The organism is Desulfosporosinus nitroreducens, from assembly GCF_023897015.1.
Lineage (GTDB): Bacteria > Bacillota > Desulfitobacteriia > Desulfitobacteriales > Desulfitobacteriaceae > Desulfosporosinus > Desulfosporosinus nitroreducens.
Genome location: NZ_JAMHFY010000002.1, coordinates 230,686 through 345,071, shown reverse-complemented (window position 1 = coordinate 345,071; position 114,386 = coordinate 230,686). Strand labels below are relative to the sequence as shown.

Here is a 114,386-nt window from a genome sequence, read left to right as displayed (position 1 = left end):
GTCGTTGCGGTACTTGTCGCTGCTGCCGATGCAGTTTCTGCGGCTCGGCCAGGAGCACGCAGAGAAACCCTTGAAACGTATATTAAGCGTTTACAAAAACTTGAGGAAATTGCTGAAAGTTTTGAAGGGGTTGAAAAGTGTTTTGCTATTCAAGCCGGACGGGAAGTTCGCATTATCGTTAAACCAGACAAAATTGATGATGTGCTAGCTCCACGCGTTGCTCGTGAGATTAGCAAGCGGATTGAAGAAGAACTTGAATATCCTGGACAAATCAAGGTTGTCGTCATCCGTGAGACTCGAGCAGTTGACTTCGCGAAATAATATTTAATAGTAAAATCTTTAATCAGGCGATCCTGTGGATCGTCTGATTTTTGTATGTAGGGCATTATCCCATAAATGACCAGCTCGATTGAGCAGTGTTTGAGCAGGAAATTGCAAGCCGATGCCGAATAGTTAAGAATGTTAGACAGCGTATAGAGAGGGCTGAAAACAAGGATGTTAAGTAATATGCAATATAAAGATGGAGGACGTTTACAAGATGGAGTTGGGTTGCTAACCTCAATCTTGATGAGATATACCGAGGTAGGGTCAGTTCATTATTGGCGGGAACAACATGCCCTAAAGTTCACGTTCATGGTTACGCAACCCCAAGAAGTCAAATCTTTGCGTGAATTTCTAATACCGGCTTTGGAATTCTTTCATCAACTTGAGGGAATGAAGATGCGAGTCTTTGATATCGCCAGCCGGAGCGAGGAAGGCGTTTGTGTGATAACGATAACACGAGATGTTGACAGTATGTCTCAACGTGAAGTAGGACTTATCGTTGAACTTTTAAAGAGAAAATTTAAAAACCAGTTGGTCTATGATGAAATGTACCTGCCTGAAGATGAACAGATCTATCAAGAGGAAATGATAGCCCAAATGCTGTCGTCGATTCAGAGCAATGATATAAATAAAAACGTTGTTGCGTTGCGAGAAGAAGGTAAGGTCTTGGTGTTTAAGTCCTAGTTTCCTTTATATACTAATGTTCTAAGGCACAAAACTTCATAAAAACACAGTTATTATCTTAATGAAATAATGGTATCCTATGTATATGGCTAAATACAGTTTAGCCGTGGGAAGGGGGAATACTTTTTTGCGAATACTATTTATTGGAGATATAGTAGGTAAGCCTGGAAGGGAAGCAATTAAAAAATTTTTAAAACCGCTACAGCTTGAGCATCAAATTGATGTAACCATTGCCAATGGTGAAAATGCAGCAGCTGGAAAAGGCTTAACAAAGGAAATCGCTGAAGAACTTTATACCAATGGGATTCAATTTTTGACGATGGGTAATCATGTTTGGGATCAAAGAGAAATTATGAACTTCATTGATCGTGAGCCCAGACTTATTCGACCAGCTAATTATCCAGTGGGAGCACCTGGGCAAGGGCATGGCTACATACGTACTATGGGTAAAAAAATTGGCATTCTAAATCTCTCAGGTCGAGTATTCTTACCACCTCTAGACGACCCTTTTAGTGGGGCAATACGCTGGATCAATCAGATCAAACAAGAAACTCCAATAGTTATTGTGGACTTCCATGCTGAGGCAACTTCGGAAAAGGTCGCTTTGGGCTGGTTCCTCGATGGTAAAGTTAGCGCAGTCTTGGGTACGCATACTCATATTCAGACTGCCGATGCTCGCTTACTTCATCAAGGTACAGCTTACATAACTGATGTAGGTATGACTGGACCCAGAGACTCTGTTTTAGGAGTAAAGAAGGAAATTATTATTAATCGTTTTTTGACTCAACTGCCTGCGAAGTTTGAATTGGCAAGTGGTCCTATACAGTTGAATGCTGTGGTCTTGGATATTGATGAGGATACCGGAAGAACGCGTAAAATTAACACAATTCAAATGTTTGATGAAGGTTAATTTCGATGTACGAATATATTGTGAAACGGGCTCGAAATACGCTGGAGCTTTCATACTTTAATAGAAATCTGAAAATTCTTTATCTGCAATAGAGGATTTTGTCTGCTTGCTCTCGAATACATATATTCTAAGTTGTGGTAATACTTGTAAATGAATTCGAGCAGGAGGATGTGTCTAATGGAAGTTTTAAAAGTCTCAGCAAAATCAAGCCCGAATGCGGTTGCAGGAGCTCTTGCGGGGGTACTTCGTGAAAAAGGCGGCGCCGAACTGCAAGCTATTGGCGCTGGTGCTTTAAACCAAGCTGTAAAGGCGGTTGCAATTGCACGCGGTTTTGTAGCTCCGAGTGGAGTCGATCTTATATGTATTCCAGCATTTACAGATGTGATAATTGAGGGAGAAGAGAGAACAGCCATTAAGTTGATAGTACAGTCCCGATAAGGCGGTTCAAGGACAAATGTATGATAACTCACCTGTTTGCTTAGGTCATAAGCAGACAGGTGTTTATTATACTGTCTGGAAAGTCCCTTCGCTTTCGGCGGGGTGCCTTGCTATCCATGGCGGCACTCTAAGCTTGAACATCCTTTATAGAGTTAACCCTGCGGGGATACTTGGTCATTTATGACCGACGATCCTTCTCGCATGTTACTCTTTATGTATCTGAGGAGGCAGTTTTATGAATCCCTATATTGTTGACGGTCATTGTGACAGTTTAATCGATTTTGTCAAGGGTGAAAGGACATTGCAGGACCCTTCTGAAGGAGGGCATTGGGATACCACGCGAGCTAGAATGTCAGGAGTATGTCTTCAGTTTCTGGCCGCCTATATTGAGGCAGAGTATAAGCCATTTATGGCCACAACCCGGGGACTGCAGCTTATAGAAGGAGCTAACCGATTTATAGCGGGTCATCCTGATCAGCTCTTTCCGATTCTAGGAAAGAAGGATCTCTCACTAATTCCTGACCCTGAGCGGACAGGGATTTTGCTAAGTGTAGAGGGCGGGGAAATTCTAGGGCAAAACCTCTTTATGCTGGATATAATTTATCAATTGGGTGTTAGGGCTTTAGGATTAACTTGGAATCAACGCAATGAATTGGCAGATGGTGCTGATGAAGCAGATACCCAAAGCAGATTGACGAATTTAGGAAAACAAGTTGTTTCGCGAATGAATGAACTAGGCATGCTTATTGATGTTTCTCATCTTAATGAGGCTGGTTTCTGGCATGTGCTAGAATTATCGAAGGACCCTATTGTAGCATCACACTCATGTGCCAAGGCGTTATGCAATCATCCACGTAATTTAACAGATCAACAACTTCGCGCTCTGGCAAAGCATAAAAGCGTTGTCGGGGTGAATTTCTATCCGCAATTTTTAAAGGAAACCGGTATAGCAACGCGAGAAGATGTAGTTCGTCATATTTGCCATATTGCTGATGTTGCAGGGGTAGAAACGGTTGGATTAGGGTCGGATTTTGACGGAATTACTGAAGTTCCTGAGGGATTGGAGCATGTCGGAGATTATTGTTTTCTAATAGACGATTTAAGGAAAGCTGGGTTTTCAAATCAAGAAATTGATAAGATTTCAAGTCAGAACTTTATGCGAATACTCTCTAACGTGTTAAAATAGGTGGGGACAGTTAACCGTAGAAATGGGGTTATAACATGACTTCACCATCTATTTTGTACGAAGCCGATTTACATTGTCATACAACTGAGTCTGACGGATTATTGACTCCCAGAGAACTTATTCACTTAGCTGCAGATTTAGGCTTAAAAGGCATAGGCATCACAGATCATGATACTATTCAAGGATGGAGAGAAGCTGAAGAAGCAGGAGCTTACTATAAGATACAGGTTCTTAGAGGAATAGAGCTTAATACGGATTGGCAGGGGAAAGAAGTTCATATCCTTGGATATGAGGTTGATAATGCATCATGCTATTTGAATGACAAGCTGAGGAGTTTGCGTGACGCTCGCGAGCAACGTATGATAGAAATCCTGAAACGCTTGGCAACACAGGGAATATCCATTTGTGCAGATGAAGTCCGAAAATTGACAAAAGGGGAGTCAATCGGTCGTCCGCATATAGCCCAGGTACTGATAGAACGAGGTTTTGTAAAAAACATCAAAGAAGCTTTTGAGCGTTACATAGGGCTGGGAGCACCGGCTTACGTGCCGCGTTATAAGTTAACCACAGAAGAAGGCATCGAGTTAGTAAGACAAGCCCATGGTATCCCTGTTCTTGCTCACCCTGGGATGCAACGATTAGATGAAGGAATTCCCGCCTGGGTTGAAGTCGGTCTCCAAGGAATCGAAGTTTTACATTCTGAGCATAAGTCGGACGATGTGAGCAGATACAGAGCCATTGCTCAACAGTATAAGTTACTCATGACCGGGGGATCGGATTTTCATGGGGAAGCACGTAAACCTGGAGTTGAGCTTGGACGTTGGGGAGTACCCCTTAGGGTCTTAGAGCAGATTCAAACGTTAGCAAAACTCAATTAAGGTACAGTATCTGCGAAAACAACTGAGTCTTTTTTTACTTAAGGTTTAAAATGCATTTTTCCGGCATACACTATTATTGTAGATAATGCCGGGGGGGCGTAAGATTTGAATTCAATAGACGAAATAAAGTTACTCAGGGATCGTGTCGGGGAATTAGAGCAGCGTGTTGAACATTTAAGAGTAAGTCGTCGAGTGCTTATGAATTTGTTAGAGAAGGTTGAACGTGAAAAGGTGGCTTTAGTTCGCCACCTTGAAAAGGAAAATGTGCGCTTGCAACGAGATAATAAACGTTTCGCGAAATGGATATTTTCTAAAAACAGGGAGATAGTAGAACTCCAAGATAAAATGGAATCATCCGCTCAAAAAGCATGAGTTTGCCGCTTGGTGACTCATGCTTCTTAAAATTAATACATATTATCCGCTTCTTCCAGGATGCGGCCTAAATATGTAGTAGGAGTATGGTGTTCGCGGATTAAAAGACAAACAACAGAATTTACCCCTGCCTTTTTCGCTAAGTATCCGCCCCACAAGGCATGACGCTCATATACTTTCAGAGGGATTGAGAAGATAGAGGGACCTCTTTCAAGGTTAGACCATAAGAAGTGGGGCATTTTATTCATCAAGACTATATAAACCCTTTGCCAGAGGCGGATAGAGGCGACGGATTTCCCACAATCATGAAGGAGAGCAGCGGTAATTAAATCTTGAAATTCGTGAAAAGATATAGGGTTATTTGCTTTAATGATACTCTTAGCAACATCAATCGCATGTCGTTGCTCTGGCTTTGATTGCCGAAGAAAAAGTTTAGATGCCTCAGGGGATAAGTGCTCTATTGCCCAGTCGATATCAGTTTGATTAAGATGAGGAAAGACAGCGCAGATGAATTGGTGTACTCGGTAGAACATTTTTTGCCTCCTTCTTTCCTATCATAATAACCCCAATCTTATTTTACAAGCTGAAAGAGTTTCTTATCCCGCAATGATGATGGCAAGAAGGACCTAAAACCAGTATTATCAAACATGAACAAATGGGGAGGCATCACTTTTATCTAAGTGTATGCCTTTTATCTATAGAGTTTGAGAGATAAAATTGCTGGTGATTGAATATAGAACAAAAATAGTAATTAAACATGTATTTTTATTATATTTCTGTTATACTAATTAGAAAACTATTGGGAAGGGAGCTAATCATGTCCAATCGTATTATCAATGAAGCGGCACTTACCTTTGATGATGTTCTTATTGTTCCGGCCAAATCTGAGGTGCTTCCTCGAGATGTCGACGTCAGCACATACTTAACGAAGAAGATTAAACTCAATATTCCCCTTATGAGCGCTGGTATGGACACTGTTACTGATTCTCGAATGGCGATTTCAATCGCGCGGGAAGGCGGAATAGGGATTATTCATAAAAATATGAGTATCAAACAACAAGCCTTAGAAGTCGATAAAGTTAAACGTTCTGAACATGGTGTAATCACGGATCCTATCTTTTTAAATCCAACCGATAGCATTATGCAAGCTTTGAAGCTGATGGAACGTTATAGAATTTCAGGGGTTCCGATTACCGTTGAGGGAAAACTGGTTGGAATACTGACAAATAGAGACCTACGCTTTGAGAAAAACTTCAATCGACTAATATCCGAGGTTATGACAAAGACCAATTTGGTCACAGCTCCTGTCGGGACAACCCTTGAACATGCTCAAGAAATATTAGGACAACATAAGATTGAAAAGCTGCCTATTGTTGATTCAGACGGTATGCTTAAGGGGCTTATCACGATTAAGGATATTGAAAAAGCACGTCAATATCCGAATTCTGCTCGAGATGAAGGCGGTCGATTAGTAGTAGGAGCAGCTGTAGGTGTTACTGCAGATACATTACAACGTGCTGAGGCGTTGGTTAAAGCTCGTGTTGATGTTATTGTACTAGATACCGCTCATGGACATTCCAGAGGGGTATTAGAAATGGTTAGAGTGTTAAAAGATCGTTTTCCTGAGACTCAGCTAATTGCTGGTAATGTAGCAACAGCTGACGCAACACGGGATCTGATCGAAGCGGGTGCTGATGGAATTAAGGTTGGAATCGGACCCGGATCCATTTGTACTACGCGAATAGTTGCCGGGATCGGAGTTCCTCAGATTACTGCGGTAATGGATTGTGCTGAAGAGGCAGAGAAATATGGTATCCCAGTTATTGCAGATGGAGGCATTAAATTCTCGGGTGATATAGTAAAAGCCTTGGCAGCTGGAGCTCGGATCGTGATGATCGGAAGTCTCTTTGCAGGCACTGAAGAGAGCCCTGGAGATTTAGAAATTTATCAGGGACGAAGTTTCAAAGTTTACCGGGGCATGGGATCAATAGGTGCCATGAAAGAGGGAAGCCGAGACCGTTATTTTCAAGAAAAGGATCAGAAGCTTGTTCCGGAGGGAATTGAAGGTCGCGTTCCATATAAAGGCCCAGTATCTGAAACAATCTATCAAATGATTGGAGGACTGCGGGCAGGGATGGGGTATTGCGGGACCGCAAACATCGAGGCACTTCGGACTCAAACTCACTTCATCCGTATTACAGCTGCGGGACTAAGGGAAAGTCATCCTCACGATGTAACGATTACCAAGGAAGCGCCTAACTATAGTTAATAATCGTTGCTTTTAGTGAGTTGCCCTCTCTAATCCCGTTTAATCTTATTGAGACTAATGTAATGAGCGATATTCAAATCATAAACTGGCGACTATTAGCAATAGATCTATAGAATTGGGGAGAGAGTGTAACTCTCTCCCCAATTCTAGTAATGAGTTTTCAAAAGCGCAAGTTCTTAAAATTATGGGGGTACGAATGAATTTTGCTTTTTGGCGATATCAACTTATCTTAGGTTTACTCTTTATTTTTTGGGTTGATTTTTTTGTTTCAGGTGGCTTACTTAATCAGTTGGCTTTTAATTTTGCTATCTTTTATCCGCTTGGTTTTTTGGTAGGGTATCGTCGGAAATATGAGAATCTGGGTTCTGCATACCTGGCTGCCTTTTTGTTTAACCTTTTATCTTATCTAATGGCTTACCTTGTTGAGGTTCCCATTGAAAGTTGGACAATGGTCGTTTTAGATTTCACCAGTCTTGTCGCTTTTCTTAACATTGGTATGTATATTGGGCGACGCGCTCAATCTAAGGAGTGAAAAAATAATGAGAATTGTCATTGCACCAGACTCATTTAAGGGTTGCCTGAACGCCTTAGGTGTTGCCCAAGCTATGCGAAAAGGGGTACAACGGGTCTACCCAGAAAGTATAGTTGAGATGATCCCAATGGCAGATGGTGGAGAAGGCACGGTTGAAGCAATGCTTAGTTCAGTTCGTGGGGTGGAGGTCAAGGTTAATACAACTGATCCGCTTGGACGCCCAATAAAGGCAACCTACGGTCTTATAGACAATGGTTTGACCGCTATCATTGAGATGGCCGCAGCTTCAGGGTTAACTCTCTTATCGAACGAGGAAAAACGCCCTCGCATAACCTCTACCTATGGAACAGGTTTGCTTATTCGGGACGCACTGGAACGTGGCGTGAATAAGATTCTTCTCGGTATAGGCGGGAGTGCAACTAATGACGGAGGAGCAGGCCTTGCCGTTGCGTTAGGAGTGAAGTTGCTGGATTCCCAAGGCAAGCAGTTGCCTCCGGGAGGAGAGGCACTTGCCTCTCTAGCCAGTATAGATATGTCAGAAATTAATCCTCAGTTATCTAAGGTGAAGATCGAGGTAGCTTGTGATGTTCAAAATCGGCTTTGTGGTCCGGAGGGTGCCAGCGCCGTTTATGGTCCGCAAAAAGGTGCAAGTCCTGAAGATGTCAAGGTGCTGGATGCCGCTTTAAATACGTTAGGAGAACGTTTGAGTGCTGTTACAGATACAAAACTGTTAGAGCTGGCCGGTGGTGGAGCTGCAGGAGGACTGGGAGCAGGTGCCGTCGGTTTTTTAGGAGCACAACTGAGAGCAGGGTCACAAATAGTTTTAGAAGTATCCAACGCTGATGAAAAAATTAAGTACGCAGATTTGGTACTGACGGGTGAAGGCAGAACTGATTTTCAGACGGCGTACGGTAAAGTTCCAGTTGGGGTTGCAGCCTTGGCGAAAAAGCACAATGTGCCTGTTTTGGTCATCTCGGGATCAGTGGAGGGGCCACCGGATGTTTTCTTCGCACAAGGAATCCAAAGTTGCTTTAGTGTTTCTGAAGGCCCCGGAACCTTAAAAGAAGCCTTTGCTAAAGCGCAAGAACAATTGGAACGTGCAGTTTGGAGGATCTTAACAGTATGGAAACTGGGATCTGAGTCCGCAGAGAGAAAAAAGATCTAAGTACCTGTCTGTTGAAATGACTAGAAAAAAAGAAGATAACCCCCCTTGGAAAAAAGAAGGAAAATTATGGAAGTTGTAGAATAGGTGATAAAGGCTTATTATCGGCTGACATTGCAACGCAAAGGGGGGGGAAGATGACTGAGTTGTCCCGTAGAGAAAGAAAGAAAAAAGAAACTCGCGAAAAGATATTCTCTAATGCTATGCAACTATTTCGTTCGCAAGGATTTTCTGCTACGTCTGTTGAACAGATTACCCAGCAGGCTGACGTTGGGAAAGGAACGTTCTATAATTACTTTCCTACTAAAGAAGCCGTTATTAAAGAGTTTTCAAGGCGTTCCTGGCAAGATCTTACCGATAGGGGACGTAAAAAGCCCAGTTTGTGTACACGGCAACGATTAAGTACCCTGCTTCAAGATTGGGCAGAATTTATGATTAAGGATCGTGAAATCGCCTGGGTCACAGTTCGGAGTCGTGAAGGTACTGATTATGATATGAGCTTGCACTATGGGTTGTTAGCTATTCTGACGGTTGGGCAACAAAATGGCGAAATCAGTAGTGAGTTTGATCCTGCATTTTTAGCGGAAAGTCTTGAAGGAATGATGGTTCAACATTTTATTCGTTGGTTTGTTTCTGGGAGTGGGGATTTGCATGAAGAGTTAAACCATGCACTATCAGTCTTTTTAGATGGCCTTACGGAAAAGAAGTGGGAGGCCTGACAGAAAGAATTTAAGATTTCACCCTAATTCTAAAGTTTTTACTCATATCCCTCTGTTGTATCCCATAGAGTTACAACGGAGGGGTTTTTGATGCAAGAAAGAAGTTCGCCAAGGGATTTAGGACTATGGATGGGTCAGATGCCAGTCGGTGTAAATAACGATATTACAGATGTACCCGAAGTGCGAGTCGGTCATTTATCCTTAATTCAGGGAGTTGGACCATTAATTTCTCACGGAAAGGGTCCTGTCAGAACGGGAGTAACAGCAATTTTGCCTCGACCTGATAATCTTTATCTTCAACCATGTAACGCAGGGATAGAGGTTATAAATGGCTACGGAAAGTCTCTTGGAGTTCCATATATTCAAGAGACGGGGATCTTAAATTCTCCGATTCTCTTAACGAACACCCTTAGCGTAAATGACGTTGCAAATGGAGTTATCACCTATTTGTTACAACAAAATCCTGAAATCGGCAATAATGCACGAACTCCAAATATTGTTGTCATGGAATGTGACGATTCTTACCTAAATGACATCAGGGGGCGTCATGTTAAATCGTGGGATGCAATACTTGCGCTTCAGCGTGCCGCAAAGGGCCCAATTGAGCAGGGGAATGTTGGAGCGGGGGTTGGTATGTCTTCTTTTCAAATGAAAGGAGGAATTGGGAGTTCTTCACGTCTCGTTCAAGATCATAGTGGCCGGAGTTATGTTCTGGGAATGTTGGCCTTGGCAAACTTTGGAGTATTAGAGGACTTTCTTTTAGCGGGTGTTCCAGTAGGTAAATTATCATCGCACCAACCGTTGGGTTATGTCCCTGGTTCGTTGATTCTCGTAGGAATTACTAATGCTCCCTTATCGCGTTGGCAACTAAAACAATTAGCGGGCAGAGCAAGTTTGGGAATGGCTCGTACTGGGGCAATCTCAATGCAAGGCAGTGGAGATTTTTGCCTAATGGTCAGTAATAATGTTAGTCATCAAAACAATTTCTTGTCAGACTGGGATTTAGATTCTTTTTTTAGAGCAGTGGTGGAAGCAAGTGCAGAAAGTATTTGGAACTCTATGTTTTTTGCTCAAACAATGGAAGGGCGTGACGGGCATATCCGGTACGCTCTCCCGATCAAGGAAACATTGCAACTTGTCCGCAATTGGCAAGGTGGGCTTAGAAGTCATTAGTATTTATTGACGGATATAAACGATGATTATTTGTCATGATCTTCGTACTTAGCGCGTAAACATCCTTATGGAGAAAAGCTAAGGGAGGGTCATTGTTGAGCATTACCTGGAATATAATCTGGGAAACACATCCTGAAGTATTTATCGTTAAGGATTGGAAAGAGTACCCGGAAGATAAAAAAAGATCAAGTCGCCTTCCTCTTCAGTATGCTTATTTTATGGGCGGAGAGACGACTTTAAGAGTAGGGATTATTGCTTGTTCCTCGATAATTCGCGAGGAAGAGTTTCTTTTGGCAGGTCTGTTATGGGGACACCGACTTAGCAATGGCGCGAAGACAGTGATATATTATGTTGCTCCCGATTTTTCAAAGCCCTTTTTAACAGGACTCTCAAAAATCGGGGGAACAATTGATGCAAGAGCGGTATATTGGCGTGAAAAGCTGACGCCAAGTTTATACCCCATTCCAGAGAAGCAACTGCTTAGCCGTTCCAGATATGCCTTAGGGGAAGAACGACCAGATTGGAAGCGCTGGGGAGCAGGCCTTAACCCAGTGGCAAGACAACAACTGATAACGGTTAAGGATTTTTTTAGTAAGTTAGCAAGTCGTGGAGTTCAGTTAGTGGTAAAAAATCAATCTATTAATGTCGTTTGGGGAAACTTTGAAATCGCAGAAGTCCGCCGCAAAGGTAAGAAATTCGAACTATGTACTAAATTAAAGTGGCTTAAGTCGAAGGAGCTTATGCTGAAGTGGCAAAAACAGGGGTGGGTTGATTCTTCAGGATCTTTAAACACTGGTTTCTGTGCCACAATCTTAGATATTTTGGATTATCTTGAAGCTTTGGAGCAAGAAGGTAAACTCCGCCCTCAAGATCTCCTTGCTTCGTTACTTTATAAGGGGGAAGGAGCCTTGAAAATGCTCTGGGGGAGTCCGTGGGCATGGCCGTGGTTGCCTAAAGAGCGAGGTGAAAATTCCGTTATAGAGTTTGAAGAGTGGTCTTTTTTCCAAGGTAATGGACAACTAAGTGTTGTATGCCCAATATTTGAGAAGCCGCTTTTAAAGGGTGTACGGAGTATTTTGTTGGCATCTGTGTTAGAAAGAAGCCTTCTTTTAGTGAGTGCCAAAGATGATCAAGGGAATCCTCTAGTCTGGGATGGCCGAGTACACTGGCTAACGACACTAGGCAAGGATGAAGAGCTTCGTCGTTGCTACAGTTGGTTGAATGATCCAGGCAAGTTTCCAATTTGGACGTTACCCGAAAATTGGCAGGAAAACGGAATTTATGAACTGAACTGTCAAAGTAATTACTTGAACCATTCCCTTATGCAGAAAGGGTACCTGTAAAATTAGACAAACTAGGAAAATCAATCGTGACTTCGGTTCCTGTAGAGGAAGACGAGTCAGAAAAATAAAGCTTACCATGATGGGTGAGAATAATTTGTTGAGCAATGGTTAAACCTAACCCAGTGCTTTCCTTATGTGTAGTGAAAAATGGGTCAAGAATTCGTTGACGCAGGTTTTCTGGAATACCCGGTCCGTCATCGATGATATTGACGCTTACACAAGATTCCTCTTCTCTTAAGCGAATAATAACGTTTCCTCCTTTTGGAGAGGCTTCAATTGCGTTATTAAGAATGGATACCAATGCCTGGAGGAGTTGTTCACGGTCGCCCATTATATAGACCGGATGTGAGGGAAATTCCAGAATAAGGTTAACGGCTTGCTTGTGGAGAAGGGTTTGAATTGCTTGAGTCATTGAGGGAATGGCTTCTGCAAGGTTAAGTCTCTCTAAATGAGGTGCGGAAGGATTGGTTAAAAGGATAAACTTATTAAGTAACTGATCAATGGTTTGAATTTCATCGAGAATAAGTTGTTGGTAAGGACGAAATGATTCCGGCCATTGCTCAGGGGTAATCAGTTGCATAAAACCTTTGATCGTCGTCATAGGATTGCGGATTTCATGAGCTAAACCCGCAGAAACTTGACTGACAATCGAGAACTTTTCAACTTGCAATTCAGATTCTAAACGTTTTTTTGCTTCACTGATATCAAAAAGTGTTACAAGTATTCCAGATGGATTGTTATGGTCCAGTAATGGACGAGTACGGAATTTTAGCTGCTTGATAATCCCTTTTTGTGTCCAGGTAAAATCACCATTCTCAGGAACGTTGGAAGGATGAGAATTTGGTAAGATGCCTAGAACATCATAGATAGGTTTACCAACTAAATAGGACTCAGGCAATGACAATAGATAAGTCGATTGAGAATTTAGTTCTAGAATAGTTCCCGTATCATCCAATAAGATAACCGCTTCACGAGTATAGTCAACTGTCTGAACTAAAGGTGGATTCTGTCGCAGAAGTGCACGCATTGTTTTGAGGTGTCGTTGATGAAGTATGCGTTCTTGTTTTTCCTTCCGGTCAAAGAGAACCATTATCACAAGCAGGAAAGTGATATGAACTAATAGTAACGGACTTGACGAAAGGATAGGATTTGCATAAGAGACTACTAAGACTATAGTGGCGAATATGACCCAAACTTTTCCCCAAGTAGTAAACAAGAGTTTAAACCATATGATGAGGATGATAAATGGGGTAAATTTCAAGGTTATGTGCAAGGAGTCGGGTAAGGATAAGATATCACATAATGCAATGGTTATTATAAATAAAACAGATAGAACGATCAAAGCTTTTTGTCGCTGGAAAGAACGAAAGCGTAATTTAAGGGGAACCACATTGATAATCTCCTTCCAAAAACTACTATATGCAACACACTGACATAGTTTATCATAAGAAGGCGTAAAAAATTGTAAGAAAAAGGAGATTTAATAATTTGTAGAACTAGTCTAAAGCGGCCTATAAACCCAATAATTTAGAATTAAGTTTAAAAAAGATATTTCAAAATCCGACAATCGATTAATATAGATCAGATATTAAAACCAGAAATATTTTCCCTTGAACTAAATACTTATAAAAAGGGGATATGCAAGAATATAAAACATGGTGTATAATTATGCAAAACCTATAAAGGAGAATCATAAAGATGAAATTGCGTAAGGCAAGAATAGCGGATGTTGAAGCTATGATGTCATTGATTAACAGTAATGCGGAACAAGGGCTCATGCTTCCCCGATCAAGAAATATGCTGTATGAAAACATCCGCGAGTTCCTGCTGGCTGAAGTGGATGACCAATTAGTGGGGGTTGCTTCGCTTCATATACTGTGGAGTGATTTGGCAGAGATAAGAGCATTAGCAGTTGCAAGTGAATACAAAAGAAGAGGAATTGGAACGCGGATAGTTAGAGCACTTGAAGATGAAGCGAGAGAACTTGGCTGTTCAAAAGTTTTTGCACTAACATATCAGCCTGAGTTTTTTAAATATTGTGGCTACGAAGAGGTCAGTAAAGACCAAATGCCGCAAAAAGTTTGGACAGAGTGTATTAACTGTATTAAATTCCCTAATTGTGATGAAATTGCTGTCAGTCGAATTCTTTAATTTCTTTTAGCTATAGAGCTTACAATGAATTTCTCAAAGTGCCGAGCCTTAGGTTCGGCATTTTCTATGGAACAGATTTCCTCTCATCAACATAGTTAATACTATGGCATGCGCTAAATATGGAGACGGAGAGAGTTCTATGGAGCTTAAAAATGAAGTCCAAAAGAGTCTAGATCTAGCAAGGTTTTATGTATCTGAGGGTGTGCAACAGATCCTGCAGGGGAAAGTGGATGAATTACACAGTGTTTCTCCCAGTCAAGGAGCTACGGCACTTGCATCACTCGCTCTCCTAGCCATAGGCAGAGGGTACGAGAACGCTCAGCAACGAGGGGTAAAATGGCTGAAGCATCAGGATCAAGGAGGATGGGGGAAATTTCCCGGAGATAAGCCTGATGAAGAGATCACTCAGATAGTTAGCATGGTTCTTCAGGGAAGTGAAGGAGGATGGAAGGCCAAGATTAAACTTTTATCACAGACAAAACGATTTTCTCATGTGATTTTATCATTAGGGCAAAGAGTGATTCCTGGCTTGGAGGGACCTTCACCAGAAGAAATATTGCTTCCCACTATTCTTGAAGATAGGATATTAACAAAGTTGCCAATCTATGGGAGATCGGTCGTGGTAGCTGCATCGATCCTTGGCTCAAACTCTCAGGAGGGAGTTCATCAGGGCATTCAATATCTTATTAAAACACAAATGCAAGACGGTTCGTGGGCAGAAGATATTATAGCTACGAGTATGTCCATTCTAGCGATGATAAGCAAGGGAATTCATACGGAACAAACTCATAGAGCTGGGCGGTGGCTAGTACAGAAACAATATCCGAGTGGTGGATGGCCTGCTTTTGACCAACTAAACGTATGGTCGATTGGTTGGGCTGTGAGTATTTTTGGAGAGATAACTCAGAATCCCTCAGATATCCCTTGGCTAGATGAAGCAATAGATTGGTTAAAAAGAGCACAAAATCTAGATGGCAGTTATGGAAGCACTCCTCCATACACCCACCCTGACTTGGACGATACGGCTGTTGCTTTGATTGGCTTGCATCAGGTATGCGGGGAACGAAACCAGCTTGGGGCAGACCTTCTTAAGAAACTTCAAAATGCCGATGGAAGCTGGAGTACGTTTCCAAGTTTCCAAGGGATACCTCCCAATATTTCTTCAGAGTTTCCAGTATATATACCGAGTGTTGATGTAAGTATCCACGTTTTAGAAGCATTATGGCGGGCTTCACGTTCACAAGAGGAAATAATATGGCATGGGCTAAATTGGATTTTAGCTCAGCAAGATGAACAAGGTGCTTTTCCGGCATCATGGTTCGAAGGGTCTGTATATAGTACAGCTCAGGCCCTGGAATTGTTTAGTAAGTGGAAGTTCAGCTGGGAACGATGGAACACCGCACGTCACATTCTAGGAGCAAGAAAGAAAGGGCTAGAGTTTCTGATAGAAGCACAAGATTCTAATGGAGGCTGGGGTTCGGTTGTTGAAACTAGTTTAGCAATTGCAGGGTTATGGCGTTATTCAAAAAATTTCCCGAAAAAAATCATAGATAACGGAGTAAAAAACCTTCTCTCTGCACAGAGCAACAACGGTTCATTTGAACCTTCTCATCGTGGAATCTATGCTAAGGGGTGGAATTATGAAGAGCCGATAACAACAACATTAACAGCTATTCGTGCTTTACAACGCTACCAACGATTGTATAAAAATTTATTTTTTAGATAAATCTGGATTTCCTTTTATAAATATATTTAAGAGCCTTCATTTGTAAGGCTCTTAAAATAATAATTCAATTCCTAAAGTTTTTAGTTTAATTCTTCCTAAGGATCGTATGAAGAAAATTCCATTGAAAATCAAGGTAGGCATTACCCATCTCGTATTCGCTCAAGCCTTTGGAGAGGAGATACTCACGAGAGGATGCTTCAAAATCAAGAATAAATCCGAGAATCTCGTTGGCATGAGTTGACAGCATTTTTCACCCTCCATTTCAAACTTGCGGTTAGTCTTGTCCGATTTTGCCATAACCTATTAGTTTTATAACCTATTATAGAAAATTTCCTGCGAAAAAGCTGTTGTAATAGGGGATATGGATTAGAAGCAAAAGAGAAAAGAAAGAAGAACTAATATGTATTTTTGTGGTTTTTTGCGGAATCAACATGAACAGACGAGCAACGACGCCAAAGCGAGACGTCTAGCAGAAGAAGATTTCCTGCACGGTAATGCTTTTTAGCATGAGAAATGTCGTTAAGACTAATATAGCAATCTGCAAGATTATGATGAATACTAGCTAAACAGCCCATAGACAGAAACTTCTGAGTCAACCAATGGTCACCACTTTTAGGAAACTTATTTTGCTTTGCAAGATGTAAACTTCGTTCGAACATTCTAGTTGCTTCGGGAACTTTCCCAATTTGTTTCAGAATGCGACCCTGTGTTGCCAGCAGCAGCGGATCAACTAACGCGTAGGGATTATCTCGTAAAATATAGAGTGCTCTTCTTGCCTTACCCTCTTTAAGGAGGATGTCTCCGAGGGTCATACAGAGTAAGGGGTCATGGCTTGTCAAGAAATTTTCTAAGAGAGATATTGCCTGAGCGGGTTCATGAAAATAATAGTATAGTTGGCTAGCAAAACGAGATATCGACAAAGGGCTGGTGTCTTGCGAAATTACGTGAGCCATTCTTTTAGCAGCTAACTTTTGCTCTGGAGGGTTAAAGCTTCTTTTCATAACCATGGCCATATAGGAAATGCCCAGCCCGATGGCTAGAGCATATAGCCCGCTATGCAAGTCAAAGTGCCAAACAATAATGGCTGATATGAGTATGGAGAATGTTGCTAAGAACATAAAATAATATAGTTTTTGTACATAAAGTATTTCTAGATCGTATTTGATCCCACTCATTTTATCCCCTCTCTCATAATTACGATTGACAGAAGATAAATAGAACACGTTTTAAGCCTTTGTTAGACAAAAAAGCAGCAGGTATTATAATGAACACGAGAGTGCTTTTTATTATTCTGGACCTTTAATCAGAAAAATTTTCGAATAAGTTGTTCTAAAATAAAATTGAGGATTTCCGCGTCCGGAAATCCTCATTGCGCAAAACCTAGAAGATTTAACTACTAGACTTTACTGATTAAACCATAACGCAAATATTGTCGAAAATCAATATGTAAATTATAGGAAACTATTATTTCGATTGGAATTTTTCCAGATATAATGGGCTTCCAGAGAACATATAGTCAGTTACATAAATCACTAATCATAATATTAAAAATTTTTGTGTTAAAAGTTATTGTAATTAGGGAACAGATGTCATAAACTTATACAAGATGGCATGATGGTCTGACCAGTAGGAACGGTATTTCCTTAAAAATCATTTATTAGGAGGAAGGCTCGCATGAAAAATGACGAAACAAATGAACTATATAAACGATTCAAAGCAAAATTAGAATTGGTGGCTGGTGAGTGCTATCGCGTTAACACTGCAATAGAAGCGGGTGAACTTGTTTGCAAGGTTTTGGGGGAAAAAGGAATTCAAAATGTAGCACTCTTAGACGCCTCAATCTCTAAAAAAGGAGATTTTGCAAATTTGATTGAGAAAAAGGGCATAACTGTTTACACAGACCATTTTCGTGAGGTAACCCCAGAGGCGCAGGCTGGAATTACGCAAGTAAATTATGCCATTGCTGAACTTGGAACACTTGTTCAAGCAGATGCAGATGCTAATGTAGATCAGCGTTTATGTTCAACGCTTGTTCCTATTCACATTGCACTTGTTTCGACCGTTAGCTTAATAGCATCTCTGAAGGAGACGATGGCAACTCTACATGGACTTCCACGAATTCCTGGGTTTGTTGGGTTTATCACGGGGCCGAGCAGAACTTCAGATATTGAGCGGGTTTTAACAATCGGGGTCCATGGTCCTAAACAACTCGTAGTTGTCTTTGTAGATGAGGAAACAGGGGAGGTCGCTTAAATGGCAGACAAACAGTTTAAAAAGAAGATTTCAGATGCACTGGGAAATGATGTCTTACGTGGGGCCTTGGGGCGCTTTGGAGATGCCTATATCATATCACGGGAAAAAGCGTACGAAGGTTATAATTTTAAGGAAATCAGTGACAATATTGCGGAAGTTAAGTCCTATGCAGCTAGCCATTTAGATGAAATGATTGATCAATTTGAAAAAGCCGCAACTGAACGTGGAGCTAAAGTTTTTCGTGCTATGACCGGTGACGATGCTAAAAAATATATTCTTGAAGTAGCCAAACGAAATAATGTTAAGCGTGTCGTAAAATCAAAATCCATGGTTTCTGAGGAAATCCTTCTCAACAAAACTTTAATGGCTGAAGGAATGGATGTGCAGGAGACCGACTTGGGAGAGTGGATAGTACAACTTGCCGGACAACATCCATCGCACATGGTCATGCCAGCGATTCACATGACAAAAGAAGAGGTTGCCGACGTTTTCTCTGGCCATTTACATAGGTTAAACCAGCCTGTCATAGCAGAACTTGTTAAGACAGCCAGAGTGGAACTCCGGAAATCCTTTATAGAGGCTGACATGGGAATTTCAGGAGCAAATATGGCAATTGCTGAGACAGGTACCTTAATAATGCTTACAAATGAGGGTAATGGCCGTCTAACATCTACCTTGCCTCCGATTCATATTTTCTTGGTTGGTATAGAAAAACTAGTTCCAGAGTTTGAGGATGCTACACACATTCTTCAGGCACTTCCAAGGAGCGCAACAGGCCAGCAAATTACGAGTTATGTAAGTATGGTTACAGGTCCTACACCCGCTTATTACTCGGATGGAACAGTTAAGGATAAGGAGTTCCATATCATTTTAATGGATAACGGTAGACGCAAGATGTACAATGACGAAAAGTTTAAAAAGACTTTTCAATGTATTCGATGTGCATCTTGTCTTAATGTTTGCCCAGCTTTCCAACTTGTCGGAGGGCATGTCTATGGCCATATTTATACTGGTGGCATAGGTACAATCTTAACGAATTTCTTAAACTCTGAAAAAGATGCTCAGAATCCTCAAAATCTTTGTCTTCAATGTGGTAAATGTTCTGAAGTATGTCCAGGGAAATTGGATATTCCCCAAATGATTTTGGAAATGCGCAATCGTATTGGAGCAAAAGAAGGACTTCCGTTTACGCAAAAATTTGCACTTGATGTCGTGTCTAATCGACGGCTTTTCCATTCTTTGTTACGTATGGCTTCCGTCGCCCAAAAACCATTCACGAAGGGGCAGCCCGTTATTAGACATTTACCAATGTTTCTTTCAGGTCTTACGGAAAAGAAGAGTTTACCGGCTGTAGCGAAGGTCCCTTTCCGAGATGTTTTCAAAACTATAAAGCAGGATGTAAAAAATCCTAAAGGAAAGATTGCACTTTATGCAGGCTGCCTGATAGATTTTGTCTATCCAAAGATCGGAGAAGGTGTTATCGGCGCTCTCAATGAAAAAGGATATGAAGTCATCTTTCCTGATGGACAATCCTGTTGTGGTGCCCCAGCGACGTACATGGGAGACCGCAGTAATGCACGTAAGTGTGCGATCATGAACATTGAGGCGTTAGAGGCTGAAAAGGTCGACTATGTTGTTTCTGCTTGTCCTACCTGTACCCATGCCCTTAAAGAAAGTTTCAAAGAGTTGCTTCATGATGATCCAGCATTAGCAACTCGTGCCGAAGAATTAAGTAAGAAGTCGAAAGATTTCTCCAAATTGTTATTTGACTTAGGAGGACTAACACCTGGGGGCGATGGAATCCCCATGAAGGTTACCTATCATGATTCCTGTCACTTGAAACGGTCGATGGGAGTTTATACGGAGCCTCGAAAGATCTTAACTGATACTGCAGGAGTGCAACTCATCGAAATGAAAGAATCCGATCGTTGCTGTGGTTTCGCCGGCTCCTACTCTATAAAATTCCCAGAACTGTCAGGACCAATCTTAGAACGTAAGCTAAGGAACATTGAAGAATCAGGGGCGGATGTCGTAGTTGTAGATTGTCCAGGATGTTTAATGCAAATTTCAGGTGGTCTTGATAAGCAAAATCCGAAAGTTAAGGTTGTTCATACTGCTGAACTTTTATTAGAGAAAAGAAAAGTAAAGGAAAACAGGAAGAAGTAGTTTATTCAGCATTATTAGCGCTTAAATTTCATTTTTCTGCCAAGGAATTTCCAGGTGATATCAAGAAGTAAGTTGATGTAAGCAAACAATCATTTATCCCAAGCAAGTAGGCAATGTGTTGCCACGAAAGCGAGCGAAATCGCATTATAGGAAAAAGGTTGTTTGGCGAGAGAGGAGAGGGCAGATAAGGAGAACCATTTAGAAATGACGTTATTATTTTAGACCTATAAAGGGTGGCTTTGGATTTGGAGATGAGCTTAAGTCGCAAGAATGAATTAATGCTAGTCACTACCTTTTAGGAGTCTGAACTAATCGTTTTTTAGGATATGAATGGGGAACCTATACTGAGGCCTCAAATTTAAAATGGCTCTCCCGACGTGCCTGCAGCATACTTAGGGAGGGTTGACTCAGGGATTGCCCCTCTGAATACAGAGCGGGTCGTGGCAAGAGCTGAGATTGTAAGAGCCCAAGGAATAACTCAATCTTGGGCTCTTCTTTATTCGATCGTGAGACTCCTCTTCAGGTGGAAGAGGTTTATTTTTAAATGTTACGAATTAAGTTCGCAGAGGTGGGAATAATAATACTTACCTGTGAACATCACTGAAGAATAGAAGGAATTTCGAAGAAAAAGGAGAATACTATTGTACAGAGCCGGAACAATAATAGTTCTGGGTTTGAGACCTCAATTAGGAGGACAATAATCGTGATTCAAGCTATTATCTTTGATATAGAGGGAATATTGTCAAGCCTTGATACGGTAAAATTCGTGCAGAATTACCTTGGAATTTTGGCACCGCGTTTTGCACATATACTTTCGCCTGATAAGTTTTCTAAACAATTTTTAAAATCTATGGAAAATGTTCAAAAGGAACCTAAACCTGAGCAAATAGTTATGCAAGCCTTTTTTGAGGACTTTTCTAAAGCAACAGGTCAGTCAGTACAAACACTAAAACCTATTTTTGAGGAGTTTTACACCTCTGATTTTCCAGCATTACATTGCCTTGTCAAGCCTAATCCACAAGGGGTTAAAGTAGTAGAAAATGCTATTCAACAGGGTTTTTTAACGGCAATAGTTTCGGATCCTCTAATGCCTTTAATTGCTATACAAGAACAAATTCGTTGGACAGGTCTTACACCTGAACAATTTAAAGTAATTGCGACTTTAGATAATTTTCATTATTGCAAACCACATCTTGGTTTTTTCAAAGAAACAGCAGAAAAACTTGGGGTTAGATCTCAAAGTTGTTTGTTAGTTAGTACGCATATTAGTGATTTGGTCTGTCAGGAACTGGGGATGAAAGTCTTTTTATTAGGGAGCTCGATTGAAACAGAGGATAGGACTGATTATGTGGGTCAGTTGGATGATCTTTCTCGGCTTATAAGTCAAGGAAGTTTATGAGAAGCCCGATTAGAAAACTTGGCTATCGCCCGAAGACACTGTCTTCGCACGTGTTAGCTTTCTTGCAGCCTCCGGCGCAGGCGATATCCTTAGTTGCACTTATGCTTGGAAAGTATATAACGCAAGGTTATACTTTCTGATTGTACAAGAAAGGAAGGATAAGGGTGGGAACGCTTTGCCAGTACGTAGTTGATAAAACGGTAGAGGGTCTTAATCCACCGTTTCCATCTGCACGTATGGCTAAGTTATTTTATGAATTTCTTGGCCGGTATAATGAATGGAAGCTCGTTAGGCGCCAGGAGACAATTGGCTTATTCGTAGTTTTTTTGTTTGCATTGTTAGCCTTAACCCTACCCTGGTTATATCCGGAGATTGGAATTAGCGTGAGTATACTGACGCTCATTCTACTTTTTTTTGCTGTTAAGCACTATATTAAACTGAATGAAAAAGTAAGTCATTTATACGTTAACGTTCATATTTTGCACCATCATTTAATTGGAAAGTTAGAAGTTGGTTTTTGCGATCATCGAGACCCTTGTCAATGCGTTGAAGAGTTCAGAGGGTACGTATTGAAGAAATATGATATTTCCCTTGATATTGGATCCTTACGATAACAAATAATTTTCCAAATAACTGCAAGATAGAATTTAACGCGGAAAGAATTGGCTAAATTACATTAATAATGTTAAAATAAGTAATGCAAAAGTTAACTTTATAAATGAAAGGAGATTTTAATTTGAAAAAATATGTTTGTTCAGCTTGTGGTTATATTTATGATCCCGAAGTCGGAGATCCAGATTCCGGAATTGCTCCAGGCACTGCTTTTGAGGATATCCCGGAAGACTGGGTATGTCCATTATGCGGAGTAGGCAAGGATAATTTCGAGGTTTCCGAGTAATAATGGGTTTATATGGCTTCTAGAAAAAAAGGGAAAAGCAAAAAGCTTTTCCCTTTAAACGATTTATACCAAGCTGGCTTTCTTTATAGTTCCATAATGGCCGCTTCATCTCGGTCAAGTTTTTCCATGCATACTTTTAAGCGACTGCGCAAGGCAGAATCACCTACAGCCTCTCTCATTTGGCGCATCAGATCAATGGTTCGCCTAAAAACACTGATGATATCGCCTTCGTCAAGGTTGCATAAAGCTTGTACCTCGACAAATGTACTGCCTTGGCTCCATGCATGCGTAATTCCAGCAACACGAGGATCGTATCTCACAGCATCTTGTCCGCAAATACTTTGAATGTATTCAGCAATTTCTTTGACTGGAGTTGAATCAAAGACCGAGGTTCGGTGAAACATATCGTTTTTCCTAGCTTCAAAGTCAACGCTGGAAAGCAAGGCGTTGAGTTGGTCATCGTCTAATTGCGCGAAAACATCAGAATATATTAACTCAGTGACTAGGAGTTCTTGTACATATATGCGGCTGGCACAGGTCCCTCGGGGCAATAACTCATCTTCTCGTAAATACCCTATTTGACGGAGGTGAGTTTTTTTGTATTCAAATTCTTGGAGAAAGGCATTTTCTTCAGGAAGGGCAGCTAAGGCATTTTGAAGTTCTTGCTGCTGTTGTTTTATAGTTAAGTACGATTTACTTTGAGCATAGCAGTTTTCCTGTTGTTGAGGGACACAACTTTTAGGTGTTTGGGATAAAAGTTTTTCCCAGGTGCGAATCTTACGAGCCATCTCTCGCCCGTATACACGGGATTGCTTGCGCGGTCCTAAGGATTTATAGGCCTTTCTAAGCTTCTCTAACTCTTTTCGCTTGGGATGATGTTTTAAAGGACAGTTAAAGGAACCAACCTCTTCGCAAAGATGTTGATGTGTTCCTTCAAGTTTTTGTTGGATTTGGGCTAATTCTGAATGAAGTCGCTCAGAACTTAGTCGGTAGCTGTAAGCGGAAAAACTCTTTTGAAAATACGTTTCTATTTGCGTTTGAGATAACGTAGCAGTGAGATTTAGAACTGTATTGTAAGTCAGTCTAAATTGACTGGTCAGGGGTTCGAGGCGATTTAACTGGAACTTAGGCGGCGGACTTTTCTCCATATACCCTAAGTCAACTAGGGCGAATGAAAACCCTTTTTCATCAAGACCGCGACGTCCCGCCCGACCAGACATTTGGAAAAATTCGTGATTGGCAAGGGGTCTGAAATTACGTCCATCATACTTATTTAGCGAATCAAAACAAACCGCTTTGACAGGATAATTAATCCCAACACTAAAGGTTTCTGTGCAATAAAGTACTTTGATTAACCTTTCTAGAAAGAGTTCTTCGACAATAACCTTTTGAGAGGGGAGCAATCCGGCATGATGATAGGCAATCCCCTTGGAACATAAACGCTTGAGTTGACGTGTCGAAGATGACCAATCAATCTCATGACCAAAAAGATGAATGAATTTATCTTCGACGGTTTTCCGTTCAGCGGGTCTTAGATAATTTGCGATGTTTGCTAACTCCATTGCTTTTATCGCGCATTGTTTTCGACTGAAAACGAAAAAAAGTGCCGGAAGATGACTTCGTTGTATTGTGCGAATGAGGTCTAAGTGAGTCGTAGGGCCAAAGGGGCTTTCATCATTGATCCGATCTTTGAGTTTTCGGCGGTAGTAACGCCAAAGTTGATCGTAGTCAACAAGTCCAGTGTCTTTAGTAAAGTAATAGTATTCTAGGGGAACCACTCGATTATGTTCTTCGATGAGTGCAACCTCTTCATGACGGATGGATTCGATCCAGTCCACTAGATGACTAGCATTAGCGATCGTAGCGCTCAAACCAAGGATCTTCATTTTTGGTGGTGCCAGAATGATAGATTCTTCCCAAACGGTCCCGCGTTCCTCGTCATTTAGCCAGTGAATTTCGTCAAAAACTATATGAGATACAAACTCTAAGTTGGGGTCTTCAGTGATAACTTGATTACGAAAAACTTCAGTTGTCATAATTAGCAGGGGTGCGGTTGGGTTAAGTACAACATCTCCTGTCATTATGCCTACAGCATCTTCGCCAAACTGTTTCTTGAAGTCTCTGAATTTTTGATTGCTAAGAGCTTTTATTGGAGCAGTGTAGATTACTCTTAAGTGTTCCCGCATGGCTTTTTCTATTAAATAATCCGCAACAAGAGTTTTCCCAGTACCAGTAGGTGCTGCTACTATGACGGATTTACCGGCATCGATTGCATCAAGTGCCTCTTCCTGGAAAGGGTCTAGGATCATTTCGTGATAAGTGCGCTTAGACATGTCAGTCAGCTCGTTTCTGATATCATTTTACTAATTTTAACAAAGCAATCAATAATGGTCAAATTTAGGGCTAAGATGGTCTGAATTATCCCTTGAATCCATAGGATGAAACAAGAGACAAGGCTAGGGGGGATCAGACGTGTCTTCAATGAGATTAGAAATTGAGAAGGCTATGGGACTCAAGTTTCCAGAGCGAAATGGAGAAGTGATTGTACGGTTTGAGGAATCTGTAGAAATTCCCCAACCTGCTGAAATGCTTATGCGGGGATTATATCGTGATCCTGATCGTGTTCGTCAGGGTTTTAAACTGTTACACCAAGAGACGGGCTCAATGATAGAAATTTTGATGCCTAAACGATCCCGTTTACGAGAATGGGCGGACTCTCTTCCGGAGCGTCCTAAAGAAGCAGAATTATTTCTAAAAGAGACCGCAGAGCAACTTTTAATACGAGAACAGCGTCTAGTTCAAGCTGAACGGGAGTTGGTAGGTCAATTACAAGAAAGTGGCCTGGAAGATGTTTATCCAATCCCGCTTGCTGCTTTTGGAGTATGTACGTATAGGGAGCCCTCAGTTAAACTGTTTCTCAAGCCTTTAGGACGTTTTTCCGAACTTTACGAGATTAATCCAGAAATATTACGGCAAGCTGTCAGAGTTCACTTTTTATTCTTGCTTCTATTAGTCGCTGGAGCAGACTTAGATGGGCAAGTATATTCCAGGGTGGGGGAAGATAAGGTTGTTCATTGGATAGCCAGTATTTACACTGTTCGGTATTTAAAAAGCCAATCAACAGAACTGATTCATTGTTATCAGGAATGGGTAAATGCATGGGGAGGGAAAATGCCGAGTCAAAGCATGCTTAACGATCGCGAGTGTGAAAAAACTCGTGCAGCTATGATCTTTTGGCGTCGTCAACCGAACATAAGCTGGGAAGAATGTTGGCGTATTATCAACCAATTAGAACGACCTGGCAGCACAAGTTCCATGGTGTTTTAATTAAGGCCACTCAGCAAGTTCATGGGGTTTGAGAATTTCTAACCGATCGTCTGCTAGTTTCAATATTCCTGATCGTTTCCAACTATTGATGGCCCGGTTGACACATTCTCTAGACGTTCCAATCATACTGGCTAGATCCCGATGTGTTAAAGAGGCATCTACGAAAATTGGTTTTCCTGGAGTTTCAGCAGGTCGAGCTAAACGAAGAAAAAGGGCCGCAAGAATTCCAGCAGTAGAGCGATTAGTTAAGATTCGTATGAACTCTTGGGAAAGTCTTAATCTTCGGCTCAAGGTACGTATAAGAGCTACTGACAGTGCAGGATTTGCTTCTAAAATTTGAGGCATTACTTCATTGTTAAGGACTAACAAGGTACTGTCCTTAATGGCTTCAGCAGTAGCAGGATATGAACCAGCTTCTAGAAGCAGAACCTCAGCGAAACAATCATAGGGACCACACCAATCGATAATTTGCTTTTCACTTGCCGGAGTAGATCTGCTGAGTTTAACCTGCCCAGAAAGAACAAAAAATACTGACGAACCTATTTCTCCTTCGACAAATAATAACTGCCCGCGGCGGTAACGACGTTCAACTAAATGTGGAAGAAGAGGGACGACATCATTAGAGCTTAAGGAAGAAAACAGAGAAAAGCGACGAAGGTCTTCAGAGTTAACCACGAATAGCACCTCATTTCCAAATTTGAGGTCTTATAAATTCTGTTTTTTGGACCTTTCGAAAACCACATATTCAATAATAGCCTTGTTCCCAATTCTATTAAAATACCATAAACTAGAAGAGGAGTAAGGGGGAAGGGATATGTTGGATATTGAATTGACTCCAGTGCGAATAGAACAAGTTATCAATGATCCTTTTCGAGTATTTACATTATTTGTAGTTGCAGTTCTATCTGTAATTATTGTAATAAATGCCGAGTAACCAAACAATTAACAAAGAAAATAATAAGGTTGGTTTATCAATTCCGAGACACCCACTTCAAGTGGTGTGTTCCTTATTTTACTTCGGCGACGATAGTCTCCAGTGGAGAGTATCGCCGAGCGCCTTTCCCAATAGGAACACTTGGCGCGAAGGAGGTAGGCTCCATCCTACGGCGCGAATGTATTCGTCTGTGGATATGCCCCTTTGGCATAAGTCTATCCTCAGCGCAATTGTATTCGTTACGGGCCGTGCGCTTTCAGCGATAATCTCCACCGGAGACTATCGTACTGGAGACTTACGTCACCGAAGTCTCGATGTTCAGCTTTAGCTGAACGAGTTCACTGGGTGTAAAGGGGTAGCACTGACTTGTTGGGCAGCACGGACAACTTCTGTAATAATACGCGTTTGGTCAGGCAGTGCTTGTGACTCCCACTGAGTCATTATCTCACCACGTGAAGAAACATAATAACGTGCAGGCAAACGGTTTAAGGCGAGTGCCATGATGTCAGCCTGACAGCGTTCACATGAGCATTTAAGAACGTTGTTGCGGAGATAGTTTTGCAATGTTTGTTGGACAACTGTTTCTGTGTGATTCTTAAGCTCATACATAGAGTAAGTTCATCTCCTTTAAAAATAGTTAATTCCAATAATAAAGGTTAACCCGCCAAAGAACAAGTAAATGCTCTCATCTATTAATATAAAAGTTGAGAACTTACGAAGAATTCTATTTAGTATAAAGATAAAAGAGCAACCTCGTTGAGAAGATGCTCTTGTTAATGATTCTTTAATAATAGTACTTATTTTTTAAATTTACTTGTCAACTCCTGCCAGAAACGGCTTGTTTCATACCCTAGGCGCCAAATGGCAATGCCTTTCAATCGATAGCTCTTGACGAAACCGAAACGAATCTTGGCAGAGAGCTCATTCTCATACCACACAGTATGTTTAACTCTTCCTTTCCAGTTGTAAAAGTATGGTTCAACTGCTTGGTCAGACCAAAGGGTACGTGCATTGGTTTGGGTGACTAACTCTGGGATATCACGCATTGGGACAAGACGGGTTGGTTCACTGGACCAATCGTATCCATAGGCAGGAATACCTAATAACAGTTTTTCGTTAGGTATATAGCGGATGGCATAGTCGAGTGCTTCGGTCATCCAAGGTAAGCTTGCTACAGGGCCAGGCGAACCTCCTGAGTAGTGTTCGTCATAGGTCATCAGGGTTATGGAGTCGCATATACGCCCAATTCCTGCAAAGTCATACCCCGGCGCTTCCCACTCCGAACGTTTAGCTGGAATAGCAATTGTTAACAGTAAGCCACGTCCATGCAATATGGTCCTTAGAGATTCAAGAAAGGTCAAAAATGGAATGCGGTAAGAACCTTCTACCCCTTCGAAATCTACATGGATACCGGCAATATTGGAAGGAAGTAACTCTATCATGTTATTAATGCAATTTCGTTGCGAGGCAGTTGAAGATAAAATAGAACGCAGGGGTAGATGATCGAAGACCTTTCCGTTAAAATTATGGAAGAGAACGAGAGGCGCAGTACCGCGGGCAATAGCTTCTTGCAGGGCCAGGTTATTTACTTGGCCTGTAAATTGACCATCAGGCTTTAACTGGAAGGCAAAGTCAGCATAAACATCAATGCGTGAGCCTTGTTGCCGAAGCGTTTCAATTGCGCGAAAATCGCCCTGGAAATCTTCAGAATAATAACCAAGTATCCATAATCGTTTGTCTAAGAGACGTCGAGCTGTGGGTGTCCAACTTGAATTCAAACAGTCCTCCTCCTCGTATAGCAAATCCTCTTAGGATAAGATATGAGGAGAAAGAGATTTAATTTGCCTTTTTCAAATGGTAAAATTAAGTAAAATGGGAGGGACGGCCATGAAATGGGAATTTATCTATGATTTACAAAATATCTTCTCCATACTGGATGATTTGGAGATGCAGTCTATTGAAAGGGATTATCCAATCATATGGGAGAAAGTTCATGCTGTAAGCTGTGCACAAATCGGTCGCATACTAGCAGAAAAGAGAGGAGTTAATGTAGATGAGGCTGCCTTAGCTTGTGCTTTACACGACATTGGCCGTTGGGTCACAGGGCGGCAGAATGAACATGCCCCAAAAGGGGAGGAACCAGTTCGGCGTTTCCTAACTCAAAAAATTGGTTCTAAAGAAGCTAAAGAACAGATCGTACAAGCAGTTATAAATCATTCTAAGAAGCATGAGATCGGAACGCCGCTCGAGGAAATAGTTAAGGATGCTGATATCTTGGATTGTCATTGGCATGGAGAGGACATCATGAAACCTTTTCATATTACCAGACTGAAGGCGGCTTTAGGGGAATTGGGCAGAATTTAGTTGTATTTTTACATTTAATCTCATAAAGCTGTTGAATTTGTAGAAAATATTGGTTGCTAATAAGCAAGCCCTCTGCTATACTGACCGTGTGCTTGTTAAAAATTGGGCCTAATTAAAATTGGAATCCATAATTCTGACCGTATTTGGTGCAAGGATGATAATTTAAGAGGATCCAACATACAAGAACACCAAATAAGGAGGAGTTATCATGGCTCAAGACAAAAATCTAACATGTCGCGATTGCAGTCAAGAATTTGTATTTTCAGCAGGTGAACAGGACTTCTATGCTGAAAAAGGTTTTGAAAATGAACCAACCCGCTGCCCAGCTTGTCGTCAGGCACGCAAGCAACAATCAGGCGGTGGTCGAAGTAATTACGGCGGTTTTGGCAGTCGTCCACAACGTGAAATGTTCCCGGCAGTCTGCGCAAGCTGTGGAGCACAGACTGAAGTTCCTTTCCAACCTTCTGGGGAAAAACCTGTGTATTGTCGCGATTGCTTTCAATCCATGCGTCGTTACTAAAGATAAGATGATTTTCAAAAGGCTTAGGGGTAACCCCTGGGCCTTTTTTATATGGATCGATTTTATTAATTTCTGTAACCATATTCCCAATGCTTCCCAAGCAGAGTACAATGTGAAACTCCCGCTTGCAGAGCGGGAGTTTCACAATTGGAAGAAAAGCTTTCCTTGGCATCCAGGTATGGTCTGGCAGAAAGCAGAGTTGCAAACTTTGAGACCCTTCGTGACATTGCCATTACTAAAATAGCTTTCATTAAAGTCTTGGTCCAAGTGATCTCAAGACTGCGGTGGACTCTGAAAGTATCTAATCAAGGATTTCCAGATCATCTGGACTTTTATCTTTAGTAAAAATTACGTCCTCTTTATTTTCTCCCGTAGTAATGGGTTTGGAAGAGGTCTTAGGATTAAGCTTAGATGGCTGGGCATCTTTCGGATTGGAGACTTTATTTTTAGGCGATGTCATAGCGGGTTTCCTCCTTTATGAATGGGCATAAGGATAAGATTGCAGGAATTAAACTCATATCCTATAATAAGTATGATTATAGTGAAGAAGAATTATGTATTCTCTAGCAATTTAGTAAATAACAAAATATACTAGCGAATCGTTTTTCGTGAATTATAAAATGAGGCTAGTTAGTAGAGTAGAAGGTTATGGTGATTATCAATGTCACAGATGGTTCGAAGGTTTATCAGGTTATTTGCGGGTCTTTTCCTGTTTGCAGTAGGTATAGTATTGACAATAAACGCTAACCTTGGCTTATCACCGTGGGATGTTTTTCATCAGGGAATTACATATTTAACAGGAATTACTATGGGGCAAGCAAGTATTGGCGTAGGGATTATTCTTGTTATGCTTAATGCTGTTTTAGGAGAAAGTTTAGGATGGGGATCCTTATGCAACATGTTGTTCATTGGATTGTTCATGGATTTAATAATGCTTAATCATTTTATCCCGTTATCAAATGGAATCTTTTCTGGCTTAATCATGATGTTTTTAGGTATGTTTATCATAGGATTAGCGAGTTATTTCTATATAAGTGCAGGATTGGGTTCCGGTCCGCGTGATGGGTTAATGATTGCCTTAACCAAAAAAACTGGTAGATCAGTTCGATTTATCAGAAATTCAATAGAAATTAGCGCACTCTTTGTGGGATATTTATTAGGCGGGTTCGTAGGGGCAGGAACACTGATCATGTCTATAGTACTTGGCTATATTATTCAGTTCGTATTTAAGCTTTTTAGATTTAATGTCAATCAGATTCAACACAGGTTCATTGATGTGGATTTAAAGCTTTTAAGAGCAAAGATATTAAAGAAGAAGGCCAGTCAAACAACAGGCATATAGTCCATTTAACTTCTAAAGCCCAATGTTATGTCATTGGCGTTAAGGAATTGACGTTAAACCGGTTACACATGTGATAATTTCTATTGACAGGGTAGATAAAGAATAGTATTCTATAAACAAATGAGATGTATTCTCAGTTATTTTTTAACCAAACTTGAGAATGGTTATCATTTTGATAGAGGAGGGATAGCCGATGGATCGCTTTTTACAGGATTTAAAACCTGGAGAACGAGCGCGTGTTGAACGTATTGAAGGCGGAGGGGCCTTGCGTCGTCGGATGATGGATATGGGAATCGTCCCAGGAGTAGAGTTAGAAGTTGTTCGCTGTGCTCCATTAGGTGGTCCGCTTCAGATCAGATTGAAGGGGTACTACTTAGCTATGCGTAGAGGAGAGTGCGCCAGGATTATGGTTTGTGCGCCAAATCGGGAATACAGCGAGCCTTCATTAGCGAGTCGTTAACTATATTTTATGACGAGTAAATGAGTGATTTTCAATATAATGTTGCCGCTAGGACATAATTATGAGCTGCGAAGAGAGGAGGCGGTAGGGTCATGAAAATAGCTCTTATGGGCAATCCTAATGTTGGCAAGAGTACGGTCTTCAATGTCTTAACAGGATCAAATCAACAAGTTGGGAATTGGGCTGGAAAAACCGTAGAACGTAAGTCAGGAATTATCCATAGAGCCAATGAGGAAATAGAGCTCATTGATCTTCCCGGAACCTACAGTTTGACTGCATACTCTCAGGAAGAGATTGTCACACGAGAATATATTCTCCGCGAAAAACCAGATGTCGTGATGGCAATGGTGGACGCTTCAAATATTGAACGAAACCTTTATCTTGTCCTTCAAATCCTTGAACTTGCTCCCCGTGTTGTAATCGGCTTAAATATGATGGATTTAGCAAAAACCGCAGGAATAACAATTCATTCTAATAAATTAGCATTAGCTTTGAATGTCCCTGTAGTAGAAATCACAGCTGCTAAAGGACAAGGTATTGAAGAATTTCTAGCTGAGGCTATTAGGGTAGGAAAACTTAAAAAAGATCCGATAGCGGATGATGTTCCTTATCCGGAGGAGCTTGAAAATAGAATTCAAGCAATGGAACGGTTATTATCAGATACCATTTGGGCTACAAAGTATCCCTTGCGATGGTTGGCTATTAAACGTTTAGAACAAGATCCGGAAATTGGACAGACTTGGAAGAGTATCCCACAGACAAACCAAAGGAATAGGAGCACGGATCCGTGTTGCGACCCTGGGGATCCTGTAAAATATGAACTTCAAGAATCGGTAAGTTTGCCTGGAGAAGCTTTACTCCAGGCATATGAGGCAGAAGGGTGGAACAAGGATCATTTCGAGATGGCAGTTGCAGATGCCAAGTACAAATATATCTCTAAAATACTCCCGGAATTTAGGGTGAATGAGAATCCTGTCAAACGCACTTGGACAGACAAATTAGATGAATGGATTCTTTCTCCCTTTTGGGGTTACCCTATTATGGTAATTATTTTATCACTGGTTTTTTGGTTTTCTTTTGTTGCCAGTGCACCTTTAGGCGGTGCTGTATCTGAAGCAATGGCCTGGGCGGCAGATGTGATTGTTGTTATCATGCAGTGGGGTCAAATGCCGGAAGTTATTCAGAGTTTGGTACGAGATGGAATATTCGCAGGGGTAGGTGCCGTTTTGGCATTCGTGCCCCAAATTGCGATTTTCTTTGCTTTTTTCTCCTTAATGCAAGACAGTGGATATTTAGCGCGTGCAGCATTTCTTGGAGATCGGTTTATGCAACTAATGGGGTTACATGGAAAGTCATTTTTCTCCTTGGTCTCTGGATTTGGCTGTAATGTTCCAGGGATTATGGCTACGCGAACTCTCGAAGATCCAAAAGATCGTTTAATTACAATGCTAATAAATCCATTGATTCCCTGTGTACCGCGCTTAGGGGTAATGAGTGCTGTTGTGGCTGCATTTTTCCCTGGATCTCGAGGGGCCTTCATTATGGTAAGTCTATTGTTATTAAGTATGCTTCTCGTAATGTTCTCCGCGCTCTTTTTAAGAAGAGTGGTTAGGCAAAAGGAACGCTCTGCCTTCGTCATGGAACTCCCCCTATACCATGTTCCCACTATTCGCAATGTGCTCTTGCCTACGTGGCAAAAAACATATTCTTTCTTGAAAAGGGCGTGGACGTTCATTTTAGTAGCTTCGATTGTGGTTTGGGTCCTAAGCTCTTATCCACAAGGAGTCCCGATGAATGAAACGTGGGCAGGGAAAATGGGCGGTTGGTTAGCTTTTATCGGGCAGCCGTTAGGATTCGACTGGCGGATTATGGTTGCGATTGTCTTTGGATTTACTGCTAAAGAAACGACATTATCGACCTTAGGTATTTTATACGGTGTTGCTGCTGATGCGTCGCAGTCCATCGCACAGGCAATGACTGGGGCAATGACTCCTTTAGGGGCATATACCTTTCTGGTAGTATATATGCTTTATATCCCTTGCCTGGCATCCGTTGTTACAACCTATAAGGAATCAAGAAGCTTGGGTTGGACAAGTTTTGGAGTTGCTTATAACCTAATCCTTAGTTTTATCATAGGCTGGCTTATTTTTCATGGAGGACAGCTTTTTGGCTTTCAATAAATGAAAAAAACCCTTTGGGGGTGAAGCGGATTGCTTACAGGCATTATGGAAGTGCTATCACGAAAAGAATCATTATCAATGACACAGCTTGCTACAGAGGTAGGCTATTCAGTTAGAGAGCTTGAAAGTGCTCTGGAGCAAATGGAACATATGGGATATGTTCGTCGTGAGATCTTAGGACAAGCTTGCAGTCCCGGTTGTGGAATAGATCAATGCAGCGGTCACTGTGAAGGCTGTGGTTTTCTTTCTACTCAGGCGTTTACTTTTTGGGTACTCACAGAGAAGGGGCAAATAATTTTAAGACAGTATCCCGGCAGATGATGTGAGAAGTTTCGAAATATGATATGATCTAAAGTATTAGGTCTATCTTTACTGTGAAGAAGGGAGCTCGTGAACTAATGAGTAAGCCCCGTGAGGAAAAATATCAGGCAATTTTAGATGCAGCCACGGAGGCTTTTGCAGAATATGGCTATTTTACCTGCCAAGTATCCAAAATTGCTAAATTAGCTGGAGTTGCTGATGGAACCATTTATTTGTACTTCAAGAATAAAGAAGATATTTTGGTCAGTCTTTTTTCGGATCGAATGGGGAATTTTATTCAAGAAATTCGTCAGTCGATAGTCAAATGTCAGACAACCCAAGAACGATTATTCTGTATAATTCGAACTCACTTCAAATACATGGAGGAAAATCGTTCGCTAGCTATAGTTACACAGATTGAGCTTAGACAATCAGACCCGAAAATTAGGGAGGCTATTTCTGGGCCTCTACGCGAATATTTCCATTTAATTGAGCAAGTTCTAACAGAAGGTGTGGAGAAACAAGAAATCATATTAGCTGACGTAAAAGTGGGTCGACAGATGTTCTTCGGTACATTAGATGCTGCAATCAGTGATTGGGTGAGTTCTAAGAAACCTCGTCCTTTGGAAGGTATTGAAGAATTAGTGTTTGAGCTAATGCGGGGAGCCTTTAAAATCAAACAATGACTCAAGTTTACCTCATAAGTGTTATAAGAATTGTAAGGCCTTTCACTTCAATCAAAAAAGTGAAAGGCTCTTATTTTGAAGATCCCGTCCCAAACATGAAGGAAACCTTACCGGTTTTCTTCATTTGTCTCAGCTATACTGTATAATGGTCATCGTGCGGCTATTCGTTCTGCTTTTGCTGAAGGTCGGTTTTTCATAAATAAGGCGATAATTCCTGCAACAAGGGGAAGAAAGAATAAAACGGAAATTGCCGTTGCTAAACCGTAAAGATCTCCTATATGACCGATTATAATGACCAGCAGACCTCCGATTCCTCCGGCAAAGCCCATGGTTAATCCGGCTGCTAAAGACTTATTATTTGGAATGGCTTCTTGGGCTGCAACAACGGTCACAGAAAAACTAGATAATAGAGAAGCGCCAGCAAGGGCTAAGAAAACAATACTCAAAATGCCTTGCGTGTGTGAAAAGCCATAAAAAAGAGGAGTAGCTAGGACCAGCGAACTGACAATTAAGAGTTTACGGCCATAACGATCTGAAATATATCCACCTAAGATTCCGCCAATTGCTCCAGAAAACAGCATAATGAAAACTAAATGACTAGAGGCAATTGAAGAAAGATTTTGTGCTTGAAAATATAAGGGAAGGATGGTTAACAATCCAGTATATGCTAATGCACGAATCGCAATAACACTGGTAATAGCTAAGAGTTCTTTTCGTGCGGTTTGTAAAGAATGTAATACTTCGGATAAAGTAGGGACGTTTCCGCCAAGGACATTATTCTTGGGAGCAAAGAAAAAGAGTAACAAAGCGACTAATATTCCCGGTATAACCGTATAAACAGTAGCGCTAAGACCATAGGTTTGAAACAAGGGAACCAGTAAAAGCGGGCTGAGAGCAAAGCCAATATTTCCAAAAGCTATAAAAGTAGATAAGAGAACTGCTTTTCGGTCACCGCTGACAACAGTAATCATTGTTGAAGCTTGGGGATGGAAGGCGGCAGTTCCAAGACCTGCCAAGGTGGCTAGGAGAACAAGCAGGAGATAGTTAGTGACAAGACCCGTTAAACTGAGCATAATCGCCATCCATAGGGTGCCCACATGGACAAGCCAACGCTTCCCCTGCCGGTCAAGGAAGTAACCAAAGATTGGCTGAATGAACGAAGAGCTAATAGTAAACGCTGATACTAAAATGGCTGCTCTAGTGGTACTGAGAGCCGTTGCTGCAACCAGAAAAGGAAGCATTTGAGGCAGATAGTTACTGTACATATCATTAAGCATGTGAGCCAAAGATAATATTCCGATCGTTGAATACTCAATAGGTTGCTTAGGTTTCATTTTGGGAGCTCCTTTCGGTCTTGTTATTTTTAATAAGGGCGTAGTGGGTAAGAAAAAATTCGAAATTAGCATGCCGTTGGACAATATCCTCAGCATAATCATGAAGTGCAGTTCTTCCGCGGGTAGTGATGGTGTACCATTTTCGAGGAGGACTCTTCTCTGAGGTCTGCCAAGTTGATTTTACCCATTGTTTTTCTTCCATGTCCTGAAGGGCGCGGTAAACACTGGGACTGTCCGTTAAGCAATATGGTATTTCTGTCTGCAAGCTAGAGAGGATCTGTGCTCCATAGGCCGATGAGGATTCCTCTAGAAAGAGGAGAATAAATGCGTTAGTGTGACGACTTTGTTTTGAACGATTCAAGACTATGCCCCCTTATACTGTTTATTACAGCATACTGTTTGTTACAGTATAATTGCTTTCAGGAATACGGTCAAACTAAAACAATATATTGATCATGAATATTGAAATGTAATACATTGAACATAAATAGACTAGTCTCTAGACAAATAGTTAATGTAGGGGTAGTATTTAAGAAAATGTCAATACTATTTTAAACAAAATCAACAGATAGGGAGATTGCGATGGATTTTGCAGGGAAAGATAAGGCCACTTATGTGAAAGAGACGTTCAATGCTATAGCAGGGCGTTATGACTTAATGAATAGCTTAATGAGCTTAGGAATGGATAAAAGATGGCGGCGTCTTGCGGTTCAAAAGGTCGGGGCAAAGCCTGGTATGCATATACTTGATGTTTGCTGTGGGACAGGACAACTTTCAATGGAAATTGGAAATGTTGTTGGGCCTGAAGGGAATGTAACAGGATTGGATTTTTCGCAAAAGATGCTGGAAGTAGCAGAAAAATCCTTGCGCCAAGTATCTAATCCGGCTCATATTCGATTTATTCAAGGGAATGCAATGGAGCTTCCCTTTCCAGATAATTCGTTTGACGGTGCAACTGTGGGCTGGGGATTAAGAAATTTGCCGGATTTGAGACAGGGATTGCGAGAAATGGCGAGAACGGTTAAGCCGGGCGGGAAAGTTGTATCTCTTGATATGGCAAAACCATCACTGCTAGGTTTTAAACAAGCATATTGGTTATATTTCGATAAGCTCGTTCCCTTAATGGGCAAGGTTTGGGCAAGAAAAGCCAGTGCCTATCAATATCTTCACGACTCAGCCCGAGAGTTCCCGGCTCAAGAAGAATTAGCCCGTATCTTCACAGAGTGCGGTTTGAAAGATGTAAGCTTTAATAATTTAGCCGGTGGTGTTGTCGCCATAGTTTCAGGGAAAAAACCATGAGCTGGTCTAATCCTGTTTAAATCCTTTTGATAAATAAAAAACCGTTGCTAAACGGTTTTTTATTATTATCTTACTAATTTTTTGCCCACAAGAGGAGCTGTGTTTCTTAATTTCTCTGCATGATTCTTTGCAAAGATGTCCATACTATCGATGTTACATAGGAATATTGTGAAAAGGAAGGGATAAGTATGAAAGTTCGTGACGTTATGACTAGCCAAGTTGAGTCGGTCACTCCGAGTTCTTCAATTGTAGACATAGCACGGTTGATGAGGAGCAGTGATGTAGGGTCAATTCCTGTTTGTGAAGGGAATAAAGTATTAGGTATCATTACCGATCGGGATATTGTCCTTAAGGTTATAGCAGATGGTAAAAACATTCAAAGCACATCTGCCAAAGATATTATGAATTCTGAGGTTATCACAGTAACTTCTGACCAAGATGTTCATGAAGCCACACGTATAATGGCTGAATATCAAATCAGGAGATTACCGGTCACTGAGCAGGGTAAGATAATTGGGATAGTTGCATTAGGTGACTTAGCCACTGAAAAAATTCATGTGAATGAAGCTGGTGATGCCCTTAGTGGTATTTCACAAGGTGCTCATCATTAAAAAATAACAATTAGGTGAAAAAAATGAGCGATTTACGAGATCGAATTGACTTAGGGACTTGGGGAGCGTTTCGAACAGGATGGTGGGTACTTCACATTGTAGGGATAATTGTTGTTGGGTACATCGGCTATTGGATCGCTAGGATGTAGAATAGAGCCATAAAACAGCTAATAGCGTTGTGAAAAATTCACGACGCTATTAGTTGTTTTATGATAAAATAATGACAATACCTACAACATTACGAGAAGAGGATGTGTTCACTATGGATTTAAATGTCGGAAGAAAAGGTCAGGCTCAGACAACGGTAACTGCTTCAAATACTGCTAAGGCAATGGGAAGTGGACAACTTGAAGTCTTCGCAACGCCAGCAATGGTGGCACTAATGGAACAAGCTGCTGTAAATTCTTTAGCATTGCCTGTTGGACAATCCAGTGTGGGGACTTCCTTGACTATTAAACATAGTGCTGCAACACCCTTGGGCGCTAACGTCTTTGCAACGGCTGAACTTGTTGAAATAGACCGTCGGCGACTTGTTTTTTCAGTTGAAGTTTGTGATGAAGCGGGTCAAATTGGTTTTGGAATGCATGAACGTTTTATAATCGATATTGAACCTTTTCTTGCTAAAACACAAACTCGCAAACAGGGGATGTAACGTGGAAGGATTTAATACATTATCTGAGAGGAAAACATGGGAACAGATAATTGATAAATCTCGCTTTATTGGTATTGCAGTTCCGCTGACAACTGCGGAGCAAATTGATAAAGCTATGCAGAATATTCGCGAAGAGTATCCAAATGCACGTCACTATGTCTATGCATATCGACTGCATGACGGGTTTATTGAGAAATCCTCAGACGATGGTGAACCTCAAGGGACAGGTGGCCGGCCAATACTTGATATTCTGCAACATCGAAATATTTGGAACGTATTATTGGTTGTAGTAAGGTATTTTGGAGGAGTATTACTGGGAACCGGCGGGCTGTCTAGAGCTTATGGGGGAACTGCCCGGCAACTAATTAATGAGACAGAACTAAAGGAATTGGCACTCTATCAAATATATGTTTTAAGTGTGCCTTATGAATGGTTTGAAATGCTTAAGTATCAATTTGACCAACATAATTGGATAATTGAAAAGGAAGACTTTAGAGAAGTGATTGAAATGCTTGTTCATGTTCATGGACAAGAAGCTGAGGTATTTCAAAAATGGGTTGATGATTTTACTAGAAGACAAGTTCGTTGTGAGAGTCAAGGCACCATCTGGAGATAACTAAAAACATATAAAATTTAAATAATTCAGAAGAGTAGAACTTTAAGAAAGTGAACACAATCACTTTCTTTTATTATCCATATATGATAATATGATGATGAGGATCAGAACAATTAATGGCATGGTTAAATATGATAGTGAAAAGAAGAGCAAAATTCTGAGTGAAGGGGGCGTTTTTATGTTAGCTTTCATTCCTATACTAATCATCGGTGGATTTCTGGGAGGATGCGCAGTTGTTATCGCTGCTTCATGCGTTCAGCTTGTTAAAGTAACTGTTAATTTACCGAAAAATGATGGCAGAATGCCTAGAGCGATTGAAGCTTAATAAATGGTAATACTAGTTAAATGTAATCACCCAAAAACACCCCTTGATTAGAGGGGTGTTTTTGATTTTTGCGCAGGCATCAAAAAAGACGAATTATTTACCTAAAGATACTTTGATTTCGGCCCGTTGTTTTTGCTTCATACAGGGCATGATCTGCTCGCATTATTACGGAAGCAGGAGTATCGGTGGAACGCCAAAGTGTGACGCCAATACTTACAGTAACAGAAACATTCATAGCCGTTATTTGATTGTAAACTTGGGTTTTCTCCACGACTTCTCGAATTTTCTCGCTGATAAATAATACGATTTTTTGTGTTGCCTCTGGAATAAGAATGGCAAATTCTTCTCCTCCATAACGGGCAATGAGATCTTCTTCTCTTAAATTGTTTCTAAGTTCTCTCACGATAATTTGTAATACAGTATCTCCAAATTGATGTCCGAAGCGGTCGTTAAATTGTTTGAAGTTGTCAACATCAATCATGAGTAAGCCAAAAGTAACCGATCGTTTATGACGTTGACAAAGTGAAATATATTCATGCAAGCGTTTTTGAAAGTATCTATGATTATATACGCCAGTTAATCCGTCAGTAATTGATTCTCGTTCTACAATGGCATAAAGAAGAGCATTCTCCAAGGCAGAAGTGGCGTGACCAGCAACTGTTTCTAAGAATTGCATTTGTTCTGGAGTTATCTCCGCTTGTCGAATCGCGTGAATATTTATTGTGCCTGTTTTGTGCTGGGCATTCTGAAGGGGTAAGCAACATATCCATTCCCAATCCTGTGCTCTATTTCCTGGGGAGCAATAATAAGTAACACCTTCAGATAATACTTGAGCGAGAAAAGACAAATCGAGATTTGGTGGCATCTGAGGGTATATTGTACGTGAGTCAAAGACTCCAATAACTTCAAAATCTTGCGTTTTCTCATTGTAAAGGCAAACACTTGCTTGATCAATGCTAATAAGTGAAGCAATGGCACTAATAATATTGGCAGCAATCACTCTTGGATCAAGCGACGCATTAAGTGCACGTGCAATATCTAAAAGAACATTAGTCTGTAGACGTATTTCTTCTAGTTGACTTTCTAAGGTTTGTATTCTTTCCAATAATATAGAAGTATTTTCTGGGTCGTTTCTCCGATCACTAGACATAGATATGCCCCCTAAACCGAAATCTAAGCATGTATGATGAGCAGACATGTTGTATATGGCTACAATGTTTATATTATTCTCTCTAAATTTGAATAATCCTTTGATAATATATTTATTTCCGAAAAGAAACTTTAGTAAAGAATGTAATTCGAAAGAGTAATAAGAAGGAGAAACAAGACTTCTGTCGAATTTTTATAAATACTGTTTAATATAAGGGGGGGCCCATGTTCTGACATATCAAATTGCCGTTGTTTTAATAAGTGTTCCATTTGTTGCGTTTTTGATTTGGCAAGCGAGGGTATTTGGTATATCCCGAATGAGAGCATTTGCAATTTCGGTTTTATTGAGTTGTGCTGTGTTATTGTTTCCTTTAGCTCTTCGGTCAGGTTGGACAACTTGGTGGATATTGTCTGTGCTGATTTTAATTATTTCGGGTACAATATGGTCAAAAATACAATTATATAGAAATACAAGAAACAACAGAGAATTACAGGATGTACATGAGGCTATCTCCGTTAATTCAGAGATAGAGATCACGGTTGAAAAAGAAGTTGTAGTAGAAGAAATGATCACGGTTGAAAAAGAAGTTGTAGTAGAAGAAATGATCACGGTTGAAAAAGAAGTTGTAGTAGAGGAAATGATCACGGTTCAAAACGAACTTGTAGAAGAAGAAATGGTCATAATTGAAGAAGAACTGGCTGTCGAGGAAGAGAGTATTCGTGATTCTGAAAACGCGCCATCGATCGATGAACTTATTGAATTAGGTTTTAAAGAGAAAAACTTAGATAACTTTCAACAGGCAGCCTATTATTTTTTGCGTGCATTAGCTCTTAATCCGATGCCAGATTTGGCCTTATGTTTAATCATGGATTGTTATTGGTTGCTAAATAATCTAGGGGAACGTGATTATGCTATAACGGAGTTAAAGATACATGTTAAAACTAATATATCACGATTTAATCCAGAGCTTCAGCATCGCTTTGATGCATGGATGATCAAAGAAAATCTTAACAAATATTTTAATGATTAGGGGGCTTTCGCCTATGAAGATGACAAAAGTAATAATTGGCTTGCGTGTTATTAGTATTTCGGACGGGACACAAATTGGGGTTGTGAAGGATTTGGTTCTTAACCAACAGAGCAAATCCCTAGATTTTATAATTATCGACCAACCCTCAGATTATTTTGGTGCGAAGGTCGTTTCCTTCACTGATATCTTAGGCATTGGAGAATTTGCAATTACTGTCCCACATCAGGGAGTAATACAAGATGTTGCGCAAAATACAGAGATTCAGAATTTGTTAAAGCAAGATATCCGAGTAATAGGAACAAAAGTGTTAACAAAAAAGGGACAACTTATTGGAGAAGTCAAAGAAATAATAATTGATGAGGAAACCGGCTATATAGCTTCTTGTCTTTTTGAATCAGAGGGACAGATGCAAAAGATTGAGGCTGAAAAAATCATTACTTTAGGTAAGGAATTACTGATTATTGAAGGGGAAGCGATTCCCCGAGACTCTGACAATTCCAAATTCAACGATGAACTAATATCTCAGATAGAGAATCCTGATCTGTTACAGAATATTGCGGAAAATGAAGATGGCATCGGTACCGAAGATTTTATTGAGAAAATGGATGTAGTTGAAGGGCTTGAAGCTGATTTTAACCTGTTTGAACAACGCCAACTCCAATATTTCATCGGCAAAAAAGTTGAGAATGATATTGTTTTAGACAATGGGGATATTTTGCGTGCTGGAGAATACATTACGCCTGAAATGGTGACTCACATTAAAACTAGAAGCACTTTGATGGAAGTTACCTCTCATTTGCAGAAAAACTAAGAAAGATAAATGGATGTAGCTACTATGAAAAAAACAAGGTTGCTTATCTTAGCTTTATTGCTACAACTATGTGTTACACTGGGGTTTGGAGCCGTTGTTTCGTATGGCAATACGCGTGACCGGGCGCCATCAGGGTTAATGATATGGGACCAGGATATTTCTGGATTAAGTAGAGATCAAGTATCTGCTCTACTAAGAGAAAAACTCCCGAATACTGTTACGTATGTGGATCAAGTTTATCCTTTGAAGTGGGAACGCACTTATACAGAGATTGAACATTGGTTAGATCAAGTTTATCCTGCTACAACGGGCTCTCGGGTTGGAGATATTTTTCAAAATCTGGCGCGACCCTTGATCGTTTCATCCGATAGCATTAGATTAGATCAAGCAGAAATTATTACACAGCTGCAAGAATTTAGCAGGTTGATTAATCAACCTGCCCAGGCAGCAACAATTGAGTTTGACGCTGGTCAATTGAAAAAGACAGACGGACTATCGGGAAGAGACCTTGATATTGAAGCGACCTGGTTAAAGATTTTCCAAGAACAGGTACAAAAAAATGTCGAGGCTGTTGTGAATGTTATTCTGGCTAATCCCAGCACAGCTGACATATTGGAAATCGGGGATAAGTTAGGAGATTACACGACCTATTTTAATCCTCAGGATGGGCAACGAACTAATAATGTGCGTTTAGCCGCTATGGCGTTGGATAATCGATTAATTCCACCTGGAGAAGTATTTTCATTCAATGAGGTTGTTGGAGAACGAACGGTAGCTACTGGTTATTCCCCAGCCATTGTCTTTGTAAATCAGTCGATGGTCAAAGACATTGGAGGAGGCATTTGCCAAGACTCCAGTACGCTATATCAAGCTGTACTCCAAGCTAATCTGTCTATTGAAGAGAGGCACACACATTCTTTGCCGGTTTCCTATGTTATTAGAGGGCAAGATGCCACAGTATCCTACGGAATTCTTGATTTTCGCTTTCGAAATAATACTCAAGGGTATTTATTAATAAGTGCACGTACTGGTCCGAACTGGTTAAGAATACGATTGTTCGGATTGGCTGATGAAAAACACCCAGAGCTTCAAAATCCGCAAGGTTATCCGAGGGGTCCGGAATCGTGGGATAAAGACCCAAAATAGAACTTATTTATATTGTTATATGTAGAAAATTGACTCCCGATAGGAGGCTATGCAGCCCTAGCGGGAGTCAATTGTTACAGTAGACTAAATGACAACAGTTATAAGCAGTTGCTTCTGTTCCTGCGATAGTAACTTATAAATTCTGAAAAATAAGTTTTGCAGCTACTAATAAAGACATTATGACAAATAGAGGCTTCACTATTTCAACACCACGATGAATGGCAAGCTTCGTACCTACATAAGAGCCTAAAATCATAAATATGGCCATGGGGATTCCATAAGAAAGGATAATCTTCCCATTCCAAGCAAAGAGGAGAAGAGAAGCGATATTGCTCGTGAAATTTAAAACTTTGGAATTTGCAGATGCAACGACGAAATCGAATCCAAACAGTGCGATGAATGAAAAAATTAGGAAGGATCCGGTTCCGGGACCAAAAAAACCATCGTAAAATCCGAAGATCAGCGCAAATAGACAGCCTGCAACTATCCTTGAAGAACTTAGTTCTTTGAATTTATTCTCGATCCCTAAGTTTTTATGGAACAAAGTGTATATTCCAACAAATAGAATTAGGAATAGGACAGCTTTATTCAAAAAATCGGAACTGACACTGAGAACCGTCCAAGCACCTAGAAATGCACCGATTAATGTAAAAGGAATCTGCCACTTGACAAGCGGAAAGTGAACTTTCCCAGAGCGAGCAAAGGTTATAGAACTGTTTAAGGAAGCCAGGGAAGCTGCAAATTTATTAGTTCCAAGTGCTAGATGGGGAGGGACACCCACCATTAGTAATGCTGGTAAACTAATAAGTCCTCCTCCTCCAGCAATTGCATCGACCATTGCTGCAACAAAACCAAGAATGCACACTATGAATAGATCAAGAAACATTATTATACCTCACTTTAGACATCGCTTTTATAGTATACTACCAAGTGCAATCCCCGTCATCAACTTCTATTAATATGGATGACATGGACTGTGAAAATAGCGAAAAATGGTGTAGGATTATATAGTGGTTAAATAATATGCTTCGACAGGAAGGAGCAAACCTCTAAATGCGGCAAGTAAGTGTTAATTCGTTAACAATGGGGGATGTCTTGGGTAAAACCATTTTCTCCAGCTCGGGCAGAATCCTTTTAGGTAAAGGCGTTAAACTAACTCCATTATATATTGCCAAATTAAGAGATATGGGGATTTCTATCCTTTACATTGAGGATGATCGTTTTGATGATGTAATTGTAGAAGATGTTATTAGTGAAGAACATCGTCGTGAGGCCATGGAGATTTTAGAGAAAAGTACAAGGTCTGTTCGACTGGGAAAAGAGCTCGATGGTTTTGATTTGAAAAGAATTATCAATAAAATCGTCGAGGAGATTCTATTCAAAAAGGATATACTAGTTAACATGATGGAAATGCGCAGTTTGGACAACCAAATGTTTGCTCATTCAGTAAATGTTTGTGTACTTTCGACTATTTTAGGGAAGGCCCTGTTACTTGACCGTGAAAAACTTGAGACTTTGGCTATCGGTGCAATCCTGCATGATATTGGAAAGGTACAAGTGGATCCCAAGCTAATTGCTAAGGTTGACTTAACAGCGGAAGAAGTTGAGACACTCAAAACACATACAACACTGGGCTTTGAGGATCTTAGGAAAAGAAAAGATCTAAATTTAGTCATTGCCCACATTGCTTTTCAACATCATGAACATATGAATGGGACAGGCTATCCACGACAATTAAAAGAAGGCGAAATTCACCCTTTAGCGCAGATGGTAGCGATTGCGGATCTTTATGACAAGTTGACTTCTGACCACAGCAATGTGAAACGTATAATGCCGCATGAGGCTTGTGAAATTCTAATGGGTCTGGCTGGTATGCTCTACCCCTTAGAAATGGTCAGAGTATTTATGAGAAATATTGCTGCGTATCCGACAGGGGTTACGGTAAAATTAAATACTGGTGAGATTGGGGTTGTGGTTGATCAGAATTTGAGCATGCCAGCCAGGCCGATCGTACGAGTTTTTGACGAATCAGACTTTGGGTCAAATGTCGTGAAAGAGTACAACATGGTAGAGAAAAGAACTATCTTTATTCAGGAAGTTTTAAGCTAGTTGGCGGAGGTAACACATGACAAAGATTAGTTCTGATGGTCAGGTATCCCAGTATATTTTTGATGCTTTACAAGAGCGATTTCCTGATGCTCACTGTGAGTTAGTCTTTCACACGCCTTTTGAACTATTGATAGCCACGATCTTATCCGCTCAATGTACTGACGAAAGAGTGAACCTTGTGACTGCTTCTCTATTTGCAGAGGCAAATACTCCTGAAGCAATCATGAACTTGGGGCAATCCGCACTTGAAAATAAAATTCGTTCTTTGGGACTCTTTCATAACAAGGCCAAGAACATTCTAGCTGCTTGCAAGGTGCTCGTTGAGAATTTCGAGGGAGAGGTTCCTGCTGATCTTGAGTTATTGAGAGCTCTTCCGGGTGTAGGGCGAAAAACTGCCAATGTTGTGGTTAGCAATGCCTTTGGAATTCCGGCAATCGCGGTTGATACCCACGTTTTTCGAGTTGCGAATCGCTTAGGGATAGCTCACGAGAAAACTCCAGAGAAGGTTGAAGAAGAGCTCATGCTTACTTTCCCACGGGAAAGATGGTCTTTAGTTCATCATCTTATGATCTTTCACGGAAGGCGAATCTGCAGTGCTCGAAAACCGCGTTGTGAAGAATGTCCTCTTACTAAAGTCTGTAAAACGTACCCGCAATTCGGTCAAGTAATTTTGCCAGAAAAAAGAGAGGGTTGATCACAATGAAATACGTTCGGTTTTTAAACAGTAAAAAAGAAATTCGATTTGGAAAAATTGAAGGAGAGCGGATTCAAGTTCTCGATGGACCCTTTCTTGATCCCGCAAGTAAACCAACCGATATTATATTATCCTTGAATGAGGTTACTTTGCTTGCTCCTGTGGATCCCAATAAAGTAATATGTGTAGGGCTTAATTATGCTTTGCATGCCAAAGAGTTAGAACATTCGTTGCCTGCCGATCCGGTTATTTTTATTAAGCCTCAATCCAGCGTTATCGGCCCAAATGATGAGATCATCTGCCCCAAAATAAGCCAACGTGTTGATTATGAAGCAGAATTGGCTGTCGTTATCGGAAAAACTGTCAAGGACGTCACTGAAATCGAAGCGGCAGAGGCTATTTTTGGTTATACTTGTGCAAATGACGTAACGGCTAGAGATCTGCAAAAAAAGGATGGTCAATGGACTCGCGCAAAATCATTTGACACATTTTGTCCAATCGGCCCTTGGGTTGTAACAGATATTGATCCGAGTCACTTAGACATTCAATCAATACTCAATGGTGAAATAAAGCAGTCTTCGAATACCCAGAATTTCATAACTTCAGTGCCAAAACTCGTGAGCTTTATGTCTCAGGTCATGACGCTTAATCCTGGGGATGTAGTACTTACAGGTACTCCTGAAGGAATTGGAGCTATACAATCAGGGGATGAAGTTATCGTCAGAATTGAAATGATTGGGGAATTACGCAATACCGTAAAATAAATCATTGAATGACACTTATTACTTGCATAATATGGGGGTACAAGCATGATTCGCATCGGACATAACCCTAACACTAATATGTTGCCTATGTTCTTTTTTTTGCAAAAGGACCATCCTTTAATAGAAGCGGTTACCGCTGAGCCCACGGGACATAATGCAATGTTGGCTGATGGACGGATTGATATGGCACCGATAAGTGCGTTTTCCTATGGAGAGCATTGGAAAGAATATGCGATTTTGCCCAATCTGTCGGTTTCTACGAAAGGACGAGTAGGATCAATTCTGATATTTTCGAAAGTGCCTTTAAAGGAATTGCACGGTTTGACCGTCGCTTTGACTGACACATCTGCAACCTCAGTTAATCTTACTAAGATTTTGCTCCACCATTTCAATGGAGTAGTTCCTAACTATTTGACCATGTCCGCTAATCTTCAAGAGATGTTTGCTAAAGCTGATGCAGCGCTCCTAATTGGGGATGCAGCTATTCAAGCAGCGCTTCTTCATCCGGATTGTTATATCTATGATTTAGGTGAGGAGTGGCTTAAATATACTGGTTGTTCCATGACATATGCGGTTTGGGCATTCCCCAAAAAACTCTTAACAGAGAGAAAGCAAGAAATACAGGCCATCTATCAGTTGCTCTTGGAGGCTAAAGCTAAGGCACTGTGCCATATAGAGAATGTCATTGAGACATGCCGAGCCATGCTTGGAGGATCGCAGGATTTTTGGAGAGATTACTTTACACAGTTTAACTATGGTTTAGATCATCCGTTTGTCTTAGGGCTAAATAAATATTTAGATTTATGTTTTGAACAGAATTTGTTGTCAAGTCGTCCAGTTCTTGAGTTTTGGCCTAAGGAGTAGAGCATGGGATATTGGGTTTACCTTGTAAGATGTGGTGACAATACAATCTATACCGGTGCAACGACAGATCTTGTGCGGAGGGTGAAAGAACATAACAGTGGTGCCGCAAGAGGCAAAGGAGCAAAGTATACTGCCTCCCATCTTCCAGTTACTTTGGCACAAGCTTGGGAGGTTGAAACATGGAGTGAAGCCTTGCGCTTGGAATATGCCATAAAACGATGTACCCGTATAGAAAAGGATCAATTAATAAAACAACCTGAACTTATTTACCACCTTGCGGAGCGACGTGGGCTTAAGTTTTCAATTTTAGAGGTTTATCGAGAATCGGTAAATCCGGCGAATTGATAGCATTTAATACAATAGTGGGAGGGAATTTCATGCCAATTGTACAAATCGAATTATTAGAAGGTCGTACACTCGACCAAAAAAGATCGCTCGTAGAGAAAGTCACTCAGGCAATTATTGAATCAACGGGGGCTGCCCCAGAAGCTGTCTCAATAATTATTCGGGATATGCCAAAGGAAAATTACGCTAAAGCAGGTAAGCTTGCTTGTGACAAATAGGTTAATTAGCTGGTTTAGTTTAAAGCAAAGTGCGAAGAGTACCTCCTCTTCGCACTTTGCCTTTATGGGACTAGATGGGGCTATACATTGTAGGCACTTCCTCCTAAAAACTCTCTTAAAATGGAGTTGAAAGGAACAGTAGAAATATCTAATGAATCAAAAAAGGATAAAAGGGTTAAGAGGTGAACGGCCATCTCATAATGAGGGCATTCTGGAGTTATAGAGATCAGTAAATGTTCTGCATAGGGTCGTAATGCATTGAGTTCGTATAGCAGGCTAGAGTTAAACATGACATCTGCTTCTTCCTGATATGGAAAGATATTGTTGTTTTCTCCTCGACGAACACTTTCCCATTGGGCTAATGTTCGAGCAGGATCACTCCCGCGGAATTTATAATCTCTTACAAGACGGCGTATGAGTCGAACCTCTGTAGTAGGAACTCGAGTATAAGCATCAATATTAAGCTGAAAAAGGGCACTAACATATATCTTAAACATTTGAGTACGATCAAGTGAAGGCAGTAAAGATGGGTTAAGTGCATGAATTCCCTCTATTACAAGAATTTCATCGGGACCTAGACGCATAGTTCTTCCGGCGGGACATCGCCCGCCGCATACAAAGTCAAAGAGCGGAGTTTCAACTTCAGATCCCCCAATCAGAGCATTTAAATGGGCAGCAAGAAGGGGTAAATCAAGGGCTTCCAGGCACTCAAAATCGTACTGTCCATTGCAATCCAAGGGGGTTTTTTCCCGAGGTAAAAAGTAATTATCAAGAGATAATGCAACTGGGCGAAGACCGTTAACGCGTAATTGAGTTGACAAGCGTTGGGCAAACGTTGTTTTCCCAGAAGATGTAGGCCCGGATATAAGGATAACACGGACTTTAGAACGTTTCTTAAAGATACGATCAGCAATTGAGGAGATCATCTTTTCATGTAAGGCCTCAGCTAAATAGATGAGGTCCTGAGAAGATTTGGCTGAAATAATTGCATTGACATCTTGAACGTTAGAAAGGTGTAAGTTCTCCAGCCAACGCTGGGTTTCAGAGAATGTTGCAGAAAGTTTTTCCGGTGGAACAAAGGGAGAGAGCGAATCTGGATGATTGGCATTAGGAAAAAGCAGAATAAAACCAGGTAAAAAGTGGATCAATTTAAAGTGCTTTAAAGACCCAGACTGCTCTAATGGAGGATAGATCGTAGTGATCATTTGCTCTTGTATTTGGCAATGAAATAAATGATCATCACCAGTCTCATAGTGAATAGTTTGATCTGTATTCACCCAAGTCTTCAAGTGGTCCTCAATTTTCTGAATTTCCCTTGAAGACAGTACTGAATTTTTAAGTTCACAATATACACCATCGAGGATAGAGTGAGAAATTATGAGTTGTTCGCTCGGGAAAAGCTCTTTAATGACTCCTATAAGTCCAATAATTAGAGTTTGCCGATATTTGCGGATTGAGTAATCAGACATTCCTGATCTCCTTTCGATTTTTAACTATATTTTACAATGGTATTCAACAATAGAATATAGGTTTCCTTTAAAACTTTGATTTAATTTCAGAACTTAATAATACATTTAAGCTTTTAAGAAGGAGATTTATTATTATAAGGCGAATATACAGCGAATAGATTGTAAATAATTAATCAAGTTAAATAGGTCTAGGAGGGAAATGTATTGTACGAAAGCACACGGGGTAATCTTTATGGACAAACAGCTGCGCAAGCTATAACATTAGGAATGGTACCAGGCGGGGGACTTTTTGTCCCTTCAACTTTTCCCGACTTGAATTGGAAAGACCTTCAGGGGTTAACATATCGTGATGTCGCCAAACGTGTCATGATGCCATATTTAGCGGACTTCGCTGAGGAGTCTCTTTCCGAAATAGTCAACGTATATTCTGATGGAAGATTCGATGGAGAAGACCCAGCACCTTTGGTATCCTTAGGGAAATTCGGAGTGTTGGAACTTTGGCATGGACCTACGGCTGCTTTTAAAGACATGGCCTTGCAAGTGTTGCCCGACTTAATGAAGGTTAGCCTTGAACAGTTTAATCGGGAAGAAGATGTTCTGATTCTTGTAGCTACCTCCGGTGATACTGGAAAGGCAGCCTTAGAAGGGTTTAAAAACAGAAAAGGGATGCATATTGTTGTCTTTTACCCGGATGGTGGCGTGAGTCCTGTTCAAGAGCGTCAAATGACAACAACAGAGGGATCAAATACTCATGTTGTGGCTGTTGTGGGTGGAAACTTTGATCAGTGTCAAACAGCTGTAAAGCACATTTTTGCCTCAGATTCTTTGAAGGCAAAGCTTCAAGGGAAGAATTTCATCTTTTCCTCTGCTAATTCAATTAACTGGGGTCGGCTTCTGCCTCAAATTGTATATTATTACTGGGCTTATTTACAGGCAGTGAGCCAGGGGAAAATCACCTCAGAAGGTAAGATGAACGTGGTAGTCCCTACTGGAAATTTTGGAAACTTACAGGCTGCGTACTACGCTAAGCTCATGGGTCTTCCGATTAATCGAATAATATGTGCTTCAAATACTAATAATGTCTTGGCGGATTTTTTTGCAACTGGAGTTTATCAGAGTCAACGTGCCTTTTTTCAGACGATCTCCCCTTCAATGGATATTTTAGTTTCAAGTAATTTTGAGCGGTTTCTATATGAAATGAGTGGGCGAAATTCAGAGAAGATTCAATCATGGTATGACGCAAGTAATCAGGGGACGTTTACAGTTGATCCAACTACCCTGAAAGCATGTCAAGATACTGTTTATGCCGGATGGGCGAATGAGGAGGAAACGCTTGAGACAATAGCAAGAAGTTATAAAGCCTATCAATATGTTTTTGATCCACACACTGCAGTCGCTATGAAAGTGTACGAGGATTATCTTTCCGCAACAAACGATCAAACATTCACGGTTATTGCTTCAACCGCAAGCCCCTTTAAATTCTCCTCTAATGTCATTAGAGCGTTAGATGGAGAGCGAGAGTTGAATTGTAAGGATGAATGGGAAGCGCTTGAGCGTTTGAATATATTGACAGGATGGAAAATCCCTTGGGGTTTGCAGGGATTAGACAGTAAAACAGAGAAAAAAGCTACATCATGTGTACCAGAAGGGATTGCTGAGCTAATTGAAAAAATGTTCATAGATTAGTCTAGCTGGACTAGTAAAGATTAAGGAGTGAGGATTACCCTCACTCCTTAAAATATTCTCTCGTGTGGGTGCGCCTTTGGGTAAGACCCAAGAAGTTTAACGGAAATATGTTCTTCCTTAAGTGCCCAGAGTACATCTTGAATGAGGGGAGCAAAGACATAACCGTCTACATCAACAAAGAAAACATACTCTCCCAGTTTTCGTTTTGAGGGACGGGATTCAATACGACTTAGATTGATATGGCGTTTGGCAAATTCGCCTAAAATACGATATAGGGCGCCGGGGGTATTTTCTGCAATAACCAAAAGAGAGGTTTTATCTTCGCCGCCGGACATTTCTGCAAGGCTATGACCAACCAAAACAAAGCGTGTTGCATTTAATGTAGCGTCTTGAATGCATTCTCGTACAAGGTGAAGGTTATATAGTTGAGCAGCTCGACGAGGACCTATAGCCGCCCAGTTTTCCCGAATCGAAGAAATTCTATGGGCCGCCTCAGCTGTGCTCAGGCAAGTGATTTGTTGTGCATTAGGGAGATGATTCTCGAGGAAATCCCGGCATTGCCCAATCGCCTGTTCGTGAGAATAAACCCGCTCGATTTGTTCCAGAGGCATAGGTTCGTGTGCTAAAAGGCATTGGTCAATAGAATGGATAAACTCATTGGTGATAAAGAGGTGCTCAGTTTGACCTAGTGTATCCATAGTTACTCCAACTTGCCCTTCGGTAGAATTCTCTAAAGGGACAAAGGCCAAGTCAATTTCTTTATCATTACAGGCGAACAGCAATCGTGGGATTGTTGAGAATGCGATAAGCTCAGGCGATGAATCATTTAATTCAGGCTGAGAGGCTATAAATAAATGAATCGCCTCCTCAGAAAAGCTGCCTTTAGGTCCTAAATAGCCAATTTTTTTCATGTCCTGTCTGTCTCCTCTCTAAATAAAAAAACTTGGCAAGCATAAAGCGCTGGCCAAAGATGGCCGAGTGTCCCTGGAGCCAAGGACGGCGGGAAGGGACCGCTGGCCAAGGATGGCCGAGTGTCCCTGGAGCCATGAACAGCGGTAAAGGCCTTCTCGAAAGTAAAAAAATCCGTCCCATCCCGTTTAAGGAACGAGTCGGAATTTTTACGGCCCGCCCTCCAGGCGTTAAGCAATTTCTCAGTCGATTATGTAAATACTTGATGAATATTGAATATATTTCTACTATCATAATACAGATAGAGATTAACGGCAAGTTTATAGTCGAAAGAGAAGAATCACACACTTGCATAGGTCGCAGTGATCGAGTAAAATATATCTTGGAAGGTTGGGGAACCTTCCAAGGGGATAGTGGACAAGGTGAAGCAGGCAGTGGTACGTACGCTGTCTGTTTCGCTATGTTTATAGGTATCTTGGTTATGATTTTTATAAGAGCACTCCTATTACTTATAAAGTTTGTGAGAAATAGTAATTTACAAGCAGGATGTATATAATAAAAGATAAGTAATTATTTCTGGGGGGGTAAATATTCGTGGATCAGAAAAAACTAAAGACTAGAGCAGAAATTCCAGAAGCTAATAAGTGGCATTTGGAAGACGTTTTTTCCGATAATAATCAGTGGGAGGCAGAGTATTCTCATGTCGAAAAACTATTGGAAGAAGGAAAGAAATTTGAAGGGCATTTAGCCGATAATGCGGATATGTTAATCTCGTGTTTTGAGTGGATGGACGATTTAAGTCTTCGTATAGAAGAAGTATACGCATACGCGCGTATGAGGCGTGATGAGGACAATAGAATTGCTAACTATCAGGCTTTAACAGATCGAGCGGGTGCACTCGCCGTTAAGGTTAGCAGTGCGGCATCTTTCGTAGTTCCTGAATTGTTGGCCATGCCAGAAGGGAAACTGAAAGAATTCCGGGCAACGTCCACAAAAATGGAACTTTATAATCATGTGCTGGATGACATTCTTCGCAAGAAAGAACATATTCTTAGTTCAGTGGAAGAAAGATTATTAGCTGAAGTTGGTGAATTGGCAGAGGCCCCGGGGGCTATCTTTTCTATGGCTAATAATGCAGACCTTAGATTCCCGAATATCGTCGATGAATCTGGCCAAGAGATCGAATTAACAAAAGGTAATTTTATACAATTTATGGAAAGCCAACAGCAGGAGGTGCGCAAGGCGGCGTTCAAGACGCTCTATGGTACGTATGAGAAGCAAAGAAATACCTGGGCAGCTACCTTGAACTCCAGCATAAAGTCTGACGTCTTTTTTGCTAAAGCCAGACACTACCCCTCAGCCCTTGAAGCTTCATTAGATGATGACCGCGTTCCTTTAAAGGTTTATGATTCCTTGATTAATACAGTTCATGAGTTTTTGCCTCATATGCACAGATATATTCAATTGCGCAAAAAAGCCTTGAAGCTTAGTGAATTACATATGTATGATATTTATGTCCCCATCGTCCCAGAAACGACCATGAAGATAACCTATGAAGAAGCAAAAAATATGGTCATTGAAGGATTAAGGCCTTTAGGGGAAGAGTATATCAGCATTCTTGAAGAAGGATTTTCAAAGAGTTGGATTGATGTTTATGAAAATGAAGGGAAAACAAGTGGAGCATATTCTTGGGGTACATATCGTGCTCATCCATATGTGTTACTAAATCATCAAGATACACTGGATTCTATGTTTACCCTTGCTCATGAGATGGGACATTCATTACATACTTATTTATCTAATCGGAAACAACCTCATATTTACGCTGGATATAAAATCTTTGTCGCTGAGGTTGCTTCGACGTTGAATGAATCATTAATTATGGAGCATCTCTTGAAAAAAACAACAGACCCTAAAATTCTGGCATATTTAGTGAACCATTATCTGGAGCAATTCCGAGGTACTATCTTTAGACAAACTATGTTTGCGGAATTTGAAAAAAAAGTTCACTTAGTTGTTGAGCAAGGCGGTGCCTTAACCGCTGATAATCTCTCGGAAATGTATCGTGATTTAAATTCAGTCTATTATGGCAAGGATGTCGTCCTTGATCCGGAAATTGCCTTAGAATGGGCACGTATACCTCATTTTTATAACGCTTTTTATGTATATAAATATGCAACAGGTTTCTCGGCGGCAATTGCCTTTGCTCGGGCGATACTGGAGGAGGGTCAACCGGCCGTGACTCGGTATTTAGAGTTCTTAAGCGGTGGAAGTTCGGATTATCCAATCGAATTACTGCGAAAAGCGGGCGTGGATATGGAGACCCCTGCACCTGTAGGGAATGCTCTTCAGGTTTTTGCGGAACTTGTAGATCAATTGGAGAAACTCCTAAAGTAAATTAGGGTTTGACCAAGGTTTGAAAGCGAGGATCATTACGAACGGGGAGAAAGTCGTGTTCGTTACGGGCGACTTCCTTGACATCGGCATCAAGAGCGATCGCAAGTTTCAGATATTCCAGCACTTTGTCAACATTACCTTGACGACCGTAAATGCTGGCAATGCCATAATAGCTCCACGTATCTCGATTGTCCAGTTGCAGAGCGTTTTGATAGGACGCGATTGATTCATCCCAGCGACCTGCTAGTTCATAAGCCAGTCCTTGGTTAAAATGTGCATAGACAAACGAAGGATTTAAATCAAGGGCTTGCTTAATAAGGGCAAGCCCTTGATTGTGGTGTCCTTGAAAAGCGAGAGCGGCTCCTTTGGCATTTAGTGCTTCATAACAATGATCATCAATTTGCAAGGCTTGATTGAAAAGATCAAGAGCGTCCGCGAATTGGCGTTGGTAATAAAGCTTAAGCCCCTGTTCGTAGAGAACAAGTGCTTGGGAATCTGATATATGGACTAAAAGAAGAGTTGAGGTTGGGGAGAGCTCCTTATCTTGAGGTTCAGATGAAGAATCAAGGCTTTTCTCAGGTGCGGCAGGTATTTCTTCTGGTTCAGTTGGGGATAGGGTTTGGTCAAAGTCAGATGTAAAGGAAAACGTGGAATTACTTTGTAAAGTATAGAAAACTGTTATAGCAATAACTAGGACTACTCCAAGTGAAATGATGATTTTTGATGATAATCGTTTACGCATAAGCACTCCTTTGAGCAAATATGAATAGATCCAACTGGATTCTTCGCTAATTATAGCATAATTACAGAGATATATAATTAACATCTCTATAGACTTAAGTTGAGAAATAAAATGGGAAATTTCCACAATTGGAAAACTTGACAAGGTAAGAATGGCGGAATAAGATAATTTTAGAGTATTGTACCTTACCATCAAGTGTAAATGGTGTTTATCCTCTGGAATGGGGGGTTATAAAAATGACTGATGTTTTATCACAAGATGCCTTGCAACAGATTATTCAAGTTGCGCAAGGATTCTACGCTCGGAAAGATCGTGCCCACGATTTAGAACATGCTTTGAGAGTTAGAGAGTGGGGCAGAAAACTGGCTCTGGAAGAAGGCGCAGATATAATTGTCATTGAATTGGCTGCACTTCTCCATGATATTGGTCGTTCTGGTGCAGTGGAAAAAACTCATGCAGAAAGCAGTGCTGGGTTAGCCGTGAATATCTTGCAAAAAAACGGTTATTCTGACGGGATAGTCAAACAAGTTAAAGAAGCAATTATTTCTCATTCTCGTGAGGCGGGGCATGAACCGAAGACCCTTGAAGCGAAGATTCTGTATGATGCTGATAAATTAGATTTTGTAGGTGCAATCGGGTTGGGACGTTTGTTTACTTGGGCTGGAGTCCAAGGGTGGACTTTAGTAGGAGAAAACTCCTGTGAGAAATTTTACCATGAGAGAATCTGCAGCTACAGAGATCACTTATTCACGCAGTCGGCTAAAGCATATTTTGATCCATTATTTCTTTATATGGAAGGATTTTGGCAACAATTACGTGCCGAAAGACTTAAATTATCTGATTCTGGACAAGCTGACACTATATAAAGCTTGAAAGGATGAATCAAAATAATGCGTTGGTTTTGGCGACTGTTAACTCTCCTTGTTTTTCTGGGACTCGTTCGAACTTTATTAGTTCCAGAACCGAAAACCTTTATTGTCTGGCCAAAAGAACAAAATTGGGTACAAACGATTCAAGGGGAACTAAGACAATGGCAAGAATTATCCCAGGATCTCCCGGCGAGTATAGAAGTTGAAGTTCGTCGTCTTTGGAAAGATTTCCAACCAAATGGAGACGGCAAAGAAGTATAATAATCAATAAGAGTTATATTTATGCGATACTTTTAAAAAAACTAGAAGTATGGTATATTAAGAATTAATTGGATTAAAAAGGAGTGAAGATAATGGTTAATATTACTGAAATAGCTGCCCAAAAAGTTAAAGAAGTGCTTAAGAATCAAAATAAAGAAAATGCATTTCTTCGCCTTTATCTTGTAGGTATTGGCTGAGGTGGGCCGAATTTCGGCATGACTCTGGAAGAGTCAAAAACGGATGAAGATGTTCTTGATGTTGAGCATGGTGTTTCTATTCTAACGGATAAAAAACTTACCACCCACTTAGAAGGGGCAGTCGTCGATTTTATTGAATCTAACAATGGTGGTGGATTCGAAATTCGAACGGCGAAGTCCGGTGGTGGTTGTGGAGATAGTTGCGGCGGAAGCTGTTCGTAATTGTTCGGTAAAAGAGAGCTCTGTGAGCTCTCTTTTTTAGTACCTTAAAAGGAACCTTTTATCCCATGTCCAAATCTTATATTTGGTCAAAACTTGCGGTTTCAGTCATTTTCAGTATACATTTATAAACATAAAACTTGAATGGGGCTTGAGTATACTAAGTAAATATGTTAGTCTAATCCCCATAATAGATACATTGCCGATAAAGGGAGGAAGAACCATGACTATGCCACGAGAAGAATCTAACCACGCAATTATAACTGTAATAGGGCGTGATCAGATTGGAATTATTGCTTGGGTTTCCGGGCGTCTTGCTGAATATCGCGTAAATATTCTAGATATTAGTCAGACAATATTAAATGAATTTTTCACAATGATCATGGTCGTCGACTTAGAGCCATCTGCATTAAAGCTTGACGTATTAGCAAGCACCCTGGAACAAGAGGGGGACAACAAAGGGTTACAGGTAAAGGTTCAACACGAAGATATTTTTAAGTTTATGCACCGTATCTAATTAGTATTGTGAAATCAGACAGATGGAGTTAAGTGAATAGTGGAGGTAAGTCATGACAATCACATTCGCACGAGAAGAAATACAACAAACAATTAATATGATCCATAAGGAAAACCTTGATATTCGGACTATTACAATGGGAATTAGTCTGCTTGATTGTAGCTCCGATGATATTGGCAAGATGGAAAAGAAAATCTATGATAAGATTACCAAAAATGCAGGGAGATTAGTTGAAGTTGGCGAGCAAATCTCGGCACGTTATGGGATTCCCATTATAAATAAACGGGTTTCTGTTACCCCCATAGCGATCGCAGCAGCACAAATGAATGTGGATGAAATGGTACGGATTGCTAAGACATTGAACCGGGCTGCCCGCGAGATTGGAATTAATTTCGTCGGCGGTTTTTCTGCACTAGTTCAAAAAGGATTTACTTCAGGAGATTTGGCACTTATAGATGCTATACCACAAGCACTTAGTGAGACGGAATTTGTCTGTTCTTCAGTGAATATCGGAACAACAAAAGCTGGAATTAACATGGATGCGGTACTTAAAATGGGCAATGTAATTCTAAAGTCTGCTCAACTCACTTCAGACAATGACGGGATTGCAGCTGCTAAGTTAGTGGTATTTTGTAATGCGCCAGAAGATAACCCTTTCATGGCGGGTGCTTTCCATGGTGTAGGCGAACCAGATACAGTTATTAACGTTGGTGTCAGCGGCCCAGGGGTTGTCGCAAAGGTTGTAAAAAAATATCCTGAGGCAGATTTTAGTGAACTGTCAAATTTGATAAAACAAACCGCCTTCAAAATTACCCGTATGGGAGAGTTAATTGCGCGCGCGGCATCAAAGGCTTTAGATGTTCCGTTTGGAATTATAGATCTTTCCTTAGCCCCTACTCCCGCAATTGGGGACAGTGTAGCAGAAATACTTGAGAATATGGGTCTTGAACGATGTGGAACCCATGGAACCACCGCAGCCTTAGCTCTGCTCAATGATGCAGTTAAAAAAGGGGGAGCGATGGCCTCGTCTCATGTTGGAGGGTTGAGCGGCGCTTTTATACCTGTTTCGGAGGATGCAGGAATGGTAAGGGCTGTTGAAGAAGGGGCTTTGACCCTTGATAAGTTGGAAGCAATGACCTGTGTCTGTTCAGTCGGTTTGGATATGATTGCGTTGCCGGGTGATGTTAGTGCAGAAACGGTTTCGGCCATCATAGCAGATGAGGCGGCCATAGGGATGATTAATAAGAAAACAACGGCAGTGCGAGTGATTCCTGCGATTGGTAAAAAAGCCGGAGACCGAGTAGAATTTGGAGGACTTTTGGGAGGAGCACCTGTTATAGCTGTACATCCCTATTCTTCAAAATTGTTTGTGCATCGCGGAGGTCGAATTCCTGCGCCAATTATAAGCCTTACTAACTAATTCGAAATTGCTGCTAAATATTTGTAATGTTAAAAGACCTCTTAGGAGGTTTTTTTTCTTGTGTTACTTAAGGAGAAGAAACAAGTCTCTTGTCAGATAAGAACTAAAAAAATTCTCCTTAGGTAAACATTGGTTGGATGGCAGATTTAAATTGGGATACACTGTTGTAGGGATTTGAGTGAGACCATTCAGATAGTGATTACAGGCATGATTATCGTCTGCTGGATAGACTAACCCCTATATCTTGATTTAGGTCTTAGAAAATTTCAAAACATATAATAACTGGAATAGATATTTTTCCGCAGAGAGGAATTTTTTCCCTTAGGAATTTTGCAGGACATTTTAGGTTTGTCTCGAATAGTATTAATTATAGTAAAAGCTGAATCCAAATCCTGTACTTTGGAGCGGGGGATTATTATGGGGGTGAATCACGTGGTCTATTCACGTGTAGGGCTTACACCTGCTGCCCGAATCCGTCAACTAACCTCGTAAGCTAAGAAAGGTGGATTTTTTCTTGGCGGTTTCCTCTTCTACGTGCAAGTGGTTGGGAAGCGTTGCTTTGTCAGGCCTGCTTTTAGCAAGCAGCCTTCCTACTTTAGTTTCAGCTCAACCCAGTACGACGATTATTCGTACTCCTATGAAGCCCTTGTTGCTTGTTGCTGATAGTTTATCGGCAGAAAGTTATACGCAGACAGTACGCAAGCAAATGCAATGGGTCGAAAGCCCGATCACCAATGTCAGTGTGGAAAGTGCTTCTATACCTGAAGAATCTGTATCTATACCGAGCGAGCCAGTCGCAGTCGCTGAGAAAACAACTCAACCAAGCAATGATGTACAAACAATAAAAAAAGTACAGACAGCTAAAAAAGTTCCAGAACCTGTTCAAGTCGTAGCCGCAGTACAAGGAAAAGTAGTAGTGGCAACAGAACCGCCTAAACAACAGGTATCTAGATCCAGTAGCCCTACTCTTGTGAGTAATGCTCTAAGTCTAAAAGGTGTACCTTACGTCTTTGGAGGAACTAGCAAGAGTGGCTTTGATTGTTCGGGATACACTCAGTATGTTTTCAAGGGTTCAGGCATATCCTTGCCAAGGACATCTCAAGCGCAATTTAATGTGGGGTCACCTATAAAGAAAGATCAACTGCAAACGGGTGATTTGGTATTCTTCACGACGTATGCAAAGGGACCGTCCCATGTTGGCATTTATATCGGCGGTGGAAATTTCGTACATGCGTCCAACAGTGGTGTGCGTACAACAAGCCTTAGTGATGGTTATTATTCAAGCCGTTATCTGGGGGCACGTCGAGTCAACTAGTTTACCTAATGAGGGAAACTAGAACAGTACAAAAAGGTCCGGCAAGAATTTGAGTTCTTGCTGGACCTTTTTGTACTATTACTTTCAAAAATTGTTCTAAAGTTGTGGTAACCAGGGGATAGGTTTGAATTTAACGCATTCCCCGCCTGGTTTAGCAAAAGCAAACGACGAATTCTGGATATAATAATCAGTAATTGAGCATTTATGAGTTCGTTTAAAGTAACATTTGCGACATACTTCAACTCGGTAATTTAGGATCACAGGACGAATTCTCCCTTCTATTCGACAGCTGAGGTTGGCTTAGTATCGCGAAAATATTCATAGATTGCGGTTGCTGCATTTTGTGGAATTCCAGCTGCTTGAAGTTCTTCAAGGCTGGCACCCTGAATCTCATCCAGAGATGGAAAATGACGTAACAGTTGCTGCTTGCGTTTAGGGCCAATACCTGGGATGCTGTCTAGTGCAGAGAAGGTCATATTTTTAGTTCGTTGTTGGCGATGGAAGGTAATTGCAAAGCGATGGACTTCATCTTGAATTCTGCCAAGTAAAAAAAACGTGGGATGATTTTTAGTTAATGGGACTTGGACCCCCGACTGATCTAGAAGTCCATGAGTTTGATGCCGGTCGTTTTTAACCATGCCTGCAACGGGGATGGATAAGTTTAATTCTTTTAATGCCTTTAAAGCAGCGCTTATTTGTCCTTTCCCTCCATCAACTAGAATTAAATCTGGAAGAGGTTCGTTTTCTGATACTAACCTTGAATATCTGCGCATAACTACCTGATTCATAGCAGCAGTATCGTCCATTGTTTCCATGGGTTGAATTTTAAATTTACGGTACCCCCTGCGTTGAGGTTTACCTTCGACGAATTGTACCATACCAGCAACGTTATGAGTTCCCGCAATGTTTGAAATGTCAAAGGCTTCGATTCTGCTGGGAGCTGGGATGCTTAAGACTTCTCCAAGTGTTGCTAAAGCCTGCCCTGTTTCATTTTGCTGCTTAACTTCAATAGTAATTGAGTCGTGAAGGGTGGTCTGTGCATTCGTCATTGCCATTTGGATTAATTCTCGTTTCTTCCCTTTTTGGGGGACAACGATGGGAAATAGTCTAGATAAGACCAGAGATTCAATAGATGGGAGCAAAATTTCTTTGGGCCATACTTTGCGTTCAATATAGAACTGAGCGACAAAGGAAATGAAGGCTTCTTCCGGATCCTCGTAATAGGGGAAAATAAAGCTGTCTCGCGCTAACAATTTGCCCTGACGCAAATAAAAAACTTGAATGCACATCTGGTCTGTCGTTATAGCATATCCTAAAACATCGCGATCAATAAAATCATTGAGCGTGATGTTTTGCTTTTCTCCTAATTGCTTCAAATCGTTAATTAGGTCCCGATATTCTTTGGCCCGTTCGAAGTGAAGCGCTTCTGAAGCTTTAAGCATTTTTCCATTTAAGAGAGCGAGAATCTCGCTTTGATCACCCTTTAGAAAAGTGGAGACCTCTTTCCGCATTCCTGAATACACATGGGGAGAAATGTCATCAATACAAGGGGCTAAGCATTGCTCTAAGTGGTAATATAGGCAAGGCTGTGAGGGGATCTGACGACATTTTCGAAAAGGAAACAATCTATTAAGCAAACGTGCAGCTTCCTTAGCGGCTGTTGAATTGGGGTAAGGTCCATAGTATTTAGATTTGTCTTTTTTTATTTGTCTGGTCACAAGGACCCGTGGATGACTTTCCTCAGTAATTGTTAGGTAGGGATAAGTCTTATCATCACGTAAGAGAACATTATATTTGGGGTTATACTTTTTAATCAAATTACATTCCAAAACGAGGGCCTCAACTTCGGAATCTGTCGTGATATATTCAAAATCAACAACTTGACTAACTAATCGGGCGGTTTTACCATCATGTGATCCTGTGAAATAAGATTTAACTCGGTTTTTGAGTATTTTTGCCTTACCGACATATATAATTTGCCCCTGATAGTCTTTCATCAAATAGACCCCTGGTTTTTCTGGCAACAAGGTCAATTTTTGTCGAAGAAGATTCATGTTCCCCACCTCAACTCTTATTTTAGAGGGTGGAATTATGAGATGCAAGTTTATTAATCATATCTTTGCTCTGACATACGTATATATGGTAATGAGATTGCGGGTGTCATAGTAGGCCTGAAGTACAAGTACAAATGGAGGGGAAAGGTATGTCTAATACTTGGGGACGACCACCGCGCAATGAAATATGGCGGGATTTACAAGCCCTTGCTTTATGGATATTGATTATTGGAGTTGTGGGTTACGTTCTTTTCCCAAGCTTTTTTAAAGATATCTACTCTCATCTGGCGGACCCTGTTACGCAAACTAGTACTCTTAACGATCAATATACTCTAAATAATTCAATTAATACAAATTCTGATTTGACAGATCAGAACTTCTTTGGCCAAGATTTTTCCAGTGTGTCTAATTCACTGTACAATAATAGTAATAACGAAGTATCCATAGGTTATTGGGTTATCTTTGTTGCTGACGGAGAATTCAAACAGTTGTCAGTTAGCAGTAATACCTACACCTATTTACTTAGCTTAATAGAAAGTGATGTAAATGCTGCCGGAAAAATTACGATGATATTATCTTCAAACGGCAAAATAAGCAAGTATAATGTAAGTCAAGAGATATACGCCATTATTACTAATATGGCTTTAATCGTAAATCGTAATAATACCTAGAAATTATTAACGGAAGAGCAACTTGGCTCCTACGGCGAAGAAGCCAATCCCCAGCAGTTGCCATGGACTCCATGGCAATCTGCTCACACCTAGCAAGCCAAAATGGTCGATGAGTACTGCCGTACTGACTTGGCCAATGATAATCGCTGTGGTGGCATTACACACCCCCACTTTTGGGATGCTCACTGCAACAAGTCCGACTATGATGACACTTAGAACACCGCCCAGATATAGATACCAAGGAGTTGAACTCCAATTATGGGTTAAGAATGGTGCTCGCCACAAGAGAACAGCACCCAGAGAGACAATGGTACCAATGATATGGACAACGAGTGTCGCCGAAAGTAAGGATGTCTTTTGACTTAACGATGAGTTTATGGTGCCCTGAACAGCCATAGCAACCCCTGAAATTGCTGCTATTAAAAAAGGAAGAGAAAGCAATTTTGACATTTAATACCTCCTGAATAAGTTTTTGGAAGCATGGTGAATAAAGCCATTTCCGTTAAGATGTATCAGTATTCATTACCAAGGTTAAGGGGAAAATGTAAGTATCGTAAAAATATTTGAAAAAGAGGTGCATCATGGACATTGATTATAATTTGGTACAGCGCGCCCAGATGCTACTCACTCTGGACCATCCTTTAACACATGTGCGAGAAATTCTGCTAAAAGAAGGATATCCTCAAGAACAAGTTGTAGAATTAATGGATGCCACCGAAGAAGTATTAAACTACCTCGTTCCGCCACAATATGATGAAAATAAAATAGGAATCGATATCTTACACCCTGGAGAAGAGAAGACACAGGGCAGGAAACCGACAGTTGATATATTAATTGACAAACGATCTGGACGGTTAGAACTTATAACACCAGACCAACCTGAGACCTGGCGTGTGGCCAACGAGGTTCGTAAAGCTATCAAGCGCCAACGCAAAGCAATGAAATATTATCATTAAACATTAGCCTGACTGTAAAGTATTTACAGTCTTTTTTTTATTTAATTCGACATCCTTTCTATATCTTTTCTCGAATTTCAGGAATTATGTTATAATAAGAATAAGTAACAATTTCAGGAAAGAAGGGTCCATAGTGGAATTTAATCCAGTATTAAAAGGGTTAGAAAAGGTATATTCAAAAATTATTAACGAACAAAGACTAAACAGAGAAGACGGTTTAGAACTTTTACAAACGACTAATATACTTGGTCTTGGTCACCTAGCGAATGAGCGGAAACGCGCTATGACTGGTGATCAAGTTTTTTATAACAATAATGCTCATATTAACTATAGTAATGTATGTAAGGTGCGGTGTGGACTTTGTGCCTTTGCAAAAGACTCTGGTGAAAAGGGATCTTATACAATGTCAATCGAAGAAGTTGTCAATAAAGCAGGACAATTCGCAGAGCAAGGAGTTACCGAACTTCATATTGTAGGGGGAATACATCCGGATCTTCCTTTTTCGTATTATCTGGACATGATCCGAAAGATCAAAGAACGTGCTCCTCAAGTTAGCTTAAAAGCTTTCACGGCGGCAGAATATGATTTCTTTGCTCAGATTGAGAATGTGCCTGTAATAGAAATTCTTAAAACATTAAAGGACGCCGGTCTGAGCTTTATTACGGGCGGGGGAGCAGAAAATTTCAGTCCAAGAGTACGAGAAATTATTTGCCCCGGAAAACTAAGCGGTCAGCGGTGGTTAGAGATTCATCGTCTTGCACATCGGCTCGGCATTCCTTCTAATGCCAACGTGCTTTATGGTATTATTGAAACAGATGAAGAACTGATTGATCATCTCTTAGCGTTACGGGATTTGCAAGATGAAACAATGGGATTTAAGGCCTTGATCCCTACGGCCTTTCATCCCAAAAATACAAAATTTGAAGATCTGACTCAAGCCAGTGCAATTCGCACCTTAAAAGTAATCGCAGTTGCTCGCTTAATATTGGATAACTTTCGTTATATTAAGGCCTATTGGGTTTCTTCAAGTCCTCAAGTGGCCCAAATGGCGCTTTCATTCGGTGCTAATGATCTTGATGGGGTTGTTCGGGAAGAGAAAATTTATCATACGGCTGGTGCCACAAGTCCACAAATGCAAAGCGAATTGCAGTTAATTAGCATGATTCACGAACTAGGCCTAGAGGCCGTTGAGAGGGATACCTATTACAATGTGATTAAGACCGTACGTCCTCAATAGAGTTAGAACCAAGAGGTGGTTAAGATGCACATCGCAGTATTGTCAGATACCCATTTACGAAAAGGAAAGTCTCTCCCTAGTTTTGTTTGGGAACACTTATCTCAAGTTGATATGATTTTGCATGCCGGTGATTTAACACATATGGGGTTGTTAGAGGAACTTTCTTGTATTGCCCCTGTTCGAGCGGTTAGAGGAAATTGTGATGGCTGGGATGTTTCGTTGCCCGATCATGATATAATTGAATGCGGAACATTAAATATTGGTTTAATTCACGGCAATACCGGAAAGGGGAAAAATACCCCGGATCGTGCCTATTCTTCATTTGCAGATTCTGCAGTTAATATCATTGTTTTTGGACATAGTCATTCTCCATATTTGGAATGGAGAAACGGTATCCTTTTGTTTAACCCGGGTTCTCCAACGGATAAAAGACGCGAGCAATACTTTTCTTTTGGACTGATGGATATTCTGCAAGGTCAGGTCCAAGCCAAACATCTTTATTTCTAAATCCGGAGGAAATCATGAAACATCGCAGGAATAAGGTCAAACGTGAACACGGTATTATTCAAAATGCTTTACTCTGGTTAGAAAGTTTAAGCCGTTTAGCGGAAGTGACAGACATCATTCCTGGTGTTATAGATGTTAATCGGTCCTCAGAAAGAGGCATTGTTTATAAATATGAAACTCAAACGGGATGTAAGCTATTGCTTAAAAGTAATGGATCCATCCAAGAAGCCTTTGTAGTAACTAAACACCCTGAACGTGTTCAGGAATGGGTTAATAAGGAGTTTCCGCCCGATTCACCACCAACAATTCCTGAAAGCATATCGCCAAATGACTTCCACGAAACTAAAAAGAAGATATCAAAGATTTCCTCAAAACCAGCGGTTAAATTAGAGTACAAACCTTCCATGCCAAGGCGTCAATCGAAAAAGCAAAAGCGCCCTCATTGTAAAGCTGTACCGTCTTATTTTAAAGATGATGATGCGCTGAATGTTGCTGACCGATTGGACATTTCTACACTGAAGGCCTTGAAACAGTTTAAAAAATCACTGGAAACCGTTAAGATTGAAAATCTTAACGCAAAGGGTAAAAGAAAATCGTAAATATAGCAGCTTAAGACGCATGTCTTGCCAGGCTGAAAATATTAGTAACTTATGGCTATATAAGCTGTTCAGCATACGAGAGGTGTATAAGTATGGAAGTAAGCAACATATCAGCAGCACCTAGTTCGATTAGTGCATCCCTTCTTAATAAGTTTCAGCTTGGAGAGCGTCTATTGGTGGAAGTCGTTCAAAAACTCAATGACGGGGAAGGGACTGTTCGAGTAAAAGGACAAAATATGCACGCTCTTTTAGAAACTTCTACTCAGGCGGGAGAGAAGTTTTGGGTTAAAGTAGGAAGTTTAAATGAGGGCGGCTTACTGCTGATACGTGAGCCCATCCTTGGGAAATTGAAAGATTTTTCTTCAGCCCCTCAACAATTACAACAGATCATAGAGAGGGGACTACCCAATAACCAAGAAATTATTGCTCTAATAAAATCATTCCAGACATCAAATATTGGGTTGTTTCGTTCGTTGTTTGGGTGTATGCAAGGGACTTCAATAACTGATGAATTATTAACCAACTTAAAAAAGGCGATTCCCCAATGGAACAGTTTTTCAGAAGATAATGGAATGGAAGAACTATTGTCGAGTTTGAAAAAACTTGGTCTTAATTATGAACAACGAATACAGCAAATGATGAAATTAGATTATCCTGCACGGGGAATCGAGAAACAAATGCTACAGGAGACCTTCAAAGGAATGCTCCTTAAAATAATCCGAGGTCAAACAAGTGAGGACATGTCTGATTCTGATGGTCCTCTACTACAATTACTTCAGAAGATAACCGGTCAACAACTGTGGTTTAAAACTGGAACTATGGACAGTGCTTATATGATGCTCCACATTCCACTGTTAAATAAAGAGCAGTTTGTTCCCGTCCAGATAGCCATTGAAAGTGCGCGAAAGGGACTAAAAATGGATGAACAACACTGTAGAATTGCTATCTTAGTTGAAACTCAGGAGCTCGGAGAGATAGGGATTGATGCTTTTTTTAATGAGAATTCATTCACATGCCGTGTTTTAAGTAATGATTTGCAATTCTTGCCAGCTCTCCTTGAAGCAGTTGTTCCTGAAACAAGGGAAAGGTTTGCAAAGCTGGGATTTCACATAGAGAGAGTTGAGATGGGAGAACTTGATCAAAATCTAGAATTTAAACATTTCCTACAAGGATCTCGCCGTACTGGAGTTGATATTTCGAGGTGAAAGATAAGAGTGAAAACAATGACAAGAAGCAGATTAAGAAGGAAGAGAAGGCAACAGCCTTAATATATGATCAAGCTGGGGCACCTCGGCTAGTGGCTAAAGGGGTAGGAGAAGTGGCTCGGAAAATTATTGAAGCCGCTGAAACAGAGGGAATCCCTATTCAAAAGAATGCAGTACTTGTTGAAGCCTTAATGCAAGTGGAGCTGACTAAGGAAATACCGCCTCAACTCTATCGTGCAGTCGCAGAGTTACTAGCGTTTATTTATCGCTTAGAAAATGCCAAAACCTCATCTAGATCGTAATTAACCATACATAATTCATAGTACGCTTCCGCAAACTATCAAAAGAAGGAAAATAAGGATGCAGGAGGTTCTCTATGAAGACATCATTTGAAGCGCTGAATAAGATCCTTAAGGGCGAACATATGGCGATCAGACAATATCAAGCATATATTGACACACTGACTGACAGTCCGTTGCGTAACCATCTTACCGCTATTCTCACAGATCATAAAGAGCATGCAAGCCGTATAGCATATTACATCCAAACCAATGGGGGGCAGGTTGAGGAAGGTGCAGGATTGGTGGGTATTGTGGCAGACTGGAAAACCCGTCTGACTAATTTGAGGGAGACAGCGCCAACAGAAATGCTGGAACGTCTCTATGATGGTGAAGATAAAGGGTTGGCTAGAGCTGTTCAGTATTCTGAGCAGTACTTGAACAGTGCGGAGAAAGAGGTGCTTAATCCAATATTCTCAGATGAACATGATCATCTGAAACAATTACAAAATCTGCGGGAGGGGCTTTACAATAATATTTGATATATAATAAAAAAGCGGCAAATTGCCGCTTTTTATACTTAACTCATTAATTTGACAGAGCATCCTTTTCACGTTGTTTCTTTGATAAACGCTTCCGTGCCAACATATTGGCTACTTTACTATTGTCTCCTAAAATCATTCCTTGTAATCTCCATTCGCGGAAGAACTGCCAGAACTGTTGTTCAGAGATTCTACGGGTAAAGCCTTCAGACTCCTCATCATAAGGCCAAAAAACATCTACCCAAAGTGTTCCATTGTTGCTTAAAACCAGTAAAAAATGTACCAGTTCAGGATTCGTAGATTCAGAATCACGCATTAATATGTGTGTACGGCCGTTAGGAAAATCGGTTCGTATGTAACTCAGCTTCATCTTAATCCCCCTCTGATAATTCCAGAGATTCCTGACATATCAGGTTTAGTATAGCATGAAATGAATGATAAAACGATGGGCATTTTTAACTGCCTCGACCATTTATGCCCTATCTTAAATTATGCTAAGTGTTGATTGAAAGTTCACGAGATTTGACGTATGTGTTAAGTAAGTTTAGGACAAACTGAAAAAGCTAACTATATAAAGGATAATGGGGGGTATATTATGCTGACAGTTATTCATACGTTCAACGGTCCGGACGCAGATCGAATTTTAGGCGAAGTTCGAATCGGGATACAATCCCTTGAAGATATAGAGGGATTTAAATTTGCATCCGTCAATAAACAGGAAAACACAAGAGATATTATGCTTTTTTCGAAGTGGGAAAATCGTTCCGCTTATGAAAATTGGGCAGATACTGTTGGAGAAAATAAGGCATTCAAACAAGCATCGCCACAAATGTTTGAGGTTCTCGAAGAAAAATACTGATAAGATTTAACAAAAATACAAGGGAGGTGCCAGGGGAATTATAACTGGGCACCTCTCTTGTATTTAGAATTAATAAGTTTCAAAAAAGATAGGCGGATGTCTTCACAAAATTCTTGTACGCAGTTTCAAGGCATCTCATTCCTGAATTTAGCGAGCCTAGTGGAGACACCGGAAAGGAAGAAGCGTTAACTTTACGAACTGGCATTATACCCATTAAGGAGTTTGTCATAAAGATTTCATCAGACGATAAGAGGTCAGATAAGGTATATAAGCCTTCTTGTATAGAGATTTGTTGAGAGCGAGCTAAATTGAGAATAACTTGACGGCGAGTTCCAGGTAAACACCCACTAGAAAGCGAAGGGGTAAAGAGAGTTCCATCTTTCAGAAAAAAGAGATTACTCATTGTCCCTTCAGCAAGAAATCCTTGGGTATTAAGCCATAATCCTTCTTCACACCCCTGGCGACCAGCCTCTTCCTTTGCCAAAATATTTTCTAGATAATTTGTTGATTTAATAGAGCACAAAGGAGATTGTTCATTCCTAGGGTATGGCAACAAGTTAAGCTGTATCCCAGAGGTATACTGTTCGAGTGTGTATGGTATTGAACGTTTGTGAAGTAGAAGTTGGGCAGGATGACGGGTCAAGGGTGATCCGCCGCTTAGAGTGATCCTCAGGGCATATGGGAAGGTTTCCAGAGTTTGTTGGATGAACACTTGAATAAGTCGTAACCATTCTCGTTTATCTGGCAACCTGAGGCCGAGTATCTGAGCTCCCTTTTTCATACGTTGCCAATGCAGATCAGCAAATAATGGCCCGCGATCTGTGATAAGAAGAGTTTCGAAAAGTCCAAATCCAAATAAAACCAAACGGTCATTAGTTAAAATAGTCTCATCGGGAATCATGTAAACTTCCTTTCAAAACCCTAAAAAGTGCTTTAGCTTTATCGAGAGTCTCAGTATATTCAGCCTCGGGTCTGGAGTCTGCGACAATCCCTCCTCCAGCATGGATAAAGGCCTTTCCATCTTTTAATAAGATGGTACGTATAACAATATTAAAGTCCCAGGCACCATCAAAGCCCATATAACCTATGCTTCCAGTATAAAGCCCGCGAGTATGCGGCTCTAACTCTTCGATAATCTCCATAGCTCTAATCTTTGGAGCACCGGTGATTGACCCCCCCGGGAAAACTGCTTTTAAAATCTCACTTGGTTTTAACCCTGGCAACAATTGTCCGGTAATAGTCGAGACAAGATGCCAGACTGTTGGATATTTTTCCAGCCTAATCAAATTAGGAACTTTAACCGTTCCAAACTTGCAAATACGCCCGATATCGTTGCGCTCTAAATCAATAATCATAGTTAATTCCGCACGGTCCTTGGGGCTGTTTTGAAGCTCAACGGCTTGTTGTTGATCAGCCGAAGGTAAGTCTTCACGCGGACGGGTACCTTTAATCGGACGAGTCTCTATTTGTCCTTCCGGTTTAATTCGTATAAACCGTTCAGGAGAGCTGCAAAGAACTTGAAAATCTGAGTAAGGCAGAAAAGCAGCAAAGGGAGCAGGATTTTGTTGATGAAGTTGAGAGTAGAGATCCCAGGCATCTCCTTCCCAATTCACGTAGAAGCGTTGGGTGAGATTGGCCTGGTAAATATCACCTGCGAAGATATAGTCAATTACACGCTGTAAATCTCCTAAATATTGTTCTCTCGTGACACTTGGTTCGATTTTAGAATGGGTTTGAGTTTCTAATGCGTCAAATGTTTTTTGCTGGGCTTGCTCTCTGGCAAATGTATTTAATTTTTGTTCCAAGCGTTGGATTCGAGTACGAGCTAATTCAGCACCACATCTTCCGTCTTCTTCAATACCACAAGCTGCAATCCAATATTTACACTGATCATGATCATAAATAACAATTCCATCATACCAGGCAAAACGCCACAGCGGTAAGTTTAAGTCATCTTTAGCATACTTTAAAAGATGTTCAATTTCATTTTTTAGGTCATAACTTAAAAATCCAACGGCCCCACCGGAAAAGGGAAAAGGAGAATTAGGTACACGGTATTTACCATTTATATCATCAAGAAAGTTTAGACATTCAGATCGTTGAAGAGGGGTTAAGTCTCGCTTTGAAAGGTAGGGCCATATTAGTTCGAGTTGATCTGGATAGGCTGTGGCTTCTAAAAAAGGGGATGCCCCCATATATGAATACTGACCGAGTTCTTTGTAATCATTTCCGCTATCCAGGAAAAAAGGGGAGGGCTCTTCTTTAAATGCTTGGAATAAGAGATAAGGGGGAATTGACAAAGAGAGTGGCTGAACCACCCATTGTGAGGGGGAATTATGGTACTGCCATAACTTGGCATTTCGAAGGGCGTTTTTTAATAATTGATGACCAGACTGAGTTAAGATCGCTTCAGGATGAAATTGAATGCCTTCTATCGGCAGTTCAGTATGGCGAATACCCATTATTTCACCATCAGTTGTTTCTGCGGTAATTATCAGTTCTTCAGGAAGGGTAGAACGCTCGATTATCAAAGAATGATAACGTGTTACTTCCAAAGGATTAACAAGTTCTTGGAAGACTCCGTGTTGATCATGTCGAATGGGCATTGTTTTCCCATGAACTGGTTGCTTGGCACGGATAACCTTTCCTCCAAAAAATTGTCCTATAGCTTGATGTCCGAGACATACCCCTAAAATTGGGATTCGACCTTTAAAGTGTTCGATAACAGCTAGGGATAGGGGAGCTTCATCGGGTGTACAAGGACCAGGCGATATCACAATCAGGTCGGGATGCAACTCTTCGATATCTTTAAGAGTGCACGCATCTCGACGTTTGACTACGACATCCTCACCAAGTTCACCGAAGTATTGGTAAAGGTTATAAGTAAAGGAATCATGATTATCCAGCAAAAAAATCATAAATTTTTTCCCCTATCGCACATTGCAAAATTTTTAGATTTAGCTATGATAGTCAAGCAAAACAATAGTCAAGATTTTAGTTCTGAGTTATAGGATTCTAATGCAATATAGTGTCTCTAGTTAAGCAGTCTTTATCCAATTATGGACTTTCAAGCTGAACTGCTTTTTAAAGTTGTAATAGACTCCTTAAAAAGAAAGCTTGGGGTAGTCGCCAGCTTTTGGTGCATTAACGCCAGTTTTATGTTCTTTAATTTCAGTGTCACAGTACAAAAAGAAAAGTTGCATTAATGCAACTTTCTATTCCACTTTATGCAACGCATCTGTTAACTCCTGAAAAGCTGGTTGAAGGTTGGGATTTTCAATCCCCTGTAATATAATTGTCTGATTGAGGATGACTTGCCCCACATTTGCCCCTTCTACCTCTATCTGTATAGACTGTACATCCATTGTAAGTACTTTGCTGTCTACTACAAATTTCATGCGCTTTGGCTGAGGGAAATTAGCTTGTATCCTCGTTGCTTTGACTGGGGTCTCTGTAGATGTTTCCAATGAACTGGGAGTGTGTAAATCGCTCAGGACAAATGAAGCCTCTAAGAGGAATTTTTGCAGTACCGCCATATTCGTGTTCCAAGGTAATTCTACCAGCTCTGATTGGGTCATTCCTGAAGGGGAAACAGTCAAGATTACATATGTTCCGTCTTGTGTTAAAAAGGGTTTGGGAGAACATCCGTTAAGGAAAAGACAGGAGAATAAAATCGCGAGACTGAGTCCGAACATCGATATCTTTTTTTTCAACAATGGGGAATCCCTCTTCCTAATCAAAGATAGTCGAATTTCAAATTCATAAAGAGTATTCGCTATAGATTTTGAAAAATCCTGCTTTGTTGGTCCGAATGTTAAAAATAGTGTACAATATCATTAAGAGAGGGGTCAACATTTGTGGATAAGGATATCGTGTTTTTTGATGTGGAGACATTGAACTCGGAGCTTGAAAGTGATAAATTCATTGAATTTGCTGCACTTCGAGTTCGTAACGGACAGATTCACGAATCATGTCGTTATCTTTTACAACCAGACCAAGGAGTAACCGGTAAATGGCATACGGATCTTCAAATAGAGAAACTTGGTAATGAGTTGCCATTATCTAGTGATCACCAAGAAATCATGAATTTTCTTGGTGATGCAGTTTTAGTTGGTCATGAAATATCGGTCTGCCTCTCTATGCTTGAAAGGAAGTTAAACGTTCGTTTTCAGCAACCTTTATGGGATACATTAGACTTAAGCAAGGTTTTTTTCCCAACTATGCATCATTACCAACTGTCATACTTGGCTGATAAGCTTTCATTACCATTAAAAGATGAAACACTGCATCTGTCGGAAGAAAAGGCCTGGTTAACTTGGAAACTTTTTGAAGCATGCTGGAAAAAAGGCATGAAGTTCGATTTGAGTTTTTTTGATCATGCCAAAGGCTTTATGGCGGAATGGGTAGGTAAAGATTTTATTGAACAATTGCATAAAGAAATTATTAGGTCCTTTCCTGACCGCCCAATCCGTACGGATCAAGTTCTTACCCCTTTTACAGACGAGGGCCTGTTTGCCGCCGAAAAGATAGCGACAAGTATTCCGGAATCTATAGACTGGGTTGTAGACAATTTTTCTCCAGGAGGGAACCTCGAACAAAATTTACCAAGTTATGAAAGCAGACCGGGTCAAGTGAAGATGGCAAGATTAATAGCGAAAGGGCTTTCTTCTTCACAGCACGTTGTTGTTGAAGCTGGTACAGGGACAGGAAAATCATTTGCTTATTTGATTCCAAGCCTATGGTCAGCTAAAAAAACCGGTCAAAAAGTCGTTGTAGCGACCCATACAATTCCACTTCAGGAACAACTTCAGAAAAAGGATATTCCGATTTTAGAAGCGGTGTTGCCGTTTTCGTTTAGAACCTCTGTACTAAAGGGGAAAAGTAATTATTGTTGCCTCAAAAAATGGCAAGGGTGCTTAGTTAATCGAGAAATATTAGGCAACCAACAAAAACTGGCAGTATTAAGTATCCTAGTTTGGTTAAGAGAAACCTTAACGGGGGACATCCAAGAACTTTCGAAAGTTCCTGGACTCATGGAACTTTGGCCAAATATAAGTGCGGATAATGAAACCTGTATTCCGGGAAGGTGCTCGAAAGCTGGAGTTTGCTTCTTGCTTAGAGCTAGAAAAAAAGCTGAAGAGTCTGATGTTCTGATTGTGAATCATTCGCTCCTTTTCTCGGATCTAAAAACAGATTATAATGTCTTGCCTGAATATCATCAATTAGTGATTGATGAGGCCCATCAGATCTATCAAACGGCACTGCAACACCTCGGTTCGGAACTAAGTGTAGAAAATGTTACACGAATTATTGATAATATATATCGGCCAACCGGAATAAATTTTTATGGGGCAGTCAAACAACGTCTGCAGTCACTTGCAAGCAGTGTGCCATCTGTACCTTGGGAGATATTTACTAAACGGTTGGAGGGAATTCCTGAAACTTGTGCAAATGTCTTAGAACAGATGAAGGAATTATTCGAGTTGTTGTCGATGATTCTAGGAATGGAGCGAACGTTCCGATTTGTTGCCCAACATACAGTTAAACCTTGGTGGGCAGGACTTAGCGTTCAGATCGAAAACTTAGTGGGAAGACTCAAAGGCCTGCTTACCGTCCTCGAAAGTTTAACAAGCGTCTTAAGTGGAGATGACGCAGATGAGATCGAGGAATTAAAATATACCTTAAATAGTCATCAGAGAGACTTACAATCATTTGTAGACACTCTTATACTGGCGATAAATGTAAATAATCCCAAACAAGTAACCTGGCTTGAACAATCTTCTAGACTGTATTTAAAGACTTCACCAATTGAAGTTAGTGAAATTCTAAGAGAAAAGATATTTTCTCGTCTCGATTCCGTCATTTTGACGTCAGCCACCTTAAGCATCTCAAATTCATTTGAACATTTTCTTCAAGATATTGGATTGCCAAAGTCTACTTTAACTGCACAGGTTGATTCCCCCTTTGACTATGAGCGACAGATGCAATTTATCGTAGTTAAAAAAGGCATGAACTTTCAAAATACTGATGGGGAAAAGGCTATAGAACTTGCTGAGTTTATTGCTGAAGTTGCAGGGCGAATGAATGGTCGGACGATGGTTCTATTTACTGCCCACAGTATGCTCCGGCAAACGTATGAGTATTTGAGTCCTTTACTGGCTAAGGATGGAATCGAATCCTTGGCTCAAGGAATACAAGGTGAGCGCAGCACGCTGCTTGAAGCTTTTAAGAGGAATCCTAAGAGTGTTCTTTTGGGGGCTAACAGCTTTTGGGAGGGAATTGATATCCCCGGCGATACATTATCTTGTGTCATTTTAGTTAAGCTTCCATTTTGGCCTCCTTCGTTGCCATTAATTGAGGCTCGCTCAGAGTATCTAAAATCTCAAGGACGAGATCCTTTCCATGAACTCCTCTTGCCTGAAGCTGTTATTCGCTTTAAACAAGGATTCGGGCGTCTGATTCGGTCTAAGGGGGATCGAGGGGTCGTCATCTTACTGGATGATCGGGTCATTGAAAAATATTACGGAAGATTCTTTTTAGGTTCATTGCCAATAAGGACCCATATTCGAGGAGAGAATGCACTCGTATTTCGAAAAATCGAGGAATATACCAGGGATTTAAGTGAAGAGCTTTTATAATCGTCCTAAAAATGATAAACTAGAGTAAATCAAGAGGAGGAGGTCAATTTTTAGGTGAAACAATATCCCATTTCCCGTGATGGTTGGTTGTATCTTGCGATATTAGCAGGGCTAACGGCTTTAGCCTATTGGGTTTGGCCGTGGCTTATTATTTTACCAGGAATTCTGTTTTTATTTGTTTTATTTTTTTTCCGAAACCCGGAAAGACAAGTGCCTATTGACGAATTAACGTTAGTTTCCCCTGCAGACGGGGTAGTTATGGATGTAGAAAGGGTCTATGAGGACCAATTCTTTAACGGAGAAAGCATCCGTGTTCGAATCTTCTTAAGCGTTTTTAATGTCCATGTTAACCGCAGTCCAATGGCTGGAGAAGTTGTTTTTCGTGCCTATCGCCCGGGTAAAATGATTCCTGCCTTTAAAAGCCATGCTTCAGAGCTAAATGAAAAAAACTTTGTGGGAATTGAAAATAGTCACTTGAAAATTTTAGTGACACAAGTGACAGGATTTATTGCTCGTCGCATAGTGTGCTGGGTTGATAAAGGAGACGTCATGACCAAAGGGGAAAGATTTGGCTTGATTAAGTTTGGATCATGTACAGAAATTTTTGTGCCTACTAATGTTGAAATAATGGTTAAGCAAGGAGACAAGGTGCGAGGAGGACTAACTATAGTTGGGAAGGTGAGCGTGGAATGAGGAAAAATCCGATTACTGCACGCATGATCCCAAGTATCTTCACCTTGGCAAATTTGCTGTTTGGTTTCCTGGCACTGATCTGGGTTATTGAAGGGCAGTACACTTTAGCAGCAGCTATGATTGTGCTTTCTGTTCTTATGGATAGTTTGGACGGAAAGGTAGCCCGCAGACTTTCTGTGAGCTCTGATTTTGGTAAAGAACTTGATTCTCTAAGTGACTTGGTTTCTTTTGGGGTGGCACCTGCTATTCTTACTTACCAAGCAATCTTGTATCCTCAGCCAGATTACGTAAGGTATACCGGGTTAGGTATTGCTGCAGTTTTTGCTTTATGCGGTGCTGTACGTTTAGCTCGTTTTAACATGCTTAATATTACGACTTATTTTGTTGGCGTACCGATTACTTTCGCTGGTGGTTTTATGGCTCTGTTAATGTTTTTCCGAACTATGTTGCCATGGTATATTTATTTAGGCAGTATGTTTATTTTGGCTTTTTTAATGGTTTCGACATTTAAGGTGGCGAAGTTGGGAAAATAGAGGGGACTTGTGTGACACAGCGCTCGATGCTTACGACGCAGAGCAAACTAACCGTTTAAGCTCGTTTCTCTAGGGAGCGGGCGGAATACGGGTGAGTGTTCCGCCAGATGAGCTGGCAGTTTGCTATGCCGTCCATGGCTCACCCTGCACTAGGCACGTCCTGTGCCGTCGTCCGACGACCATGGATGGGTGTCTAGTGCCCCTGTAGCCATTGACGGCGAGATGGGGCCTTGGCTCACTGGTGGCAGTGTACATCCGACGTCCATGGATGGACTAGTGTCCCCGGAGCTAAGGATGGCGGGAGGGGACCTTGTACACTGCCCCGTATCTGGGGTCGCTTAAACGGAAGTTTGCTTTTCTGCTTACGTAAAGACGTCGCGCTCGTGTCACACTGCGTCCTGGGCTTTTGGGGCATTGGAACGGGGTGACGTTGCTGGGGAGAAGGCACATTTCATGTGCGCCTTCCGGCATGGGTCTTGGTGTTCATGACCTGTATCTGGAAATAACAAGCTATAAATAACGAATCTCTCAAGAGTAGAGAAGGTATTTACCTTCTCTACTCTTTTTTTCACCCTTGTAACGCTTCAGGCATATAGTATGGCACGGGAACTGAATGTTTAGGGGGGACATATTAATGGAAAATCAACAAATAAGTTGGAATAGCGTGGGATTACGTATGGTGCAAGGCTTAACGACAACGATTGATGCAGTTCGTCAACTAGATGTTCAGGAAGCTTCTTTAGTCATGAGGTTGTTAGGAAAGAGTTGTACCCGCATGATTAAAGAGGGTGTAGGGCATCAATTCGGAATTGCCTTGATAGAAACCAGTGCCCAATTAGCTATGAAAGAGAAGCTAGTTTTGGAAGACGTCCTAAAAGTTATAACCGGTATTATTGGACGGCTTTATTTTACAGCAAATACAGAGGAGGAGCGTTTACTTGTTGCTCAACTCGAAGAGGCAGTAAAGAATTACCAATCCGTTTAGAAGGTCATTCCCCGCTTTGTCTGCATACATTACCACTAAGTAATGGATATTAAAAGGGATGCAAAGGAGGAAGGAGACTATGCGAATTTATTATGTTCGGTTGCCGGAGTTCGTGCTTAATGTATTAAGAAAAGTTTTTGGCTAAAGTGGTCTGAAATTTACTTTTCCCTCCTAGAATATATAGTAGAGACAAGCAAGGAGGGAAATTATGCGTCAAAGTCGTTATGTATGGTTAATTGGGATATCACTCTTATGTCTAATGACAATAGTCGTCTTGAAAACACCTCAAGCAGTGATATCGACTCTAGCGGATCCACACTACGGGAATTCTCAAAGGACAACAATCCAACAGTTCTGGAAGTATATGGATTTGCGCCAAATTGACTTAGCTCGTGATCTGGTAAGTTTACCAAAGGGTTCTGCGGATGAAAGTGAGTTTAAGGTTTGGGAGACCTTAATGAACAAGGATCCAATGCTGTCATTACAAAAAGTGGAGTTTATGAATCCTGACTTGGACAGTTCGCAAGATATCATTGTGCGTGTTTCATGGACATCGTCGTTAGAAAAAGTTCAGCAGGCAACATTTTCCATGAGTCTGGCTAAAACTGAAAAGGGTTGGCAAATTCAAGGAATTAAGCAAATCAACGATCTCTCGTATATTGGGGGGGATCAAGATGGAGGGTCGGTTTAGACCTTATACCGGTATGAGTTCAAGTACTCAAGTGAGTAAAGCACCTTTACGCTTATTTGTGGGTATTGTCTACTTAGTTATTGGGTTAATTTTATATCTGTTTGCCAACTGAACTTTAGGCTTTGAAGGAAATAGTTTGAAACACGGTGTACCTCATTGGGGTAAACCGTGTTTCTTGCAGTATAAGTTTGAGATAGATAAATTCATAACGAAAACTTGTTGAGGTATTAGTTAGAACACTGACCAGATTAAAGAATAAGTACAAGACATTGCATAGTTTATCGAATAATGGTTTAAACTGAGGCTGAAATAGGTTTACTTTGGAGCGTGCTTAAATACACTCAGAAATGTGTTTTAGGTCACACTTAAGCGATGGCTGGCATGTTAATCTATGATCATAAAGAAGGAGGTTATTTCAATGGCAGACGTTAAAAAAGAGGCTCCTGAGATGGAGTGCGATCATTGTGGTACTACAAGCGAATTAGCGCCTATTTTGACTTATGCTCATCAAGGTGAAGAAAAACATGTATGTACGCGTTGTTTGCCAATGCTCATTCATGGTTAGGAGTTGAGTAGATGCGCTTTACACTAGATATGAAATTAAAAGACATAATGTCCTCCAATCCAAAAACAGCAGAAGCAATGCAGGAATTAGGATTACACTGTCTGGGGTGTGCTTTTTCAGTCAATGAAACCCTGGCCAATGCAGCCCAAATGCATAATTTAGATCCTAATGTTTTGTTGGAAAAAGTAAATTCTGTGGAACAAGGCGAGATGTCGGCGGAGGCTGCTGCAAAAGCTCAACCAGCGGGAGGGATTTTGCAAATGGATAAGAAAACTTATTCAATTGCTCCTCATATACCGGCTGGTGTTGCCACTCCGGAAATCCTGCGTAAGATAGCTGATGTCTCTGAAAAATATCATGCTCAAGCAATTAAGGTGACTTCTGCTCAGCGTATTGCTATCGTTGGACTAAAACCCGAGGATGTCCCTAAAATCTGGGATGAACTTGGCATGGACCCTGGACATGCTGTCGGATTATGTGTGCGAAGTGTAAAAGTTTGCCCAGGCGATACTTTTTGTAAAAGAGGTCTGCAAGAAACGCTATCTCTAGGGATGGAAATTGACAAACGTTATCATGGTATGCAGTTACCCTCTAAATTTAAGATCGGGGTTGCTGGTTGTCCCAATAAATGTACAGACTCAGCTTCGGTCGATTTAGGATTGATGGGTACTAGCAAAGGATATCATTTGTATGTAGGCGGAAATGGCGGAGTTAAGCCAAGACCGGGTAATATCCTTTTGGAAAATTTGCAGAGAGAGCAAGTATTGTCAGTCATGGATGCGGTCATTTCGTATTATAAAGAAAATGCCAAGCCTCAAGAACGGATTGGTCGTCTCATTGACCGAATCGGAATAGATGGACTGCGTGAATTTGCGGAGCAAACAAAACACTAAGACAATCAAAACGCGGATGCATTGCCATCCGCGTTTTGATTGTCTTAACCTCTTAATCTACATTCGGTCTATTTTAATTATTCGACATGTATAGCATCTGTCGGACAGCCGTCAGCAGCATCTTTGGCGGCTGACTCAACTTCACTTGGAACAGGGTTAGTATAGGCTACGGCTAATCCGTCATCTTCCATCTTAAAAACCTCAGGGCAAAATTCCGGACAAGCTCCACAACCAATACAAGCATCTTTGTCGACTGCAGCTATCATAATATCATCCTCCTTTACCTTCTTAAGTATCATTCGCCCATAGTATAACCACAAATAACAATAAACTTAACATGAAATACACTTTATTTTTAATGTTTCTTTGCAATTCATGTATTTGATTAAAGGAAATCTCTATTATACCCAGCAGTTTGATAAATCTCGATTGTGTTAGTATTAATTCGCTAATCTTATGTCAGTCAATAACTTGAATGGAAAATGATGGTAGATTTTGCGATAAATAAAAATACCATAAATATCCAAATAAACCCTTTGAAGTTAGGTCGCATCTCACTTTTAAGCGGAAATTAGTGTTGACTTATTATTTGCGATTTCGACATCAACCATAGCGTATAATAAAAGCACCGGAGAGATGCAAACGTAAATTATGACTCTAATGCTGGACCGGAATACATTTAAGGCGGGATGATTTTAAGAATGAGTAAGAAAATAAAAATAATTGTTGCCGATGATAATCGTAATTTATGTCAAATGCTACAAAACTATCTCCAAGGCCAAGAAGATTTAATCGTTGTTGGAGTTGCAAATAATGGTTTAGAAGCGTGGGAACTTATTCAAAGTCAGGAACCGGACTTAATTATTCTTGATTTAGTGATGCCTAATTTGGATGGATTAGGTGTATTAGAAAGAATCAACTCGCGTACAACTATAAATCGACCTAAAATAATCATGCTAACAGCCTTTGGACAGGAATCACTTACTCATCAAGCAATGATGCTGGGTGTCGACTATTTTATACTTAAACCGTTTGATTTAGATATTCTCAGTAAACGTATTCGATCTTTAACTCAAGACATACCTTCATCCCAGCCTAACCATAATTCCTCTGCTTCACCAATTGTTGTTTCAACCGTTGGAAGCGGGTTGAACCTGTGTGTGGAAGTGACGACGATGATGCATCAAATTGGGATTCCAGCTCATGTAAAAGGATACCAATATATTAGAGACGCTATTCTGATGGTAGTTGAAGATGTTTCATTGCTAGGTGCGGTAACCAAAGAGCTATACCCAAGCATTGCCAAGAAATTCGATACTGCTCCCAGCAGAGTAGAACGTGGTATTCGCCACGCGATAGAGTTGGCATGGGAACGTGGACATACTGATACCTTGAAGAGAATTTTCGGATATTCAATGAATATAGAGCGACAAAAGCCCACTAACTCAGAATTTATAGCTTTGTTAGCTGACAAGTTGAGAGTTATGAGCAAGGTTAGCTAGAAATAGAAAAGACTTGAATAATTCAATTATAAAAGCATCTCCTTTTACCTTTAGGGCAAAAGAGAGGTGCTTTTGATTTTGTAATTAAATCTTACAATTAACTATTAAAGTGTTGTTGAAATGCAATTTTATTGATAGACTAATCATTAAAGTAACGCTAATTACTTTAATCCAAACTTTATTTTTTCAGTAGATATAAAGCATAAAAAGGAGCCGGTTTTTTTGAAGGGAAAACTCATAGTCATAGAAGCAGGAGATGGCAGTGGCAAGGCGACGCAAACAAAATTATTGTTTGATAAACTATCCCTGAATAATTATAACGTTAAGCATGTAGAATTTCCTGATTATCAGAGCGAGTCCTCTGCTCTTATCAAAATGTATTTGAATGGGGAATTTGGCAATAATCCGAACGATGTCAATCCCTATGCAGCGTCCACTTTCTATGCTACTGATAGATATGCTTCCTATAAAAAAAAGTGGGGAGACTTCTATCAGAGTGGCGGCATCATTTTAGCCGACAGGTACACCACATCCAATATGGTTCATCAGGCGGCTAAAATAATCAACCCTGACGAACGGGACGAATATCTCAATTGGTTATGGGACTTGGAGTTCGTAAAGTTCAAACTTCCAGTACCTGATTGCGTAATTTTCCTCGATATGCATCCACAATACAGTCAGATCCTACTAAACAACAGATCTAACAAATTTGGCGACGGTGAGAAGGACATACATGAAAGGAATTATGATTACTTAGTTCACTCATATAACAATGCTACTCAGATCAGAGCATCATTTGGCTGGGAAATGGTTAATTGCGTACATAATGGACAGTTGCGAAGTAAGGAAGATATTCACAGGGACATTTATGAAATTGTAACAAAAGTCATCCATGGCGAAGATTAAGGAGGAAAAAGGATGCTAAAGGGTAAAGGACGTTGGTATTTGGTTATTGCTGTTTTGTTAGCAGTAGCTTTAATCCTGTCTGGATGTGGACCGAATGCTGCACTGACAAATGGGGATAAACCAAACGGTGCAACTCCTGTTGATGGTGGAACATTTCGTTTTGGGATGATTTCAAGTCCTTCAGCTTTGGAACCTGCCTTTTTAGAAGAAATTAATGGCATTCAAATTGGCAAAGAACTATATGACGGACTTGTAAAATACGATCCTTCTTCTTTAGAAGTAATGCCCGGTATAGCGGAAAAATGGGATTATTCTGCGGATAAGAAAGTTATTAAATTTCATATTCGCGATGACGTTAAATTTCATGATGGAACTGCAGTAAAAGCTCAGGATGTTTTAGATGTCTGGAATCGTTTAGCTGCCAAAGACACGCTTTCCCCCGTTGCCTTCCCACTTGAACCTATTGTTGGATTCGCTGAAGTGAATAGTGGAGAAGCCAAGACAATTTCAGGACTAAAAAAGATTGATGACTTTACGATTGAAGTGACTTTAAGAGACAAGAATGCAGCTTTTCTCACCTCTTTAGGGCACCCGGCAGTCAGTATTTATAAGATAGAGTCTGCGCTAAAGGCGGGTAAAGATTTTGGTAGGCCTGTCGCCACTCCCGAAACTTTAATTGGAACAGGAGCCTTCAAGTTTGTAAAATGGAATTCCGATCAAGACGTAACAATAGAGAAGTTTGATGATTATTATGGAACCAAGGCTCATGTCGATAGAGTCGTCTATAAAATTTTTAATGATGAATCGACGGCTTTAAATGAGTTTCGTGCCGGAAACTTGGATTATGTAGACATGTTGCCTCCGGGTCAAAGAAAATCTATTATCAAGGAATTCCCTGATCAAGCCATTAATCAAACCACTTTAACTACACAGTTTATCGGATTTAACCTGAATAAGGCGCCGTTTAAGGATAATGTCAACTTACGCAAAGCAATTGCCTATGCTCTTGATCCCCAGAGTATTATTGATACTGTACTCGAGGGAGACTCAACTATGTCCAACGGACCATTGCCTTCAACAATGCCAGGCTATGATAAAGATCTAAAAGCACCAAAATTTGACCCTGCTAAAGCTAAAGAATATTTAGCTTTAGCAGGGTACCCTGATGGTAAAGGCCTCGCACCAATCCAGTATGCCTACAACTTTAATCAAGAAAATCAAAAAATTGCAGAAGCTTTCCAAGGCCAATTGAAAGAGATTGGAATTCAAATCGAGTTAAGAAACATGGAATGGGGCTCCTACGTTAAAGCTATGCAGTCAGGCGAAAATCAAATGTTTCGCGTCAACTGGGTTGCGGATTATCCGGATCCAGCTAATTTTCTTAACATTCTTTATTCCAAATCCCAATGGGGGATGAATAATGTTATTTTTTATTCTGACCCAGTAGTTGAAAGTCTACTGACTCAAGGCTTAGAGGAAACTGACACAACCCAACGTATGGATATCTACAAAAGGATCCAAGAATTAGTCGTAGAAGATCAGCCTGCCGTTTGGACATTTAACCCTAACTATCTGCGTTTGTTCGGAAAGAAAGTTCATGACCTGACCATTAGTGCTTTAGACCATAAAGATATGCGTACAGTCTGGTTATCCAAGTAACTTTGGTTCAATTAATATTGGAGTTTATGCTTACTGATGCATAAACTCCAATTTAATGTACGACTATTCGAGTAAATTGTTTAATTTTTAGGAGGAAGGTAATTTGTGATACGTTTTGTCATTCGGCGTATTTTTCAATTGATACCTGTTATCTTAGGGATATCAATGTTAACTTTTTGGATGATGTCTTTTGTCCCTGGAGATCCGGTAGCATTAATGTTAGGTCAACATATTTCTCCTCAAACCATGGAAAGTGTTCGCCAGGAATTGGGATTAGATTTGCCCTTTTTAACTCGTTATCTAAATTACCTTTGGAATGTCCTTCATGGAGATTTTGGTCGATCCTACATACAACATCAAGAGGTTTCCCAGATGCTCTTAGATAAAATCCCTGTTACCTTTTGTTTAGCAGTGGTAGCCTCAGCGATTGCGATAACATTTGGTTTACTTATTGGAGTATTGTCCGCAGTTAGGCAATACAGTTTTTGGGATACTTTTACTACCTTTTTTACGTTAATAGGTCTCTCGTTGCCAACTTTCTGGTTGGGGATGGTCTTACAATTAGTATTTGGCGTTATTTTTCGGATATTGCCGATCAGTGGTTCTGGTGGTGAAGGGTTTCATCTTCAATACTATATCTTGCCCGGATTTGCACTAGGTTTTGCGTCAATGGCAATGTATGCCGGGCTGACTCGCTCTAGCATGTTAGAAGTTTTAGGTGAGGATTATATTCGTACTGCTCGTGCTAAAGGTCTTTCTAAACAGGTCGTTGTTTTCAAACATGGAATGAAAAATGCTCTTATTCCAGTGTCCACGCATGCAGGCATGGATTTTGCGAGCTTAATGGGTGGCACGATTTTAATTGAGACAATTTTTTCGCTTCCTGGAATTGGATACATGCTTTTTAATGCCATCTCCAGAAGAGATTATCCTGTTGTCCAAGGGGTTACGCTCTTTCTAGCCCTCGTTTTTGTGGTTATAAACTTGCTTGTAGATATTTCCTATGCATTTTTAAATCCGCGGATTCGATATGATTAACGGCTAAGGAGGTAAGAAAATGTCAACTAATTCAGATGCCGATAAAACCTTGGAATTATATGAGACATCCTCACTTTTCTTGGAAATGTGGGTTCGCCTGAAAAGAAATAGGCGTGCGATATTCGGCCTTTTCCTGGTTGTTTTCTTGATACTGGTTGCCTTATTTGCCAATGTTATTGCCCCCTATGATCCTGTACAGATTGCTTTGAAAGATTCACTAAAAGAACCCAACTTGGCTCACTTAATGGGTACAGATGTTCTTGGGCGGGATATTTTTAGCAGAATTATATACGGAGCTAGGGCGTCATTAATCATCGGGGTGGTGGCTACAAGTATTTCCGTAGTCATAGGAGTCATCATTGGTGCTTTTTCAGGCTATTATGGGGGATGGCTTGATTCACTAATGATGAGAATTACGGATATTTTCTCAGCATTTCCATTTTTCCTTTTGGCAATTGCAATCATGACTTTTTTAGGACCAAGCTTGCTTAATATCTTCTTTGCCTTAGGTATAGTGGGATGGACAAATTATGCGCGACTTGTCCGTGGACAAGTTATCTTGGTTAAGGAAAGTAAATATATAGAAGCAGCTCGCTCTATCGGGGCAAAAGACAGACGAATTATTTTAAGACATATCCTTCCCAACGCTATAGCACCAGTGATTGTTTACACTGCCCTGAATATCGGAGGAGTTATTTTAGCTGAGGCAGGATTGAGCTTCTTAGGCCTTGGAGTTCGGCCTCCTGCGCCAAGTTGGGGATCCATGCTGGCAGAAGGCAAAGACTTCATTTTTAATGCTTCGTGGCTGGTTGTTTGGCCCGGTGTAGCCATTTTTTTAACTGTACTAGGTTATAATTTATTAGGTGACGGGTTGCGTAATGCTCTGGATCCGCGCTTGAACCTTAGGAGGATAAAGTAATGGATCAAGAATTGTTACTCCGTGTTAAAGAGCTTAGAACAAATTTTCACACGGATGCCGGGGTTATAAAGGCTGCAGATGGCGTGAACCTTGAGATTCGAATTGGAGAGACTCTTGGAGTTGTAGGTGAATCGGGTTCAGGAAAAAGTGTTACGGCCATGTCTATTATGCGTCTGATTCCTATGCCTCCAGGTAAAATCGTAAGTGGAGAAGTGATGTTTGATGGCAAAGATTTGCTCAAGGCTTCGGAGGATGAATTAATGAGGATCCGTGGCAATGATATTGCTATGATTTTCCAGGACCCAATGACATCCTTAAATCCAGTACTTACTGTTGGAGAGCAAATAATGGAAGCTATTATGCTTCATCAGAAAGCAGGACGTACGGAGGCAAAAAAAAAGGCTGTCGAAATGTTAAAAAGGGTTGGTATTCCTGAAGCGGAAGTACGCATAGACAATTATCCGCATCAATTTAGTGGTGGTATGCGACAACGTGTTATGATCGCTATGGCTCTATCCTGTAATCCAAAACTTCTTATTGCTGACGAGCCAACAACAGCGCTCGATGTGACTATTCAGGCTCAGATTTTAGATTTGATGAATGACTTGAAAAGGGAATCTGGTACAGCCATTATGTTGATTACCCACGATCTAGGGATTGTCGCAGAATTGTGCCAAAAAGTGTTAGTAATGTATGCTGGAAATACGGTCGAATACACTGATGCTGTTTCTTTATTTACCAAGCCTATGCATCCGTATACATGGGGATTGCTAGGTTCGTTGCCAAAACTTGATGTGTGGGCAAAGCAACGTCTGGAACCTATTCAAGGGCAACCCCCTGATCTGCGCAATTTACCGCAGGGGTGTAATTTTGCACAGCGATGTAATCAAAAAAAGCCCATTTGTGAACAACAAAAACCGACCTGGCTCGAGATTGAGGCAGGGCATTTCGTAAGCTGCTTTTTATATAAAGAAGAGGGTAAACGACATGATTGAAACTAAAAAAACGACTGAAACCCTGTTAAAGGTTGAGAATCTAAAGAAATATTTTCCTGTCAAGAAGGGAATAGCAGTTCAGCGGTATGTAGGTGATCTTAAAGCAGTTGACGGAGTTTCTTTCGAAATTCGTCGCGGGGAAACACTAGGATTAGTTGGAGAAAGCGGATGTGGAAAATCCACTATTGGGCGGGTAATCTTAAGATTACTGGAACCAAGCAAAGGAAAGGTCATTTTCGAGGGAAAGGTTCTGAATGAGCTTTCCCATGAAGAGATGCGCAAGATGCGCAGTCAGATGCAAATGATATTCCAAGATTCATATGCTTCTTTGAATCCTCGCATGCGAGTGGGGGATATCATTGCAGAACCTATTTTGATTCAGGGAGTTTCGAATCGTGCCGAGCGTGAGAAACGTGTTTGTAAGATCTTAGATGTTGTAGGCTTAAGTCCTTATCACGGAGCACGTTATCCACATGAATTTTCGGGAGGACAACGACAGCGGATTGGAATCGCTAGAGCTTTAGCGCTTAACCCAAAGTTGATTATCTGCGACGAACCAGTATCCGCATTAGATTTATCGATTCAAGCACAGTTGATTAACTTACTTGAAGATTTACAAAAAGAGTATCATTTGACGTATTTATTTATTGCACATGACTTATCAGTAGTTAAACATATTAGTAACCGCGTTGCAGTTATGTATTTGGGTAAGATTGCAGAACTTGCAAATTCAGAGGAACTCTATAAAAATCCTCAACATCCTTATACAATCGCTTTATTATCAGCTATTCCTGTTCCAGATCCGACCGTTAAAAAAGATCGCATAATTCTTAAAGGCGATGTTCCCAGCCCAGTTAATCCACCTTCGGGCTGTCGATTCCATACGCGTTGCCCTAAGGTACAAACTATTTGCAAGGAGCAGGATCCGAATTTTAGAGATATTGGAAACGATCATTTCGTAGCTTGTCATTTTATTTAAGATTACTGAGCGAAGGGCTGTAATATAAATGAATAATATTTACAACAAAAGCCACAACAATAGTTGTGGCTAATTTTATCATGGTGCGCCCGGCGGGATTTGAACCTGCGACCTCCGGCTTCGGAAACCGTCACTCTATCCACTGAGCTACGAGCGCTTATAAGAGGCACTTCAATACTTTATCCAATTATGAGTATTTTGTCAAGCTAAATAGCAGGATCCATTGAATGCAATATTCTCTTTATGATATAGTAAAAGCTAAGTTAGCTTTGGATTTGTTTCTTAAAAGACTCTACTGTATAATTTAAAAGATAACAATGCACTGTTACAGGTGAAGAACGGGGGTTCCTATTGCTGAGACGTTTTCGTGACTATTTTACATGGTATTTGTTTAAGCACTTTTTTGGAATCGTAATTGGTTCAACTATTGTAAGCGTAAGTATCAATACATTAATTATTCCCAATGAAATAGCTGATGGCGGAGTCACAGGGATCTCGATAATTCTGCATTACTTATTTGGTTGGCCAGTTAGTTGGGCTGTTCTCCTTTTAAATCTGCCACTTTTTTTTCTCGGACTGCGTATGGTGGGGAGAGATTTTTTAGTGTTCAGTATTGTAGGTGTGGGAGTTCTCTCAGCGACGCTTTCTCTGACTACACATCTGCCCGCATTAACTAATGATACGTTGTTGGCCGCGATATCTGGCGGAGTTCTTACTGGAATCGGAATGGGTCTCATTTTCCGATCCAGAGGATCGCTTGGCGGAACTGACATATTAGCAGTATTGCTTACTAGAACTACCTCTTTTAGCGTTGGACAAATCCTGCTTGGTATTGATGCAGTTATCTTTCTGGGCGCAGCCATTTTGTTTGGCCCAGAAATGGCTATGTATGCCATGATTTATATGTTTATTGCTACACGGGTTGTGGATCTTGTTCAAGAGGGCTTAAGTGTATCCAAGTCAGTTTTGGTGGTAACTGCTCAGCCTCAGAGAATTGCTGAGGAGATCATCGATAAGCTTGAGCGAGGGGTAACACTTTTTCAAGCAATCGGCGCTTTCTCGGGTGAAGCTAAGCAAGTTGTTTATTGCGTTATTAACCGTTCAGAACTGTCTCAAATAAAGGAAATTGTTCGTGATCAGGATCCTCAAGCTTTTGTAGCTATTTCCGAAGTGCCTGAAGTTGTAGGGGAAGGTTTTTCTTCGTGGAAGGGACACTGAGAAGCGATCTAATGATTAGAGATAATATAAAATAGTGTTTGAGGATAGAGATCTGCTTTTGAATCATTTTAGGGCACTTTGAAACGAGGGATTGAGATTGTTTAGTCAGCGCAAAAGAGGCCAGAGAAGTCGCTGGAAGACAGTATTCTTACTTTTCTTGGTTATTGTTTTTATGTTCACTCTGGGGCCCTTCGTTTGGCGTATGCAACAACTAAAACACGCAAAAAGTGTTTATGATGTTCAGAGGGTTCAAGAGGAACTGCATTGGATAGAGAAGAATGCAGCCTTGTTAAAAAATCTGGCAATTGTCAAAGATACAAACCTGTGGTTGGCGCTTAATGTGGGAAGTAAGGACATAGACGAATCCAAGTTGGCGTCATATCAAGACAGAAAACATCAATTTTGGTTATACCTGTTTTATTTGCAAGAGGGAAAATTAAGCTCAGCTCAGAACGTGTTGGCTAAGATGAGTGACAGCAGTCTTATATCACTGGGGAAAGGTCTGATGTCCATCTCAAAGGGGGATGCTCAGCAATCACAACGTTTACTGACAGATACTAATATGGACTGGAAGACATTATCGATCGATGAGCAGACCCTTAGGCATTTAACCTTAGCGCAAGCAGCCATAATTGGGGGAGATCTTCACACTGCACAAACAGAGCTCAAAGCAGCTCAACAGTTAAATCCGGATAATCCTGCATGCCTGTCTATGGCATTTAATGTCGCAATAGAAGAAGCGCAATGGTCGAAAGCTCTTGAGCTTAGTCAATTAATCGATGCTCAAATATGGCGCCCTGCTAATACGTTATTTGAGACTAAAAAAGCTATCCTTGGTATTTATCAAGACGACAAATTGATTCTGTCTAATAGCCTGGCCTCTCTAAAAGGCCTACCCCAGGGGGATGCATGCATAACCTATGTGAATGGAATTCGCGTTTTGGAAGAAGGGAAGTTAGAAGAGGGTAAGGATTTACTGGAACGGTCAATAAAAGATGGAATTGAGGGTCAATTAAATGTTGATGCCCAAAAAGCCCTTGATCAAATCAATGAGCGACTAAAAGCGGATCAAAGTCTTCGCGCCGCAGTGGCTGAAACCAATGAACAATGGTAGTCAGGCGGGCAGTTACTTGGCAGGGAGAGCCTCTTCTTTCAAATTACTTTCAGGTGGCCAGGTACTGCTTGATTGAGATAATAATTTTCCCACAGGAAGTAAAGTATTCCCCTTGCTTTTAAGGCTCTGAATCACGGTAGGTAAGGCTTCAATCGTATCAGGAGCAGAGTCGGAGGCGTGAAATAGAATTATATCTCCAGGTTTAGCTCCTGTACCTGGACGAGGGCCATTAAGCACATTGTTAACGACGGCACTTGGGCCGGGACGCTTCCAGTCAAGAGAATCAACACTCCATTGAATCACACGATATCCCAGTTCATCGGCTGTAGCTATAACCTTATTATTATAGGCTCCATTAGGGGTGCGAATCAGTCGTATTTTTTGACCTGTAATTTTTTCTAGGACTTGCTGGGCACTGGTAATCTCTTTTCTTATTTCTTCTGCCCCTAAAGTGTTGAGATCGATATGACGGTTTCCATGCGAACCGATTTCATGCCCTTCAACTATCATTTTGCGCACTAATTCTTGATGCTTTTCAGCCCAGGGACTGGAAAGGAAAAACGTTGCTTGAATTTCTTCTTTCCTAAGAATGTCTAGTATGGGTTCCGCCGTCTTCTCTCCCCAACTAATATCGAAGGTTAGACCAATAGCTTTGGTGTTAACGTTGACTGAGTAGATCGGTTTTAATTTTCCAGAGAAAACAGATGTAACATTTTCACGGTAAGCAAGCATGACGAATAAAAGAATTCCCCAGAGAGCAACATTTCGCCATGAGGGACGTTTGAAAATAATAATTCGCATTTGGCACTCCTCCTTCGACTAAAAGATATTCATACAATAGCAAGATCATGAGAAGTAAAACAAAAAAACGCCTGTAAAGGCGTTTTAAAACTGCTAGTCAGACTTATATTCCGCTATGCGACTTCATTGATGAATGGAAAAGTATTTTTCCAGAGCAGAAAGTATTGAGTGTAACTAAGGTTAAAGCTGGTGTCTTAAAAGTTCAGCGTTAGCCAATTTTGTAAATTTACGTTAGGGAAAAATCCAGTATGTTCTAGCGTTGAATAAATCGCTTACCTGACTGGATCAAATCTACTCTAAACAATAATTTAAGGAAAATATGAAGGACAACGAATGAAACCGCTATAAAAACAAGAATACGTACTACAAAAAATGTTACAGCAAATACCAAAGAAAACACTTTACTTAAGACCAAGGCTGAGACATATAGTCCCAGAATGAGAATGACTAATTTGAGGGCAACCATCCAGTAATTTGAAGACTGTGCAGGACGATAAGTATTCAAGCCAAACACTCCCTTCTGAGCTTAAGATTATCATATTTCGACTTTTATGTCTAGATTACAAGCTAGTTCACCCTAAAGTATTTCTTATACAAGGCATCTCAGCTGTCACAATTTTTGCCATCATGTCACATTCCAAAGCTGCCGTACTCTGCTAAAACATTTGTTTGGACCTTGGATTTCACATATTTAAAACTTATATCTTTATAATATGCCCAATAAATCCCCTCGTGCATATGATGGAACAGACACGGAGGGATTTATATGTACGATGCTGACTTATACATCTGGCGTAACCTTATGGAAGATGGAACAGAGTGTCTTGGAGATGAGCAATATCTTAAAGCAGAAAAATATTATATTCAGGGCTTATTAAAGGCCTACGAATTAACCGTCCCAGAAATTGTGGCCTTTACCCTGCGACTTCTAGCGACGGTAAGAGTGCGCCTGGGGAATTTGGAGTTTGCTGAAGAAGGGTTTAAAGAAGCTTTACGCATTTGCCAAGAGATTCAGAATTCTAAAGGAATGGCTGAAGCCTGGGCTGGTTTGGCAAGTATCTCAGTTAAAAAGAGAATGCTTCCGAAAGCGGTTGAAGAGTACGAACAAGCAATAGCTGTTTACCCTAAATCATCCCCCCAGCTCAGGCTCGGAATGCTTTATGCTGACATGGGTCAAGTTTATACCGCTCTTGAAAAATGGACTAGCGCCAAGAACTCATATGCAAAGGCAGTAGAACTTTGTCGCTTGCATGGTTTCCCAAAAGGAGAGGCAGAGTTGGATGTTCTTTCCGGAGAATTATGCTTTAGACTTGGGCAGAAAACTGAAGCTCTAGGAAACTTAAAACATGCCTGTCAACTATTTGCCCAACTGCAGGATATGGTCGCTTTATCGACGACACTTCAATATTTGGCTTTACTTTACTTTGACCAAAATGAAATGCGTTTAGCCCTTGAAAGTCAACAAAGAGCAGTTAGTCTCTGTTTAAAGTTTGACACCAAGGAGGTTTTCAGTGAAAGCTGTTATTTTCTTAGCAAAATTGAACAAAACTTAGAGGATTACCAAGAAGCAAGATATTATCTTGAATTATCGGTTCATTTTTATCCTGAGCAAACTATAGATCTTGCTATACGCTATCAAAATTTAGGAAGCTTACTATTTCTTTCAATGGATTTTACAAAATCTGAAATATACTATTTAAAGGCACGAAATCTCTTTGAATTGTATCACGATGACCAGCGCAAAAGTGAAGTTTATGAAGCATTGGCTCTCCTAAAAGGGTTGCGTGAGCAAAAGGAAGGTCCGCTAAACACCCAAGATATGCCGGAAGACAGATCTAAACTCCATAGGGAGTTTACCTTGGAGGCCTTAATACATTTAGCAGAGTTTTATGAAAAACGCCATAATGATCGCGACGCCTTGGAGTGCTACTGGAAGGCTTTGAAAAGGGGGCGTGATGCTGAGGTGGCAACGGATTGGATAGAATACAGGGTGCAACAGGTTTCAAAACGTCTTCGCAAGAAGAAGTAATTTCCAAAATCTTATAAAAGTAGCTTTATTAATTATCGCAATTCAGTTAGAATAACAATATAGAAGTTGCTTCTAAAAGGAGACGGGGGGATATTCGATATGCGAGAGGAAGATTCGATACTTCTCGAGTGCTTGGAAGATGTGTATCACACCTTTGAAAAGGCCTTAAAGAAGGCTAATCAGGTTCGTTCGATCCATGTCCAGAAATTTGAGCAACTCCTTGTTGAGATAAGAAGCGAGCGAAGGATTTTTGAAGATATTTCTATTCCAGCTCGACTTATCGTTGAGCAACTCTTAGAATCTCAATTCAGAGTTGGACAGGTTGCGATAGAAGCAGAACGGCTTAAGCAAACGTTTGCTAGTGTAGCCTATGTTAAGGTTGAGGAATTTGGTAAAATTTGTATGAAGATAGGGGAACTAGAGGTCTCTTGGCGAGATGGGAACTACTCATATTATCTGTATCCTGACAAAGTAGAGCTAAGAGCAACTGATGAGAAGTCATCAATTAAGTTGTTTTTTTCCATAGCTTTTAATCGTCAATCAGTGGAGCGGTTTCCGGAAATCCTTATTTCTCCTAATGTTGTTTATATCCATCCACAACTCGAAAAATGGATACGGAAGGTGCAATAATGTCAAATCTTTCTCAAGGATTGGTACAAATTTATACTGGGAATGGCAAAGGGAAAACTACAGCAGCATTTGGCTTGGCGTTACGGGCTGTTGGCCATGGTTTTCGGGTTTTCATTATTCAATTTATGAAAGGAAACGATGGCTATGGTGAGCTAGATGGCATAAAACGTTTAAGTCCTGAATGTCAACTTGAACATTATGGGGGAGCAGGATGGGTTCACAAGGGAGAAAATCTCGAAGAAAACATCGTTGAAGCGAAAAAAGCTTTCTCGAGAGCTCAAGAAATTGTCTTCTCAGGGAATTGGGATATTGTCATTCTGGATGAGATCCTTAATGCAATTTGGTTTGAACTGATTCCAGAAAGTGAAGTTATGGAACTATTGACCAAGAAACCGTCTCATGTAGAATTGATCTTGACTGGTCGAAATGCTTCAGAGGACATGATTGAAAAAGCGGATTTAGTAACAGAAATGGTGGACAAGAAACATCCCTATGATAAAGGCATCATGTCACGTCAAGGAATTGAGTTTTAAAAACATCTCTTAGGAGGTGTTTTTTTCATGATCATACACAAATGATTTCAATGACTTATCTTCTTCGACGGGGCATATACTTAAGTATTATCCCAACAAGTCTTGCTGTTGTTAGAGAAGGGAGGGCTACTATGGAAGTCATTAAATGGTTGCGGGAATATCGCGAAGTAGAGGCTGCACTGGCTTGGAGTGGCACTTTTGCTGATTATTTGCAAATGGTTACTAAAAACTCTAAATTAGCGCTACATGCCCATGCTCGAATCTATGAGATGATCAAAGCGGCCGGGGTTGAAACAGTTGGGGACTCGAAAAAGTACAGTTTTTTTGACAAAGAGCTTTTTGGGTTGGATAAGACCTTAGAGAGGCTGATTGAAGAGTATTTTCATAGTGCAGCCAAGCGGTTAGATGTCCGCAAACGGATCTTACTTTTAATGGGACCAGTAAGTGGCGGGAAATCAACAATCGTAAGCCTACTGAAAAGAGGACTTGAAGACTATACAAGAACTGAGGAAGGAGCAGTTTATGCCATTGATGGATGTCCTATGCATGAAGATCCCCTGCATTTGTTGCCAGTATCTTTACGTCAACAATTTGAAGATACGTACGGGATTCGTATCGAAGGGAATTTATGCCCCGTATGCCGCTTGCGTTTGGATGAGGAGTTTGTCGGTGAAACAGAACGCTTTCCAGTAAAAAGAATATTATTTTCAGAAGAGCAACGGGTTGGAGTTGGAACGTTTACCCCATCAGACCCCAAGTCTCAAGACATAGCAGACCTAACCGGCAGTATTGACTTTTCTTCTATCACGGAATATGGATCAGAATCCGATCCTCGTGCTTATCGTTTCGACGGAGAGCTGAATAAGGCAAACAGAGGTTTGATGGAATTCCAGGAAATGCTTAAATCAGATGAAAAGTTTCTCTGGAATCTTTTAAGTCTTTCTCAAGAAGGAAATTTTAAAGCGGGGCGCTTTGCTTTAATTTCAGCAGATGAGTTGGTAATCGCACATACAAACGAAAATGAATATCGGGCTTTTATCGGGAATAAGAAGAATGAGGCGCTGCAATCCAGAATTATTGTTATGCATATTCCTTACAATCTGCGAGTTAGTGATGAAATTAAGATTTATGAAAAATTAATAAGTCAAAGTGACATTAGAAATGTGCACCTGGCTCCACACAGTCTTTGGGCAACCTCAGTCTTTAGTGTACTTTCACGGCTAAAGCCCTCGAAAAAACAAGGCATGGATCTGGTGAAGAAGTTGCGTATTTATGACGGAGAAGATGTGGAAGGATTTAATCAAAAGGATATTAAAGAATTAACTATGGAGGGAGAAGAACTGGGCGAAGGCATGAGTGGCGTTGATCCGCGTTATGTCATCAACCGAATTTCGACAGCCTTAATTCGAGATGAACATAAATGCATTAATGCACTAGATATCTTAAGAGCTTTAAAAGACGGCTTATCTCAGCATACATCGATCATGAAGGAGGAAAAGGAGAATCTTCTAAATCTGATCTCAGTTGCGAGACGGGAATATGACGAAATGGCTAAGAAAGAAGTACAGAAGGCATTCGTCTATGCATATGAAGAATCTGCAAAGTCGCTCTTAAATAATTATTTGGATAATGTAGAAGCGTTCTGTAATTCTACAAAAATTTATGACTCAATAACTAGTGAAGAATTAGCACCTGACGAGCAACTAATGAGAAGCATTGAAGAACAAATTGGGGTTTCAGAAAATGCCAAGAAAACCTTCCGAGAGGAAATACTGATTCGAATTTCAATGTATGCTCGAAAGGGAAAAACTTTCGGATATGAGTCGCATGAACGTTTAAAAGAAGCGATTGAGAAAAAATTGTTTGCGGATCTTAAGGATATTGTCAAGATCACAACCTCTGTCGCTCATCCTGATCAGGAGCAATTGAGAAGAATCAACAATGTTATGGATCGACTTGTCAAAGAGCATGGATACTGCCCAATCTGTGCCAACGAGATAGTGAAGTATGTAGGGGCCCTCCTTAACCGATAGAGAGGACAGGGATTTAGTATGGCGGATGACATCATTGTAAGCCGTGATGACTGGACTTTGCATCGCAAAGGACATCTTGACCAATCAAGGCATAAGGAAAAGGTTGAAGAAGTTATTAAGCAACAAATGGGGGACTTAATTGTTGATGAAAGTATCATCTTAACGGATGGTAAAAAAAGCACAAAGATTCCCATGCGCTCTCTTGAAGAATTTCGCTTTCGGTATGATTTTAATAAGCAAAATCATACCGGACAAGGGAACAAAAAAATGGCTCCTGGCGATATTATTGGACGGGAACAGCCTGGGAAAGGAAAAGGTAAAGGAAGCGGAGCTGGTGAAGAACCTGGCCAAGATATTTATGAAGCAGAAGTTACGTATGAGGATCTGGCAAGCATTCTTTTTGAAGAATTAAAGTTACCTAATTTAGATGATAAAAAAAGACCGCTTATTGCCCATGATCGTCCCGAATTCAATGATGTACGGAAGAAAGGGCTAATGGCCAATGTGGATAAGAAACGTACATTGCTCGAAAGTATCAAAAGACAGGCCTTTTCAAAGAAGCTGAATAAGGAAGCCAAACTTAAAATATCTCCGGAGGACTTGCGTTTTAAGACTTGGGAGACTCGACCCAATTTTGAGACTAACGCGGTTATCTTGGCGATGATGGATACATCAGGCTCAATGGGTCAATTTGAAAAGTATATTTCCAGAACCTTCTTTTTTTGGATGGTGCGTTTTCTGCGCTTAAAATATGAAAATGTAGAAATGCGTTTCCTGGCACACCATACTGAGGCAAAAGAAGTTACAGAGGAGGAATTTTTTACACGTGGAGAAAGTGGGGGGACTCGTTGTTCATCGGTTTATAAATATGCTTTAGATATCATTGAAAAGGATTATCCCCCAGCTCATTATAATATTTATCCTGTTCATTTTACGGATGGCGATAATATTGGATCGGATAATTCCAGGGCATTGGCTCTAATGAAAAACCTAGTCGAAGTGAGTCAAATTGTTGGCTACGGCGAGATCTTAAGAACACATTACTCCAGTACATTAATGTCAACCTTAAAGCGCATAGCCGATCCTAAGTTGCGTTTGGTAACCATAAGGGATCGCAATGAAGTATATGATGCACTCAAAACAGTTTTCTCCTAAAAGTGAATGAACGTGATTGAATAGGAGTATGTAAGGGGGGGAGTCATGGACAGTGAGATGCGAGCCCTAACTGATATAGCGCAAGATATCGCGCAAGTGGCCCGTGACATGGGACTTGATTTCTATCCGGTAAATTTTGAAATCGTTCCGGCAGAGGCATTGTATACATTTGGAGCCTACGGAATGCCGGTGCGTTTTACACATTGGAGCTTCGGTAAGGCCTTCTATAAGATGAAGATGCAATACGATTTGAATCTAAGCCGAATTTATGAATTGGTCATAAATACTAACCCTGCCTATGCTTTCTTGTTAGAGGGAAATCGTTTAATTCAAAACAAACTTGTCATAGGGCACGTCTATGCCCATGTGGATTTCTTTAAAAATAATCATTATTTCTCTCGTACACCTAAAGATATGGTTGAACGAATGGGTGCTCATGCCGATAGAATCCACGAATATGAAACCAATTACGGACGAGACAAAGTGGAGCAAATCATGGACGCAGTCTTGGCTATTCAAGAACATGTCGATTATAGAGCTCACATCGGACCCGTTATAAAATCTGAAAATGGACTTAAGACAGATAGACGTGTAAAAGGTGAAGGGCATGTCTGTCAAGGTAAATCCTGCGCCGGAACTTGCAGTGGAAAAGCTGTTCAAGGACTAGGGAAAGGAGATCAGCAAAAGAAGACTCGAAAGAATACAGTCTCGTTACCGTACGAAGATTTATGGGGAGACCTGTTAGCAGATGGATGTGAAGTCCTGCCCCAGCAGGAATTTGAAGATTTGTTGCTGTACATTATTAAGTTTGCACCCGGCCTGGAGGAATGGCAAAAGGATATTGTCAGCATTGTTCGTGAAGAGTCACTGTATTTCTTTCCTCAGATCGAAACTAAAATTATTAATGAAGGATGGGCCACCTTTTGGCATGCCAGGATTATGCGAGAGCTTAATCTAACTGATGCAGAAACCCTTGAATTTGCGATTATGCACAGCCAAGTTGTTCAGCCTTCTCGATTGGGATTAAATCCTTATTACTTGGGAGTGAAGATATGGGAATACCTGGCGAAGACTAAATCTGATAATGAACTGTTTGACCTGCGCGAGACCGAAAACGACCTTTCATTCATTCGTAATCATCTTAGTCGTGAATTGGTCGAAGAACTAAACTTATTTAATTTTCGTAAAGTGGGTGCACATTGGCAGGTTACAGAAAATGAATGGGAGAAAGTCAGGGATAATCTAGTGAAACAATTGGTTAATGGAGGGCATCCTCGAATTGTTGTTATTGAAGGAGACTATGAAGGTAAGGGAGGATTGTTGCTTAAACACTGTCATGAAGGAATGGATCTGGATATTATGTATCTCGAGAAAACCCTGTCTCTCGTTCAATTTCTCTGGGGAAAATCAGTAGCCCTTGAGACCGTAGTGGATAACAAGAAATACATCTATGAATCTGCGAACGGAATAGTAAGTCGTCGTCTGGCAACTAAAAATGAAGAAAATGGCGTCAGATAAAATTATTCCCCTGCTCAAAAACAGATGCTAGAATAGGCATCTGTTTTTGAGTAATAAATAAAGGATTTTGGACTATTAAAGTAGAATTTATAGTATTAAGTCGATGTTTTAAGTTTATATCTCAGACTATGCCCTAATGTGCAACTAAGGGTGATAGGGTTATTGAGGAAGGCAGGAAGGGCATGCAAGGGCTAGAACAATATTTAATAGATATAATTTATCACTTTAAGTATATTGGCTTATTCATTCTACTCACTTGTGGTTTGGTCGGTGTTCCTGTACCCGATGAATTCCTTATGACCTTCAGTGGGTTTCAAACATCTTTAGGGCGAATGGATTTTGGGACAACCCTTATGGTTGCTACCTTGGGCAGTTTCTTAGGAATGAACTTAAGCTATTGGATTGGAAGGAGATTGGGAATTCCTTTCTTGCACAAAGTTGCACCATATCTTCATCTTAATGAAAAGAAAATCGCCAGAGCTGAACATTGGTTTCAGTGTTATGGAGACAGGCTAATTGTAATTGGATACTTCTTTCCTGGATTTCGCCATTTTACAGCTTACTTTTCAGGAATGAGTAAGCTTCATTTTGGACGTTATACAGTATTAGCAGGGATTGGTGCTTTTCTTTGGGCCTTAACGTTTATTACGCTGGGACGAATCCTTGGCGTACACTGGCAAAAAATAACTCATATCTTGCACCATTACTTGGCACGGAGTGGAATTGTCCTAGCTATTATCGTATTCTTAATCTATCTCTACAGTGTAAAAACGAAGCAGGGAAAGTCCTATGAACTAAACCTGTTTAAAAAATATTTTCCATAGATTAGGGAAAGTATGAATCCAGTGGTATAATACTATGGATAAAAACCTAAAACATAAAGGAGGTCACACGGGTGACAAATGAAATGAATCAGGATCAAGAGGCTAAACAAAACCCCATAGTAATCATTGAAATGGAAAACAATAATACGATTAAAATTGAACTTTATCCAGCTATTGCGCCGGAAACTGTTGAGAATTTTATAACTCTCGTTTCTGAAGGCTTTTATGATGGCCTCATTTTCCATCGATGCATCCCAGGTTTCATGATTCAAGGGGGAGACCCTAATGGCACAGGAATGGGCGGAAGCAAAAAAACAATCCGCGGCGAGTTTAGTGGTAATGGTTTCAAGAATGATTTAATGCATGATCGCGGAGTAATATCAATGGCTCGTACCTCAGCCCCTAATTCCGCAAGTTCTCAATTCTTTATTGTTGTCAAAGCTTCAAGCCACTTAGATGGTCAATATGCTTCTTTTGGGAAAGTCATCGAAGGTATGGAAGAAGTCGACCGGATCGTCAGTGTTCCGAAAGATCGAGGAGATAAACCTTTGGAAGACCAACGGATGAAGAAAGTTACAATTCAAGCTTAGGTATAGATTGAATTGTTTTGAGTGATTCTATAGGGAAAGAGGAGGGCCATGCCCTCTTCTTTCTGCATATTCTGAGTTCTATTGCGGATTGAGGTGTACTATGTTAGATTTGATGCGGTTATTTGCTCAGGTGGTAGAAGAACAGAGTTTTACGATGGTTGCTCGAAAGTTAGGAATCAGTCAACCTGCTGTTTCCAACCAAATACGCGCTTTCGAAGAAAAACTGGGGGTCAAGTTGCTTTATCGTAAAGGAAAGGGATTTGCACTTACTCAAGAGGGGGAGACAGTTTACAGACATACCTTGCATATGCTTGATGAATGGTCAGAGCTTATGCGAGAGATTGGTGATTCGGAAAAACTAATGAGCGGGAAAGTCCATATCGGAGCTTCCCACATTCCAGGAGAATATTTACTGCCAATTTATTTAGCTGCCTTTCGTAAACAATATCCGGAAATTAAATTTAAACTGTCCATTGGAGACAGTCTTGAGATGGCGGAAAAGGTCCTCGCTCATGAAGTTGATTTTGCCGTTGTTGGAGCGATTTTTGATACGGAAAAATTAACCTCTGAATTTTGGCTAAAGGATGAACTAGGTTTCGTAATCTCAAGCGATAACCCCTTATGTGCCAGTCAAAGCATTGACCTCAAATCTCTTAGGGAGGACCCTATGATTATTCGTGAGACAGGGTCGGGGCATCGGCGAGCCTTCGAAGAAGCACTCACTAAACAGGGATTAGACTTGAATGATTTTAACATAGCCTTAGAAGTCGGAAGTACTGAAGCTGTAAAAAATGCTGTTCGTTCCGGTATAGGATATTCGTTTCTTTCAAAACATGCTTTAGAACCTTGTGAGAAACAAGGTCTAGTATGGGCAAACGTCAAAGATTTTTATATTGAACGAGGTTTCTATCTTTTAACCCGCCGTAATAAACCTTTAACGGTTGCCGCTGATGCAAGCTACCGTTATTTGGCTAGTCAGATGTCGGAAACCAGAAGCCGAAGGTCGGAATTAGAAAGCGAATTATAGTATCAGGAAGTCAGTCAGTCTTTCCAATGCGCATATACTGTTGTACATAAGTTTCGGTTATAGGATACTTCTAAACATTTCGACACCTATGTCTAAATTCTACTGCAGTTTTATGAGATAATAATAAGATAAGATTCTAAAAGGAGAGGCCCGCTTGAACTGGTTTATAAGTGAATTCAACTTTCGAGCATGCCGTATGGTAAAGAACTTCCAGCTCGAGAAAGCTCCTGACGTTAGTTTAATTTATGGACCAAGAGGAGTAGGTAAATCAGCTTTATTGCATCATCTTTATCGACAAGGTGAATCGGAAAATGGAAGGCTTATTACGGATGCCTTGGCTTTTGCTCGTCAGTATGCCTACGCAGCTCAAGAGAAAAAGCTCAATCAATTTCGTGAACGATACCGCTCAGCTCGACTGTTGCTAATTGATGATCTTCAGTGCTTAGCGGGAAAAGTCAAAACAATTGAGGAACTCCATTATACCTACGAGTATATTATCGAAAATGGGGGCAAGTTGGTGATTGCCTTGGAAGCAGACCGGTTAGCCTTAGACTTCCTAGGTGATCGGCTGGCATCACGGTTTTTGAGCGGCGTTGCCATACTTGTCGATCGACCTCAGGAAATTGAATTGAAGCGCTTCTTAGAGGACTATATTCGAGAAAAACGTCTTTTCCTGGATGAATCGGTATTGAGCGCGATCGCAGGGAGAACATCTAATTTATCGGATGCCATAACCACTATGGGGAAGTTTATACAATTCGCTGAATTGCAGCAAGATGAATTAAGTCGCACCTGTTTTCAGGCTTACTGGGACAATAAAGAGAGGGTAAAGCACAACTTAGCAGATCCGACCAACATTATTCAAAAGGTTGGTCAAACGATGGGAGTTTCTGTTCAGGACTTATTAAGCTCCAGCCGCAAGCCAAAAGTAAACGAAGCAAGAGAGATGGCGATATATCTAATACGTACGCTTTGCCATATTTCTTATCCAACTATAGGAAGTTATTTTAATCGTAATCATAATACTGTTATCATGTCATATAAAAAGATGCAAGATAAGCTTATTAATGATGAAGAATTAATCAATAAGTATCTAGTCATATTAAATGCGTTTAATCCCTCGGAAGCTTAAAAAGATATAGATAATCTGACTAAAAAACATCATAAAGCTAGATAATGAGAAGGGGTGATGCAATGTCAAGAGTAATACAACGGATCGGGGTACTAACGAGTGGCGGGGATGCTCCTGGAATGAACGCGGCCCTTCGCGCAGTCGTCCGAAAAGGGATTTATCACGGGTTAAAGGTTTATGGAATAAGTCGAGGGTATGAAGGGCTTATTCACGGAGAAATTCAAGAGATGAGCATAGGCTCTGTGGCAGATATTGTGCTTCGCGGTGGAACGATGCTGAAGACCGCTCGGTCAGCAGAAATGATGACACCTGAAGGCCAGCAGAAGGCCTTAGATCAGTTACATAAGCATCAAATAGACGCCTTAGTGGTGATCGGCGGTGATGGGTCTTTTAGAGGGGCTCAAACACTGACCAAAGGAATTCAGATTGTTGGGATTCCGGGAACAATTGACAATGATATCCCTGGGACAGATCTGACGATAGGTTTCGATACGGCAACTAACACGGTCATAGATGCAGTAAGCAAAATTCGAGATACAGCGACCTCCCACGAACGAACATTTATAGTGGAAGTTATGGGCAGGGATTGCGGAAATATTGCACTTCAGGCAGGTATTGCCTGTGGAGCCGAAACCATCTTGGTACCTGAGATTCCCTTTGATTTAGATGAGATTTGCGATAAGTTAAAACGCGGTCATCAACGTGGAAAAAATCATAGTATCATCATTATCTCAGAAGGTGCAGGAAGTGCCTATAAAATCGGTGAGGAATTGCGTTCTCGTTCTGGGTTTGAGACTCGTATAACAATCCTGGGACATCTGCAACGCGGCGGTAACCCCAGCGCTTTGGATGCTGTGATTGCTGCTGCTATGGGAGGGAAAGCGGTTGAAATCATTTTGGCTAACGAGACTAATAGAATGACAGCCTATGTCAATCAAGAGGTTATATCCAGACCACTCGAAGCTGCCTATGGAGAGAGGCCTCCTTTTAACAGAGAACTGTATGATTTAGCAAATCAGCTTTCAATTTAGCATTCGAACCTAAATGCAGAGATGAGGTTGAATTTATGGAAAATCAAGTACGGTCAGGAGTAGGGATAGATTATACGGGTATGATGAGTAACTCGCAAAATCCCAGCGGATTTACTAAGGCGGAATTGCAGAGTCTTCAGATTGAGTTAGATAGAGCCCAAACTTCACTTGAGTCGCGTTGGGAGGCCGGTGAGTTAGATTTCTCTAAGCTTTTGGTGTCTATGAAAGCCCAAGTCCCAGAAATCATTAAATATGCTGATGCAGCAGCCTCTAAATTTGAAAACTTTGTAGTTTTAGGAATTGGGGGGTCGGCGCTCGGACCATTAGCAGTACACCAAGCCTTAAACCATTACTACTATAATGAACTTCCTCCTGAGAAACGCGGTTTGCGACCTCGTTTGTATGTTGTGGACAATATAGATCCAGTTCGATTTAAAGAATTGTTTCAGATACTTGATCCCAGCAAAACTCTTTTTAATGTAATTTCGAAATCCGGTAACACGTCAGAAACTATGGCTCAGTTTTTGATTGTTCGGGATATACTGCGTCAGGTATGCGGAGACAGCTATGCAGAACACATCGTAGTCACGACAGATAAAGCAAAAGGCAATCTCTTGCCAATTGCCCTTAAAGAAGGGTTTCAACGCTTTGTAATACCAGCTGGAGTCGGAGGCAGATTCTCAGAGTTAACTCCAGTTGGCTTGCTTGCTGCAGCGGTATGCGGAATTGACATTGATCAGCTTTTGGAGGGCGCTCTAAGCATGGATCAGTGGATTAGGGAAACACAAGGGGTGTTCTCTAATCCAGCGCAACTACGGGTAGCTTTAGCTCGTTTTTCGTGGCAAAAAGGGAAGACTGTGTCAGTTTTTATGCCTTACGCTGACGGATTAAAAACCATGGCGGACTGGTATGCCCAATTGTGGGCGGAAAGCTTAGGAAAACGATTTGATCGACAGGGACAGGAAGTGCATGTAGGGCAGACACCAGTCAAAGCGCTCGGAGTAACGGATCAACATTCCCAAGTACAGTTATATGTTGAGGGCCCAAATGATAAAGTAATGACCTTTGTGACGGTTGAGAAATTTAAGGACACTCAATTGATTCCATTAGACTCTGAGTTGCCTGAAGATATTCATTTTCTGGGGGGACGCACCTTAGAAGAATTGCTATTCTCGGAACAAAAAGCCACCGAATACGCACTGACCTTGGCAGGGCGGCAACATCAAAAGATTATACTGTCCAGCTTAGACGCCTATAACGTTGGACAATTGTTGCTTTTGCTGGAGTGGGAGACGGCGTATATGGGTGAGCTATTAAACATAAATGCTTTCGATCAACCAGGAGTTGAAGAAGGAAAAAACGGGACGTATGCCTTAATGGGTCGCAAGGGATACGAAACTAGGAAAAAAGAAATTGAGGAGTATGGTGAGACTCAGTATTATTTGCGCTCATGATGCAAGTAAATTGTGTTCACTAAGGCAGAAAAAATCCCTGCCGTTATCATAGGTGCAGCTCTCCCTAATTGATCGGTTTATCCCCATCATCAAGGTCGATGGCAAAAATTTTGCTATCGACCTTGACCGTGTTGGCGCATAAAGTTATAGGTCTATTAGTATTTAGCGAGAAGGATTTTGCCGTAATAGGGCGAATTTAGGTTAAAGAGAGGTGATAAAGTGGAACCGATTTTTGCTCTGGATATTGGAACACGTATGGTGATGGGACTAGTGATGACTAAGAATGACGAGCATGGTTATGAGATTTTAGCGAGTGCCCAAACAGAACATCGTCAACGTGCCATGTATGATGGTCAAGTCCATGATGTAGATGAAGTAGCTCGAGCTGTTGCAAAGGTTAAAGCACTCTTGGAACAAAAACTGGATTTTCCCTTGAAACAGGTAGCCGTGGCGGCTGCAGGCCGCGCCTTACGAACAGAAGTTGCAGTTGCTGAACATAAGGGACTGCTTCCGGTACGCTGGGAGCGGGAGAATGTATTAGCTTTGGAAATAGAAGCAGTTCATCAAGCGTTACGCCAACTCCAATCATCAACTGGTGATGACTTACAAAGTTATCACTGTGTAGGATATAACCCTATTGCCCGCTGGAACGAGGGAGAAGAGATTGCGAATCTGATTGGACAGCGGGGAAGAGTGGCTAAGGTATCCGTAATTGCAACCTTCTTGCCCCGGACTGTCGTTGATGGTTTAGTGGCTGTATTAGGACGGGTAGACTTAGAAATGACAAGTCTGACGCTGGAACCGATTGCGGCGGGTCAGGCAGCTATTCCACCGAATATGAGACGGCATAATCTGGCTTTGGTAGATGTTGGAGCCGGGACAGCGGATATAGCCCTAACTCGAAGCGGGTCCTTTTTCGCCTATGGGATGGTTCCCATGGCGGGGGATGAGGTCACTGAGGAAATTTGTAAGCATTTTTTGTTAGATTTCAAAGTGGGTGAAAAAGTAAAACGAGAAATACTGAAGAAAAAGCAGTTAAGTTTTACGGATTTTCTTGGAGCCAAAGTCGTTGTAGATCAATCTGAAGTTTTGGAATTAATTCAATCCGTCGTAGGAAAGCTAGCGGAAAATATTTCTAAGGAAATTTTAAAACTTAATGATGGTGTTCCCCATGCTATTATACTTATTGGAGGGGGAAGCTTAACCCCACTGCTTTGTGAACTTTTGGCTGAGACCTTAGGAATTCCTCAGAATAGAGTTGGAATTCAAGTGAGAGATCGGTTAGGGGAAATACACGGAGAAAAAAGCTTAAAGGGGCCGGAAACTATTACCCCAATTGGAATCGGCATTGCAGCGCTTGAAGGAAATGGGCTTCAATATTATACAGTATCAGTGAACGATACACCTGTTCCTATCTTCGCTTTACAATTAACGACAGTTGCAGAAGCTTTACTTGCCGCAGGCATACAGCCACGTTCTTTTTTTGGTAAGCCTGGATCGGCATTGACCTTTGAATGGAATGGTGAAATGCAGGTTATCAAGGGGACTTTAGGCAACTCAGCAGAATTGTTGGTTAATAGAAAACCCGGTAAACTGGATCAATCCTTAACCGCTGGAGATGAAATAATCTTTATCCCTGGTGAACAGGGTAAAGATGCACAGATATCTGTTAAAGATATCTTGCCTGTTCAAAATCCAAAATGGATTTTCTGGAATGGAGAGCGAGAGAGGTATGCTCCCCAAGTCTTTGTCAATCATAAGTTGGTTCTAGAAACAGATCATATTCTTGATGGGAACAAAATCTCATACGTTGCCAATGATGACCTTAGCAATCTCCTTAATCAAAAAGGCTATAATCTTCAAGAAAAGGAAGATCTGGAGATTAGTGTTAATGGAGAAATTCACACGTTTCACTTACACCATGAGGTTTTGGTCAATGGGAACACGGCAGAGGGCAACATAATTATTAATGATGGAGATTGTATTGAGGTGCGTAAAGTCCAGCTCACGATAGGTGATCTAAAACTTAAGCCTAATCCAATCACTTTTTATATAAATGGTAAGGAAATGGAATATCCAACTCAAGAAACTATCATAACATCACAAGGCAGACCAGTTCAGGAAGACGAACTGCTTATAGATGGAATGGATCTAAGGGTGGTGGGATATAAACAAATGCCAATCCTTTCAGATCTTTTGCCCTATGTTAAGTTTTCGGATGAGGTGCCTCCTGGTTCTACATTAACCCTAATTGTCAATGGACAACCAGCGGAGTTTACAACAGTGTTGCGTCCAGGTGATCGTTTGACAGCAACATGGAATTAAAAACACTTGACAATCGCGCTGAAGGACATAAAATGATAAGGGAGGTGTTGTGAAATGTTGTTCCAATGGTTAGTTGCACTAATTGTAATTGCTGCCTTAGTTATTACGTTGTACTCTGATGCGGGATCGGCTAAGAAGAAACACTCCGACTATTTTCAAAGAGTTCAAAAGCCAACCGGAAAAGAAGAACGTAATGCAGAAATCCCCCGTGGAAATAAACACGATCCTTTTTATGCTAAACTAAATAGTTTATAATTTTAAAAGACAGACATGATATACTTTGGTATCTGGTCTGTCTTTTAAATTCATGATACTTTATGATAAGTATTGGAGAAACTTGAGATCATTTCTTATTCAAGCTATAATGTATTAGAAAAACTTGGCTGGCGCCATGCCGCAAGGAATGGTGGTAGCTTTATCATGTTGCCAAGACTTTTAATACAGATGACCAAGGTTAGTCTTCGCCATAAATGGCAAGGTGCTTGATTGAGAGAAGGGTTATTAAAAAGTATATAACGATAAAGTTATACTTGCTAAGGAAAATAAAATAAGCAAAGCGTTTGTAACTCAAATACAAGGTTTTCAGCTGAGGGAGGATATAATGCATCAATATTGGTTTTTTATTGGCGATTTTCCTATTAGGGCCTATGGGACGATATTTGCTCTAGCTTTCATTATTGGAGTAGGAATTACCCTATATTTTGCTAAAGCGGAAGGACACCCGGAATACATAGACTTATTTATGGACTTAGCGCCCATATTACTTATTTCTGGAATCATAGGTGCCCGCTTCTGGCAAGTGTTTTTTTTCGATTGGGGATTTTACAGTAAATATCCTGGTGAAATCTTGGCGATCTGGCATGGCGGACTTTCGATTCAAGGGGGCGTGGTCGGGGCGTTATTAGCCGGTGCAATTTACGTTTGGCGAAAAAAATTATCCTTCTGGGAATTAGCTGATATTGCGGCTCCTGGGCTTATATTGGCCCAGTCCGTCGGTAGAAATGCTAATCTAATGAACGGTGACGCTTTTGGGGGTCCTACAGGAGGAGATTTTGGAATTCTTTATCCCGTTGGCACCATTGCTCGAAACACATTTGGAGATCAACCCCTATGGCCGGCAGAAGTGTGGGAAGGGCAAGTTGATATAATTATTTTTGCGCTTCTTGTGATTCTGAAATTAAGAAAATGGCCGTCGGGCATGATCTTTTTGTTATATATGTTTTTGTATAACCTGACAAGGTTCTTTTTGGAAAGTCTGAGAGGAGACAGCCCAAGGTTTTTATTCAACTGGACAGCAGCCCAATGGAGCAGTATGGTGGCCGTAGGAATTGCATTGGTGCTTCTTGTTTGGAGAATATGGAGAAATAAAAAGACCGAGGAAGTCCCTAAAGAATTATAACAACTTGAGCTTTTTAAGGATTCAAATTACATTACGTGATTTGTACATTCTGTATTTTACAAAATGATGACTCTTCTACACCTAGAATAATTCGGATAGCGTCTAAATTTTTGGTTTGTATTTCACGCGGACTTAGCGGTTCATCAGCGTCTGCGATCTGTTCTAATATTTCTGAATGGACAGTGATCAGTATTTTTTTTGACATATCCACATTTTGAAAGTGGTAAACATGAAGTTTCTTTTCTTCAACAAGCAAGTTTTTACGTCCGTATGTTGCCCGGTTTATTATCTGAAAGGCGTCGAGTGCGCAAGAATGTGTATAAGCTGTAACCGAGATCCCTGAATCGAGTGCAGCGGAAATACCCAATTCTCGATTAGCAATTTGAGCCAATCGATAGCCTAAGGCTATTCCGGGGCACGTATGCCCGTGAAATTCTATGACCTGTTCCCACGGGGTTTTTTCTATGCACATAGATCTTTCCTCCTCCACAAGCTTTTTAAGTTATTGTATAGCCTTACGGGGAAAATGAAAAGTAATAGTATTTATAAATTAGATTTAGGAAATTGCAGGATTTTTCAAATAAAAGTAGAAAATTATAATAAATAATAAGAGGGAAATCTCACTGCGGGATTTCCCTCTTATCTCAAAGCTCGGTTTTCTGAATAGTAAATTAAGGTTGGGGGATGATCACTCCGATGATTCCGCCCACTCCACCAGAAACTAGTGCCACGATAGTTTTCTCAAACATTTTTAGCCAAGACGGAGTGTCCGACCAGAAAACCGAGGATAGGATCATCACTAAAATAATAAATCCTATGCCAATAGACAATCCATAGTACAATCCCCTTGTGCCTGATTGGAAGGCCGTGATAAAGGCAGCAATAAAGACACTTGTACCAAAGATAATATTGATTGACAAATTAGATTCGGGGAGTGATGTGTAGGAGAGCAGAGCACCGAATACCAGAGAGAATACCATGGCTAAGACGGACGCTAAGAGAATTCCTTTGAGAATTAAGCTGATTTGAAAGGATTTTGACATAGGCTTATCCCTCCTTTGCTTGTACTCGTAAGAAAGTAAAACTTGGCGGTCACTAAACTCAAACATCCATGTTCGAGTCTTGGCTGCAGGGAAACTCGGCCAGCCTTGGGCAACTAAGGCGACCGCCAGCGACTAAAGTCTTGGCGCTAGCCTAGTTTTCTTTATTAACTACCTATGCCAAAATTTTAAGGAGTATGACTGAAAGAATCAATTATTTATTAGAGAAATGATCATAGGGGAGGAAATGTAATGAGAAAGACGATTCCTGATTTTGAAAAAATGAAACAGGCTGGAGAGAAAATTAGCATGTTGACTGCCTATGATTACCCTTCTGCTCAGTTCGTCGAAGAAGCTGGGGTCGATATGATTTTAGTAGGAGATTCTTTAGGAATGGTCGTCCTAGGATATGACTCAACAGTTCCAGTAACAATGGAAGAAATGCTTCATCATACTAAAGCAGTCCGCAGGGGAGCATCACAGACGTTTATAGTTACTGATATGCCATTTATGAGCTACGCGACTATTGATCTGGCAATCGTTAATGCGGGGAGGCTTATTAAAGAAGGCGGAGCGGATGCTGTTAAGTTAGAGGGAGGCATGGACATAGTACCTATTGTTCAAACCCTGACTCGTGCAGGAATACCTGTAGTTGGACATATTGGCTTAACACCTCAAACTGCAAATCAGCTTGGTGGATATAAAGTACAAGGGCGAGACCTCGATAGCGCTGTCCAGTTGGTTAAAGATGGTCAAGCTTTGGAGCAGGCGGGTGCTTTTATGATTGTTCTTGAAGCGATACCCAGGCAAGTCGCAGCACAAATTTCTAGCGGACTGAGGATACCGACCATTGGAATAGGGGCGGGGCCTGATTGTAATGGGCAAGTCTTGGTATTCCATGATATTCTCGGTCTTTTTAAACGATTTACACCTAAATTTGTTAAACAATATGCCGAATTAAGGTTAGATAGTGTACAAGCAATACAACAATTTCACAACGAAGTTAAACAAAGTACTTTTCCATCTGAAGAACACACCTTTGGATTGTCAGACGAGGTTATTCAAAAGCTATATGGAGATTGAAAATTTTAATTGTAATTAGTTCAATTAAATTTAAATATTAACAATATTCAGTATGGATTTTTTCCATAAATTTGATATAATATTAATGATTTTTAAGTTATTTTATTTTCGTTATGGAAGGATGGACTAGCATTGAGATTAAAAGAAAAAACTCATCGAAAATTTGTCGAATTTTTCGAGAAGATTTCTACTATGTATCAAGGCAAGGATTTTGAATTAGCATATTCAGATATTCAACGTGAAACAGGTGCTGCAAGTGTTACTTTAAAGCGAGCTATTCAGGCTTTAGCTGAGGATGGTGTCATTGAAGTTCAGCCTGGACGTAACTCAAGATATGCTCGTTTTAAGTATTTATTGGCAGCTCAAGACATTGATGAAAACTCGACAGATGCATTATCATCAGATTCGCAAGGTTCAGAAAACTTGGATAAAGAAGAAACGCCTCATTCCGGAAGAGTGTTCGAATCAATGACAGAAGACGTAGGAGAACTTTTACAGTTAGTAGATCATCTGAAGCGTCGTGTGCGTAATCAAGAAATGGCGATTGCTTTACTGCAAGATCGTTTAGCGGAAATTGAGGACAAAATACGAAAACGATAATTTCCAAGGATTTGCTAGAGATTTTTTGTAACAGTAGTGGTATAATATGAACATATCCTAGCTGGTGCGTATTGACTACCATGGTTTTGATCCTATTATGTGACTAGGGAGCTAAATGCTGGATGATTACAACAAGCCCGTATTCAAGAATAAGGGAAGTTGGAAAGTTTAGACTAGGCACCCACCTGCGAGAGCAGGGTCAGAAACCTGGAGTCTTACGGCAAGTTGGGGAAGGGTAGGGACTATTCCCTACCCTTTTAATGCTTGAGTCAAAAGCATAAGTGCAACTAAGGCTACCGCTGTGACAAAGTCTTGGCGCTGGCCATTTCTTTAAGGAGTGTATTTATGACACGGATCATTCTAACGCGCCATGGTCAGACATTATGGAACATTGAGGGGCGAGTCCAAGGAAGTTTAGATTCTCCACTTACCGAAAAGGGGATTCTTCAAGCTTGTTCTTTAGCAATAAGGTTAAGAGGCGAGGAAATTAAACATATCTATTCCAGCGATTCTCTCCGAGCGATTAACACAGCTGAAGAGATTCGCCGTGAACTCGGACTTGGTAAATTGTCGTCAAGTCCTGCACTTCGTGAGTTTTCATTTGGAGAGTGGGAAGGGTGTGTATGGCAGGAGTTACGAGAAACCTATCCGGACATCTTTAAGCAATGGGACTCAGAACCACATCTTGTCACTACACCTGGCGGAGAAAATATGACACTTGTACAAAAAAGAGCATGGGATTTTTTACAACAGATTGTACAAATTCATAAGGGAGAAACCGTTTGCCTTGTAACCCATGGATTAACCCTAAAGTTGCTAGTAACAAAAGCACTGGGGTTTGAGGTTCATGAATGGGCAAAAACACCCTGGCAACATAACACAGCACTGAATATTTTAGAGGTCGAAGGAGAAAAATGGATTCCATGTATCCTTGGAGATTGTCAGCACTTAGACGGAATGGAATAGTTTAGAGTTAATTTACAACATAATTACAGGGACAGGCATTTAAGTGCCTGTCCCTGTAATTATGTTGTAGGAATTGATATAGAAGTATGTCTAGATTATTCACTTACTCAGTGCTTTTTTCCCAATCTTGGGTAAACATGGTCACTAATTTGTTAGATGCAACAGGGGAAGGAACTGTAACGGAAAATTCATGGTTGGCGGTAAATGAATAGCGAGTCCAACCTGAACTGCTTAGAATAAATGAAGTATTATCAAATATTGCTAAGTTCATTCCTAATGACGGTTGGCTAGGATAATAACGAATTTTTACTCCATTAGATGACAATTCTTCCAGGGTAACGGGTGTTTTAGCAGTTAATGATTGATCAAGGATAAGGCGAACGTCACACCCTTTTATGGCTGCATCTATTAAGGCTTGTTTCAGATCAGGCTCAGTAACTTCTGTACTTTCTATCCAAATGGATTTTGTACTTGAAGATATATGTTCTATAAGTTGCTGTCTGACATTTGTATTAGTTGCTAAAACAATGTTATCTTCCGGCAGAGTGGATGTCTTTGGGACATCCAAGGGAAAAGTTGTAGTAAATTCCCAATCCCTCGAAAATACAGTTGCAACTTTCCATGCTGATCTTCCAGAGAGTTCCACAGCTAGATCGTGTGCCTGAAGGCCATTCTCTGTCCAAGCAGGACCATAAATAAGGGCTCTTGTTTGGTCAACAATTAGATATTTAGTGTGATTATATTGTCCTTTTTGGGCTGGATAAAACTGAACTGAGACATTTTGACTCTTCAGTTGATCCAAAGTTATGCGATTGGCTTTTTGCCATTGATCCAGAAGGACGCGAACATCAACACCTGAACGTGATTTCGTGACGAGAAGCTGGATAAGATTAGGGTCATCAAACACCGCCTGCTCAACATAGATTGATGTCTGGGCGGATTCAATGAGTGCAAGAGTTCGATTATAGATGGCATCTTTGTCAATAAACAGTGCATCAGGAGGAAGATTAGAAACTGGGATTTCTTCAGGAAAAAACTCTGGAACCTTAATGTTACAACCACTTAAGAATAACATGCTAAAAAACAGCAGAATAGAAATCGAAATTACGGAAATCCGTTTTGACATGCGCATACTTCTCCCAGGTAAATATTGTGGCTACATTATATCATATACCTTCTTAAGGATAAAACTATTGTAGGCATAACCATAAGAAGTTTTTCATAAGAATTGGCAAAGTAAGTTTGAACTTTGAAGGGGCATGGGCTATGAAGATTTCTAAAGTTATTTTGATCACATTAATGCTTGTCTTCGGCT

124 protein-coding genes, 1 tRNA gene, 1 other RNA gene and 1 riboswitch (2 of these 127 only partly in view) are annotated in these 114,386 nt (G+C 40.7%); of the genes, 97 read left to right on the top strand and 29 right to left on the bottom strand.

All coding sequences use genetic code 11. The features are described from left to right. The 7 genes from rny to M8E35_RS03830 form a co-directional block, all read left to right on the top strand. Positions 1-321, top strand: partial view of a ribonuclease Y gene (gene rny, locus M8E35_RS03860; RefSeq protein ID WP_309446438.1) — the final stretch only. Its footprint begins 1,227 nt before the window's first position; the window shows 321 of its 1,548 coding nt (coding positions 1,228-1,548); its start codon lies beyond the left edge, outside the window; it ends in the stop codon at positions 319-321. Between the two features lie 186 nt (positions 322-507). Further along, positions 508-1,008, top strand: a complete 501-nt coding sequence (locus M8E35_RS03855; RefSeq protein WP_252467446.1) for a hypothetical protein — start codon at positions 508-510, stop codon at positions 1,006-1,008. Positions 1,009-1,135: 127 nt separating this feature from the next. Then, positions 1,136-1,918: a TIGR00282 family metallophosphoesterase gene (locus M8E35_RS03850; protein ID WP_252467445.1), complete on the top strand. Its 783-nt coding sequence runs from the start codon at positions 1,136-1,138 to the stop codon at positions 1,916-1,918. Positions 1,919-2,095: 177 nt separating this feature from the next. Then, positions 2,096-2,356: a stage V sporulation protein S gene (locus M8E35_RS03845; protein WP_073029369.1), complete on the top strand. Its 261-nt coding sequence runs from the start codon at positions 2,096-2,098 to the stop codon at positions 2,354-2,356. Positions 2,357-2,591: 235 nt separating this feature from the next. Then, positions 2,592-3,542, top strand: coding sequence for a dipeptidase (locus M8E35_RS03840; protein ID WP_252467444.1), 951 nt, complete (start codon positions 2,592-2,594; stop codon positions 3,540-3,542). Between the two features lie 35 nt (positions 3,543-3,577). Further along, a complete protein-coding gene (locus M8E35_RS03835) occupies positions 3,578-4,420 on the top strand; it encodes a PHP domain-containing protein (protein WP_252467443.1) in 843 nt (280 codons plus the stop codon). Between the two features lie 105 nt (positions 4,421-4,525). Further along, the gene (locus M8E35_RS03830; protein ID WP_229249687.1) at positions 4,526-4,792 is read left to right on the top strand and encodes a translation initiation factor 2; all 267 of its coding nucleotides are present in this window, start codon (positions 4,526-4,528) and stop codon (positions 4,790-4,792) included. 32 nt (positions 4,793-4,824) lie between these two features. Here the strand turns inward: M8E35_RS03830 and M8E35_RS03825 are convergent, their stop codons facing one another. After that, complete coding sequence (locus tag M8E35_RS03825) at positions 4,825-5,325, bottom strand: HD domain-containing protein (RefSeq protein WP_252467442.1); 501 nt, start codon at positions 5,323-5,325, stop codon at positions 4,825-4,827. Between the two features lie 284 nt (positions 5,326-5,609). Here M8E35_RS03825 and guaB point away from each other — a divergent pair, with 284 nt between their 5' ends. The 6 genes from guaB to M8E35_RS03795 all read left to right on the top strand — a co-directional run bounded on the left by guaB (position 5,610) and on the right by M8E35_RS03795 (position 11,990). Then, on the top strand, positions 5,610-7,061 hold the full coding sequence (guaB, locus tag M8E35_RS03820) for an IMP dehydrogenase (protein ID WP_252467441.1): 1,452 nt from the start codon (positions 5,610-5,612) through the stop codon (positions 7,059-7,061). Between the two features lie 196 nt (positions 7,062-7,257). Further along, the gene (locus tag M8E35_RS03815) at positions 7,258-7,593 is read left to right on the top strand and encodes a hypothetical protein (protein ID WP_252467440.1); all 336 of its coding nucleotides are present in this window, start codon (positions 7,258-7,260) and stop codon (positions 7,591-7,593) included. Between the two features lie 7 nt (positions 7,594-7,600). Further along, entirely contained in the window at positions 7,601-8,758 is a 1,158-nt protein-coding gene (locus M8E35_RS03810; RefSeq protein ID WP_252467439.1) for a glycerate kinase family protein, read from the top strand. 134 nt (positions 8,759-8,892) lie between these two features. Next, positions 8,893-9,474, top strand: coding sequence for a TetR/AcrR family transcriptional regulator (locus tag M8E35_RS03805; protein ID WP_252467437.1), 582 nt, complete (start codon positions 8,893-8,895; stop codon positions 9,472-9,474). A 90-nt stretch (positions 9,475-9,564) separates the two neighbouring features. After that, positions 9,565-10,647: a DmpA family aminopeptidase gene (locus tag M8E35_RS03800; RefSeq protein ID WP_252467436.1), complete on the top strand. Its 1,083-nt coding sequence runs from the start codon at positions 9,565-9,567 to the stop codon at positions 10,645-10,647. A gap of 95 nt (positions 10,648-10,742) precedes the next feature. After that, the gene (locus M8E35_RS03795) at positions 10,743-11,990 is read left to right on the top strand and encodes a hypothetical protein (protein ID WP_252467435.1); all 1,248 of its coding nucleotides are present in this window, start codon (positions 10,743-10,745) and stop codon (positions 11,988-11,990) included. On the opposite strand, the gene M8E35_RS03790 is transcribed toward M8E35_RS03795, so the two are convergent. Beyond that, positions 11,968-13,380 (bottom strand): two-component system sensor histidine kinase NtrB, encoded by a 1,413-nt coding sequence (locus M8E35_RS03790; RefSeq protein WP_252467434.1) that lies wholly within the window; start codon positions 13,378-13,380, stop codon positions 11,968-11,970. The two genes, M8E35_RS03795 and M8E35_RS03790, sit on opposite strands and share 23 nt — an antisense overlap. Before the next feature lie 308 nt (positions 13,381-13,688). Between M8E35_RS03790 and M8E35_RS03785 the strand changes: the two genes are divergently transcribed. Then, a complete protein-coding gene (locus M8E35_RS03785) occupies positions 13,689-14,141 on the top strand; it encodes an N-acetyltransferase (protein WP_073029358.1) in 453 nt (150 codons plus the stop codon). 139 nt (positions 14,142-14,280) lie between these two features. After that, on the top strand, positions 14,281-15,867 hold the full coding sequence (locus tag M8E35_RS03780) for a prenyltransferase/squalene oxidase repeat-containing protein (RefSeq protein ID WP_252467433.1): 1,587 nt from the start codon (positions 14,281-14,283) through the stop codon (positions 15,865-15,867). Positions 15,868-15,952: 85 nt separating this feature from the next. Here M8E35_RS03780 and M8E35_RS03775 read toward each other — a convergent pair whose 3' ends face one another. Then, positions 15,953-16,114 (bottom strand): hypothetical protein, encoded by a 162-nt coding sequence (locus tag M8E35_RS03775; RefSeq protein ID WP_252467432.1) that lies wholly within the window; start codon positions 16,112-16,114, stop codon positions 15,953-15,955. Between the two features lie 148 nt (positions 16,115-16,262). Continuing rightward, entirely contained in the window at positions 16,263-17,042 is a 780-nt protein-coding gene (locus tag M8E35_RS03770) for a tetratricopeptide repeat protein (RefSeq protein ID WP_252467431.1), read from the bottom strand. Between the two features lie 499 nt (positions 17,043-17,541). Between M8E35_RS03770 and M8E35_RS03765 the strand changes: the two genes are divergently transcribed. From M8E35_RS03765 to rd, 5 genes are all read left to right on the top strand, one after another. Next, positions 17,542-18,120 carry a LutC/YkgG family protein gene (locus M8E35_RS03765; protein ID WP_252467430.1) on the top strand — a complete coding sequence of 193 codons (579 nt, stop codon included), beginning with the start codon at positions 17,542-17,544 and terminating at the stop codon, positions 18,118-18,120. After that, positions 18,121-20,286, top strand: coding sequence for an L-lactate dehydrogenase (quinone) large subunit LdhH (ldhH, locus tag M8E35_RS03760; RefSeq protein WP_252467429.1), 2,166 nt, complete (start codon positions 18,121-18,123; stop codon positions 20,284-20,286). Between the two features lie 703 nt (positions 20,287-20,989). Next, on the top strand, positions 20,990-21,685 hold the full coding sequence (locus M8E35_RS03755) for an HAD family hydrolase (RefSeq protein WP_252467428.1): 696 nt from the start codon (positions 20,990-20,992) through the stop codon (positions 21,683-21,685). Between the two features lie 164 nt (positions 21,686-21,849). Continuing rightward, the gene (locus M8E35_RS03750) at positions 21,850-22,299 is read left to right on the top strand and encodes a hypothetical protein (protein WP_252467426.1); all 450 of its coding nucleotides are present in this window, start codon (positions 21,850-21,852) and stop codon (positions 22,297-22,299) included. A 122-nt stretch (positions 22,300-22,421) separates the two neighbouring features. After that, complete coding sequence (gene rd, locus M8E35_RS03745) at positions 22,422-22,583, top strand: rubredoxin (RefSeq protein ID WP_252467425.1); 162 nt, start codon at positions 22,422-22,424, stop codon at positions 22,581-22,583. A gap of 83 nt (positions 22,584-22,666) precedes the next feature. Here the strand turns inward: rd and M8E35_RS03740 are convergent, their stop codons facing one another. Then, positions 22,667-24,916, bottom strand: coding sequence for a DEAD/DEAH box helicase (locus tag M8E35_RS03740; protein ID WP_252467424.1), 2,250 nt, complete (start codon positions 24,914-24,916; stop codon positions 22,667-22,669). 139 nt (positions 24,917-25,055) lie between these two features. Here M8E35_RS03740 and M8E35_RS03735 point away from each other — a divergent pair, with 139 nt between their 5' ends. Next, a complete protein-coding gene (locus M8E35_RS03735; protein ID WP_373887415.1) occupies positions 25,056-25,910 on the top strand; it encodes a hypothetical protein in 855 nt (284 codons plus the stop codon). Here the strand turns inward: M8E35_RS03735 and M8E35_RS03730 are convergent, their stop codons facing one another. The 3 genes from M8E35_RS03730 to M8E35_RS03720 all read right to left on the bottom strand — a co-directional run bounded on the left by M8E35_RS03730 (position 25,911) and on the right by M8E35_RS03720 (position 28,622). Then, positions 25,911-26,585 carry a Crp/Fnr family transcriptional regulator gene (locus M8E35_RS03730; protein WP_073029348.1) on the bottom strand — a complete coding sequence of 225 codons (675 nt, stop codon included), beginning with the start codon at positions 26,583-26,585 and terminating at the stop codon, positions 25,911-25,913. A gap of 583 nt (positions 26,586-27,168) precedes the next feature. After that, the gene (locus M8E35_RS03725) at positions 27,169-27,453 is read right to left on the bottom strand and encodes a late competence development ComFB family protein (protein WP_252467423.1); all 285 of its coding nucleotides are present in this window, start codon (positions 27,451-27,453) and stop codon (positions 27,169-27,171) included. Between the two features lie 188 nt (positions 27,454-27,641). Then, positions 27,642-28,622 carry a glycosyl hydrolase family 18 protein gene (locus M8E35_RS03720; RefSeq protein ID WP_252467422.1) on the bottom strand — a complete coding sequence of 327 codons (981 nt, stop codon included), beginning with the start codon at positions 28,620-28,622 and terminating at the stop codon, positions 27,642-27,644. A 109-nt stretch (positions 28,623-28,731) separates the two neighbouring features. On the opposite strand from M8E35_RS03720, the gene M8E35_RS03715 reads away from it, so the two are divergent. Continuing rightward, positions 28,732-29,208, top strand: a complete 477-nt coding sequence (locus M8E35_RS03715) for an HD domain-containing protein (protein ID WP_252467421.1) — start codon at positions 28,732-28,734, stop codon at positions 29,206-29,208. A gap of 208 nt (positions 29,209-29,416) precedes the next feature. Next, positions 29,417-29,728, top strand: coding sequence for a zinc-ribbon domain containing protein (locus M8E35_RS03710; protein ID WP_229249665.1), 312 nt, complete (start codon positions 29,417-29,419; stop codon positions 29,726-29,728). Positions 29,729-30,029: 301 nt separating this feature from the next. Here the strand turns inward: M8E35_RS03710 and M8E35_RS03705 are convergent, their stop codons facing one another. Further along, a complete protein-coding gene (locus M8E35_RS03705) occupies positions 30,030-30,188 on the bottom strand; it encodes a hypothetical protein (RefSeq protein WP_252467420.1) in 159 nt (52 codons plus the stop codon). A 201-nt stretch (positions 30,189-30,389) separates the two neighbouring features. Here M8E35_RS03705 and M8E35_RS03700 point away from each other — a divergent pair, with 201 nt between their 5' ends. The 5 genes from M8E35_RS03700 (at position 30,390) to fadR (ending at position 34,696) form a co-directional block, all read left to right on the top strand. After that, positions 30,390-31,070: a YczE/YyaS/YitT family protein gene (locus M8E35_RS03700; RefSeq protein ID WP_252467419.1), complete on the top strand. Its 681-nt coding sequence runs from the start codon at positions 30,390-30,392 to the stop codon at positions 31,068-31,070. Positions 31,071-31,263: 193 nt separating this feature from the next. Further along, positions 31,264-31,530 carry a FeoA family protein gene (locus tag M8E35_RS03695; RefSeq protein WP_252467418.1) on the top strand — a complete coding sequence of 89 codons (267 nt, stop codon included), beginning with the start codon at positions 31,264-31,266 and terminating at the stop codon, positions 31,528-31,530. Between the two features lie 92 nt (positions 31,531-31,622). After that, on the top strand, positions 31,623-33,710 hold the full coding sequence (feoB, locus tag M8E35_RS03690) for a ferrous iron transport protein B (RefSeq protein WP_252467417.1): 2,088 nt from the start codon (positions 31,623-31,625) through the stop codon (positions 33,708-33,710). Positions 33,711-33,740: 30 nt separating this feature from the next. Continuing rightward, entirely contained in the window at positions 33,741-34,031 is a 291-nt protein-coding gene (locus tag M8E35_RS03685) for a winged helix-turn-helix domain-containing protein (protein ID WP_252467416.1), read from the top strand. A 77-nt stretch (positions 34,032-34,108) separates the two neighbouring features. Beyond that, entirely contained in the window at positions 34,109-34,696 is a 588-nt protein-coding gene (gene fadR, locus M8E35_RS03680; protein WP_252467415.1) for a fatty acid metabolism transcriptional regulator FadR, read from the top strand. 149 nt (positions 34,697-34,845) lie between these two features. Here fadR and M8E35_RS03675 read toward each other — a convergent pair whose 3' ends face one another. Further along, positions 34,846-36,030: an MFS transporter gene (locus M8E35_RS03675; protein ID WP_252467413.1), complete on the bottom strand. Its 1,185-nt coding sequence runs from the start codon at positions 36,028-36,030 to the stop codon at positions 34,846-34,848. Next, entirely contained in the window at positions 36,020-36,391 is a 372-nt protein-coding gene (locus M8E35_RS03670; RefSeq protein WP_252467411.1) for a PadR family transcriptional regulator, read from the bottom strand. The genes M8E35_RS03675 and M8E35_RS03670 overlap by 11 nt, the downstream gene beginning before the upstream one ends. Before the next feature lie 221 nt (positions 36,392-36,612). Between M8E35_RS03670 and M8E35_RS03665 the strand changes: the two genes are divergently transcribed. The 6 genes from M8E35_RS03665 (at position 36,613) to M8E35_RS03645 (ending at position 39,533) form a co-directional block, all read left to right on the top strand. Then, complete coding sequence (locus tag M8E35_RS03665) at positions 36,613-37,329, top strand: demethylmenaquinone methyltransferase (RefSeq protein WP_252467409.1); 717 nt, start codon at positions 36,613-36,615, stop codon at positions 37,327-37,329. Between the two features lie 188 nt (positions 37,330-37,517). After that, positions 37,518-37,940 carry a CBS domain-containing protein gene (locus tag M8E35_RS03660; protein ID WP_252467407.1) on the top strand — a complete coding sequence of 141 codons (423 nt, stop codon included), beginning with the start codon at positions 37,518-37,520 and terminating at the stop codon, positions 37,938-37,940. Positions 37,941-37,963: 23 nt separating this feature from the next. After that, positions 37,964-38,089 carry a hypothetical protein gene (locus M8E35_RS26420; protein ID WP_282433990.1) on the top strand — a complete coding sequence of 42 codons (126 nt, stop codon included), beginning with the start codon at positions 37,964-37,966 and terminating at the stop codon, positions 38,087-38,089. Positions 38,090-38,202: 113 nt separating this feature from the next. Further along, complete coding sequence (locus M8E35_RS03655) at positions 38,203-38,592, top strand: thioesterase family protein (RefSeq protein WP_252467405.1); 390 nt, start codon at positions 38,203-38,205, stop codon at positions 38,590-38,592. A gap of 1 nt (position 38,593) precedes the next feature. Then, positions 38,594-39,208 (top strand): IMPACT family protein, encoded by a 615-nt coding sequence (locus M8E35_RS03650; RefSeq protein WP_252467404.1) that lies wholly within the window; start codon positions 38,594-38,596, stop codon positions 39,206-39,208. Positions 39,209-39,386: 178 nt separating this feature from the next. Next, positions 39,387-39,533: a hypothetical protein gene (locus tag M8E35_RS03645; protein WP_207650033.1), complete on the top strand. Its 147-nt coding sequence runs from the start codon at positions 39,387-39,389 to the stop codon at positions 39,531-39,533. 97 nt (positions 39,534-39,630) lie between these two features. On the opposite strand, the gene M8E35_RS03640 is transcribed toward M8E35_RS03645, so the two are convergent. Next, positions 39,631-40,683 carry a sensor domain-containing diguanylate cyclase gene (locus M8E35_RS03640; protein WP_252467403.1) on the bottom strand — a complete coding sequence of 351 codons (1,053 nt, stop codon included), beginning with the start codon at positions 40,681-40,683 and terminating at the stop codon, positions 39,631-39,633. A gap of 316 nt (positions 40,684-40,999) precedes the next feature. Between M8E35_RS03640 and M8E35_RS03635 the strand changes: the two genes are divergently transcribed. From M8E35_RS03635 to M8E35_RS03625, 3 genes are read left to right on the top strand one after another with little or no spacing between them, the layout of a single operon-like run. Beyond that, positions 41,000-41,713 carry a hypothetical protein gene (locus M8E35_RS03635; protein ID WP_252467402.1) on the top strand — a complete coding sequence of 238 codons (714 nt, stop codon included), beginning with the start codon at positions 41,000-41,002 and terminating at the stop codon, positions 41,711-41,713. Positions 41,714-41,726: 13 nt separating this feature from the next. After that, entirely contained in the window at positions 41,727-42,524 is a 798-nt protein-coding gene (locus M8E35_RS03630; RefSeq protein ID WP_252467401.1) for a PRC-barrel domain-containing protein, read from the top strand. 24 nt (positions 42,525-42,548) lie between these two features. Next, positions 42,549-43,670 (top strand): VanW family protein, encoded by a 1,122-nt coding sequence (locus tag M8E35_RS03625; protein ID WP_252467400.1) that lies wholly within the window; start codon positions 42,549-42,551, stop codon positions 43,668-43,670. Positions 43,671-43,803: 133 nt separating this feature from the next. Here M8E35_RS03625 and M8E35_RS03620 read toward each other — a convergent pair whose 3' ends face one another. Then, a complete protein-coding gene (locus tag M8E35_RS03620; protein ID WP_252467399.1) occupies positions 43,804-44,556 on the bottom strand; it encodes a TSUP family transporter in 753 nt (250 codons plus the stop codon). A gap of 167 nt (positions 44,557-44,723) precedes the next feature. Here M8E35_RS03620 and M8E35_RS03615 point away from each other — a divergent pair, with 167 nt between their 5' ends. The 6 genes from M8E35_RS03615 to M8E35_RS03590 are packed head-to-tail and all read left to right on the top strand — an operon-like array spanning position 44,724 to position 48,664. Then, a complete protein-coding gene (locus tag M8E35_RS03615) occupies positions 44,724-45,779 on the top strand; it encodes an HD-GYP domain-containing protein (protein ID WP_252467398.1) in 1,056 nt (351 codons plus the stop codon). A 16-nt stretch (positions 45,780-45,795) separates the two neighbouring features. After that, on the top strand, positions 45,796-46,473 hold the full coding sequence (nth, locus tag M8E35_RS03610; protein WP_252467397.1) for an endonuclease III: 678 nt from the start codon (positions 45,796-45,798) through the stop codon (positions 46,471-46,473). A gap of 5 nt (positions 46,474-46,478) precedes the next feature. Further along, positions 46,479-47,237, top strand: coding sequence for a fumarylacetoacetate hydrolase family protein (locus M8E35_RS03605; RefSeq protein WP_252467396.1), 759 nt, complete (start codon positions 46,479-46,481; stop codon positions 47,235-47,237). A 45-nt stretch (positions 47,238-47,282) separates the two neighbouring features. Next, positions 47,283-48,101 (top strand): menaquinone biosynthetic enzyme MqnA/MqnD family protein, encoded by an 819-nt coding sequence (locus M8E35_RS03600; protein ID WP_252467395.1) that lies wholly within the window; start codon positions 47,283-47,285, stop codon positions 48,099-48,101. A 3-nt stretch (positions 48,102-48,104) separates the two neighbouring features. Further along, on the top strand, positions 48,105-48,446 hold the full coding sequence (locus M8E35_RS03595) for a GIY-YIG nuclease family protein (protein ID WP_252467393.1): 342 nt from the start codon (positions 48,105-48,107) through the stop codon (positions 48,444-48,446). 32 nt (positions 48,447-48,478) lie between these two features. Beyond that, on the top strand, positions 48,479-48,664 hold the full coding sequence (locus tag M8E35_RS03590; RefSeq protein ID WP_252467392.1) for a 4-oxalocrotonate tautomerase: 186 nt from the start codon (positions 48,479-48,481) through the stop codon (positions 48,662-48,664). Positions 48,665-48,744: 80 nt separating this feature from the next. On the opposite strand, the gene M8E35_RS03585 is transcribed toward M8E35_RS03590, so the two are convergent. Beyond that, positions 48,745-50,133, bottom strand: coding sequence for a uridine kinase family protein (locus M8E35_RS03585; protein WP_252467390.1), 1,389 nt, complete (start codon positions 50,131-50,133; stop codon positions 48,745-48,747). A 204-nt stretch (positions 50,134-50,337) separates the two neighbouring features. Here M8E35_RS03585 and thrC point away from each other — a divergent pair, with 204 nt between their 5' ends. Further along, the gene (thrC, locus tag M8E35_RS03580) at positions 50,338-51,819 is read left to right on the top strand and encodes a threonine synthase (protein ID WP_252467389.1); all 1,482 of its coding nucleotides are present in this window, start codon (positions 50,338-50,340) and stop codon (positions 51,817-51,819) included. Between the two features lie 47 nt (positions 51,820-51,866). Here the strand turns inward: thrC and pheA are convergent, their stop codons facing one another. Then, a complete protein-coding gene (gene pheA, locus M8E35_RS03575) occupies positions 51,867-52,730 on the bottom strand; it encodes a prephenate dehydratase (RefSeq protein WP_252467388.1) in 864 nt (287 codons plus the stop codon). Between the two features lie 59 nt (positions 52,731-52,789). Here pheA and M8E35_RS03570 point away from each other — a divergent pair, with 59 nt between their 5' ends. Together M8E35_RS03570 and pepF are read left to right on the top strand one after the other, a co-directional pair. Next, positions 52,790-53,284, top strand: coding sequence for a hypothetical protein (locus tag M8E35_RS03570; protein WP_252467387.1), 495 nt, complete (start codon positions 52,790-52,792; stop codon positions 53,282-53,284). Positions 53,285-53,322: 38 nt separating this feature from the next. Then, entirely contained in the window at positions 53,323-55,125 is a 1,803-nt protein-coding gene (gene pepF, locus M8E35_RS03565; protein ID WP_252467386.1) for an oligoendopeptidase F, read from the top strand. 1 nt (position 55,126) lies between these two features. On the opposite strand, the gene M8E35_RS03560 is transcribed toward pepF, so the two are convergent. After that, positions 55,127-55,867, bottom strand: coding sequence for a tetratricopeptide repeat protein (locus tag M8E35_RS03560; protein ID WP_252467385.1), 741 nt, complete (start codon positions 55,865-55,867; stop codon positions 55,127-55,129). A gap of 236 nt (positions 55,868-56,103) precedes the next feature. On the opposite strand from M8E35_RS03560, the gene M8E35_RS03555 reads away from it, so the two are divergent. From M8E35_RS03555 to M8E35_RS03530, 6 genes are all read left to right on the top strand, one after another. Then, positions 56,104-56,733: an HD domain-containing protein gene (locus M8E35_RS03555; RefSeq protein ID WP_252467384.1), complete on the top strand. Its 630-nt coding sequence runs from the start codon at positions 56,104-56,106 to the stop codon at positions 56,731-56,733. A 24-nt stretch (positions 56,734-56,757) separates the two neighbouring features. Next, positions 56,758-56,997 carry a hypothetical protein gene (locus M8E35_RS03550; RefSeq protein ID WP_252467383.1) on the top strand — a complete coding sequence of 80 codons (240 nt, stop codon included), beginning with the start codon at positions 56,758-56,760 and terminating at the stop codon, positions 56,995-56,997. Positions 56,998-57,089: 92 nt separating this feature from the next. After that, a complete protein-coding gene (locus M8E35_RS03545; protein WP_084110213.1) occupies positions 57,090-57,416 on the top strand; it encodes a HesB/IscA family protein in 327 nt (108 codons plus the stop codon). A 220-nt stretch (positions 57,417-57,636) separates the two neighbouring features. Continuing rightward, positions 57,637-57,930, top strand: coding sequence for an ACT domain-containing protein (locus M8E35_RS03540; RefSeq protein WP_252467382.1), 294 nt, complete (start codon positions 57,637-57,639; stop codon positions 57,928-57,930). 52 nt (positions 57,931-57,982) lie between these two features. Next, positions 57,983-59,350, top strand: a complete 1,368-nt coding sequence (locus tag M8E35_RS03535; RefSeq protein WP_252467381.1) for a PFL family protein — start codon at positions 57,983-57,985, stop codon at positions 59,348-59,350. 367 nt (positions 59,351-59,717) lie between these two features. Then, positions 59,718-59,860: riboswitch (cyclic di-AMP (ydaO/yuaA leader) on the top strand. Positions 59,861-59,864: 4 nt separating this feature from the next. Then, positions 59,865-60,665, top strand: coding sequence for a C40 family peptidase (locus M8E35_RS03530; RefSeq protein ID WP_252467379.1), 801 nt, complete (start codon positions 59,865-59,867; stop codon positions 60,663-60,665). A 278-nt stretch (positions 60,666-60,943) separates the two neighbouring features. Here M8E35_RS03530 and uvrC read toward each other — a convergent pair whose 3' ends face one another. Further along, positions 60,944-62,767 (bottom strand): excinuclease ABC subunit UvrC, encoded by a 1,824-nt coding sequence (gene uvrC, locus M8E35_RS03525; protein ID WP_373887414.1) that lies wholly within the window; start codon positions 62,765-62,767, stop codon positions 60,944-60,946. A 101-nt stretch (positions 62,768-62,868) separates the two neighbouring features. Here uvrC and M8E35_RS03520 point away from each other — a divergent pair, with 101 nt between their 5' ends. After that, entirely contained in the window at positions 62,869-63,390 is a 522-nt protein-coding gene (locus tag M8E35_RS03520; protein WP_252467376.1) for a hypothetical protein, read from the top strand. Positions 63,391-63,396: 6 nt separating this feature from the next. On the opposite strand, the gene M8E35_RS03515 is transcribed toward M8E35_RS03520, so the two are convergent. Next, on the bottom strand, positions 63,397-63,840 hold the full coding sequence (locus M8E35_RS03515; RefSeq protein ID WP_252467374.1) for a DMT family transporter: 444 nt from the start codon (positions 63,838-63,840) through the stop codon (positions 63,397-63,399). A 131-nt stretch (positions 63,841-63,971) separates the two neighbouring features. On the opposite strand from M8E35_RS03515, the gene M8E35_RS03510 reads away from it, so the two are divergent. The 7 genes from M8E35_RS03510 (at position 63,972) to M8E35_RS03480 (ending at position 68,714) form a co-directional block, all read left to right on the top strand. After that, positions 63,972-64,346: a hypothetical protein gene (locus tag M8E35_RS03510; protein ID WP_073029309.1), complete on the top strand. Its 375-nt coding sequence runs from the start codon at positions 63,972-63,974 to the stop codon at positions 64,344-64,346. Between the two features lie 133 nt (positions 64,347-64,479). Continuing rightward, on the top strand, positions 64,480-65,583 hold the full coding sequence (gene mqnE / locus M8E35_RS03505) for an aminofutalosine synthase MqnE (RefSeq protein WP_252467372.1): 1,104 nt from the start codon (positions 64,480-64,482) through the stop codon (positions 65,581-65,583). 24 nt (positions 65,584-65,607) lie between these two features. Continuing rightward, entirely contained in the window at positions 65,608-66,090 is a 483-nt protein-coding gene (locus tag M8E35_RS03500; RefSeq protein ID WP_073029307.1) for a metallophosphoesterase family protein, read from the top strand. A gap of 14 nt (positions 66,091-66,104) precedes the next feature. After that, positions 66,105-66,689 (top strand): DUF2103 domain-containing protein, encoded by a 585-nt coding sequence (locus M8E35_RS03495; RefSeq protein ID WP_252467371.1) that lies wholly within the window; start codon positions 66,105-66,107, stop codon positions 66,687-66,689. Positions 66,690-66,781: 92 nt separating this feature from the next. Further along, positions 66,782-67,894: a hypothetical protein gene (locus M8E35_RS03490; RefSeq protein ID WP_252467370.1), complete on the top strand. Its 1,113-nt coding sequence runs from the start codon at positions 66,782-66,784 to the stop codon at positions 67,892-67,894. Beyond that, positions 67,891-68,196, top strand: coding sequence for an EscU/YscU/HrcU family type III secretion system export apparatus switch protein (locus tag M8E35_RS03485; RefSeq protein WP_252467369.1), 306 nt, complete (start codon positions 67,891-67,893; stop codon positions 68,194-68,196). The genes M8E35_RS03490 and M8E35_RS03485 overlap by 4 nt, the downstream gene beginning before the upstream one ends. Before the next feature lie 74 nt (positions 68,197-68,270). Further along, positions 68,271-68,714 carry a DUF2383 domain-containing protein gene (locus M8E35_RS03480; RefSeq protein ID WP_252467368.1) on the top strand — a complete coding sequence of 148 codons (444 nt, stop codon included), beginning with the start codon at positions 68,271-68,273 and terminating at the stop codon, positions 68,712-68,714. 46 nt (positions 68,715-68,760) lie between these two features. Here the strand turns inward: M8E35_RS03480 and M8E35_RS03475 are convergent, their stop codons facing one another. After that, positions 68,761-69,084 (bottom strand): hypothetical protein, encoded by a 324-nt coding sequence (locus tag M8E35_RS03475; protein ID WP_073029302.1) that lies wholly within the window; start codon positions 69,082-69,084, stop codon positions 68,761-68,763. Positions 69,085-69,309: 225 nt separating this feature from the next. Here M8E35_RS03475 and M8E35_RS03470 point away from each other — a divergent pair, with 225 nt between their 5' ends. Next, complete coding sequence (locus M8E35_RS03470; RefSeq protein ID WP_252467367.1) at positions 69,310-69,573, top strand: antibiotic biosynthesis monooxygenase; 264 nt, start codon at positions 69,310-69,312, stop codon at positions 69,571-69,573. A 79-nt stretch (positions 69,574-69,652) separates the two neighbouring features. Here the strand turns inward: M8E35_RS03470 and M8E35_RS03465 are convergent, their stop codons facing one another. From M8E35_RS03465 to M8E35_RS03455, 3 genes are all read right to left on the bottom strand, one after another. Then, complete coding sequence (locus M8E35_RS03465) at positions 69,653-70,474, bottom strand: aminotransferase class IV (RefSeq protein WP_252467366.1); 822 nt, start codon at positions 70,472-70,474, stop codon at positions 69,653-69,655. After that, positions 70,461-72,491 (bottom strand): aminodeoxychorismate synthase component I, encoded by a 2,031-nt coding sequence (gene pabB / locus M8E35_RS03460; RefSeq protein ID WP_252467365.1) that lies wholly within the window; start codon positions 72,489-72,491, stop codon positions 70,461-70,463. The genes M8E35_RS03465 and pabB overlap by 14 nt, the downstream gene beginning before the upstream one ends. Before the next feature lie 297 nt (positions 72,492-72,788). Further along, positions 72,789-73,289 carry a hypothetical protein gene (locus M8E35_RS03455; RefSeq protein ID WP_252467364.1) on the bottom strand — a complete coding sequence of 167 codons (501 nt, stop codon included), beginning with the start codon at positions 73,287-73,289 and terminating at the stop codon, positions 72,789-72,791. A 141-nt stretch (positions 73,290-73,430) separates the two neighbouring features. On the opposite strand from M8E35_RS03455, the gene M8E35_RS03450 reads away from it, so the two are divergent. From M8E35_RS03450 to M8E35_RS03420, 7 genes are all read left to right on the top strand, one after another. Next, the gene (locus M8E35_RS03450) at positions 73,431-76,211 is read left to right on the top strand and encodes a helicase C-terminal domain-containing protein (protein ID WP_252467363.1); all 2,781 of its coding nucleotides are present in this window, start codon (positions 73,431-73,433) and stop codon (positions 76,209-76,211) included. Positions 76,212-76,265: 54 nt separating this feature from the next. Then, complete coding sequence (locus tag M8E35_RS03445; protein WP_252467362.1) at positions 76,266-76,904, top strand: phosphatidylserine decarboxylase family protein; 639 nt, start codon at positions 76,266-76,268, stop codon at positions 76,902-76,904. Then, the gene (gene pssA, locus M8E35_RS03440) at positions 76,901-77,437 is read left to right on the top strand and encodes a CDP-diacylglycerol--serine O-phosphatidyltransferase (RefSeq protein ID WP_073029295.1); all 537 of its coding nucleotides are present in this window, start codon (positions 76,901-76,903) and stop codon (positions 77,435-77,437) included. Before M8E35_RS03445 ends, pssA begins: the two co-directional genes overlap by 4 nt. Positions 77,438-78,071: 634 nt before the next feature. Continuing rightward, positions 78,072-78,422 (top strand): recombinase, encoded by a 351-nt coding sequence (locus M8E35_RS03435; protein WP_252467361.1) that lies wholly within the window; start codon positions 78,072-78,074, stop codon positions 78,420-78,422. A 208-nt stretch (positions 78,423-78,630) separates the two neighbouring features. Further along, positions 78,631-79,113 (top strand): hypothetical protein, encoded by a 483-nt coding sequence (locus M8E35_RS03430; RefSeq protein WP_252467359.1) that lies wholly within the window; start codon positions 78,631-78,633, stop codon positions 79,111-79,113. Between the two features lie 418 nt (positions 79,114-79,531). Then, entirely contained in the window at positions 79,532-79,678 is a 147-nt protein-coding gene (locus M8E35_RS03425; RefSeq protein ID WP_252467357.1) for a hypothetical protein, read from the top strand. Between the two features lie 11 nt (positions 79,679-79,689). Continuing rightward, positions 79,690-80,571: a ferredoxin-like domain-containing protein gene (locus M8E35_RS03420; protein WP_252467355.1), complete on the top strand. Its 882-nt coding sequence runs from the start codon at positions 79,690-79,692 to the stop codon at positions 80,569-80,571. A gap of 77 nt (positions 80,572-80,648) precedes the next feature. Here the strand turns inward: M8E35_RS03420 and M8E35_RS03415 are convergent, their stop codons facing one another. Next, positions 80,649-80,837, bottom strand: coding sequence for a ferredoxin (locus M8E35_RS03415; RefSeq protein WP_229248212.1), 189 nt, complete (start codon positions 80,835-80,837; stop codon positions 80,649-80,651). A 435-nt stretch (positions 80,838-81,272) separates the two neighbouring features. Here M8E35_RS03415 and spo0A point away from each other — a divergent pair, with 435 nt between their 5' ends. The 7 genes from spo0A (at position 81,273) to M8E35_RS03380 (ending at position 88,569) form a co-directional block, all read left to right on the top strand. Next, positions 81,273-82,073 (top strand): sporulation transcription factor Spo0A, encoded by an 801-nt coding sequence (spo0A, locus tag M8E35_RS03410; RefSeq protein WP_073029290.1) that lies wholly within the window; start codon positions 81,273-81,275, stop codon positions 82,071-82,073. Positions 82,074-82,295: 222 nt separating this feature from the next. Continuing rightward, a complete protein-coding gene (locus M8E35_RS03405; RefSeq protein ID WP_252467353.1) occupies positions 82,296-82,979 on the top strand; it encodes a dTMP kinase in 684 nt (227 codons plus the stop codon). A 12-nt stretch (positions 82,980-82,991) separates the two neighbouring features. Beyond that, positions 82,992-84,638 carry a peptide ABC transporter substrate-binding protein gene (locus tag M8E35_RS03400; RefSeq protein WP_252467352.1) on the top strand — a complete coding sequence of 549 codons (1,647 nt, stop codon included), beginning with the start codon at positions 82,992-82,994 and terminating at the stop codon, positions 84,636-84,638. Positions 84,639-84,743: 105 nt separating this feature from the next. After that, positions 84,744-85,676 carry an ABC transporter permease gene (locus tag M8E35_RS03395; protein WP_252467351.1) on the top strand — a complete coding sequence of 311 codons (933 nt, stop codon included), beginning with the start codon at positions 84,744-84,746 and terminating at the stop codon, positions 85,674-85,676. 19 nt (positions 85,677-85,695) lie between these two features. Then, entirely contained in the window at positions 85,696-86,595 is a 900-nt protein-coding gene (gene nikC, locus M8E35_RS03390; RefSeq protein ID WP_252467350.1) for a nickel transporter permease, read from the top strand. Continuing rightward, positions 86,595-87,590, top strand: coding sequence for an ABC transporter ATP-binding protein (locus tag M8E35_RS03385; protein WP_252467349.1), 996 nt, complete (start codon positions 86,595-86,597; stop codon positions 87,588-87,590). The genes nikC and M8E35_RS03385 overlap by 1 nt, the downstream gene beginning before the upstream one ends. After that, entirely contained in the window at positions 87,583-88,569 is a 987-nt protein-coding gene (locus M8E35_RS03380) for an ABC transporter ATP-binding protein (RefSeq protein ID WP_252467348.1), read from the top strand. Before M8E35_RS03385 ends, M8E35_RS03380 begins: the two co-directional genes overlap by 8 nt. An 81-nt stretch (positions 88,570-88,650) precedes the next feature. Here M8E35_RS03380 and M8E35_RS03375 read toward each other — a convergent pair. After that, positions 88,651-88,726: transfer RNA gene (locus tag M8E35_RS03375), tRNA-Arg, on the bottom strand. Between the two features lie 194 nt (positions 88,727-88,920). Here M8E35_RS03375 and M8E35_RS03370 point away from each other — a divergent pair. Together M8E35_RS03370 and M8E35_RS03365 are read left to right on the top strand one after the other, a co-directional pair. Further along, complete coding sequence (locus M8E35_RS03370) at positions 88,921-89,787, top strand: YitT family protein (RefSeq protein ID WP_073029283.1); 867 nt, start codon at positions 88,921-88,923, stop codon at positions 89,785-89,787. 97 nt (positions 89,788-89,884) lie between these two features. After that, on the top strand, positions 89,885-90,901 hold the full coding sequence (locus tag M8E35_RS03365) for a hypothetical protein (protein WP_252467347.1): 1,017 nt from the start codon (positions 89,885-89,887) through the stop codon (positions 90,899-90,901). 12 nt (positions 90,902-90,913) lie between these two features. Here M8E35_RS03365 and M8E35_RS03360 read toward each other — a convergent pair whose 3' ends face one another. Both M8E35_RS03360 and M8E35_RS03355 read right to left on the bottom strand, forming a co-directional pair. Beyond that, positions 90,914-91,702: a polysaccharide deacetylase family protein gene (locus tag M8E35_RS03360; RefSeq protein ID WP_252467346.1), complete on the bottom strand. Its 789-nt coding sequence runs from the start codon at positions 91,700-91,702 to the stop codon at positions 90,914-90,916. 253 nt (positions 91,703-91,955) lie between these two features. Then, positions 91,956-92,216 carry a hypothetical protein gene (locus M8E35_RS03355; RefSeq protein WP_373887413.1) on the bottom strand — a complete coding sequence of 87 codons (261 nt, stop codon included), beginning with the start codon at positions 92,214-92,216 and terminating at the stop codon, positions 91,956-91,958. A gap of 252 nt (positions 92,217-92,468) precedes the next feature. On the opposite strand from M8E35_RS03355, the gene M8E35_RS03350 reads away from it, so the two are divergent. The 15 genes from M8E35_RS03350 to lgt all read left to right on the top strand — a co-directional run bounded on the left by M8E35_RS03350 (position 92,469) and on the right by lgt (position 109,382). Continuing rightward, entirely contained in the window at positions 92,469-93,731 is a 1,263-nt protein-coding gene (locus M8E35_RS03350; RefSeq protein ID WP_252467345.1) for a tetratricopeptide repeat protein, read from the top strand. Between the two features lie 99 nt (positions 93,732-93,830). Further along, positions 93,831-94,361 (top strand): hypothetical protein, encoded by a 531-nt coding sequence (locus tag M8E35_RS03345; RefSeq protein ID WP_252467344.1) that lies wholly within the window; start codon positions 93,831-93,833, stop codon positions 94,359-94,361. Continuing rightward, positions 94,361-94,894, top strand: a complete 534-nt coding sequence (cobO, locus tag M8E35_RS03340) for a cob(I)yrinic acid a,c-diamide adenosyltransferase (protein WP_252467343.1) — start codon at positions 94,361-94,363, stop codon at positions 94,892-94,894. The genes M8E35_RS03345 and cobO overlap by 1 nt, the downstream gene beginning before the upstream one ends. Before the next feature lie 131 nt (positions 94,895-95,025). Then, complete coding sequence (locus tag M8E35_RS03335; RefSeq protein ID WP_252467342.1) at positions 95,026-96,927, top strand: PrkA family serine protein kinase; 1,902 nt, start codon at positions 95,026-95,028, stop codon at positions 96,925-96,927. An 18-nt stretch (positions 96,928-96,945) separates the two neighbouring features. Further along, complete coding sequence (yhbH, locus tag M8E35_RS03330; RefSeq protein ID WP_252467340.1) at positions 96,946-98,082, top strand: sporulation protein YhbH; 1,137 nt, start codon at positions 96,946-96,948, stop codon at positions 98,080-98,082. Between the two features lie 45 nt (positions 98,083-98,127). Then, complete coding sequence (locus tag M8E35_RS03325) at positions 98,128-99,600, top strand: SpoVR family protein (RefSeq protein ID WP_252467338.1); 1,473 nt, start codon at positions 98,128-98,130, stop codon at positions 99,598-99,600. A 182-nt stretch (positions 99,601-99,782) separates the two neighbouring features. Next, entirely contained in the window at positions 99,783-100,424 is a 642-nt protein-coding gene (locus M8E35_RS03320) for a DedA family protein (RefSeq protein WP_252467337.1), read from the top strand. Positions 100,425-100,495: 71 nt separating this feature from the next. Next, positions 100,496-101,014: a peptidylprolyl isomerase gene (locus M8E35_RS03315; RefSeq protein ID WP_252467336.1), complete on the top strand. Its 519-nt coding sequence runs from the start codon at positions 100,496-100,498 to the stop codon at positions 101,012-101,014. A 100-nt stretch (positions 101,015-101,114) separates the two neighbouring features. Then, a complete protein-coding gene (locus tag M8E35_RS03310) occupies positions 101,115-102,041 on the top strand; it encodes a selenium metabolism-associated LysR family transcriptional regulator (RefSeq protein WP_252467335.1) in 927 nt (308 codons plus the stop codon). Between the two features lie 154 nt (positions 102,042-102,195). Continuing rightward, positions 102,196-103,173 (top strand): DnaA/Hda family protein, encoded by a 978-nt coding sequence (locus M8E35_RS03305; protein ID WP_252467334.1) that lies wholly within the window; start codon positions 102,196-102,198, stop codon positions 103,171-103,173. A gap of 62 nt (positions 103,174-103,235) precedes the next feature. Beyond that, entirely contained in the window at positions 103,236-104,204 is a 969-nt protein-coding gene (pfkA, locus tag M8E35_RS03300) for a 6-phosphofructokinase (RefSeq protein WP_252467333.1), read from the top strand. A 35-nt stretch (positions 104,205-104,239) separates the two neighbouring features. Next, on the top strand, positions 104,240-105,658 hold the full coding sequence (locus tag M8E35_RS03295; RefSeq protein WP_252467332.1) for a glucose-6-phosphate isomerase: 1,419 nt from the start codon (positions 104,240-104,242) through the stop codon (positions 105,656-105,658). Between the two features lie 219 nt (positions 105,659-105,877). Further along, a complete protein-coding gene (locus M8E35_RS03290; protein ID WP_252467331.1) occupies positions 105,878-107,983 on the top strand; it encodes a cell division protein FtsA in 2,106 nt (701 codons plus the stop codon). 54 nt (positions 107,984-108,037) lie between these two features. Then, positions 108,038-108,238, top strand: coding sequence for a hypothetical protein (locus tag M8E35_RS03285; RefSeq protein ID WP_252467330.1), 201 nt, complete (start codon positions 108,038-108,040; stop codon positions 108,236-108,238). Between the two features lie 346 nt (positions 108,239-108,584). Next, positions 108,585-109,382 (top strand): prolipoprotein diacylglyceryl transferase, encoded by a 798-nt coding sequence (gene lgt / locus M8E35_RS03280; RefSeq protein ID WP_252467328.1) that lies wholly within the window; start codon positions 108,585-108,587, stop codon positions 109,380-109,382. Positions 109,383-109,413: 31 nt separating this feature from the next. Here lgt and M8E35_RS03275 read toward each other — a convergent pair whose 3' ends face one another. After that, positions 109,414-109,854 (bottom strand): formylmethanofuran dehydrogenase subunit E family protein, encoded by a 441-nt coding sequence (locus M8E35_RS03275; RefSeq protein ID WP_252467326.1) that lies wholly within the window; start codon positions 109,852-109,854, stop codon positions 109,414-109,416. Positions 109,855-110,053: 199 nt separating this feature from the next. After that, the gene (locus M8E35_RS03270; protein ID WP_252467324.1) at positions 110,054-110,425 is read right to left on the bottom strand and encodes a TIGR04086 family membrane protein; all 372 of its coding nucleotides are present in this window, start codon (positions 110,423-110,425) and stop codon (positions 110,054-110,056) included. A 249-nt stretch (positions 110,426-110,674) separates the two neighbouring features. Here M8E35_RS03270 and panB point away from each other — a divergent pair, with 249 nt between their 5' ends. The 4 genes from panB (at position 110,675) to M8E35_RS03250 (ending at position 113,071) form a co-directional block, all read left to right on the top strand. Continuing rightward, positions 110,675-111,505, top strand: coding sequence for a 3-methyl-2-oxobutanoate hydroxymethyltransferase (panB, locus tag M8E35_RS03265; protein ID WP_252467322.1), 831 nt, complete (start codon positions 110,675-110,677; stop codon positions 111,503-111,505). Between the two features lie 132 nt (positions 111,506-111,637). Further along, positions 111,638-112,105, top strand: coding sequence for an IclR family transcriptional regulator (locus M8E35_RS03260; protein WP_252467320.1), 468 nt, complete (start codon positions 111,638-111,640; stop codon positions 112,103-112,105). A gap of 51 nt (positions 112,106-112,156) precedes the next feature. Next, positions 112,157-112,341, top strand: a non-coding RNA gene (gene ssrS / locus M8E35_RS03255) — 6S RNA. Between the two features lie 109 nt (positions 112,342-112,450). Next, positions 112,451-113,071 (top strand): histidine phosphatase family protein, encoded by a 621-nt coding sequence (locus tag M8E35_RS03250; RefSeq protein WP_252467318.1) that lies wholly within the window; start codon positions 112,451-112,453, stop codon positions 113,069-113,071. Positions 113,072-113,174: 103 nt separating this feature from the next. On the opposite strand, the gene M8E35_RS03245 is transcribed toward M8E35_RS03250, so the two are convergent. Continuing rightward, positions 113,175-114,197: a phospholipase D-like domain-containing protein gene (locus tag M8E35_RS03245; RefSeq protein WP_252467316.1), complete on the bottom strand. Its 1,023-nt coding sequence runs from the start codon at positions 114,195-114,197 to the stop codon at positions 113,175-113,177. A 140-nt stretch (positions 114,198-114,337) separates the two neighbouring features. On the opposite strand from M8E35_RS03245, the gene M8E35_RS03240 reads away from it, so the two are divergent. Then, positions 114,338-114,386 carry the 5' portion of a M28 family peptidase gene (locus M8E35_RS03240; protein ID WP_252467315.1) on the top strand. 2,258 nt of this gene lie beyond the right edge of the window, so the window shows 49 of its 2,307 coding nt (coding positions 1-49); it begins with the start codon at positions 114,338-114,340; the stop codon falls past the right edge of the window.

What these genes read in the sequence shown, in the direction of transcription:
- M8E35_RS03855 (WP_252467446.1), top strand. Translation starts at nt 508, where the DNA reads ATGCAATATAAAGATGGAGGACGTTTACAAGATGGAGTTGGGTTGCTA.
- M8E35_RS03845 (WP_073029369.1), top strand. Translation starts at nt 2,096, where the DNA reads ATGGAAGTTTTAAAAGTCTCAGCAAAATCAAGCCCGAATGCGGTTGCA.
- M8E35_RS03840 (WP_252467444.1), top strand. Translation starts at nt 2,592, where the DNA reads ATGAATCCCTATATTGTTGACGGTCATTGTGACAGTTTAATCGATTTT.
- M8E35_RS03835 (WP_252467443.1), top strand. Translation starts at nt 3,578, where the DNA reads ATGACTTCACCATCTATTTTGTACGAAGCCGATTTACATTGTCATACA.
- M8E35_RS03825 (WP_252467442.1), bottom strand. Translation starts at nt 5,325, where the DNA reads ATGTTCTACCGAGTACACCAATTCATCTGCGCTGTCTTTCCTCATCTT.
- guaB (WP_252467441.1), top strand. Translation starts at nt 5,610, where the DNA reads ATGTCCAATCGTATTATCAATGAAGCGGCACTTACCTTTGATGATGTT.
- M8E35_RS03815 (WP_252467440.1), top strand. Translation starts at nt 7,258, where the DNA reads ATGAATTTTGCTTTTTGGCGATATCAACTTATCTTAGGTTTACTCTTT.
- M8E35_RS03810 (WP_252467439.1), top strand. Translation starts at nt 7,601, where the DNA reads ATGAGAATTGTCATTGCACCAGACTCATTTAAGGGTTGCCTGAACGCC.
- M8E35_RS03805 (WP_252467437.1), top strand. Translation starts at nt 8,893, where the DNA reads ATGACTGAGTTGTCCCGTAGAGAAAGAAAGAAAAAAGAAACTCGCGAA.
- M8E35_RS03800 (WP_252467436.1), top strand. Translation starts at nt 9,565, where the DNA reads ATGCAAGAAAGAAGTTCGCCAAGGGATTTAGGACTATGGATGGGTCAG.
- M8E35_RS03785 (WP_073029358.1), top strand. Translation starts at nt 13,689, where the DNA reads ATGAAATTGCGTAAGGCAAGAATAGCGGATGTTGAAGCTATGATGTCA.
- M8E35_RS03780 (WP_252467433.1), top strand. Translation starts at nt 14,281, where the DNA reads ATGGAGCTTAAAAATGAAGTCCAAAAGAGTCTAGATCTAGCAAGGTTT.
- M8E35_RS03775 (WP_252467432.1), bottom strand. Translation starts at nt 16,114, where the DNA reads ATGCTGTCAACTCATGCCAACGAGATTCTCGGATTTATTCTTGATTTT.
- M8E35_RS03770 (WP_252467431.1), bottom strand. Translation starts at nt 17,042, where the DNA reads ATGAGTGGGATCAAATACGATCTAGAAATACTTTATGTACAAAAACTA.
- M8E35_RS03765 (WP_252467430.1), top strand. Translation starts at nt 17,542, where the DNA reads ATGAAAAATGACGAAACAAATGAACTATATAAACGATTCAAAGCAAAA.
- ldhH (WP_252467429.1), top strand. Translation starts at nt 18,121, where the DNA reads ATGGCAGACAAACAGTTTAAAAAGAAGATTTCAGATGCACTGGGAAAT.
- M8E35_RS03740 (WP_252467424.1), bottom strand. Translation starts at nt 24,916, where the DNA reads ATGTCTAAGCGCACTTATCACGAAATGATCCTAGACCCTTTCCAGGAA.
- M8E35_RS03725 (WP_252467423.1), bottom strand. Translation starts at nt 27,453, where the DNA reads ATGTATGAGCTTAAGAATCACACAGAAACAGTTGTCCAACAAACATTG.
- M8E35_RS03715 (WP_252467421.1), top strand. Translation starts at nt 28,732, where the DNA reads ATGAAATGGGAATTTATCTATGATTTACAAAATATCTTCTCCATACTG.
- M8E35_RS03710 (WP_229249665.1), top strand. Translation starts at nt 29,417, where the DNA reads ATGGCTCAAGACAAAAATCTAACATGTCGCGATTGCAGTCAAGAATTT.
- M8E35_RS03705 (WP_252467420.1), bottom strand. Translation starts at nt 30,188, where the DNA reads ATGACATCGCCTAAAAATAAAGTCTCCAATCCGAAAGATGCCCAGCCA.
- M8E35_RS03700 (WP_252467419.1), top strand. Translation starts at nt 30,390, where the DNA reads ATGTCACAGATGGTTCGAAGGTTTATCAGGTTATTTGCGGGTCTTTTC.
- M8E35_RS03695 (WP_252467418.1), top strand. Translation starts at nt 31,264, where the DNA reads ATGGATCGCTTTTTACAGGATTTAAAACCTGGAGAACGAGCGCGTGTT.
- feoB (WP_252467417.1), top strand. Translation starts at nt 31,623, where the DNA reads ATGAAAATAGCTCTTATGGGCAATCCTAATGTTGGCAAGAGTACGGTC.
- fadR (WP_252467415.1), top strand. Translation starts at nt 34,109, where the DNA reads ATGAGTAAGCCCCGTGAGGAAAAATATCAGGCAATTTTAGATGCAGCC.
- M8E35_RS03675 (WP_252467413.1), bottom strand. Translation starts at nt 36,030, where the DNA reads ATGAAACCTAAGCAACCTATTGAGTATTCAACGATCGGAATATTATCT.
- M8E35_RS03665 (WP_252467409.1), top strand. Translation starts at nt 36,613, where the DNA reads ATGGATTTTGCAGGGAAAGATAAGGCCACTTATGTGAAAGAGACGTTC.
- M8E35_RS03660 (WP_252467407.1), top strand. Translation starts at nt 37,518, where the DNA reads ATGAAAGTTCGTGACGTTATGACTAGCCAAGTTGAGTCGGTCACTCCG.
- M8E35_RS26420 (WP_282433990.1), top strand. Translation starts at nt 37,964, where the DNA reads ATGAGCGATTTACGAGATCGAATTGACTTAGGGACTTGGGGAGCGTTT.
- M8E35_RS03655 (WP_252467405.1), top strand. Translation starts at nt 38,203, where the DNA reads ATGGATTTAAATGTCGGAAGAAAAGGTCAGGCTCAGACAACGGTAACT.
- M8E35_RS03645 (WP_207650033.1), top strand. Translation starts at nt 39,387, where the DNA reads ATGTTAGCTTTCATTCCTATACTAATCATCGGTGGATTTCTGGGAGGA.
- M8E35_RS03640 (WP_252467403.1), bottom strand. Translation starts at nt 40,683, where the DNA reads ATGTCTAGTGATCGGAGAAACGACCCAGAAAATACTTCTATATTATTG.
- M8E35_RS03635 (WP_252467402.1), top strand. Translation starts at nt 41,000, where the DNA reads ATGAGAGCATTTGCAATTTCGGTTTTATTGAGTTGTGCTGTGTTATTG.
- M8E35_RS03630 (WP_252467401.1), top strand. Translation starts at nt 41,727, where the DNA reads ATGAAGATGACAAAAGTAATAATTGGCTTGCGTGTTATTAGTATTTCG.
- M8E35_RS03625 (WP_252467400.1), top strand. Translation starts at nt 42,549, where the DNA reads ATGAAAAAAACAAGGTTGCTTATCTTAGCTTTATTGCTACAACTATGT.
- M8E35_RS03620 (WP_252467399.1), bottom strand. Translation starts at nt 44,556, where the DNA reads ATGTTTCTTGATCTATTCATAGTGTGCATTCTTGGTTTTGTTGCAGCA.
- M8E35_RS03615 (WP_252467398.1), top strand. Translation starts at nt 44,724, where the DNA reads ATGCGGCAAGTAAGTGTTAATTCGTTAACAATGGGGGATGTCTTGGGT.
- nth (WP_252467397.1), top strand. Translation starts at nt 45,796, where the DNA reads ATGACAAAGATTAGTTCTGATGGTCAGGTATCCCAGTATATTTTTGAT.
- M8E35_RS03605 (WP_252467396.1), top strand. Translation starts at nt 46,479, where the DNA reads ATGAAATACGTTCGGTTTTTAAACAGTAAAAAAGAAATTCGATTTGGA.
- M8E35_RS03600 (WP_252467395.1), top strand. Translation starts at nt 47,283, where the DNA reads ATGATTCGCATCGGACATAACCCTAACACTAATATGTTGCCTATGTTC.
- M8E35_RS03595 (WP_252467393.1), top strand. Translation starts at nt 48,105, where the DNA reads ATGGGATATTGGGTTTACCTTGTAAGATGTGGTGACAATACAATCTAT.
- M8E35_RS03590 (WP_252467392.1), top strand. Translation starts at nt 48,479, where the DNA reads ATGCCAATTGTACAAATCGAATTATTAGAAGGTCGTACACTCGACCAA.
- M8E35_RS03585 (WP_252467390.1), bottom strand. Translation starts at nt 50,133, where the DNA reads ATGTCTGATTACTCAATCCGCAAATATCGGCAAACTCTAATTATTGGA.
- pheA (WP_252467388.1), bottom strand. Translation starts at nt 52,730, where the DNA reads ATGAAAAAAATTGGCTATTTAGGACCTAAAGGCAGCTTTTCTGAGGAG.
- M8E35_RS03570 (WP_252467387.1), top strand. Translation starts at nt 52,790, where the DNA reads ATGGCCGAGTGTCCCTGGAGCCAAGGACGGCGGGAAGGGACCGCTGGC.
- M8E35_RS03560 (WP_252467385.1), bottom strand. Translation starts at nt 55,867, where the DNA reads ATGCGTAAACGATTATCATCAAAAATCATCATTTCACTTGGAGTAGTC.
- M8E35_RS03555 (WP_252467384.1), top strand. Translation starts at nt 56,104, where the DNA reads ATGACTGATGTTTTATCACAAGATGCCTTGCAACAGATTATTCAAGTT.
- M8E35_RS03550 (WP_252467383.1), top strand. Translation starts at nt 56,758, where the DNA reads ATGCGTTGGTTTTGGCGACTGTTAACTCTCCTTGTTTTTCTGGGACTC.
- M8E35_RS03540 (WP_252467382.1), top strand. Translation starts at nt 57,637, where the DNA reads ATGACTATGCCACGAGAAGAATCTAACCACGCAATTATAACTGTAATA.
- M8E35_RS03535 (WP_252467381.1), top strand. Translation starts at nt 57,983, where the DNA reads ATGACAATCACATTCGCACGAGAAGAAATACAACAAACAATTAATATG.
- M8E35_RS03520 (WP_252467376.1), top strand. Translation starts at nt 62,869, where the DNA reads ATGTCTAATACTTGGGGACGACCACCGCGCAATGAAATATGGCGGGAT.
- M8E35_RS03515 (WP_252467374.1), bottom strand. Translation starts at nt 63,840, where the DNA reads ATGTCAAAATTGCTTTCTCTTCCTTTTTTAATAGCAGCAATTTCAGGG.
- M8E35_RS03510 (WP_073029309.1), top strand. Translation starts at nt 63,972, where the DNA reads ATGGACATTGATTATAATTTGGTACAGCGCGCCCAGATGCTACTCACT.
- M8E35_RS03500 (WP_073029307.1), top strand. Translation starts at nt 65,608, where the DNA reads ATGCACATCGCAGTATTGTCAGATACCCATTTACGAAAAGGAAAGTCT.
- M8E35_RS03495 (WP_252467371.1), top strand. Translation starts at nt 66,105, where the DNA reads ATGAAACATCGCAGGAATAAGGTCAAACGTGAACACGGTATTATTCAA.
- M8E35_RS03490 (WP_252467370.1), top strand. Translation starts at nt 66,782, where the DNA reads ATGGAAGTAAGCAACATATCAGCAGCACCTAGTTCGATTAGTGCATCC.
- M8E35_RS03480 (WP_252467368.1), top strand. Translation starts at nt 68,271, where the DNA reads ATGAAGACATCATTTGAAGCGCTGAATAAGATCCTTAAGGGCGAACAT.
- M8E35_RS03475 (WP_073029302.1), bottom strand. Translation starts at nt 69,084, where the DNA reads ATGAAGCTGAGTTACATACGAACCGATTTTCCTAACGGCCGTACACAC.
- M8E35_RS03470 (WP_252467367.1), top strand. Translation starts at nt 69,310, where the DNA reads ATGCTGACAGTTATTCATACGTTCAACGGTCCGGACGCAGATCGAATT.
- M8E35_RS03465 (WP_252467366.1), bottom strand. Translation starts at nt 70,474, where the DNA reads ATGATTCCCGATGAGACTATTTTAACTAATGACCGTTTGGTTTTATTT.
- pabB (WP_252467365.1), bottom strand. Translation starts at nt 72,491, where the DNA reads ATGATTTTTTTGCTGGATAATCATGATTCCTTTACTTATAACCTTTAC.
- pssA (WP_073029295.1), top strand. Translation starts at nt 76,901, where the DNA reads ATGAGGAAAAATCCGATTACTGCACGCATGATCCCAAGTATCTTCACC.
- M8E35_RS03435 (WP_252467361.1), top strand. Translation starts at nt 78,072, where the DNA reads ATGGAAAATCAACAAATAAGTTGGAATAGCGTGGGATTACGTATGGTG.
- M8E35_RS03430 (WP_252467359.1), top strand. Translation starts at nt 78,631, where the DNA reads ATGCGTCAAAGTCGTTATGTATGGTTAATTGGGATATCACTCTTATGT.
- M8E35_RS03425 (WP_252467357.1), top strand. Translation starts at nt 79,532, where the DNA reads ATGGCAGACGTTAAAAAAGAGGCTCCTGAGATGGAGTGCGATCATTGT.
- M8E35_RS03420 (WP_252467355.1), top strand. Translation starts at nt 79,690, where the DNA reads ATGCGCTTTACACTAGATATGAAATTAAAAGACATAATGTCCTCCAAT.
- M8E35_RS03415 (WP_229248212.1), bottom strand. Translation starts at nt 80,837, where the DNA reads ATGATAGCTGCAGTCGACAAAGATGCTTGTATTGGTTGTGGAGCTTGT.
- spo0A (WP_073029290.1), top strand. Translation starts at nt 81,273, where the DNA reads ATGAGTAAGAAAATAAAAATAATTGTTGCCGATGATAATCGTAATTTA.
- M8E35_RS03400 (WP_252467352.1), top strand. Translation starts at nt 82,992, where the DNA reads ATGCTAAAGGGTAAAGGACGTTGGTATTTGGTTATTGCTGTTTTGTTA.
- nikC (WP_252467350.1), top strand. Translation starts at nt 85,696, where the DNA reads ATGTCAACTAATTCAGATGCCGATAAAACCTTGGAATTATATGAGACA.
- M8E35_RS03385 (WP_252467349.1), top strand. Translation starts at nt 86,595, where the DNA reads ATGGATCAAGAATTGTTACTCCGTGTTAAAGAGCTTAGAACAAATTTT.
- M8E35_RS03380 (WP_252467348.1), top strand. Translation starts at nt 87,583, where the DNA reads ATGATTGAAACTAAAAAAACGACTGAAACCCTGTTAAAGGTTGAGAAT.
- M8E35_RS03360 (WP_252467346.1), bottom strand. Translation starts at nt 91,702, where the DNA reads ATGCGAATTATTATTTTCAAACGTCCCTCATGGCGAAATGTTGCTCTC.
- M8E35_RS03350 (WP_252467345.1), top strand. Translation starts at nt 92,469, where the DNA reads ATGTACGATGCTGACTTATACATCTGGCGTAACCTTATGGAAGATGGA.
- M8E35_RS03345 (WP_252467344.1), top strand. Translation starts at nt 93,831, where the DNA reads ATGCGAGAGGAAGATTCGATACTTCTCGAGTGCTTGGAAGATGTGTAT.
- cobO (WP_252467343.1), top strand. Translation starts at nt 94,361, where the DNA reads ATGTCAAATCTTTCTCAAGGATTGGTACAAATTTATACTGGGAATGGC.
- M8E35_RS03335 (WP_252467342.1), top strand. Translation starts at nt 95,026, where the DNA reads ATGGAAGTCATTAAATGGTTGCGGGAATATCGCGAAGTAGAGGCTGCA.
- yhbH (WP_252467340.1), top strand. Translation starts at nt 96,946, where the DNA reads ATGGCGGATGACATCATTGTAAGCCGTGATGACTGGACTTTGCATCGC.
- M8E35_RS03325 (WP_252467338.1), top strand. Translation starts at nt 98,128, where the DNA reads ATGGACAGTGAGATGCGAGCCCTAACTGATATAGCGCAAGATATCGCG.
- M8E35_RS03320 (WP_252467337.1), top strand. Translation starts at nt 99,783, where the DNA reads ATGCAAGGGCTAGAACAATATTTAATAGATATAATTTATCACTTTAAG.
- M8E35_RS03310 (WP_252467335.1), top strand. Translation starts at nt 101,115, where the DNA reads ATGTTAGATTTGATGCGGTTATTTGCTCAGGTGGTAGAAGAACAGAGT.
- pfkA (WP_252467333.1), top strand. Translation starts at nt 103,236, where the DNA reads ATGTCAAGAGTAATACAACGGATCGGGGTACTAACGAGTGGCGGGGAT.
- M8E35_RS03295 (WP_252467332.1), top strand. Translation starts at nt 104,240, where the DNA reads ATGGAAAATCAAGTACGGTCAGGAGTAGGGATAGATTATACGGGTATG.
- M8E35_RS03285 (WP_252467330.1), top strand. Translation starts at nt 108,038, where the DNA reads ATGTTGTTCCAATGGTTAGTTGCACTAATTGTAATTGCTGCCTTAGTT.
- lgt (WP_252467328.1), top strand. Translation starts at nt 108,585, where the DNA reads ATGCATCAATATTGGTTTTTTATTGGCGATTTTCCTATTAGGGCCTAT.
- M8E35_RS03275 (WP_252467326.1), bottom strand. Translation starts at nt 109,854, where the DNA reads ATGTGCATAGAAAAAACCCCGTGGGAACAGGTCATAGAATTTCACGGG.
- M8E35_RS03270 (WP_252467324.1), bottom strand. Translation starts at nt 110,425, where the DNA reads ATGTCAAAATCCTTTCAAATCAGCTTAATTCTCAAAGGAATTCTCTTA.
- panB (WP_252467322.1), top strand. Translation starts at nt 110,675, where the DNA reads ATGAGAAAGACGATTCCTGATTTTGAAAAAATGAAACAGGCTGGAGAG.
- M8E35_RS03250 (WP_252467318.1), top strand. Translation starts at nt 112,451, where the DNA reads ATGACACGGATCATTCTAACGCGCCATGGTCAGACATTATGGAACATT.
- M8E35_RS03245 (WP_252467316.1), bottom strand. Translation starts at nt 114,197, where the DNA reads ATGTCAAAACGGATTTCCGTAATTTCGATTTCTATTCTGCTGTTTTTT.